The organism is Brevibacterium sp. CBA3109, assembly GCF_040256645.1.
GTDB lineage: Bacteria > Actinomycetota > Actinomycetes > Actinomycetales > Brevibacteriaceae > Brevibacterium > Brevibacterium koreense.
This window is the reverse complement of sequence record NZ_CP158281.1, coordinates 973,947-1,087,320: the sequence shown is the minus strand read 5'-3', so window position 1 is coordinate 1,087,320 and position 113,374 is coordinate 973,947. Positions and strand designations below refer to the sequence as shown.

At 61.3% G+C, this 113,374-nt stretch carries 119 protein-coding genes, 4 tRNA genes and 2 pseudogenes (2 of these 125 only partly in view); 35 read left to right on the top strand and 90 right to left on the bottom strand.

Features of this window, described 5'->3' with window-relative positions; translation table 11 throughout:
* Together AAFP32_RS05050 and trpS are read right to left on the bottom strand one after the other, a co-directional pair.
* Positions 1–198 carry the beginning of an App1 family protein gene (locus AAFP32_RS05050; protein ID WP_101621042.1) on the bottom strand. Its footprint begins 852 nt before the window's first position, so the window shows 198 of its 1,050 coding nt (coding positions 1–198); it begins with the start codon at positions 196–198; its stop codon lies beyond the left edge, outside the window.
* A gap of 52 nt (positions 199–250) precedes the next feature.
* Positions 251–1,249: a tryptophan--tRNA ligase gene (gene trpS / locus AAFP32_RS05045; RefSeq protein WP_350270879.1), complete on the bottom strand. Its 999-nt coding sequence runs from the start codon at positions 1,247–1,249 to the stop codon at positions 251–253.
* A gap of 471 nt (positions 1,250–1,720) precedes the next feature.
* Here trpS and AAFP32_RS05040 point away from each other — a divergent pair, with 471 nt between their 5' ends.
* Both AAFP32_RS05040 and AAFP32_RS05035 read left to right on the top strand, forming a co-directional pair.
* Positions 1,721–2,098 (top strand): multidrug efflux SMR transporter, encoded by a 378-nt coding sequence (locus AAFP32_RS05040; protein ID WP_350270878.1) that lies wholly within the window; start codon positions 1,721–1,723, stop codon positions 2,096–2,098.
* A gap of 2 nt (positions 2,099–2,100) precedes the next feature.
* The gene (locus AAFP32_RS05035; RefSeq protein WP_350271454.1) at positions 2,101–2,427 is read left to right on the top strand and encodes a multidrug efflux SMR transporter; all 327 of its coding nucleotides are present in this window, start codon (positions 2,101–2,103) and stop codon (positions 2,425–2,427) included.
* Positions 2,428–2,546: 119 nt separating this feature from the next.
* On the opposite strand, the gene AAFP32_RS05030 is transcribed toward AAFP32_RS05035, so the two are convergent.
* Positions 2,547–3,302: an exodeoxyribonuclease III gene (locus AAFP32_RS05030; protein ID WP_350270877.1), complete on the bottom strand. Its 756-nt coding sequence runs from the start codon at positions 3,300–3,302 to the stop codon at positions 2,547–2,549.
* Between the two features lie 141 nt (positions 3,303–3,443).
* Between AAFP32_RS05030 and AAFP32_RS05025 the strand changes: the two genes are divergently transcribed.
* Positions 3,444–3,932 carry a GNAT family N-acetyltransferase gene (locus tag AAFP32_RS05025; RefSeq protein ID WP_350270876.1) on the top strand — a complete coding sequence of 163 codons (489 nt, stop codon included), beginning with the start codon at positions 3,444–3,446 and terminating at the stop codon, positions 3,930–3,932.
* 85 nt (positions 3,933–4,017) lie between these two features.
* Here the strand turns inward: AAFP32_RS05025 and AAFP32_RS05020 are convergent, their stop codons facing one another.
* Both AAFP32_RS05020 and glyA read right to left on the bottom strand, forming a co-directional pair.
* Positions 4,018–4,905 carry a bifunctional methylenetetrahydrofolate dehydrogenase/methenyltetrahydrofolate cyclohydrolase gene (locus AAFP32_RS05020; protein WP_350270875.1) on the bottom strand — a complete coding sequence of 296 codons (888 nt, stop codon included), beginning with the start codon at positions 4,903–4,905 and terminating at the stop codon, positions 4,018–4,020.
* Positions 4,905–6,179 carry a serine hydroxymethyltransferase gene (gene glyA, locus AAFP32_RS05015; protein WP_350270874.1) on the bottom strand — a complete coding sequence of 425 codons (1,275 nt, stop codon included), beginning with the start codon at positions 6,177–6,179 and terminating at the stop codon, positions 4,905–4,907. The genes AAFP32_RS05020 and glyA overlap by 1 nt, the downstream gene beginning before the upstream one ends.
* A gap of 168 nt (positions 6,180–6,347) precedes the next feature.
* On the opposite strand from glyA, the gene purU reads away from it, so the two are divergent.
* Together purU and putP are read left to right on the top strand one after the other, a co-directional pair.
* Positions 6,348–7,199, top strand: a complete 852-nt coding sequence (gene purU, locus AAFP32_RS05010) for a formyltetrahydrofolate deformylase (protein ID WP_350270873.1) — start codon at positions 6,348–6,350, stop codon at positions 7,197–7,199.
* A 258-nt stretch (positions 7,200–7,457) separates the two neighbouring features.
* Positions 7,458–8,978, top strand: coding sequence for a sodium/proline symporter PutP (putP, locus tag AAFP32_RS05005; RefSeq protein WP_350270872.1), 1,521 nt, complete (start codon positions 7,458–7,460; stop codon positions 8,976–8,978).
* A gap of 409 nt (positions 8,979–9,387) precedes the next feature.
* Here the strand turns inward: putP and rplQ are convergent, their stop codons facing one another.
* From rplQ to AAFP32_RS04970, 7 genes are all read right to left on the bottom strand, one after another.
* Entirely contained in the window at positions 9,388–9,930 is a 543-nt protein-coding gene (gene rplQ, locus AAFP32_RS05000) for a 50S ribosomal protein L17 (protein ID WP_350270871.1), read from the bottom strand.
* Positions 9,931–9,953: 23 nt separating this feature from the next.
* The gene (locus tag AAFP32_RS04995) at positions 9,954–10,952 is read right to left on the bottom strand and encodes a DNA-directed RNA polymerase subunit alpha (RefSeq protein WP_009884957.1); all 999 of its coding nucleotides are present in this window, start codon (positions 10,950–10,952) and stop codon (positions 9,954–9,956) included.
* Positions 10,953–11,102: 150 nt separating this feature from the next.
* Positions 11,103–11,507 carry a 30S ribosomal protein S11 gene (rpsK, locus tag AAFP32_RS04990; RefSeq protein WP_009884958.1) on the bottom strand — a complete coding sequence of 135 codons (405 nt, stop codon included), beginning with the start codon at positions 11,505–11,507 and terminating at the stop codon, positions 11,103–11,105.
* 51 nt (positions 11,508–11,558) lie between these two features.
* Positions 11,559–11,927, bottom strand: a complete 369-nt coding sequence (gene rpsM, locus AAFP32_RS04985) for a 30S ribosomal protein S13 (RefSeq protein ID WP_092102951.1) — start codon at positions 11,925–11,927, stop codon at positions 11,559–11,561.
* Between the two features lie 188 nt (positions 11,928–12,115).
* The gene (rpmJ, locus tag AAFP32_RS04980) at positions 12,116–12,229 is read right to left on the bottom strand and encodes a 50S ribosomal protein L36 (protein ID WP_009884960.1); all 114 of its coding nucleotides are present in this window, start codon (positions 12,227–12,229) and stop codon (positions 12,116–12,118) included.
* 61 nt (positions 12,230–12,290) lie between these two features.
* Positions 12,291–12,512, bottom strand: a complete 222-nt coding sequence (infA, locus tag AAFP32_RS04975) for a translation initiation factor IF-1 (protein WP_101574514.1) — start codon at positions 12,510–12,512, stop codon at positions 12,291–12,293.
* Positions 12,513–12,787: 275 nt separating this feature from the next.
* Positions 12,788–14,011, bottom strand: coding sequence for an MFS transporter (locus AAFP32_RS04970; RefSeq protein WP_350271453.1), 1,224 nt, complete (start codon positions 14,009–14,011; stop codon positions 12,788–12,790).
* 212 nt (positions 14,012–14,223) lie between these two features.
* Between AAFP32_RS04970 and AAFP32_RS04965 the strand changes: the two genes are divergently transcribed.
* Complete coding sequence (locus AAFP32_RS04965) at positions 14,224–15,369, top strand: MalY/PatB family protein (protein ID WP_350270870.1); 1,146 nt, start codon at positions 14,224–14,226, stop codon at positions 15,367–15,369.
* Between the two features lie 34 nt (positions 15,370–15,403).
* Here AAFP32_RS04965 and AAFP32_RS04960 read toward each other — a convergent pair whose 3' ends face one another.
* A complete protein-coding gene (locus AAFP32_RS04960) occupies positions 15,404–16,288 on the bottom strand; it encodes a PaaX family transcriptional regulator (RefSeq protein WP_350270869.1) in 885 nt (294 codons plus the stop codon).
* 79 nt (positions 16,289–16,367) lie between these two features.
* Between AAFP32_RS04960 and AAFP32_RS04955 the strand changes: the two genes are divergently transcribed.
* Positions 16,368–16,562, top strand: coding sequence for a hypothetical protein (locus AAFP32_RS04955; RefSeq protein ID WP_350270868.1), 195 nt, complete (start codon positions 16,368–16,370; stop codon positions 16,560–16,562).
* A 65-nt stretch (positions 16,563–16,627) separates the two neighbouring features.
* Here AAFP32_RS04955 and map read toward each other — a convergent pair whose 3' ends face one another.
* The 27 genes from map to rpsL form a co-directional block, all read right to left on the bottom strand.
* Complete coding sequence (gene map, locus AAFP32_RS04950; RefSeq protein ID WP_350270867.1) at positions 16,628–17,464, bottom strand: type I methionyl aminopeptidase; 837 nt, start codon at positions 17,462–17,464, stop codon at positions 16,628–16,630.
* Positions 17,461–18,027 (bottom strand): adenylate kinase, encoded by a 567-nt coding sequence (locus AAFP32_RS04945; protein ID WP_101644212.1) that lies wholly within the window; start codon positions 18,025–18,027, stop codon positions 17,461–17,463. The genes map and AAFP32_RS04945 overlap by 4 nt, the downstream gene beginning before the upstream one ends.
* Positions 18,028–18,067: 40 nt before the next feature.
* Entirely contained in the window at positions 18,068–19,369 is a 1,302-nt protein-coding gene (gene secY, locus AAFP32_RS04940; RefSeq protein ID WP_101644213.1) for a preprotein translocase subunit SecY, read from the bottom strand.
* A 278-nt stretch (positions 19,370–19,647) separates the two neighbouring features.
* On the bottom strand, positions 19,648–20,100 hold the full coding sequence (rplO, locus tag AAFP32_RS04935; protein ID WP_350270866.1) for a 50S ribosomal protein L15: 453 nt from the start codon (positions 20,098–20,100) through the stop codon (positions 19,648–19,650).
* A gap of 1 nt (position 20,101) precedes the next feature.
* Positions 20,102–20,284, bottom strand: coding sequence for a 50S ribosomal protein L30 (gene rpmD / locus AAFP32_RS04930; protein ID WP_101621030.1), 183 nt, complete (start codon positions 20,282–20,284; stop codon positions 20,102–20,104).
* On the bottom strand, positions 20,284–20,976 hold the full coding sequence (gene rpsE, locus AAFP32_RS04925) for a 30S ribosomal protein S5 (RefSeq protein ID WP_233429497.1): 693 nt from the start codon (positions 20,974–20,976) through the stop codon (positions 20,284–20,286). The genes rpmD and rpsE overlap by 1 nt, the downstream gene beginning before the upstream one ends.
* Positions 20,973–21,353 (bottom strand): 50S ribosomal protein L18, encoded by a 381-nt coding sequence (gene rplR / locus AAFP32_RS04920; protein ID WP_350270865.1) that lies wholly within the window; start codon positions 21,351–21,353, stop codon positions 20,973–20,975. Before rplR ends, rpsE begins: the two co-directional genes overlap by 4 nt.
* A gap of 2 nt (positions 21,354–21,355) precedes the next feature.
* Positions 21,356–21,892 carry a 50S ribosomal protein L6 gene (gene rplF, locus AAFP32_RS04915; protein WP_101621027.1) on the bottom strand — a complete coding sequence of 179 codons (537 nt, stop codon included), beginning with the start codon at positions 21,890–21,892 and terminating at the stop codon, positions 21,356–21,358.
* 16 nt (positions 21,893–21,908) lie between these two features.
* Positions 21,909–22,307, bottom strand: a complete 399-nt coding sequence (gene rpsH, locus AAFP32_RS04910) for a 30S ribosomal protein S8 (RefSeq protein WP_009883556.1) — start codon at positions 22,305–22,307, stop codon at positions 21,909–21,911.
* 69 nt (positions 22,308–22,376) lie between these two features.
* Positions 22,377–22,946, bottom strand: coding sequence for a 50S ribosomal protein L5 (gene rplE / locus AAFP32_RS04905; RefSeq protein ID WP_350270864.1), 570 nt, complete (start codon positions 22,944–22,946; stop codon positions 22,377–22,379).
* Positions 22,946–23,314 (bottom strand): 50S ribosomal protein L24, encoded by a 369-nt coding sequence (rplX, locus tag AAFP32_RS04900; RefSeq protein WP_101621025.1) that lies wholly within the window; start codon positions 23,312–23,314, stop codon positions 22,946–22,948. Before rplX ends, rplE begins: the two co-directional genes overlap by 1 nt.
* 2 nt (positions 23,315–23,316) lie before the next feature.
* Entirely contained in the window at positions 23,317–23,685 is a 369-nt protein-coding gene (rplN, locus tag AAFP32_RS04895; RefSeq protein ID WP_009883559.1) for a 50S ribosomal protein L14, read from the bottom strand.
* A gap of 144 nt (positions 23,686–23,829) precedes the next feature.
* Positions 23,830–24,117 (bottom strand): 30S ribosomal protein S17, encoded by a 288-nt coding sequence (rpsQ, locus tag AAFP32_RS04890; RefSeq protein WP_101574502.1) that lies wholly within the window; start codon positions 24,115–24,117, stop codon positions 23,830–23,832.
* Entirely contained in the window at positions 24,117–24,368 is a 252-nt protein-coding gene (rpmC, locus tag AAFP32_RS04885; RefSeq protein ID WP_009883561.1) for a 50S ribosomal protein L29, read from the bottom strand. Before rpmC ends, rpsQ begins: the two co-directional genes overlap by 1 nt.
* A gap of 2 nt (positions 24,369–24,370) precedes the next feature.
* Entirely contained in the window at positions 24,371–24,787 is a 417-nt protein-coding gene (rplP, locus tag AAFP32_RS04880) for a 50S ribosomal protein L16 (protein ID WP_009883562.1), read from the bottom strand.
* Between the two features lie 3 nt (positions 24,788–24,790).
* The gene (gene rpsC, locus AAFP32_RS04875) at positions 24,791–25,612 is read right to left on the bottom strand and encodes a 30S ribosomal protein S3 (protein WP_009883563.1); all 822 of its coding nucleotides are present in this window, start codon (positions 25,610–25,612) and stop codon (positions 24,791–24,793) included.
* Positions 25,612–25,998, bottom strand: coding sequence for a 50S ribosomal protein L22 (rplV, locus tag AAFP32_RS04870; protein WP_101621024.1), 387 nt, complete (start codon positions 25,996–25,998; stop codon positions 25,612–25,614). The genes rpsC and rplV overlap by 1 nt, the downstream gene beginning before the upstream one ends.
* Before the next feature lie 42 nt (positions 25,999–26,040).
* Entirely contained in the window at positions 26,041–26,322 is a 282-nt protein-coding gene (rpsS, locus tag AAFP32_RS04865) for a 30S ribosomal protein S19 (RefSeq protein WP_009883565.1), read from the bottom strand.
* Positions 26,323–26,337: 15 nt separating this feature from the next.
* Positions 26,338–27,174 carry a 50S ribosomal protein L2 gene (rplB, locus tag AAFP32_RS04860; RefSeq protein ID WP_009883566.1) on the bottom strand — a complete coding sequence of 279 codons (837 nt, stop codon included), beginning with the start codon at positions 27,172–27,174 and terminating at the stop codon, positions 26,338–26,340.
* Between the two features lie 30 nt (positions 27,175–27,204).
* Positions 27,205–27,504 carry a 50S ribosomal protein L23 gene (gene rplW, locus AAFP32_RS04855; RefSeq protein WP_101621022.1) on the bottom strand — a complete coding sequence of 100 codons (300 nt, stop codon included), beginning with the start codon at positions 27,502–27,504 and terminating at the stop codon, positions 27,205–27,207.
* Entirely contained in the window at positions 27,501–28,154 is a 654-nt protein-coding gene (gene rplD / locus AAFP32_RS04850; protein WP_350270863.1) for a 50S ribosomal protein L4, read from the bottom strand. Before rplD ends, rplW begins: the two co-directional genes overlap by 4 nt.
* A gap of 5 nt (positions 28,155–28,159) precedes the next feature.
* Positions 28,160–28,834: a 50S ribosomal protein L3 gene (gene rplC, locus AAFP32_RS04845; protein ID WP_350270862.1), complete on the bottom strand. Its 675-nt coding sequence runs from the start codon at positions 28,832–28,834 to the stop codon at positions 28,160–28,162.
* Positions 28,835–28,845: 11 nt separating this feature from the next.
* Positions 28,846–29,154, bottom strand: coding sequence for a 30S ribosomal protein S10 (gene rpsJ, locus AAFP32_RS04840; RefSeq protein ID WP_009379191.1), 309 nt, complete (start codon positions 29,152–29,154; stop codon positions 28,846–28,848).
* A 482-nt stretch (positions 29,155–29,636) separates the two neighbouring features.
* Positions 29,637–30,830: an elongation factor Tu gene (gene tuf, locus AAFP32_RS04835; protein WP_101621019.1), complete on the bottom strand. Its 1,194-nt coding sequence runs from the start codon at positions 30,828–30,830 to the stop codon at positions 29,637–29,639.
* Between the two features lie 115 nt (positions 30,831–30,945).
* Positions 30,946–33,051 carry an elongation factor G gene (gene fusA / locus AAFP32_RS04830; RefSeq protein WP_350270861.1) on the bottom strand — a complete coding sequence of 702 codons (2,106 nt, stop codon included), beginning with the start codon at positions 33,049–33,051 and terminating at the stop codon, positions 30,946–30,948.
* 98 nt (positions 33,052–33,149) lie between these two features.
* Positions 33,150–33,620, bottom strand: a complete 471-nt coding sequence (rpsG, locus tag AAFP32_RS04825) for a 30S ribosomal protein S7 (RefSeq protein WP_009883572.1) — start codon at positions 33,618–33,620, stop codon at positions 33,150–33,152.
* Positions 33,620–33,994 (bottom strand): 30S ribosomal protein S12, encoded by a 375-nt coding sequence (rpsL, locus tag AAFP32_RS04820; protein WP_101621017.1) that lies wholly within the window; start codon positions 33,992–33,994, stop codon positions 33,620–33,622. Before rpsL ends, rpsG begins: the two co-directional genes overlap by 1 nt.
* A gap of 469 nt (positions 33,995–34,463) precedes the next feature.
* Here rpsL and AAFP32_RS04815 point away from each other — a divergent pair, with 469 nt between their 5' ends.
* Positions 34,464–34,952 carry a Fur family transcriptional regulator gene (locus AAFP32_RS04815; protein WP_009883574.1) on the top strand — a complete coding sequence of 163 codons (489 nt, stop codon included), beginning with the start codon at positions 34,464–34,466 and terminating at the stop codon, positions 34,950–34,952.
* Between the two features lie 79 nt (positions 34,953–35,031).
* Positions 35,032–37,236, top strand: a complete 2,205-nt coding sequence (katG, locus tag AAFP32_RS04810) for a catalase/peroxidase HPI (protein WP_350270860.1) — start codon at positions 35,032–35,034, stop codon at positions 37,234–37,236.
* A 112-nt stretch (positions 37,237–37,348) separates the two neighbouring features.
* On the opposite strand, the gene AAFP32_RS04805 is transcribed toward katG, so the two are convergent.
* From AAFP32_RS04805 to AAFP32_RS04785, 5 genes are all read right to left on the bottom strand, one after another.
* Positions 37,349–37,900, bottom strand: coding sequence for a hypothetical protein (locus AAFP32_RS04805; protein ID WP_350270859.1), 552 nt, complete (start codon positions 37,898–37,900; stop codon positions 37,349–37,351).
* 110 nt (positions 37,901–38,010) lie between these two features.
* A complete protein-coding gene (locus tag AAFP32_RS04800) occupies positions 38,011–39,594 on the bottom strand; it encodes a sensor histidine kinase (protein ID WP_350270858.1) in 1,584 nt (527 codons plus the stop codon).
* Positions 39,591–40,319, bottom strand: coding sequence for a response regulator transcription factor (locus AAFP32_RS04795; RefSeq protein WP_350270857.1), 729 nt, complete (start codon positions 40,317–40,319; stop codon positions 39,591–39,593). The genes AAFP32_RS04800 and AAFP32_RS04795 overlap by 4 nt, the downstream gene beginning before the upstream one ends.
* Before the next feature lie 16 nt (positions 40,320–40,335).
* Complete coding sequence (locus AAFP32_RS04790; RefSeq protein WP_350270856.1) at positions 40,336–42,432, bottom strand: ArnT family glycosyltransferase; 2,097 nt, start codon at positions 42,430–42,432, stop codon at positions 40,336–40,338.
* On the bottom strand, positions 42,425–43,669 hold the full coding sequence (locus AAFP32_RS04785) for a glycosyltransferase (protein WP_350270855.1): 1,245 nt from the start codon (positions 43,667–43,669) through the stop codon (positions 42,425–42,427). The genes AAFP32_RS04790 and AAFP32_RS04785 overlap by 8 nt, the downstream gene beginning before the upstream one ends.
* A gap of 139 nt (positions 43,670–43,808) precedes the next feature.
* Between AAFP32_RS04785 and AAFP32_RS04780 the strand changes: the two genes are divergently transcribed.
* Positions 43,809–44,495: a DUF1707 SHOCT-like domain-containing protein gene (locus tag AAFP32_RS04780; protein ID WP_009883581.1), complete on the top strand. Its 687-nt coding sequence runs from the start codon at positions 43,809–43,811 to the stop codon at positions 44,493–44,495.
* The gene (locus AAFP32_RS04775; protein WP_009883582.1) at positions 44,492–45,517 is read left to right on the top strand and encodes a 6-phosphofructokinase; all 1,026 of its coding nucleotides are present in this window, start codon (positions 44,492–44,494) and stop codon (positions 45,515–45,517) included. Before AAFP32_RS04780 ends, AAFP32_RS04775 begins: the two co-directional genes overlap by 4 nt.
* Positions 45,518–45,641: 124 nt before the next feature.
* On the opposite strand, the gene AAFP32_RS04770 is transcribed toward AAFP32_RS04775, so the two are convergent.
* Together AAFP32_RS04770 and rpoB are read right to left on the bottom strand one after the other, a co-directional pair.
* A complete protein-coding gene (locus AAFP32_RS04770) occupies positions 45,642–49,514 on the bottom strand; it encodes a DNA-directed RNA polymerase subunit beta' (RefSeq protein WP_101621013.1) in 3,873 nt (1,290 codons plus the stop codon).
* A 68-nt stretch (positions 49,515–49,582) separates the two neighbouring features.
* Positions 49,583–53,062, bottom strand: a complete 3,480-nt coding sequence (gene rpoB / locus AAFP32_RS04765; RefSeq protein WP_350270854.1) for a DNA-directed RNA polymerase subunit beta — start codon at positions 53,060–53,062, stop codon at positions 49,583–49,585.
* 390 nt (positions 53,063–53,452) lie between these two features.
* Here rpoB and AAFP32_RS04760 point away from each other — a divergent pair, with 390 nt between their 5' ends.
* Positions 53,453–54,265: an MBL fold metallo-hydrolase gene (locus tag AAFP32_RS04760; RefSeq protein ID WP_350270853.1), complete on the top strand. Its 813-nt coding sequence runs from the start codon at positions 53,453–53,455 to the stop codon at positions 54,263–54,265.
* Here the strand turns inward: AAFP32_RS04760 and AAFP32_RS04755 are convergent.
* The 17 genes from AAFP32_RS04755 to AAFP32_RS04675 all read right to left on the bottom strand — a co-directional run bounded on the left by AAFP32_RS04755 (position 54,237) and on the right by AAFP32_RS04675 (position 69,830).
* On the bottom strand, positions 54,237–55,391 hold the full coding sequence (locus AAFP32_RS04755; RefSeq protein WP_233430553.1) for a hypothetical protein: 1,155 nt from the start codon (positions 55,389–55,391) through the stop codon (positions 54,237–54,239). The genes AAFP32_RS04760 and AAFP32_RS04755 overlap by 29 nt on opposite strands.
* Positions 55,392–55,393: 2 nt before the next feature.
* Positions 55,394–56,197, bottom strand: a complete 804-nt coding sequence (locus AAFP32_RS04750) for a hypothetical protein (RefSeq protein ID WP_350270852.1) — start codon at positions 56,195–56,197, stop codon at positions 55,394–55,396.
* Entirely contained in the window at positions 56,194–57,237 is a 1,044-nt protein-coding gene (locus AAFP32_RS04745; RefSeq protein WP_350270851.1) for a hypothetical protein, read from the bottom strand. The genes AAFP32_RS04750 and AAFP32_RS04745 overlap by 4 nt, the downstream gene beginning before the upstream one ends.
* 361 nt (positions 57,238–57,598) lie before the next feature.
* Entirely contained in the window at positions 57,599–57,979 is a 381-nt protein-coding gene (gene rplL, locus AAFP32_RS04740; protein WP_101621143.1) for a 50S ribosomal protein L7/L12, read from the bottom strand.
* Between the two features lie 57 nt (positions 57,980–58,036).
* Positions 58,037–58,570, bottom strand: a complete 534-nt coding sequence (rplJ, locus tag AAFP32_RS04735) for a 50S ribosomal protein L10 (protein ID WP_101621142.1) — start codon at positions 58,568–58,570, stop codon at positions 58,037–58,039.
* Between the two features lie 354 nt (positions 58,571–58,924).
* A complete protein-coding gene (adhP, locus tag AAFP32_RS04730; RefSeq protein ID WP_101621148.1) occupies positions 58,925–59,944 on the bottom strand; it encodes an alcohol dehydrogenase AdhP in 1,020 nt (339 codons plus the stop codon).
* Positions 59,945–60,032: 88 nt separating this feature from the next.
* Complete coding sequence (locus AAFP32_RS04725) at positions 60,033–61,556, bottom strand: aldehyde dehydrogenase family protein (protein WP_350270850.1); 1,524 nt, start codon at positions 61,554–61,556, stop codon at positions 60,033–60,035.
* Between the two features lie 146 nt (positions 61,557–61,702).
* Positions 61,703–62,974 carry a helix-turn-helix domain-containing protein gene (locus AAFP32_RS04720; protein ID WP_350270849.1) on the bottom strand — a complete coding sequence of 424 codons (1,272 nt, stop codon included), beginning with the start codon at positions 62,972–62,974 and terminating at the stop codon, positions 61,703–61,705.
* Positions 62,975–63,153: 179 nt separating this feature from the next.
* Positions 63,154–63,852, bottom strand: a complete 699-nt coding sequence (rplA, locus tag AAFP32_RS04715) for a 50S ribosomal protein L1 (protein WP_101621139.1) — start codon at positions 63,850–63,852, stop codon at positions 63,154–63,156.
* A gap of 64 nt (positions 63,853–63,916) precedes the next feature.
* Positions 63,917–64,354: a 50S ribosomal protein L11 gene (gene rplK / locus AAFP32_RS04710; protein WP_101621138.1), complete on the bottom strand. Its 438-nt coding sequence runs from the start codon at positions 64,352–64,354 to the stop codon at positions 63,917–63,919.
* A 205-nt stretch (positions 64,355–64,559) separates the two neighbouring features.
* Entirely contained in the window at positions 64,560–65,510 is a 951-nt protein-coding gene (gene nusG / locus AAFP32_RS04705) for a transcription termination/antitermination protein NusG (protein WP_350270848.1), read from the bottom strand.
* Positions 65,511–65,605: 95 nt separating this feature from the next.
* Complete coding sequence (gene secE / locus AAFP32_RS04700) at positions 65,606–65,881, bottom strand: preprotein translocase subunit SecE (protein ID WP_009883598.1); 276 nt, start codon at positions 65,879–65,881, stop codon at positions 65,606–65,608.
* Positions 65,882–65,979: 98 nt separating this feature from the next.
* A tRNA-Trp gene (locus AAFP32_RS04695) sits at positions 65,980–66,052 on the bottom strand.
* A 126-nt stretch (positions 66,053–66,178) separates the two neighbouring features.
* Positions 66,179–67,840 carry a metallophosphoesterase gene (locus AAFP32_RS04690; RefSeq protein WP_350270847.1) on the bottom strand — a complete coding sequence of 554 codons (1,662 nt, stop codon included), beginning with the start codon at positions 67,838–67,840 and terminating at the stop codon, positions 66,179–66,181.
* A 24-nt stretch (positions 67,841–67,864) separates the two neighbouring features.
* Entirely contained in the window at positions 67,865–68,944 is a 1,080-nt protein-coding gene (locus tag AAFP32_RS04685) for a UDP-N-acetylmuramate dehydrogenase (RefSeq protein WP_350270846.1), read from the bottom strand.
* Complete coding sequence (locus tag AAFP32_RS04680; RefSeq protein WP_350270845.1) at positions 68,941–69,384, bottom strand: MaoC/PaaZ C-terminal domain-containing protein; 444 nt, start codon at positions 69,382–69,384, stop codon at positions 68,941–68,943. Before AAFP32_RS04680 ends, AAFP32_RS04685 begins: the two co-directional genes overlap by 4 nt.
* The gene (locus AAFP32_RS04675; RefSeq protein ID WP_350270844.1) at positions 69,381–69,830 is read right to left on the bottom strand and encodes an FAS1-like dehydratase domain-containing protein; all 450 of its coding nucleotides are present in this window, start codon (positions 69,828–69,830) and stop codon (positions 69,381–69,383) included. Before AAFP32_RS04675 ends, AAFP32_RS04680 begins: the two co-directional genes overlap by 4 nt.
* 280 nt (positions 69,831–70,110) lie before the next feature.
* Between AAFP32_RS04675 and AAFP32_RS04670 the strand changes: the two genes are divergently transcribed.
* The 3 genes from AAFP32_RS04670 to AAFP32_RS04660 all read left to right on the top strand — a co-directional run bounded on the left by AAFP32_RS04670 (position 70,111) and on the right by AAFP32_RS04660 (position 74,427).
* Positions 70,111–71,895: a biotin carboxylase gene (locus AAFP32_RS04670; protein WP_350270843.1), complete on the top strand. Its 1,785-nt coding sequence runs from the start codon at positions 70,111–70,113 to the stop codon at positions 71,893–71,895.
* 57 nt (positions 71,896–71,952) lie between these two features.
* The gene (locus AAFP32_RS04665; protein ID WP_350270842.1) at positions 71,953–73,164 is read left to right on the top strand and encodes a serine hydrolase; all 1,212 of its coding nucleotides are present in this window, start codon (positions 71,953–71,955) and stop codon (positions 73,162–73,164) included.
* A 702-nt stretch (positions 73,165–73,866) separates the two neighbouring features.
* Positions 73,867–74,427 (top strand): hypothetical protein, encoded by a 561-nt coding sequence (locus AAFP32_RS04660; RefSeq protein WP_350270841.1) that lies wholly within the window; start codon positions 73,867–73,869, stop codon positions 74,425–74,427.
* Here AAFP32_RS04660 and AAFP32_RS04655 read toward each other — a convergent pair.
* A complete protein-coding gene (locus AAFP32_RS04655) occupies positions 74,424–74,783 on the bottom strand; it encodes a hypothetical protein (protein ID WP_350270840.1) in 360 nt (119 codons plus the stop codon). The two genes, AAFP32_RS04660 and AAFP32_RS04655, sit on opposite strands and share 4 nt — an antisense overlap.
* A 223-nt stretch (positions 74,784–75,006) precedes the next feature.
* Between AAFP32_RS04655 and AAFP32_RS04650 the strand changes: the two genes are divergently transcribed.
* On the top strand, positions 75,007–75,567 hold the full coding sequence (locus AAFP32_RS04650) for a PadR family transcriptional regulator (protein ID WP_350270839.1): 561 nt from the start codon (positions 75,007–75,009) through the stop codon (positions 75,565–75,567).
* Here AAFP32_RS04650 and AAFP32_RS04645 read toward each other — a convergent pair.
* Positions 75,564–76,355 (bottom strand): SGNH/GDSL hydrolase family protein, encoded by a 792-nt coding sequence (locus tag AAFP32_RS04645; RefSeq protein WP_350270838.1) that lies wholly within the window; start codon positions 76,353–76,355, stop codon positions 75,564–75,566. The two genes, AAFP32_RS04650 and AAFP32_RS04645, sit on opposite strands and share 4 nt — an antisense overlap.
* Positions 76,356–77,316: 961 nt before the next feature.
* Here AAFP32_RS04645 and AAFP32_RS04640 point away from each other — a divergent pair.
* From AAFP32_RS04640 to AAFP32_RS04600, 9 genes are all read left to right on the top strand, one after another.
* The gene (locus tag AAFP32_RS04640) at positions 77,317–77,538 is read left to right on the top strand and encodes a hypothetical protein (protein ID WP_350270837.1); all 222 of its coding nucleotides are present in this window, start codon (positions 77,317–77,319) and stop codon (positions 77,536–77,538) included.
* Positions 77,539–77,660: 122 nt separating this feature from the next.
* Entirely contained in the window at positions 77,661–78,014 is a 354-nt protein-coding gene (locus AAFP32_RS04635) for a hypothetical protein (RefSeq protein WP_350270836.1), read from the top strand.
* Entirely contained in the window at positions 78,011–78,499 is a 489-nt protein-coding gene (locus AAFP32_RS04630; RefSeq protein WP_350270835.1) for a tyrosine-type recombinase/integrase, read from the top strand. Before AAFP32_RS04635 ends, AAFP32_RS04630 begins: the two co-directional genes overlap by 4 nt.
* Positions 78,500–78,599: 100 nt before the next feature.
* Complete coding sequence (locus AAFP32_RS04625; protein ID WP_350270834.1) at positions 78,600–79,181, top strand: hypothetical protein; 582 nt, start codon at positions 78,600–78,602, stop codon at positions 79,179–79,181.
* Between the two features lie 45 nt (positions 79,182–79,226).
* A complete protein-coding gene (locus AAFP32_RS04620) occupies positions 79,227–79,526 on the top strand; it encodes an NrdH-redoxin (RefSeq protein WP_350270833.1) in 300 nt (99 codons plus the stop codon).
* Positions 79,523–80,659 carry a YibE/F family protein gene (locus AAFP32_RS04615; RefSeq protein WP_350270832.1) on the top strand — a complete coding sequence of 379 codons (1,137 nt, stop codon included), beginning with the start codon at positions 79,523–79,525 and terminating at the stop codon, positions 80,657–80,659. Before AAFP32_RS04620 ends, AAFP32_RS04615 begins: the two co-directional genes overlap by 4 nt.
* 137 nt (positions 80,660–80,796) lie before the next feature.
* Positions 80,797–82,578 (top strand): hypothetical protein, encoded by a 1,782-nt coding sequence (locus AAFP32_RS04610; protein ID WP_350270831.1) that lies wholly within the window; start codon positions 80,797–80,799, stop codon positions 82,576–82,578.
* On the top strand, positions 82,575–84,344 hold the full coding sequence (locus AAFP32_RS04605) for a hypothetical protein (RefSeq protein ID WP_350270830.1): 1,770 nt from the start codon (positions 82,575–82,577) through the stop codon (positions 84,342–84,344). Before AAFP32_RS04610 ends, AAFP32_RS04605 begins: the two co-directional genes overlap by 4 nt.
* Before the next feature lie 65 nt (positions 84,345–84,409).
* Entirely contained in the window at positions 84,410–84,706 is a 297-nt protein-coding gene (locus AAFP32_RS04600; RefSeq protein WP_350270829.1) for a phage tail tip lysozyme, read from the top strand.
* Between the two features lie 33 nt (positions 84,707–84,739).
* Here AAFP32_RS04600 and AAFP32_RS04595 read toward each other — a convergent pair.
* Positions 84,740–85,971: pseudogene (locus AAFP32_RS04595) on the bottom strand (IS3 family transposase).
* A 106-nt stretch (positions 85,972–86,077) separates the two neighbouring features.
* On the opposite strand from AAFP32_RS04595, the gene AAFP32_RS04590 reads away from it, so the two are divergent.
* The 3 genes from AAFP32_RS04590 (at position 86,078) to AAFP32_RS04580 (ending at position 89,294) form a co-directional block, all read left to right on the top strand.
* Positions 86,078–87,469, top strand: coding sequence for a phage tail tip lysozyme (locus AAFP32_RS04590; protein WP_350270828.1), 1,392 nt, complete (start codon positions 86,078–86,080; stop codon positions 87,467–87,469).
* A 74-nt stretch (positions 87,470–87,543) separates the two neighbouring features.
* On the top strand, positions 87,544–88,398 hold the full coding sequence (locus AAFP32_RS04585; protein ID WP_350270827.1) for a hypothetical protein: 855 nt from the start codon (positions 87,544–87,546) through the stop codon (positions 88,396–88,398).
* Positions 88,399–89,066: 668 nt separating this feature from the next.
* Entirely contained in the window at positions 89,067–89,294 is a 228-nt protein-coding gene (locus AAFP32_RS04580) for a transposase (protein WP_350271452.1), read from the top strand.
* A gap of 12 nt (positions 89,295–89,306) precedes the next feature.
* Here the strand turns inward: AAFP32_RS04580 and AAFP32_RS04575 are convergent, their stop codons facing one another.
* From AAFP32_RS04575 to AAFP32_RS04525, 11 genes are all read right to left on the bottom strand, one after another.
* Positions 89,307–90,494, bottom strand: coding sequence for a hypothetical protein (locus AAFP32_RS04575; protein ID WP_350270826.1), 1,188 nt, complete (start codon positions 90,492–90,494; stop codon positions 89,307–89,309).
* A gap of 64 nt (positions 90,495–90,558) precedes the next feature.
* Positions 90,559–90,723, bottom strand: a complete 165-nt coding sequence (locus AAFP32_RS04570) for a hypothetical protein (protein ID WP_350270825.1) — start codon at positions 90,721–90,723, stop codon at positions 90,559–90,561.
* Positions 90,724–90,839: 116 nt separating this feature from the next.
* Positions 90,840–90,989 carry a hypothetical protein gene (locus tag AAFP32_RS04565; RefSeq protein WP_350270824.1) on the bottom strand — a complete coding sequence of 50 codons (150 nt, stop codon included), beginning with the start codon at positions 90,987–90,989 and terminating at the stop codon, positions 90,840–90,842.
* 5 nt (positions 90,990–90,994) lie between these two features.
* Positions 90,995–91,210: a hypothetical protein gene (locus tag AAFP32_RS04560; RefSeq protein WP_350270823.1), complete on the bottom strand. Its 216-nt coding sequence runs from the start codon at positions 91,208–91,210 to the stop codon at positions 90,995–90,997.
* A 3-nt stretch (positions 91,211–91,213) separates the two neighbouring features.
* Positions 91,214–91,801 (bottom strand): hypothetical protein, encoded by a 588-nt coding sequence (locus AAFP32_RS04555; protein ID WP_350270822.1) that lies wholly within the window; start codon positions 91,799–91,801, stop codon positions 91,214–91,216.
* Positions 91,794–91,973 (bottom strand): hypothetical protein, encoded by a 180-nt coding sequence (locus AAFP32_RS04550; protein WP_350270821.1) that lies wholly within the window; start codon positions 91,971–91,973, stop codon positions 91,794–91,796. The genes AAFP32_RS04555 and AAFP32_RS04550 overlap by 8 nt, the downstream gene beginning before the upstream one ends.
* Positions 91,966–92,475: a hypothetical protein gene (locus tag AAFP32_RS04545; protein WP_350270820.1), complete on the bottom strand. Its 510-nt coding sequence runs from the start codon at positions 92,473–92,475 to the stop codon at positions 91,966–91,968. Before AAFP32_RS04545 ends, AAFP32_RS04550 begins: the two co-directional genes overlap by 8 nt.
* A complete protein-coding gene (locus AAFP32_RS04540) occupies positions 92,468–93,409 on the bottom strand; it encodes a DUF2637 domain-containing protein (protein ID WP_350270819.1) in 942 nt (313 codons plus the stop codon). The genes AAFP32_RS04545 and AAFP32_RS04540 overlap by 8 nt, the downstream gene beginning before the upstream one ends.
* Before the next feature lie 158 nt (positions 93,410–93,567).
* Positions 93,568–93,849 carry a hypothetical protein gene (locus AAFP32_RS04535; RefSeq protein ID WP_350270818.1) on the bottom strand — a complete coding sequence of 94 codons (282 nt, stop codon included), beginning with the start codon at positions 93,847–93,849 and terminating at the stop codon, positions 93,568–93,570.
* Between the two features lie 43 nt (positions 93,850–93,892).
* Positions 93,893–94,348, bottom strand: coding sequence for a hypothetical protein (locus AAFP32_RS04530; RefSeq protein WP_350270817.1), 456 nt, complete (start codon positions 94,346–94,348; stop codon positions 93,893–93,895).
* Between the two features lie 401 nt (positions 94,349–94,749).
* A complete protein-coding gene (locus AAFP32_RS04525) occupies positions 94,750–94,983 on the bottom strand; it encodes a helix-turn-helix transcriptional regulator (RefSeq protein ID WP_350270816.1) in 234 nt (77 codons plus the stop codon).
* Between the two features lie 110 nt (positions 94,984–95,093).
* Here AAFP32_RS04525 and AAFP32_RS04520 point away from each other — a divergent pair.
* Positions 95,094–95,300, top strand: a pseudogene (locus AAFP32_RS04520) (hypothetical protein); the annotation flags it as partial.
* Positions 95,301–95,386: 86 nt separating this feature from the next.
* Here AAFP32_RS04520 and AAFP32_RS04515 read toward each other — a convergent pair.
* The 3 genes from AAFP32_RS04515 to AAFP32_RS04505 all read right to left on the bottom strand — a co-directional run bounded on the left by AAFP32_RS04515 (position 95,387) and on the right by AAFP32_RS04505 (position 96,438).
* Positions 95,387–95,460, bottom strand: a tRNA-Met gene (locus AAFP32_RS04515).
* Positions 95,461–95,486: 26 nt separating this feature from the next.
* Positions 95,487–95,559: transfer RNA gene (locus AAFP32_RS04510), tRNA-Thr, on the bottom strand.
* Between the two features lie 78 nt (positions 95,560–95,637).
* Positions 95,638–96,438, bottom strand: coding sequence for a glycerophosphodiester phosphodiesterase (locus AAFP32_RS04505; RefSeq protein ID WP_350270815.1), 801 nt, complete (start codon positions 96,436–96,438; stop codon positions 95,638–95,640).
* A 269-nt stretch (positions 96,439–96,707) separates the two neighbouring features.
* Here AAFP32_RS04505 and AAFP32_RS04500 point away from each other — a divergent pair, with 269 nt between their 5' ends.
* The gene (locus tag AAFP32_RS04500; RefSeq protein WP_350270814.1) at positions 96,708–97,880 is read left to right on the top strand and encodes a hypothetical protein; all 1,173 of its coding nucleotides are present in this window, start codon (positions 96,708–96,710) and stop codon (positions 97,878–97,880) included.
* The gene (locus AAFP32_RS04495) at positions 97,877–99,082 is read left to right on the top strand and encodes a M20 family metallopeptidase (protein WP_350270813.1); all 1,206 of its coding nucleotides are present in this window, start codon (positions 97,877–97,879) and stop codon (positions 99,080–99,082) included. The genes AAFP32_RS04500 and AAFP32_RS04495 overlap by 4 nt, the downstream gene beginning before the upstream one ends.
* On the opposite strand, the gene AAFP32_RS04490 is transcribed toward AAFP32_RS04495, so the two are convergent.
* Together AAFP32_RS04490 and AAFP32_RS04485 are read right to left on the bottom strand one after the other, a co-directional pair.
* Complete coding sequence (locus AAFP32_RS04490) at positions 99,079–99,582, bottom strand: DUF1992 domain-containing protein (protein WP_350270812.1); 504 nt, start codon at positions 99,580–99,582, stop codon at positions 99,079–99,081. The genes AAFP32_RS04495 and AAFP32_RS04490 overlap by 4 nt on opposite strands.
* A 125-nt stretch (positions 99,583–99,707) precedes the next feature.
* A tRNA-Tyr gene (locus AAFP32_RS04485) sits at positions 99,708–99,789 on the bottom strand.
* 145 nt (positions 99,790–99,934) lie between these two features.
* Between AAFP32_RS04485 and AAFP32_RS04480 the strand changes: the two genes are divergently transcribed.
* Positions 99,935–100,426, top strand: a complete 492-nt coding sequence (locus tag AAFP32_RS04480) for a YajQ family cyclic di-GMP-binding protein (protein ID WP_167389403.1) — start codon at positions 99,935–99,937, stop codon at positions 100,424–100,426.
* A 556-nt stretch (positions 100,427–100,982) separates the two neighbouring features.
* Here AAFP32_RS04480 and AAFP32_RS04475 read toward each other — a convergent pair.
* The 3 genes from AAFP32_RS04475 to AAFP32_RS04465 all read right to left on the bottom strand — a co-directional run bounded on the left by AAFP32_RS04475 (position 100,983) and on the right by AAFP32_RS04465 (position 104,102).
* On the bottom strand, positions 100,983–101,594 hold the full coding sequence (locus AAFP32_RS04475; protein ID WP_350270811.1) for a TetR/AcrR family transcriptional regulator: 612 nt from the start codon (positions 101,592–101,594) through the stop codon (positions 100,983–100,985).
* Between the two features lie 61 nt (positions 101,595–101,655).
* On the bottom strand, positions 101,656–102,570 hold the full coding sequence (locus AAFP32_RS04470) for a RelA/SpoT domain-containing protein (RefSeq protein WP_350270810.1): 915 nt from the start codon (positions 102,568–102,570) through the stop codon (positions 101,656–101,658).
* Between the two features lie 113 nt (positions 102,571–102,683).
* Entirely contained in the window at positions 102,684–104,102 is a 1,419-nt protein-coding gene (locus AAFP32_RS04465) for an FAD-dependent oxidoreductase (protein WP_350270809.1), read from the bottom strand.
* Between the two features lie 139 nt (positions 104,103–104,241).
* Between AAFP32_RS04465 and rarD the strand changes: the two genes are divergently transcribed.
* On the top strand, positions 104,242–105,156 hold the full coding sequence (gene rarD / locus AAFP32_RS04460; RefSeq protein WP_350270808.1) for an EamA family transporter RarD: 915 nt from the start codon (positions 104,242–104,244) through the stop codon (positions 105,154–105,156).
* A gap of 163 nt (positions 105,157–105,319) precedes the next feature.
* Here rarD and AAFP32_RS04455 read toward each other — a convergent pair whose 3' ends face one another.
* From AAFP32_RS04455 to AAFP32_RS04445, 3 genes are read right to left on the bottom strand one after another with little or no spacing between them, the layout of a single operon-like run.
* On the bottom strand, positions 105,320–106,345 hold the full coding sequence (locus tag AAFP32_RS04455; RefSeq protein ID WP_350270807.1) for a polyprenyl synthetase family protein: 1,026 nt from the start codon (positions 106,343–106,345) through the stop codon (positions 105,320–105,322).
* Between the two features lie 29 nt (positions 106,346–106,374).
* The gene (locus tag AAFP32_RS04450; RefSeq protein ID WP_350270806.1) at positions 106,375–107,676 is read right to left on the bottom strand and encodes a geranylgeranyl reductase family protein; all 1,302 of its coding nucleotides are present in this window, start codon (positions 107,674–107,676) and stop codon (positions 106,375–106,377) included.
* Between the two features lie 2 nt (positions 107,677–107,678).
* The gene (locus AAFP32_RS04445) at positions 107,679–108,383 is read right to left on the bottom strand and encodes a demethylmenaquinone methyltransferase (protein WP_350270805.1); all 705 of its coding nucleotides are present in this window, start codon (positions 108,381–108,383) and stop codon (positions 107,679–107,681) included.
* Positions 108,384–108,531: 148 nt separating this feature from the next.
* On the opposite strand from AAFP32_RS04445, the gene AAFP32_RS04440 reads away from it, so the two are divergent.
* Both AAFP32_RS04440 and AAFP32_RS04435 read left to right on the top strand, forming a co-directional pair.
* A complete protein-coding gene (locus AAFP32_RS04440; protein ID WP_350270804.1) occupies positions 108,532–109,896 on the top strand; it encodes an isochorismate synthase in 1,365 nt (454 codons plus the stop codon).
* 155 nt (positions 109,897–110,051) lie between these two features.
* Complete coding sequence (locus AAFP32_RS04435) at positions 110,052–111,479, top strand: HNH endonuclease (protein ID WP_350270803.1); 1,428 nt, start codon at positions 110,052–110,054, stop codon at positions 111,477–111,479.
* Between the two features lie 91 nt (positions 111,480–111,570).
* Here AAFP32_RS04435 and AAFP32_RS04430 read toward each other — a convergent pair whose 3' ends face one another.
* Positions 111,571–113,374, bottom strand: the 3' portion of a protein-coding gene (locus AAFP32_RS04430) for a thiamine pyrophosphate-binding protein (protein WP_350270802.1). 140 nt of this gene lie beyond the right edge of the window; the window shows 1,804 of its 1,944 coding nt (coding positions 141–1,944); its start codon lies off the right edge, out of view — the gene reads right to left on this strand; it ends in the stop codon at positions 111,571–111,573.

Sequence of the window (113,374 nt, the reverse complement as noted above, 5' to 3'; positions counted from 1 at the left end):
GGTCAGGACCAAGCGGCCGAGCACTCTCACCCACCCGGTGCCGCCGTACGTGTCATAGGCCATGACCGTGCGTTGATAGGTGTGGTCGGTGGCGCGGTTCTGCAGCCAACCGTTGAAACGGTCTTCCATCCGTGCCGCGGTGTGCAGCATGTCTGGAGTGAGGTTCAGCGGTCCTTCTTCGGGTTTCTTCTTCGCCACGGTTCTTCCTTCACACTCATCGCACGTCAGGTCGGATCGGGGTGCAGCCAGCTCAGACGAAGCCGACCCTGTCGTAGACGTCTCGCAGGGTCACCTCGGCGATCTCATTGGCCTTCGCCGCACCCGCATCGAGGATGGCCTGGAGCTGCGCTCGGTCCTGCAGGAGCTCATTGGTGCGCTCACGTACAGGCGTGAGGGCTTCAACGGCGATCTCGGCGAGGTCGACCTTGAGGTGGCCATACATCTTTCCCTCGTACTCGGCGACGATGTCGTCGAGCGACCGCGAAGTCAGGGAGGAGTAGATCGTGAGCAGGTTCGACACTCCGGGCTTGGCCTCCGGGTCGTAGGCGATCTCCTTTCCGTCGTCGGTGACGGCGGACTTGATCTTCTTCGTCAGCGACTTCGCGTCGTCGAGGATGTCAATGCGACCCAGGGGACTGGGCAGGGATTTCGACATCTTCGAGGCGGGGTTCTGCAGGTCGTAGATCTTCGCGGTGGCCTTGAGGATCTGTGCTTCGGGTACGACGAAGGTCTCACCGAACCGGTAGTTGAAGCGTTCGGCTAGGTTTCTGGTCAGCTCGAGATGCTGGCGCTGGTCCTCGCCGACGGGCACCATCTGCGGGTTATAGAGGAGGATGTCGGCGGCCATCAGCGCGGGGTAGGTGAGCAGGCCCAGGGACACATGCTCCTGCTTGGCCGATTTGTCCTTGAACTGTGTCATCCGACTGGCCTCGCCCATCGATGTGGTGCATTCGAGGATCCATGACAGCTGGGGGTGAGCCGGGACCTGCGACTGGACGAAGATCGTCGACTTCTCCGGGTCGATACCCGCCGCAATGAACTGCGCAGCTGTGCGCAGGGTTCGCTCGCGCAGATCGCTCGGGTCCTGCTCGACGGTGATCGCGTGCATGTTCGCAATGAAGTAGAAGGCATCGTGTGACTCCTGATGCGCCACGAACTGCTGCAGAGCTCCGATGTAGTTACCCAGGTGCAGTGAGTCAGAGGTGGCCTGAATGCCTGAAACGGTGCGTGGCAGAGAAGAAGTCGTCATGTGACTATGATGCCACTTCACCGGGAAGTCTTTGCAGTCCGCCCCGTGCGAGCCGAGGACTCGGGCGAGACGGTCGCTGCTGCGGTGACGAGATCGTCTCGGCCGTGACGTCAGTGTCGGGGCTCAGCAGCTGAATCAACGAAGCAGACTCGCTTGACGGCTCTGGCGGCACCCCTCACGGAGACCGTGAGTTTCGCTCCTGCAGGTCTCAACGCGCAGAAATCAGAACGAGAGGTCATCAAGACGAGAGGTCAAGACCCACTGGGACGAGCATTCCCCACTCAAACGAGAGTGGCCGTGTTCCCTGTGCTGTGACAGCGGCGTCGAGAGGAGAGATACCAGAACCAGCGCAAGCACACATCGCCTCGAGCGGCTCGTGAAGGGCCCACGAGGTCGGCTTCGCCAAGGTGCTGGCCCCCGTCTCTTGACCGGCGATTTCCCTGCCGCATGGCGATGCTCGATAATTATCATGTGAGCAAATGGCTATTTCTGATGGGCGCCATCATCGCCGAGGTGACTGGCACTCTGGCGCTGAAGGCAGCCCTTGACTCCCCCACCCTCTACATCATCGTCGGTCTCGGCTATGCCGCAGCGTTCGTCTTCCTCAGCCTTACCCTCCGCGTCGGTATGCCGCTGGGCATCGCCTACGGAATCTGGGGTGCGGCGGGAGTCGCGCTCACCGCGGTCCTCTCTCTCGTCCTCTTCGCTGAACCGCTCACACCCGTCATGATCACCGGAATCGTCTTCATCATGGCCGGCGTCATCCTCGTCGAGGTCGGCAACCGCGAAGACGACACGCACCAGACCGTATTGGACGCACCACAGCGCGATCCAGGAGACGAGTCATGATCATCGGCTGGGTTCTGCTCGCCATCGCGATCATTCTCGAGGTCGCGGCCACGATCTGTCTGCGCATGGCATCGGTCGGCGGCAGCAAATGGTGGTATGTCGGAGTCGTTGCCGGCTACCTCGTCTCGTTCAGCCTGCTCAGTCTGACTCTGCGCACCGGTATCCCCTTGGGAGTGGCCTACGGGATCTGGGCCGCCACCGGGGTGGCGCTGACTGCTCTGGCCGGCCGTGCATTATTCAAGGAGAAGCTGACGCGGAAGATGCTCGTCGGCATCGGTCTCATCCTCATCGGCGTCCTGCTCATCGAACTCGGCTCCTCACATGCCTGAACGATCAGCCAGCCGGAACACAGCAACCCCTCGGGCGACTGAGCAACCTTTAGCGGGGTTGCCCAGCGCCCGAAGGGTCGTTGAGACGGTCTATCCGTCAGGCTCGGCAGGCCTAGTCCCTACTTCGGGGCTGGAACCTCGTAGTCGATCACGAGGGGGGCATGATCGGACCAACGCTCGGCCCAGCTGTCGGCCTTGTCGACCGTGGCCTTGACAGCCGCCTGGGCAAGTTCCGGTGTCGCCATCTGATAGTCGATGCGCCACCCTGCATTGTTGTCGAAGGCCTGACCACGCATGGACCACCACGTGTAGGGACCGTCGACATCACCGCTGAGCTCCCGGTGCACGTCGACGAAACCCACGTCACCGAAGAAGCCGTCGAAGTACCCGCGCTCCTCGGGCAGGAAGCCGGCCTTCTTGCGGTTGGCCTTCCAATTCTTCAAGTCCCGTTCTGTGTGGCAGACGTTGAGGTCACCGGTGATCAGCACGTGATCAGCGGTCTCCGCGAGTTCAGGAAGGCGCACGGTCATTCGGTCGAGGAAACGGTACTTGTCCTCCTGCTTGGGAGTGTCCACCTCACCGGAATGGACGTAGGCCGACACGAGTGTCAGCAACGACCCGTCGCCGAGGCGATAGTCGGTTTCCAGCCACCGACCGGCCCGATCGAAGTACCCGTCCGTGCCGAGACCTTCGCGGACCTCGACCGGCTGAGTCCGAGCCATGACGGCCACCCCGGCACGTCCCTTCGCCTCGGCGTCGTGGCTGATCGTGGTGTACCCGGTGCCCTCGAGCACTGTGAGGGCAATGTCGTTTGCGGCCCGGACTTCCTGCAGCGTGATGAAGTCAGGTTTGGCACTGTCTACCCAGGTGGGCATCCCCTTTCTCCATGCCGCTCGAACTCCGTTGACGTTGACTGATGCAATCCGAATCATGTGTTCTATCATGGCATGAGCGCACTACTCATCCGGGCCTGGGCGTTATACAGTGATGGAAAGAAGTATATTTCAGGAGGCGTAATGGCTGTAGACGAGACTTTCGATTCTGAGCAGCTGAACATCAGCCCGCTCGACGAAGTAGACGCCCGTGAGATGCGAGAGTTCCTGCTCAGTGCGCAGGAGAAATTCTGGGGAGACCGGGACCTGAGCGGCGATCACAATGCCTATTGGTTCCACCAGTTCGTGGCCTCGGGACTGGTCGCCAGGTACCGTTCGGAGATTGTCGGCTATCTGCTCGGCGCCATCCCCCATGACGGTCCTGCTTACATCCACCTGGTTGCCTCCCGATCGGATTTCCGCCATCGGGGAATCGGGCGACACCTGTACCAGCACTTCATCGAACACTCGCGAAAGTTGGGTGTCTCATCGGTGCAGGCCACAACCATGCCGGATTCGTCCGCAGCGATCTCGTTCCATTCCTCACTCGGGTTCACCGGTGAACTCATCGAAGGCTACGCAGGCACCGGAGATCCGCGCGTGTTCTTCGAGCTCAAGCTCCTCGAGGAATGAACCGAATGGTTTGACCAACAGCACAGAGACCGACGGCCTCCCACACAGATGTGTGGGAGGCCGTCGGTCTGAGACCATGAACCGTTCAGGCGGCTGCGGCACTCCGCTGAGCGACGTCAACGACATTCTTCAAAAGCAGTGCCCGAGTCATGGGCCCGACTCCGCCGGGATTCGGTGACACCCAAGCCGCTACCTCGGCGACGCCAGGTTCCACATCTCCCACGATCTTCGACTTCCCAGTCTCTGGATCCTCTTCGCGCGAGACTCCGACGTCGAGGACGACCGCACCGGGTTTGACCGCGTCGGCGGTCACTATCCGGGCCGAACCCGCGGCGGCGACGATGATGTCGGCCTGAGCCAGCAGCTCCGGCAGATTCGTCGTTCCAGTGTGCGTCAGCGTCACCGTGGAGTTGTACTCACGCCGAGTCAGCAGCGCGCCGATCGACCGACCGACGGTGACACCGCGACCGACGACCACAACGTGCTTGCCAGCCAATTCGATCCCGTTGCGCTGCATCAGTTCGATGACTCCGCGTGGGGTGCACGGCAGCGGAGTCGTGATCTCCCTGCTGACATTGAGCATGAGCCGACCGAGGTTGGTCGGGTGCAGTCCATCCGCGTCCTTGGCCGGGTCGATGCGTTCGAGGACTGTGTCCGTATCAATGTGTGACGGCAGCGGCAGCTGCACGATATAGCCGGTGCATTCGTCATCGGCGTTGAGCTCGTCAATGACCGACAGGAGCTCATCCTGGCTCACCGACTCCGGAAGATCGCGGCGGATGGAATGGATGCCCACCTCAGCGCAGTCACGGTGCTTGCCCGCCACATACCATCTCGATCCCGGATCCTCACCGACGAGGACCGTGGCCAAGCCGGGAACGATACCCCGTTCGGCCAGGTTCGCGACGGTGGTCCGCAGCTCTTCCTTGATCTCCTTCGCACAGGCCCTGCCGTCAAGGATCTGTGCTGCCATCAGTACTGCTCCAGATCTTCGTAGAGAGGGAAGTTGTCGCTGAGCTTCTTGACCCGAGCGCTGAGTGCGTCGACATTCGCACTGGGCTTGAGCGCCTCGGCGATGACATCGGCAACCTCGGTGAACTCGGCATCGCCGAACCCACGGGTGGCCAGAGCAGGGGTGCCGATGCGCAGACCGGAGGTCACCATAGGCGGCCGGGGGTCGAACGGGACGGCGTTGCGGTTCACCGTGATGCCGACCTCATGCAGGAGGTCTTCTGCCTGCTGTCCGTCCAGGGCTGAGTTGCGCAGGTCAACGAGGACCAGGTGGACGTCGGTTCCGCCGGTCAGGACCGTGGCTCCGGCGCTGGCAACGTCATCGGCCATGAGACGCTCGGCCAGGATCTGGGCTCCGCGCACTGTCCGTTCCTGACGGGCTTTGAACTCTTCGGAGGCGGCGAGTTTGAAGGCCACGGCTTTGGCCGCGATCACGTGCATCAGTGGCCCTCCCTGCTGGCCTGGGAAGACCGCGGAGTTCAGCTTCTTCGCATATTCCTCTTTGCCGAGGATGAAGCCCGAACGGGGACCGCCGATTGTCTTGTGGACAGTTGATGACACGACATCGGCGAAGGGCACCGGATTGGGGTGCAGGCCGGCAGCGACGAGGCCGGCGAAGTGCGCCATGTCGACCCAGAGCTTCGCTCCGACCTCGTCAGCGATGTCGCGGAAGGCCTGGAAGTCGAGCTGACGCGGATAGGCGGACCAGCCGGCGACGATGACCTCGGGGCGATGCTCGAGTGCCCGCTCCCGCACCTTGTCCATGTCAATGCGGTATGTGTCGGGATCGACTTCGTAGGACGCAACGTCGTAGAGCCGTCCCGAGAAGTTGATCTTCATGCCGTGGGTGAGGTGTCCGCCATGGGCCAGTGAGAGGCCGAGCATCTTGTCACCGTGGCGGGCGAGTGCGTGCATCACGGCGGCGTTGGCGGAGGCACCGGAGTGCGACTGCACGTTCGCGTATTCGGCACCGAAGAGGCTCTTGGCACGGTCAATGGCGAGAGTTTCAGCAACATCGACGTATTCGCAGCCGCCGTAGTAGCGCTTGCCGGGATAGCCTTCGGCATACTTGTTCGTCAGCACGGACCCCTGCGCCTGGAGCACTGCGCGCGGCACGAAGTTCTCCGAGGCGATCATTTCGAGAGTCGAACGCTGGCGGCCCAATTCCTGGTCGAGGACTTCCGCGATCTGTGGATCGATGTCTGCAAGCGAGGCCTGCATCGAATTATCAGTCATGTGTACACTCCTGTGGCATCCAAAGTGATGAGTGGGAAAGCGCGATCGGCTCCGCGAGCACCCGAAATCAATGCTAACAGCGAACCAGATCACACAGCCGGACCGCTCATCATCCGGATGATGAGCCGGTTTCGGGGCACACCGGGCCTGACCATTAGAATCGAGCGCATGAGTCGAGAATGGATCCTGCGAGTCACCTGCCCGGACGCGACCGGAATCGTCCATGCCGTGACCGGGGTCCTGGCCTCGCTCGGTGCCAACATCACCGAATCCCAGCAGTTCTCCTCCCCCGACTCCCTCCAGTTCTTCCTGCGGGTCCAGTTCGTCATGATCAACGATTCCGATGCCGAAACTCTGGAGTCTTCCCTCGCCGAGGCAGCTCACCGTTTCGATATGACAGTCAGCCTCCAGCCAGCGAAGAAGAAGACGAGAACCCTCGTACTCGTATCCAAGGCCGCACACTGCCTCAACACTCTGCTGTTCCAGCAGAGCTCGGACCAACTGCCCATCGACATCGTCGGTGTGGCCGGCAACCATGACTGCCTGCGGTCACTGACAGAATTCCACGGCCACGACTTCCACCACATTCCGATCACTCGAGAAACCAAAGACGCCGCCGAGGCGCGACTGAGCAGACTCGTTGATGAGCTTGACGTCGAGCTCATCGTCCTCGCCCGGTACATGCAGATCCTCTCCCCCGATCTCTGTGCTCGGCTCGAGGGCCGGGTCATCAACATCCACCACTCATTCCTGCCCAGCTTCAAGGGCGCCAAACCGTATCACCAGGCGCATGCCCGCGGGGTGAAGATCATCGGTGCCACGGCCCACTACGTCACCCCCGACCTCGACGAGGGGCCGATCATCGAACAAGACGTAGCCCGCGTCGATCACAACCGCAATATCGCCGACTTCGTCCAGCGCGGACAGGACGTCGAGGCGGCCGTGCTGGCACGAGCCGTGGCCTGGCACGCCGAGGGACGGGTCCTCATGGACGGCCAACGCACGGTCGTCTTCAACTGATCCGAGCACCTCGGCGACATGTGCGCACCGGGGTAGATGCATTCAACGTTGACCGAGATGCTCTGCCGACGGACATCTTCTGGAGCACCTGCACCACGCAGATATCGGGTGATACTCGACCGATTCGCTGTCTCCCTCGACGCGGTACTACCAGGCTTTTACGACCTCGAGTTCACCTTTGGGGTTCTCCTAGGCAATTCACAACAGTTGCGCAAGCTGCTGTAGAGTCGCTCCGGCTTACAAAAGGAGACGACTTTAATGACGGAAACCACTTTCCGCACAATTGCAATCGTCCTGTATTTTGCAGGAATGCTGGCCATCGGCTGGTTCGCGTACAGCAAGACCAAGAACAGCCTCGACGAATACATGCTCGCAGGACGTGGTCTGCGCCCCAGCGTTGCCGCCCTGAGCGCCGGAGCCTCGGACATGTCGGGCTGGCTGCTCATGGGACTCCCCGGAGCGATCTACCTATCGGGACTGGTCGAAGCCTGGATCGCAGTGGGTCTGACGGTCGGTGCCTGGGTGAACTGGAAGTTCGTGGCCCCTCGTCTGCGCGCATTCACGGAGAAGGCCGGTGACTCGATCACCATTCCCAGTTTCTTCGAACACCGCCTCAACGACAACACTCGACTGCTGCGCATCGTCTGCGGTGTCATCATCCTGGTGTTCTTCACCTTCTACGTGTCGTCGGGCATGGTCGCCGCCGGCAAGTTCTTCGAATCGAGCTTCGGCCTGAACTATTTGTCCGGAATGCTCATCGTCGCGGCCATCACCATGGTCTACACCCTGTTCGGAGGGTTCCTCGGAGCCACTCTGACCGACGTCGCACAGGGTCTGCTGATGTTCGCAGCACTCATCGCCGTGCCGGTCGTCGCCGTGTTCAACGCCGGTGGTCCGGCAACCGTGATCTCCAACGTCAAGGAGATCGATCCCAGCCTGCTCAGCCTCGCCGGCAGCGGGCCCTTCTGGGCCGGCGGCACGTATCTTGCAGTGATCTCCGGACTGGCCTGGGGCCTCGGCTACTTCGGTCAACCACACATCATCGTCCGGTTCATGGCGCTCCGGACTCCCGCCGATGCCACTGTGGCTCGCCGGATCGGTGTCGGCTGGATGGGAATCTCGGCCCTCGGCGCCATTGCCACCGCAATCGTAGGAATCTCGTACTTCTCCGACCACGCGGATATGAAACCCACCGACCCGGAGACCGTGTTCCTGGATCTCACTCAGATCCTCTTCCACCCGTTCATCGCGGGCCTGGTCTTGGCAGCGGTGCTGGCCGCGATCATGTCGACGATCTCCTCCCAGCTCGTCGTCACGTCCTCAGCGCTCATCGAGGATCTGTACAAGATCGTGGCTCTGCGCAGCGGATCGAAGCGAACCCTGCAGGACAAGACCTACGTTCTGCTCGGGCGCCTCGGCATCCTCGTCGTCGCGGTCATCGCCGTCCTGTTGGCAATCTCGCCGTCGAGCAGCATTCTCGACCTGGTGGCGTTCGCATGGGCTGGCTTCGGCGCCTCCTTCGGGCCGATCGTCCTGCTCACGCTGTTCTGGAAGAAGCTCAGCAACTGGGGCGCACTGTTCGGACTCATTTCCGGTGCTGCCGTGGCCTTTATCTGGGGACAGGTCAGCACTCCGCTGACCGATTCGATCTACGAGATCATTCCCGGGTTCGTCGTGAACCTCATTGTGGCGATCGTCGTCAGCAAGTTCACGTTCAAGCACAATGCCGAGACCGACCGCGAATTCGACGAGTCGGTCGAGTACTCACGAGCGAAGTGACGAGCCAGCAGCGCCTCTGACGGCCACACGTCGTTGGGCGAGCTTTGGCCCGCCACCATGCTTACGTCCTACACTGAGCGGCTATTCCTCCACCAGCACAGGGAGGAATAGCCGCTCACTGGTTCCTGCCCGACCCAGGATCCGCAACGCTGCCACCAGCAGGGTGCGCAACACTGCCACGGTAGGGGTGTGCAACCCTGCGCCACGTATAGAGGCGACGAACTGCGGCGGGCCGGTTATTATTATCCACTTCCACTCCCCCATCGCCTCGCGGCGCATCCCAGTCTCGCTCCTTTAGCCCCCAGATGCGGAGATCACAGCGTCTACTCCCACGTGAATACACGGCTGTGAATACACATCAGGCGGGCACCCATCGGGTGCCCGCCTGAGATGTTGCGGCAAAGAATCCTTACTTGGTCTCTTCAGCGCTTTCGTCGGTTGCTTCTTCCGCGACTTCGTCGGTCGCGGCCGAATCGGCTGCTTCCTCCGTGGTGTTGGCAGGAGCCTCTTCGACAACCTCTTCGGTCGTGCTCTTGGTCGCAGCGGTCTCGGTGGCCTGCTCGGCTTCCTTCACAGTTGCCTGCTTGGGCGAGTAGGGCTCGAGGACCAGTTCGATGACGGCCATCGGCGCGTTGTCACCGGGACGAGGACCAATCTTGGTGATACGGGTGTATCCGCCGGGACGCTCGGCCATGGTTTCGGCGATCGAGGTGAACAGCTCGTGCACGATCGACTTGTCGCCGATCTTTCCGAGCACGCGACGACGGGCGGCGAGGTCGCCCTTCTTGGCGTGGGTGATCATACGTTCCGCCACCGGACGCAGGCGCTTGGCCTTGGTCACGGTCGTGGTGATCTTCTTGTGCTCGAACAGGGCAGCAGCCATGTTGTTGAGCATCATGCGCTCGTGTGTTGGGGAGCCTCCGAGACGAGGACCCTTGGTTGGGGTTGGCATAGTGTCTTACTCCTAGGTCTTAATCAGTACTGTTCGTCTTCGACGTAGGACTGGTCCTCATCAACGAGACCGGCTTCGAACCCGGCGGGACTGTCCTTGAGGCTCAGGCCCAGCTCATTGAGCTTGGCCTTCACTTCGTCGATCGATTTCGAACCGAAGTTGCGGATATCCATGAGATCGGCCTCGCTGCGAGCAACGAGTTCGCCGACCGTGTGGATGCCTTCGCGCTTGAGGCAGTTGTAGGAGCGCACGGTCAGATCGAGATCTTCGATGGCCAGTGCCAGATCGGCAGCCAGAGCTGCGTCAACCGGCGAGGGCCCGATCTCGATGCCTTCGGCTTCGACGTTGAGTTCCCGAGCCAGGCCGAAGAGCTCGACCAGTGTCTTACCCGCAGATGCGATCGCATCGCGTGGGGTCATCGACGGCTTGGTCTCAATGTCGAGCACCAGGCGATCAAAGTCGGTACGCTGCTCAACACGAGTAGCCTCGACCTTGTAGGTGACCTTGAGAACCGGAGAGTAGATCGAGTCAACGGGGACCCGACCGATCTCTGCATCCGCATTCTTGTTCTGAGCGCTCGAAACGTAACCGCGTCCACGTTCGATGGTCAGCTCCATGTCCAGACGGCCTTCACCATTCAACGTGGCGATATGCAGGTCCGGGTTATGGATCTCGACTCCGGCAGGAGCAGAGACATCGGCGGCAGTCACGGTGCCGGGGCCCTGCTTGCGCAGGTAGGCAACGACCGGTTCGTCGAATTCCGACGACACGACCAGGGACTTCAGGTTGAGGATGAATTCGGTGACATCCTCCTTGACTCCTGGAACGGTGCTGAATTCGTGGAGCACTCCGTCAATCCGGATGGATGTGACGGCGGCACCTGGAATCGACGACAGCAGGGTACGACGAAGCGAGTTGCCGAGGGTGTAGCCGAATCCTGGCTCGAGTGGTTCGATGGCGAACCGTGAGCGATTCTCGGAGACGACTTCTTCCGTGAGCGTTGGGCGCTGTGCAATGAGCACGTGGGCTTCCTTTCAGCGAACATCCGCTATATGACGTTCGCACTGCACGTCATGGCCGTAGCCATGAAGAACGGTTCGGTTTATCTTGGAATCCGTTCTGCGACTGACAACGGGGCAAGGCCCGTCATCGGTTGCAGATCCACGGAAGGATCAGCCGCGGCGGCGCTTGGTGGGACGGCAGCCGTTGAACGGAACTGGAGTGACATCCTGAATGGTGCCCAGTTCCAGACCGGCGGCCTGCAGCGAACGGATCGCGGTTTCGCGTCCCGAACCTGGTCCCTTGACGAATACGTCGACCTTCTTGAGGCCGTGCTCCTGTGCGCGACGGGCAGCGGATTCCGCGGCCATCTGTGCGGCATAGGGGGTCGACTTGCGCGAACCCTTGAAGCCGACCTCACCTGAAGAGGCCCAGGAGATGACTGCACCGGTCGGATCAGTGATCGACACGATGGTGTTGTTGAACGTTGACTTGATGTGTGCCTGGCCGGCAACAATATTCTTCTTGAGCTTGCGGCGAGGCTTGCGCACTGTAGCGGCGCGTGACTTGGGAGGCATGTGTTTTACTCCTGATCGAGGTGGCTGATGCTGGTCAACCGGGTGAGCATGTTACTTCTTCTTACCGGCCACGGTGCGCTTCGGTCCCTTGCGGGTACGCGCATTCGTCTTGGTCCGCTGTCCGCGAACCGGCAGACCGCGGCGGTGACGCAGGCCTTCATAGCTTCCGATCTCCACCTTGCGGCGAATATCGGCAGCAACCTCACGTCGGAGGTCACCCTCAACCTGGAATGTGCCCTCAATAAAGTCACGCAGCTGGACGAGCTCGGCATCGCTCAAGTCCTTCACACGGGTATCAGGGCTGATTCCCGTCTCTGTCAGGGTCTGGCGCGCACGGGTGCGGCCCACACCATAGATGTAAGTCAAGGCGACCTCCACGCGCTTTTCACGCGGGATGTCGACTCCGGCAAGTCGTGCCATAGGTACTATCTCCTGTTGTAGTTCCGGAGGTGCTGATGCAGACCTGTCCTTGGTTTCCCAAGGTCCTCGGCCCCCGACCGAAGGTATCGTCCTGCCACTGCCCTAACGGCAGTGCAGATGGCGAGGTCTGCGTGGGTGTGGTGCTGCTGAAGCCCCTTGCGGGTGCCTCTGTCTGCTCGAAGAGCTGCTCAACCCTGGCGCTGTTTGTGACGCGGGTTGGAGCAGATGACGATGACCCGGCCGTGACGGCGGGTAATCTGGCAATTCTCGCAGATCTTCTTGACGCTTGGCTTAACCTTCATGGTTTTTCCTTCTTCCGACCTTTACCCCTGCGCAGGGGCGGGTACGAATGATCGAAGATCCTTACTTGTAGCGGTAAACGATTCGCCCACGCGAAAGATCGTATGGAGACAGCTCCACGATGACCCGGTCCTCGGGGAGAATTCGAATGTAGTGCTGTCGCATTTTTCCTGAGATATGCGCAAGCACCCTATGCCCATTGCTCAGCTCGACCCGGAACGATGCGTTCGGGAGAGCTTCGACAACGGCGCCTTCGATCTCAATGACCCCTTCTTTTTTGGCCATATCGTTCGCTAACCTCGTATTCCCGCGAAAACTTCGCGTTCGACGTAATCGTGTATCGTCGATTTACCCCGACGACCCCATAGCCTGTCGTTCACCTCACCCCATGAAAAGTTGCGGATGGCAAATGCCGCCCACAACAGAAAAAGGGTGAGTTAAGTGAGAACAGACCAATCAACAACCCTACACTATGGCCGAAGATTCTTCCAGGCGGTGCTGGCATCCCGAGGCGGACTGCCCTACAATCTTTTTCCACATTCGCCGAGGCGGGCCCAGGTTCAGGCTCCGTGCCGTGCTCCGTATCTCGCCCGGATGCTCGCGATGACGGCGATCGCGAGCACGACGAAGCCCATCACGGTGATCGAAGCAAAGCCGCCGAAGGCCAGCAACGGCCCGGACAGAGCCGCCAACGCGGCGGCGCCGAAGTTCATTCCCGCGTCGGAGAGTCCCTGCACCGACATGCGATGCGCGGGATCGATCTCTTTGGTCAGCAGTGTGGACCCAGCGATGAGGCATGCGCTCCAGCCCAAGCCCAAGACGAACAACGCCAATGACAGACGGATGAACGACGACTCGCCGAGAGCATCAACGAGCCCGAGGACGAGCGACACGGCGAACAGCCCGTGGCCGAAGAGAATCACCCGACCTGCGGAGTATTTGTCGGTGAGGTAGCCAAAGACCGGTGATAGTCCGTACATACCGAGGATATGGCCGCCGATCGTGATTCCGATCAGTTCGAGGCCGAGCCCATGATGGTCCATGTGCAGAGGAGTCATCACCATGGTTGCCACCATGATCATGTGTCCGGTGACCACAGAGAGCAGCCCCATGAGCGCGCTCGGGGAACGTCGGATGGCCTGCCAGGTGCCACCTCTGCGAGGGGATCTCGTGGACGGATCTCTTGAGGCGGGTGTGAGCCGGCGTAGGAACAGCACGCTGAGCAAGGCAAGCGCGAAGCCGGCGATCGCGATGATGAACGGCCCGGAGAGCGGGTCGAGGCTCAGAACTCGGCCGAGGCCGGCACCGGGTCCAGACAGGTTGGGTCCGATGACGGAACCGACTGTCGTGGCCCAGACGACGACGGACATCGCAGAACCCTTGAGATGGTCGGGAGCCGCATCCGTGGCCGCATAACGGCCTTGCAGCCCCGCGGCTGTAGCCGCCCCGAAGCAGCCCATGCCGATGAAGAAGGCGATGTCGATGCCGAACAGGATCGCCAGCACGATGAGGATGGCACCGCAGAGCGCGATCACATAGGCGATGGCCAATGCCAACCGGCGGCTTCGGCGTTCGGCCAGCCTCGCCAATGGAACAGCGAGAAGCCCGGCCCCGAGGATTGACGCTGTCTGCGCAAATCCGGCGAGCTCCGTGCGTCCGGTCAGACGCTCAGCGAGGATCCCACCGACGGCGAACCCTGTGGCGATGCCGATGCCGGAGAACAGCTGCGCCAGGCTCAGCGCCCATTGATTCCGGCGGAAGACCGACTGCGGGTGTGCAGACATCACGACTTCCACCTCTCAACGGTCGGAACGAATGGCTGGCGGCTCCTGCTGACGGTTCCACCTTAGTGGGTGATTTTGCCAACGGCGCGCCTGAGAGTATCAATGCGTTCGCAGGGCCGTGACCGAGCGTGTCACAACGGAGGGTGCACACGACAGTTCCCCTGCTAGCGTGAAACAGGACATTCTCGCAACGGCCAACGAAGGAGCATCACGTGCAGGACCTGGATTCGATCACAGAAGACTCACTCATCGCCAAAGGCGGCCGTAAGTGGTCAAGCTTTCCGGGCAGCCTCGGTGCGTTCATCGCAGAGATGGACTTCGGTGTCGCTCCTGGCGTGCGCCAGGCGCTGCGTGACGTCGACGAGCGTGATCTCTTCGGCTATGCACCGCAGTCGATCATCACCGACCTCAAATCGGCCACCTCGAGGTTCTGCGCTGAGCGCTACGGTTGGCAGTTCCCGGAAGACCACGTCGAACTCGCCAGCGATGTCATCGCAAGCTTCCTGGGCATCCTGACCCACCTGACTCCGGCTGGCACCCCGATCGTCCTTCCGACCCCCGCCTACATGCCGTTCTTCGATGTCGCCAAGGTCACGGGGCGAGAACTCATCGAGGTGCCGATGCTCCGCTCGGAAACAGGCTGGGCCGTCGACCTCGAAGCGGTCGATGCCGCGCTGGTGCCAGGTTCCACCCTGGTCTTGTGCAATCCCCATAATCCGATCGGGAAGGTGTACACGGAGAGTGAACTGCTGGAGCTCGCCGAGGTTGTCCAGCGCAATGATGCACGTGTGTTCTCCGATGAGATTCACGCACCCCTCGTCTACGAACCGGCACGCCACATTCCCTATGCGAGCCTCAACGACACGACTGCGTCCCATACGGCGACAGCGACAGCCGCATCAAAGGCGTTCAACATCCCCGGTCTCAAATGCGCGCAGCTCATTTTCAGCAGTGCCGATGACCGCGCGACCTGGGCGAAGAAAGGCACCTTCATCTCGGGCGCCGCTTCGAACCCGGGCATACTCGCCACCACAGCGGCGTACACCCAGTCGGGCGAATGGCTGGCCGAGATCACCGCTTACCTCAAGGGCAATCGCGAGCTCCTGAGCGATCTCGTGGCCACCCATCTGCCCCACGCCACGTTCCTCCAGCCCGAGGGAACATACCTGGCCTGGTTGGACCTACGACGATATGGGCTCGAGGCTGGACTCTCCGAGCATTTCAATGCCCAGGCCCGCGTCGCGATCACCGAGGGTCGTCTGTGTGGTGAGGTCGGTGCTGGTCACATTCGTCTCAACTTCGCACTCCCGCGCCCCCTGCTCACTGAAGCGATCGAGCGCATCGCTTCCGTGCTCTGAGCCGACAGCGCCGCTCTGATCGGGCACGGTCGTCTCAGCTGACAGGCAGCCACTCGATGAGATCAAAGGCCGAATCAGAGCCGACGCATTCCAGGATCTGCTGGTCGAATCTCAGGTAGTACTCCAGGTTGCAGCGGTCCATGAGGTCGCGGAACCGCAGGGCAGGCTGGTGGGATCCGACCAGCTCGGGCGGAAGAATCGGATGCGTCATGACCTCTCGCGCGACCTGGAAGTAGATGTCGAAGAACTTCACCAGCGACATCTCGGGCAGTCCGCCACCTGGTTGACTGCCATCAAGGCTCAGTGCGGCAAGCGCACTCTCAAGCGGAGGCAGCTCAAGCGACGCAGCTTCTAAGTCGAAGGCACGCGAGGTCATTCGTCTGGCGGTCGCGATGTCCTCGGGTTCGATCGTCGCGAATTCGCACCAGCCCGGTTCCACGACTGCAGGCAGCTGCGCCGACAGATCATGTGAGAGATCGACGAAGGACAGAAGAAGGCCAGGGCGCAGTTGACGGTACCCGAGCATCCTAGCCACATACTGGAACCGGTCGCGCAGCATCCGCGCGGACTCGGGAATCGAGTACAACGCGGAGTGGAACCGGCCCTCGAACGTCGGTGCCGACCGGTCACCCGAGATGTCCATGAAGCCGGAGAGTATGCGCGCACTCAAACGGTAGATCGAGACTCGTCCGAGCCTCTCGCTGGACAGAATATTGCGCTCGACCATCCGCACCAGTTGAATGTGCACGCTCGAGGAGGAGTAGCCGTGTTCGGCGAGGACTCCGACGATGACAGGCCCGGGAAGACCCTGGGCGCGCAGGCAGCCGAAGGCGGAGATGACATCGAAGGCGATGCGAGTCAGACGATACAGATCGCCCACATCTGCCCGACGTTTCGTGTGATCGTGGACACTCGTCATGACCAGATCCTAACGTGAGAGCACAAGGATCCTGTCGATACGGCCGGTGACGACGGCCACGAGTACGAGGAGCAGCGTCATGGACGACTTGAGGCACGAAAGGAATCTGCGGGTCTATCAGATCGCACGCACCGCCGCAGTGCTGACCGGAGCGATCACGGCCTTCATCACATTCGCAGCATTTATGATCGCAGGTTTCAAGATTCAGGAGACTGCGGCGTGGATGTTCGCGCTGAGTCTCATGGCAGCCTCGGCGCTGTTCGTCGTCATGTAAATCGTCACAACGAATAACCTCAAACGACAACAGCCAACGCCACGAACCTGAATCGTCGAGTTGCCTCAGGCACCGGCCGGGGGCACCGGTGTGATCCCGAAGGGTGCCAGGCCAGCCGCTCCCCCATCTTCAGCAGTGAGCACCCAGACACCCCCATCATGCACGGCCACACTGTGCTCCCAATGGCTGGCACGCGATCCGTCATCAGTCACGACTGTCCAGTCGTCGGCTAAGGTGATGGTCTCGCTGCTGCCGGCGGTGAGCATGGGTTCGATCGCGAGGCACATGCCCGATCTGATCTTCGGCCCGTTGGAACGGGCCCGATAGTTCAGAACCTCGGGCGGCATATGCATGGCCGTACCGATGCCGTGACCGGTGAATTCCTCCACAAGTCCCAGTTCGGGGGCTTCGCGTGAGACATGATCGTCGATCGCGTCCCCGATGTCGCTGACCTTGTTCCCTGCGGCGAACGCTGCAATGCCCACCCACAGAGCCTTCTCTGTGGCTTGCGACAGAGCGATGTCAGCCTTCGACCCAGCGGCGTCTCCGCCGACGATCATTGTGAACGCGGAATCACCGTGGAAGCCATCGATGATGGCTCCACCGTCGATGGAGACGAGATCCCCTGACTCGAGGATCCGCTCGCCAGGTATGCCGTGCACGATCTCCTCGTTCACAGAGATGCACACAACGGCGGGGAATCCCTGATAGCCCTTGAAGTTGGACTGGGCTCCTGCCTCGGTGATGACGGCCTCGGCAGCCGCATTCACCTCGGCGGTGGTGGCACCCGGGACTGCTGCCTTGCGGGCGGCCTTCAGAACTGCATGGGTGAGCAGTCCGGCCCGGGCCATCGTGACCAGCTGTTCAGGGGACTTCAGCTCGATCCGGGGACCAAAGATCATCGAATGGAGTCGAGGATTCGGTCAGTGATCTCAGCAACTTCACCGAGTCCGTCGACCTGACGCAGCAGGCCGCGTTCGCGGTAGATGTCGGTCAGCGGCTGTGTCTGCTCGGCATAGACGTCGAGACGGTGACGGATAACGTCTTCACTGTCATCACTGCGACCTTCAGTCTGTGCACGCGCCAGCAGACGGGCGACGACCTCGTCGATGTCAGCAGTGAGCTCGACGACCTGCTCGATCTCGTGGCCCTGGGCGTCGAGGATCCGGTCGAGTTCATCCACCTGCGCACTGGTGCGCGGGTAACCGTCGAGGAGGAACCCCTCAGCGGCGTCCTCCTGGCCCAGACGATCGGCGACCATCGAATTGGTCACCTCATCGGGGACGTACTCTCCAGCGTCCATATACCGTTTGGCAAGTTTGCCGAGTTCGGTCTCGCCCTTGACGTTCGCACGGAAGATGTCGCCGGTCGAGATCGCCGGAATGTTCAGCGCTTCGGACAGCCGTGCGGCCTGGGTGCCTTTGCCGGCACCGGGTGGGCCGATCAGGATGATGCGTGAGCTCATAAGGTATGTCCTTCCAATGGATTTCCGCGGTCGGGGTCGGTCAGCGCAGCAGACCTTCGTAATGGCGCTGCTGCATCTGTGCATCGATCTGCTTGACCGTCTCGAGACCGACTCCCACCACGATCAACAGCGAGGTGCCGCCGAACGGGAAGTTCTGGTTCGCGTTGATGAGAACCAACGCAATCAGCGGAATCAGTGCGATGAAGGCCAGGTAGAGCGAGCCCGGGAAGTTGATGCGGCTGAGCACGAAGCTCAGGTAATCGGCTGTGGGCCGTCCGGCACGGATACCGGGGACGAAGCCGCCATACTTCTTCATGTTGTCAGCGACTTCCTCCGGGTTGAAGGTGATCGCGACGTAGAAGTAGGCGAAGAAGATCGTCAGCAGTGCATAGGTAGCGATGTAGACCGGGTGGTCACCACGTGTGAAGTAGGTGTTGATCCACTCCACCCACTTGCTCTCTGGGTCGAAGAACTGCGAGATCAGGCTGGGGAGGTAGAGAACCGAGGAAGCGAAGATTACGGGGATCACACCGGCCATGTTGACCTTGATCGGAATGTAGGTCGATGTGCCACCGAACATCCGTCGACCAACCATGCGCTTGGCGTACTGCACCGGAATGCGGCGCTGTGACTGCTCCACGAAGACGACGAGTGCCACGAGCACCAGACCGACCGCGATGACGATGAGGAAGATGTCGACACCCTGTTCGCGGAGGATCGCGCCCAGCGACGAGGGGAAGGCCGAAGCGACCGAGGTGAAGATGAGCAGCGACATTCCGTTGCCGACTCCGTGTTCGGTGATCTGCTCGCCGAGCCACATGATCAGGCCGGTGCCGGCCACCAAAGTGACGACGAGCACGGAGATGCCCCACCAGGAGTCATTGGTGATCAGGTCGTTGCAGCCTTCGATGCCGCCGAAGAGGGCACCCGAACGTACGGTGGCCACGAGGGTCGTTGCATTGAGCACGGCCAGCCCGATAGTCAGGTAGCGGGTGTACTGAGTCAGTTTCGCCTGTCCTGAGGCGCCCTCTTTGTGCAGCGACTCGAAGCGCGGAATGACCACGCGCAGGAGTTGGACGATGATGCTGGCGGTGATGTAGGGCATGATGCCCAGAGCGAAGATAGACAGCTGGAGCAGTGCGCCACCGCTGAACAGGTTGATCATTGCGAACCCGCCCTCATTCAGCTGCGGGGACGCCACGCATTGTTGAACCTGGGTGTAATCGATTCCCGGCGAGGGAATGAACGAACCGAGGCGGAAGATGACAAGAATGCCCAGGGTGAAGAGGAGTTTGTTCCTCAGGTCGGGCGTTCTGAAGGCCCTCCGAATTGCGCCGATCAAGCGTCCTCCTCATTGGGGGATGAAAAAGTCAGGGTCGCAGACACGACCTGGCGAATGAGACAAATACCTGCAAAAGACTACCAGGGTATGACCCTCAGGCTGAAACCGAGAGACCGCTTGGATCCACGTCAGGCCCATCCTCGCTGAGACTGTGTCGCTACGGACTCCGCAGAGTCTTGGCGCAGGTCATAGGCTTGAGAGACCGGAGACGACGAAGGGGCGGTCACATAGTGACCGCCCCTTCCCGAGAAACCTCAGACCCGCTGTGCGGGTGCTGCTCAGGCTTCGCTGACGCTTCCGCCTGCAGCCATGATCTTCTCGAGTGCTGAACCCGAGACCTTGTCTGCAGTGATGTTCAGAGCAACGGTGATCTCACCGGTGCCCAGAACCTTCACGGGCTGCTTTGGACGCACGGCGCCCTTGGCCACCAGATCGGCGACAGTGACGTCGCCGCCTTCTGGGTACAAGGCCGACAGCTTGTCAAGGTTGACAACCTGGAACGTCACCTTTGCGGGGTTCTTGAACCCGCGCAGTTTAGGCAGACGCATGTGCATCGGAGTCTGTCCACCCTCGAAGCCGTGAGGAACCTGGTAGCGGGCACGTGTGCCCTTGGTTCCGCGTCCGGCTGTCTTGCCCTTCGAAGCTTCACCACGACCGACACGGGTCTTGGCGGTTTTTGCTCCTGGAGCAGGACGGAGATCGTGGAGCTTGAGTGAGTCATCGTTCGACATATCAATCCACCTCTTCCACAGTCACGAGGTGACGCACGACATTGATCATTCCGCGAATTTCCGGACGATCTTCGCACACCACCACATCGTCGATCCGCTTCAGTCCAAGCGAACGCAGCGAGTCACGCTGGTTCGGCTTGCCACCGATTTCGGATTTGCGCTGGGTTACCTTGAGTTTTGCCATCAGGATTTCCCCTCGCCTTCAGCAGCCGCCCGCAGCAATGCGTGAGGGGCGACCTCGTCCACCGGCAAGCCGCGGCGTGCCGCGACCTGCTCTGGGCGTTCGAGGCTTTGGAGGGCCTTGATCGCCGCCCGAACGATATTGATTGCGTTGGCCGACCCCAGCGACTTGGACAGGATGTCCTGAACGCCAGCAGCATCGAGTACCGCACGGACCGGGCCACCGGCGATGACGCCGGTACCGGGAGCGGCAGGACGCAGCATGACGACACCGGCAGCGGTTTCACCCTGGATCGGGTGCGGAATGGTCTTCTGGATGCGTGGGACGCGGAAGAAGCTCTTCTTCGCCTCCTCGACACCCTTGGCAATGGCTGCAGGAACTTCCTTAGCCTTGCCGTATCCCATGCCGACCATGCCGTCTCCGTCACCGACGACGACGAGTGCGGTGAAGGAGAAACGACGTCCACCCTTGACCACCTTCGACACGCGGTTGATCGTGACGACGTGCTCGATGAACTGGCTCTTCTCTTCGCGGTCACCGCGACCGCCGCGTCCACGGCCTTCGCCGCGTCCACGACCCTGGCCGCCCTGACCACCCTGACCGGCCTGACCGCGACCACGTGAGGAGCGATCACTGTTGCCATCGGTACGGGTTTCAGCAGCTGGCTGCTGTTCCTTGTTCTCTTCAGTGCTCATAGGGCCAATCCTCCTTCACGTGCACCTTCGGCGATTGCCTGCACACGGCCGTGGTAGGCATTGCCGCCACGGTCGAATACGACGGCTTCGATACCGGCTTCTTTGGCGCGCTGGGCTACCAGCTCACCGACCTTGTGGGCCTTGCCGGTCTTGTCACCATCGAATGTGCGCAGGTCGGCTTCCATGGTGGAGGCCGATGCCAAGGTATTACCGACGGTGTCGTCGATCACCTGGACAAAGACGTGGCGCGTGGAGCGAGTCACTGACAGGCGAGGACGTTCCGGCGTACCGCTGACATGCTTGCGCAGACGAGCGTGACGACGTTTGCGGGCCGCAGCCCTGCCCTTGCCGTAGCTTTCCTTTTTGCCAAAGGCCATCTCTACTTACCAGCCTTTCCGACCTTGCGACGGACATTTTCTCCGACATAGCGGACACCCTTACCCTTGTAGGGTTCAGGCTTGCGCAACTTCCGGATGTTGGCAGCGGTCTCTCCGACCAGCTGCTTGTCGATGCCGTGAACTGCCAGTTTGGTCTGTCCGTCGACCGTGAAGGAGATTCCCTCAGGGGGTTCGACGGTGATCGAGTGGCTGTAGCCCAGAGCGAACTCGAGGTTCGATCCCTTGGCCTGCACGCGGTAACCGGTGCCGACGATTTCGAGAGCCTTTGAGTAGCCCTCGGTCACACCGACGATCATGTTGTTGATCATCGTGCGGGACAGTCCGTGCAACGAACGCGATTCGCGCTCCTCATTCGGACGGGCCACTGTCACGACGCCTTCGTCGAGCGATACGGTGATCGGCTCGGCGATGGAGACGGACAGATCGCCCTTCGGTCCCTTGACGGCGACATCCTGGCCATCGATTTTGACCTCTACGCCATTCGGGACGGAGATCGGGTTCTTGCCAATACGTGACATATTCTTCTCTCCTTCCTTACCAGACGTAGGCGAGGACTTCCCCACCCACACCCTTCTTGGCGGCCTGACGATCGGTCAGGAGGCCTGACGAGGTCGACAGAATGGCGATGCCGAGTCCACCGAGGACCTTAGGCAAGTTGGTCGACTTCGCGTAAACGCGCAGCCCGGGCTTCGACACACGGCGCAGGCCGGCGATCGAGCGCTCCCGGTTGGGACCGAACTTGAGGTCCATAAGCAGGGTCTTACCGACCTGAGCGTCTTCGACGCTCCAACCGGTGATGTAGCCCTCGCTCTTGAGGATCTCAGCGATGTTGGATTTCAGCTTCGAGAACGGCATGCTGACGTCCTCGTGATAAGCCGAGTTGGCGTTCCGCAGACGTGTCAACATGTCTGCGACTGGATCAGTCATTGTCATTTGGGCTCTAGCCCTTCCTCGTTACGGTTTCCGCCCACACACTGTGTGCTTGGACCTGCAACGTAGCGATTATTTGGTCTTGAACGGGAACCCGAGGTGGCGCAGAAGTGCACGTCCCTCGTCGTCGGTGTTCGCTGTAGTCACAACTGTGATATCCATACCTCGGACGCGGTCGATCCGGTCCTGATCGATCTCGTGGAACATCGACTGCTCCGTGAGACCGAAGGTGTAGTTACCGTTCCCGTCGAACTGACGATCCGAGAGGCCGCGGAAGTCGCGGATTCGCGGAAGAGCCAGAGAGATGACACGGTCGACGAATTCCCACATACGGGTTCCACGCATGGTGACGTGGGCTCCAATGGGCTGACCTTCGCGCAACTTGAACTGGGCGATAGACTTCCTCGCCCGAGTCACGATCGGCTTCTGACCGGTGATCAGAGTCAAATCGTTGATTGCGCCTTCGATCAGCTTCGAATCGCGTGCTGCGTCACCCACACCCATGTTCACGACGACCTTGGTCAGACCGGGAACCTGCATGGGGTTGGCGTAGTTGAACTCGTCCTGCAGCTTGGCCACGATGTCATCGCGGTAAACCTGCTTGAGGCGTGGCGCTGGACGGCTCGTTGTTGTTTCCGTCATCAGATCTCCTCCCCGGTGCGACGCGAGACGCGGACACGAACGGTCTTATCGCGACCATCGCGCTCCACAGTTTCCTCGCGGTATCCGACGCGGGTGGGCTTGTTGTCCTTAGGATCAACGAGCGCCACGTTGGACACGTGGATTGGGGCTTCGTGAGTCTCACGGCCACCGGCAGTGCCGCCGGCCTGAGTCTGCGTTGCCTTCTTGTGCTTGATCACGCGGTTGATGCCCTCAACGAGGACGCGGTTGCGTTCCGGGTACACGGCAAGAACCTTGCCCTGCTTCCCACGATCGCCACCCCGTGACTGACGGGCGCCTGCAATCACCTGGACGAGGTCGCCCTTCTTGATCTTGAGCTTGTTCGCCATGCTCACAACACCTCCGGTGCCAGGGAGACGATCTTCATGAACTTCTTGTCGCGCAATTCGCGTCCCACGGGTCCGAAGATACGGGTTCCGCGTGGTTCGCCATCAGTCTTGAGAATGACTGCTGCATTCTCGTCGAACTTGATGTACGAACCATCGGGACGACGGCGTTCCTTGGCGGTGCGAACGATGACAGCCTTGACGACGTCACCCTTCTTCACGTTTCCACCAGGAATTGCGTCTTTGACGGTTGCCACGATGGTGTCACCGATCGAGGCATAACGCCGACCGGAACCACCCAGAATCCTGATTGCCAGGATCTGCTTGGCACCAGTGTTGTCGGCGACCTTGAGTCGCGACTCTTGCTGAATCACTATTTTCTCCTGTCGTCGCGCCGGTTCTCACACGATTGGATGAGCCTTGCGGAACGGATTAATGACATTTCACCCCGTTCCCGGTAGCCGCCCACGATCTGCTGGAGATCGTGGGCGGGACCGGGTGGGAGGGGTGGCGTCAGCTTACTTGGCGCGTTCGATGATCTCGACGAGCCGCCAACGCTTCGCGGACGAAACCGGCCGCGTTTCGGACACGAGGACGAGGTCGCCCACACCAGCGGCGTTCTCCTCATCGTGAACCTTGTACTTCACCGACTGGCGAAGAACTTTACCGTAGAGGCGGTGCGTCTTGCGCTCCTCCACCTCGACGACAATGGTCTTCTCCATTTTATCGGAAACAACGTAACCACGCGCGGTCTTGCGGGAGTTACGGTCCGCAGGCGTTGCCTCGGGCTTGGTGGTCTCCGCCATCACTTGTCCTCTTCCTTAGCGTCAGCGGGGTTCGGACGAATGTCCAATTCCCGCTCATTGAGCACGGTGTAGATACGAGCGATGTCGCGACGCACGGCTTTGAGCCGACCGTGGCTCTCCAGCTGGCCAGTGGCCGACTGGAAGCGCAGGTTGAACAGCTCGGCCTTGGCCTTCTTGAGCTCCTCGAGCAGACGCTCGTTGTCATAACCGTCAAGTGCGTCCATGGAAAGGTTCTTCGAACCGATTGCCATACTCACTCACCACCTTCGCGGGCCACAATACGGGCCTTGAGCGGAAGCTTGTGGATCGCGAGACGCAGCGCCTCGCGAGCAACTTCCTCGGACACACCGGCGAGTTCAAACATGACCCGACCCGGCTTGACATTGGCGACCCACCACTCAGGCGAACCCTTACCGGAACCCATCCGGGTCTCGGCAGGCTTCTTCGTCAGCGGTCGATCTGGGTAGATGTTGATCCACACCTTGCCACCACGCTTGATGTAGCGCGTCATGGCAATACGTGCGGCTTCGATCTGCCGGTTGGTGATGTAGGCGGGCTCTGTGGCCTGGATGCCGTAGTCACCGAAAGACACCTTGGTGCCGCCCTTTGCTGCGCCGCCCCGCTTGGGGTGGTGCTGCTTGCGGTATTTCACCCGACGAGGGATCAGCATGTGTCAGCCCTCCGATCCGGCCTCAGCCGCAGGGGCTTCGGCGTTGTTCTCGGTCTTCGGCGCTGCGTCGTTCCGGCGCGGTGCTGCTGCGCCTTCCTGACCACGACCACGGCCGCCACGGCCGCGCCCACGGCCCTTGGGGCCACGAGCTGCAGGAGCCTTTGCCTGCTCGGCAGCAAGCTCCTTGTCGGTCATATCGCCCTTGTAGATCCACACCTTGACGCCGATGCGCCCGAATGTGGTGTGCGCTTCGTGGAAGCCGTAATCGATGTTCGCACGCAGGGTGTGCAGAGGCACACGACCTTCGCGGTAGAACTCGGAACGGCTCATTTCAGCACCGCCGAGGCGGCCGGAGCACTGCACGCGGATGCCCTTGGCACCTGCACGCTGAGCACTCTGGATCGACTTGCGCATCGCGCGGCGGAAGGCCACGCGGCTTGCAAGCTGCTCGGCAACACCCTGAGCAACGAGCTGCGCGTCGATCTCAGCGTTCTTCACCTCAAGGATGTTGAGCTGAATCTGCTTGCCGGTGAGCTTTTCGAGCTGACCGCGAATGCGATCGGCTTCGGCTCCGCGACGCCCAATGACAATGCCCGGGCGGGCAGTATGGATGTCGACTCGGACACGATCACGTGTGCGTTCGATGTTCACCTTGGAGATGCCAGCGCGCTCAAGGCCCTTGGTCATCATCTGTCGGATTTTCACATCTTCGAGCACGTAGTCGCTGTAGCGCTGTCCCGGCTTAGTCGAGTCAGCAAACCACTTTGACTTGTGATCCGTGGTAATTCCGAGTCGGAATCCGTTCGGATTGATTTTCTGGCCCATTAACGGTTCCCCTTCCGGCTCTTGCGCTGAGGCAGGTCGTCACCGCTGGCCAGGACCACTGAAATGTGGCTTGTGCGCTTTTCAATGCGAAAAGCGCGACCCTGAGCTCGCGGGCGGAACCGCTTCATGGTTGGTCCCTCGTCCACGAATGCTTCGGAGATGACCAGTTCGTTCTCGTCGAACGCAATGCCCTCCTCGTCGGCCCGGACACGCGCGTTGGCGATACCGGAGGCAACGAGCTTGTAAATCGGATCTGATGCCGACTGTTCTGCAAACTTCAACACTGCAAGTGCTTCGGTCGCCTGCTGACCACGAATGAGGTCGATGACGCGCCGAGCCTTGCGAGGCGTGACGCGCAGGTAACGCGCCTTAGCCTTGGCTTCCATCGCTTCCTTCTCTCTTGTCTAGGATCGTAAGAGTGCCCCGCGTCAGCGGCGGCGACCCTTGCGATCGTCCTTTTCGTGGCCACGGAACGTCCGTGTCTGTGCGAACTCGCCAAGCTTATGTCCGACCATGGCTTCAGTGATGAAGACTGGAACATGCTTGCGTCCATCATGTACTGCGATGGTGTGTCCCAGGAAGTCCGGGATGATCATCGAGCGACGAGACCATGTCTTGATTACGTTTTTAGAGTTCTTCTCGTTCTGACGAGCCACCTTCTGGTACAGGTGTTCATCGACGAAAGGACCCTTTTTGAGGCTACGAGGCATAAGTCAGTACTCCAATCAGCGCTTCTTGCCGGTCCGGCGACGGCGCACGATGTACTTGTCGCTCTCTTTGTTTGGCCGGCGTGTGCGGCCTTCTGACTGACCCCACGGGCTGACTGGGTGACGACCACCCGAAGTACGGCCCTCGCCACCACCATGTGGGTGATCGATCGGGTTCATGACGACACCACGGACGGATGGGCGCTTGCCCTTCCAACGCATGCGGCCTGCTTTACCCCAGCTGATGTTCGACTGCTCGGCATTGCCGACCTCGCCGATCGTCGCACGGCAGCGCGCATCAACATTGCGGATTTCGCCCGAAGGCATCCGCAGCTGAGCGAACCGGCCGTACTTCGCTACGAGCTGCACGGACGAGCCGGCAGAGCGAGCGATCTTGGCACCGCCGCCTGGACGCATTTCAACTGCGTGCAGAACGGTACCGACTGGGATGTTGCGCAGGGCAAGGTTGTTGCCCGGCTTGATGTCTGCACCCAGACCGGCTTCAACCTGTGCGCCCTGCTTAAGGTTCTGCGGGGCGAGGATGTAGCGCTTCTCGCCATCTGCATAATGCAGAAGAGCGATCCGCGCAGTGCGGTTCGGGTCATATTCGATGTGTGCGACCTTCGCCGGTACGCCATCTTTATCATGGCGGCGGAAGTCGATGACACGGTACTGACGCTTGTGGCCGCCGCCCTGATGGCGAGTGGTCACGCGTCCCTGGCTGTTGCGGCCACCGCGCTTAGGCAGTGGGCGCAGAAGTGACTTCTCCGGTGTAGACCGGGTCACTTCGACGAAGTCGGCGACCGATGAGCCACGGCGGCCCGGGGTCGTCGGCTTGTGCTTACGGATTCCCATGAGTCTTGTCCTTCTTTTACGAAGGATCGCTTAGAGCGATCCACCGAAGATGTCGATCGATCCGTCCTTGAGGGCGACAATGGCACGCTTGGTGTCCTTGCGCTTACCCCAACCGGTGCGAGTGCGGCGGCGCTTGCCCTGACGATTCAGGGTGTTGACCTTGGCAACCTGCACATTGAAGATCGATTCAATGGCGTTCTTGATCTCAGTCTTGTTCGACCCCTGATCGACGATGAAGGTGTACTTTCCCTCGTCCATCAGGCTGTAGGTCTTTTCCGAGACGACCGGAGCGACGATGACGTCGCGAGGGTCCTTGAAGTTCAGACTCATGATGCGTCCTCCGATTTGCGGTATCCGCCCAGGAACGTCTCCAGCGCTGCCTCGGTGAACACGACGTCATCGGCGATCAGCACATCGTATGTGTTGAGCTGATCGGAGCTGAGCACGTGAACGTGAGGCAGGTTGCGAACGCTGCGCTCGGTGAGCTCATCGTCACGGTCGAGCACCACGAGGGTGTTCTTGCGATCGGAGAGGCCGGCCAGAGCGAGCTTCGCCTGCTTGGTCGACGGTGCTTCGCCGGTAATCAGGTTCTTCACAACGAAGACCTGATCGAGACGTGCACGATCCGAGAGAGCGCCACGCAGAGCAGCAGCCTTCATCTTCTTGGGGGTCCGCTGCGAGTAATCGCGGGGAACCGGCCCGTGCACGACTCCACCACCGTTGTACTGAGGAGCACGGATCGAACCCTGACGGGCGTTACCGGTACCCTTCTGGCGGTAGGGCTTGCGACCGCCACCGCGTACTTCGGAGCGGGTCTTTGTCTTGTGTGTACCCTGACGGGCTGCTGCCAGCTGTGCGACAACAACCTGGTGAATCAACGGCACATTGGTCTGCACGCCGAAGATCTCGGCTGGCAGGTCAACGGATCCGGTCTTCGCACCAGCGGCATCGACAACGTCGACTGTCTTGACATCAGTCATTACGTTCAGGCCTCCTTCGCGGCCGAGCGAACGAGAACGACTGCACCCTTGGGACCAGGTACGGCACCCTTGATGAGCAGGAAGTTGTTCTCGGTGTCCACGGCGTGGATCGTGAGGTTCTGGGTGGTGTGCTTGACTGCACCCATACGGCCGGCCATGCGCATACCCTTGAACACGCGACCTGGGGTCGCGGCTCCGCCGATTGAACCCGGCTTGCGGTGGTTGCGGTGCTGTCCGTGGGAGGCGCCGACGCCGTGGAAGCCATGACGCTTCATGACACCGGCGGTACCCTTACCCTTGGTCTTTGCGGTCACGTCGACCTTGATCCCGGCGTCGAACGTATCGACTCCGAGTTCCTGACCCAGTGCGTAGTCAGCAGCATCTGCGGTGCGCAGCTCGACAAGGTGGCGGCGTGGAGTCACACCGGCCTTCTCGAAGTGGCCTGCAGTGGGCTTGTTGACCTTGCGAGGATCGATCTCGCCGAACGCGATCTGCAGTGCGGGGTAACCGTCGGTTTCCTCGTTGCGGATCTGCGTCACGACGTTGCTGCCGGCGGCCACTACGGTCACCGGAACGAGATTGTTCTGCTCATCCCAAACCTGAGTCATGCCCAGCTTGGTTCCCAGAAGGCCCTTGACCTTACGGGTGGTAGGGAGAGCTGATGAACGATTGTTCGCCATGTTTGCCTCCCTTAGAGCTTGATCTCGATATTGACGTCGTCAGCGAGGTCGAGACGCATCAGCGAATCGACTGCCTTCGGCGTCGGATCGACGATGTCGATCAGACGCTTGTGCGTGCGCATTTCGAAATGCTCACGGCTGTCCTTGTACTTGTGTGGCGAACGGATGACGCAGTACACGTTCTTTTCCGTTGGCAACGGCACGGGGCCCACAACAGTCGCACCTGCGCGAGTGACGGTGTCCACGATCTTTCGTGCAGCACTGTCAATCACAGCATGGTCGTACGACTTGAGCCGAATGCGGATCTTCTGTCCCGCCATGGCGTCGTCTCTTTCTTTAGTTACTTCCGGCCATCAACCATCAGTCGATCGGAATCAACTGTGGTCTGTGCCGGCTGACCATGACCGACCCCCGAGGTCGGGCGTGTCGGCTAATCCTGGCGGAGAATTTTCTATTCCCTTTGAGGGCCGACGGCGCTTCTACTCATTGGCTGCTCGGTCCGAACCCGCTTTCACGCAGATTCATCGATCCGATAGTGTTTCGGACTGTTCGCGGTATCTCTACCGCAGTGCAGGGGTCAACGTCCAAAACGCAACTTCACCATCTTGTCACATAGCACTTCATCCGCGCAATTCCGGGCATCTGTCTTGTGAGGCATTTCATGTCGACTCAATCGACGACGGCGCACGGTTCCCGGACGTGAATACACAGAACCCCGGCCCTAAGGGACCGGGGTTCTGTATCGATCGATCAAGGCCGAAGCCTCGATTTCAAGGCATCAGCCTCGAAGACCGATGGTATATCAGGCGGTGATCTTGGTGACTCGACCAGCGCCGACGGTGCGTCCACCCTCGCGGATAGCGAAGCGGAGGCCCTCTTCCATAGCGATCGGCTGGATCAGCTCGACCGACATGTCGGTGTTGTCACCGGGCATGACCATCTCGGTGCCCTCAGGCAGCGTGATGACGCCGGTGACGTCCGTGGTGCGGAAGTAGAACTGAGGACGGTAGTTCGAGTAGAACGGGTTGTGACGTCCACCCTCGTCCTTGCTCAGGATGTAGACCTGGCCCTCGAAGTTGGTGTGAGGTGTGATCGATCCTGGCTTGCAGATGACCTGTCCGCGCTCCACATCTTCGCGCTTCGTTCCACGCAGGAGCAGTCCGACGTTCTCGCCTGCACGTGCGTCAGGCAGAGTCTTGCGGAACATCTCGATTGCGGTGACGGTCGTCTTGGACGACTTCTCCTTGATGCCAACGATTTCAATGTCATCGTTAGGCAGCAGGACGCCGCGCTCCACACGACCGGTGACGACGGTTCCACGACCGGTGATCGTGAAGACGTCTTCCACTGGCATGAGGAAGGGCTTGTCGATGTCGCGCTCCGGCTCGGGAACGTTGTCATCGACGGCCTGCATGAGGTCTTCGACGCTCTTGACCCACTTCTCGTCGCCTTCCAGCGCCTTGAGAGCGGACACAGGAATGACGGGAGCATTGTCGCCGTCGAAGTCCTGGCTCGAGAGCAGATCGCGCACCTCGAAGTCGACGAGCTCAATGAGCTCCTCGTCATCGACCATGTCGGACTTGTTCAGCGCGACGACGATGTAAGGCACACCAACCTGACGCGCGAGCAGAACGTGCTCACGAGTCTGCGGCATCGGACCGTCGGTGGCGGCAACCACGAGGATTGCGCCGTCCATCTGAGCAGCACCGGTAATCATGTTCTTGATGTAGTCGGCGTGACCAGGGGCATCGACGTGAGCGTAGTGACGCTTCTCGGTCTGGTACTCAACGTGCGAGACGTTGATGGTGATGCCGCGCTCCTTCTCCTCAGGTGCGTTATCCACCTGGTCGAAGGCGCGAGCCTCATTGAGATCTGGGTACTTGTCCGCCAACACCTTGGTGATTGCGGCGGTCAAGGTGGTCTTTCCGTGGTCAACGTGGCCGATGGTGCCAATGTTGACGTGCGGCTTAGTCCTATCGAAACTAGCCTTTGCCACTGGGTTCCTCCTCGTGGTTGGCAAAAGATATGCGGTTCATATCTTAGACCTTTGTTGGTTATCTTTCATTTCGGTGAACATGTTCTTGCTCACCGTGGCGACCGGGGACCGGAGATTACTCTCCGCCACGCATCTTCTGGACGATCTCCTCGGCGACTGCCTTGGGGACCTCCGCATAGCTGGAGAAAGTCATCGAGTACACCGCACGGCCCTGGGTCTTCGACCGCAGATCACCGATGTAACCGAACATCTCCGACAACGGGACCACAGCCTTGACGACCTTCACACCGGAAGCATCGTCCATCGACTGGATCTGGCCACGTCGGGAATTGATATCGCCGATGACGTCACCCATGTATTCCTCAGGGGTGCGCACCTCGACGTCCATGACCGGTTCCAGCAGAACCGGCTTCGCCTTCTGAACGGCCTCCTTGAAGACCATCGATCCGGCGATCTTGAATGCCATCTCCGAAGAGTCGACATCGTGGTAGGCGCCGTCGATCAGTGTGGCCTTGACGCCGACCATCGGGTAACCGGCGAGGACACCAAGCTGCATGGCGTCCTGGATGCCGGCGTCCACGCTCGGGATGTACTCACGCGGAATTCGTCCGCCCGTGACAGCATTCTCGAACTCGTAGATCGTATCGCCTTCAACCTCGAGAGGTTCAAAGGTGACCTGGACCTTCGCGAACTGACCCGATCCACCCGTCTGCTTCTTGTGGGTGTAATCGTATTTCTCGACAGTGCGACGAATGGTCTCCCGGTAGGCGACCTGCGGCTTGCCGACGTTCGCCTCGACCTTGAACTCGCGACGCATGCGGTCAACGAGGATGTCGAGGTGAAGCTCGCCCATCCCGCGGATGACAGTCTGACCCGTCTCCACGTCCAGTTCGACCCGGTATGTCGGGTCTTCCCTGACGAACTTCTGAATGGCGGCCGACAGCTTCTCCTGGTCGCTCTTGGTCTTGGGCTCAATAGCCACAGAGATGACCGGCTCAGGGAAGGTCATCGACTCAAGAGCGATCGGATGGCTGGAGTCACACAGCGTGTCACCGGTGGTTGTCTCTTTGAGTCCGATGAAGGCATAGATGTGCCCGGCGATAGCCTCTTCGACAGGGTTCTCCTTGTTGGAGTGCATCTGGAAGAGCTTTCCTACTCGCTCTTTCTTGCCACTCGTGGAGTTGAGAACCTGTTCGCCCGACTTCACCTTTCCGGAATACACGCGAACGTATGTCAACGTGCCGAAGAACGCGTGAGTAGCCACCTTGAAGGCGAGAGCCGAGAAGGGCTCATCGACGGAAGGCTTGCGGGTCAGCTTCTCGTCCTCGTCACGAGGGTTCTCTCCGACCATGGGAGGAACCTCGAGAGGCGAGGGGAGGTAGTCGATGACGGCATTGAGCATGGGCTGGACGCCCTTGTTCTTGTATGCCGAACCGCACATGACCGGGAACGCAGTGGAGTTGACGACGAGAGAGCGGATGCCGCCCTTGATCTCATCGATGGAGATCTCTTCGCCCTCAAGGTACTTCTCCATGAGCTCATCACTGGCTTCAGCAACATCCTCGACGAGCTTGGCACGGTATTCCACGGCCTTGTCCTGAAGATCGGCAGGGATTTCGATCTCGGTCATGTCCTGACCCTTCTTGGACTCATCAGGCCAGATGAAGGCCTTCATCTCAAGAAGGTCGACGACGCCCGCGAAGTCGGACTCCGAACCGATCGGCAGCTGAATGACCAGCGGCTTGGCTCCGAGACGTTCCCTGATGGTGTCGACAGTGAAGTAGAAATCAGCACCGAGCTTGTCCATCTTGTTGACGAAGCACACGCGCGGCACGTCGTACTTGTCAGCCTGACGCCACACGGTCTCGGACTGCGGTTCAACGCCCTCCTTGCCGTCGAAGACGGCGACGGCGCCGTCGAGGACGCGCAGCGAGCGCTCAACCTCGACGGTGAAGTCGACGTGACCCGGGGTGTCGATGATGTTGATCTGGTTGTCGTGCCAGTAGCAGGTGGTGGCAGCCGACGTGATCGTGATGCCGCGTTCCTGCTCCTGATCCATCCAGTCCATCGTCGAGGCACCGTCGTGGGTCTCGCCGATCTTGTAGTTCACGCCGGTGTAGTAGAGGATGCGTTCGGTCGTGGTTGTCTTACCAGCATCGATGTGGGCCATGATGCCGATGTTGCGGACCTTGTTCAGGTCGGTGAGCACGTCAAGTGCCACGGTGTCTCTCTCTCACTCGATGATGTGATCGACTCCCCCGCTGCCTGGTCGGCACGCGCCGCATGACGCCTGCCGAGCAGGGTTCCGGGGAGGAACGATTACCAGCGGTAGTGGGCGAAGGCCTTGTTGGACTCGGCCATCTTGTGGGTGTCTTCGCGACGCTTGACAGCAGCACCGAGGCCGTTGCTCGCGTCGAGAATCTCATTCATGAGGCGTTCGGTCATCGTCTTCTCACGACGCTGGCGGGAATAAGCCACGAGCCAGCGCAGTGCCAGAGTCGTCGACCGAACCGGACGAACATCGACCGGAACCTGGTAGGTTGCGCCACCGACACGGCGAGAGCGAACCTCGAGGGATGGGCGGATGTTGTCGAGAGCCTTCTTCAGGTTGACAACTGGGTCGTTGCCGTTCTTCTCACGGGTACCTTCGAGAGCACCGTAGACGATGCGCTCAGCCGTCGAACGCTTTCCGTCGAGCAGGATCTTGTTGATCAGCTGCGTGACGATCGGCGAACTGAAGACCGGGTCAATGACGATCGGTCGCTTGGGTGCAGGACCTTTACGTGGCATTACTTCTTCTCCCTCTTCGCACCGTACTTGCTGCGTGCCTGCTGGCGGCCCTTGACACCCTGGGTGTCAAGCGAACCGCGAACGATTCGGTAGCGCACGCCTGGCAGGTCCTTGACACGACCACCGCGCACAAGCACGATCGAGTGCTCCTGCAGGTTGTGTCCTTCGCCTGGAATGTAGGCAGTCACTTCAATCTGGCTCGAAAGCTTGACACGAGCGACCTTGCGAAGAGCCGAGTTCGGCTTCTTGGGTGTAGTGGTGTACACACGGGTGCACACTCCACGACGCTGCGGGCTGCTCTTCAGAGCAGGAGCGTCGGATCCTGCGGATTTGACATGTCGTCCCTTGCGGACGAGCTGCTGGATTGTCGGCACTAAGCGTTCTCCATTTGCTTCTCGATAAACCTAATTCCCAACATTGGCCATGGCATCAGCCATGTTTGTGAACCGTGGGACATATCCGACTGGACACCGGGTGAAGCTTCACGCCCGATGCCAGTATTCGCGCGACGCAGTGAACCCTGCACTCGGGCGTGTCGCAATGACACGGAACCTATGCAGAATGACACGTCTGCGGCCTGCCTCTGACGAACTCTCACAATGAACCCGGATCTCACAAAACATCCGGTATGGTCGTTCGCCGACGCAGATAACACAATCAGTCACATCCTAGAATATCGCGGCCCCGTGCATCTGGTCAAAACCAGCGCCTGTGCGCTTGGCGACATACCCGCCACTCCCCCGTCAGAGTTGCTCATCTGCCGCTCCTCGCCTACCGCTTCCTCAAAACAACTCTTCGACACGCTTCCTTGACTGATTCAAGAAAAGGCGGCAAGCTGAAGCCGTGGCTGAGAAGAAGCATGGACACGAATCGGAGCCGACCGCAGCACTGCGGAACAGTTCCCTTCGTGTGACGAAACAGAGAGTCGCGGTACTCGAAGCTGTGTGTGAACATCAGCATGCAGACACCGATACCGTCATTCGCGCCGTCCGTGAGCAGCTCCCCGAGGTGTCGCATCAGGCCGTCTACGACTCACTGCACACCCTCACCGAGGTTGGGCTCGTGCGGTGCATTCAGCCGTCCGGGTCCGTGGCACGCTACGAACGGCGCATCGGGGACAACCATCATCACCTCGTGTGCCGATCATGCAATCTCATCGTCGATGTCGACTGCACGGTCGGGCAGGCTCCATGCCTGACACCTTCGCACGACGCGGGATTCGTCATCGAACAGGCCGAGGTGACCTTCTGGGGACTGTGCCCCGACTGCAACGCATCGCCGTCGGGATCAGCATCTCCTGCTGGAGCCTCCGGGGCCACCTCGGCGGCCTAAGCCGATCCATCCTTCGACAAAGCCTCACCCCTTTTGTCTTCAACCGAGCCCGACGGGGCTCGACCGTGAAAGGTACACAATGACCGAAAGCTCCACAGGCGGCTGCCCAGTCGCACACACCACCTCGGGGACGCCTGCGCCTGAGGCCGAGTCGCTGGCCGCTCCCAGCCAGGGCGACGCGAACTCGCACTGGTGGCCCAACCGTCTCAATCTCAAGATCTTGGCCAAGAACCAGCCTGCACGCGACCCCATGGACGAGGGCTTCGACTACGATGCCGAATTCGCCAGCCTCGACTACTTCGCGCTCAAGGCCGATATCGAAGAGCTCCAGAAGACGAACGCCGACTGGTGGTCTGCCGACTTCGGGCACTACGGCCCATTCATGATCCGCATGGCCTGGCACTCAGCCGGCACCTACCGTGTCCAGGACGGACGCGGCGGTGGCGGCGAGGGACAGCAGCGCTTCGCCCCACTCAACTCCTGGCCAGACAACGTGGGTCTCGACAAAGCTCGTCGCCTGCTCTGGCCGGTCAAGAAGAAGTACGGCAAAAAGATCTCCTGGGCCGACCTGTTCATCCTCGCCGGCAACGTCGGACTGGAGTCGATGGGCTTCAAGACCTTCGGCTACGCAGGCGGACGTAAGGACGTGTGGGAGCCCGACAACGACGTCTACTGGGGCTCAGAGACCGAATGGCTGGGCACCGATAAGCGCTATGTGGGCAACCGCGAACTGCAGAAGCCCCTGGCCGCAACCACCATGGGTCTCATCTACGTCAACCCGGAAGGCCCGGAAGGCAAGCCCGATCCGCTGGCCGCCGCGCTCGACATCCGCGAAACCTTCGCTCGCATGGCCATGGACGATGAGGAGACAGTCGCCCTCATCGCCGGCGGTCACACGTTCGGCAAGACCCACGGCGCAGCCCCGGAGTCACACAAGGGCGGCGACCCCGAAGCGGCACCGATCGAAGAGCAGGGACTGGGCTGGAAGTCCGATTTCGGCACCGGACAGGGCAACGACACCGTCGGCAGCGGCATCGAGGTCACCTGGACCTATCACCCGACCCGCTGGGACAACGAGTTCTTCCACATCCTCTTCGCCTATGAATGGGAAGTCTTCGAAAACGAAGGCGGACACCTGCAGTGGCGTCCGGTCGACGGCGGCGGCGATGACATGGTGCCGATGGCACAGGGCGACGGCCGTCGTGAGCCCCGCATGCTCACGACCGACCTGTCTCTGCGCTTCGATCCCATCTACGAGAAGATCTCGCGTCGCTTCAAGGACGATCAGAAGGCGTTCGAAGATGCCTTCGCTCGTGCCTGGTTCAAGCTCACTCACCGTGACATGGGCCCGGCCACCCGTTACCTCGGACCCGAGGTGCCCAGCGAAGAGCTGATCTGGCAGGACCCGGTCCCAGAAGGCACCCCGCTTGATGAGGCTGGCCTCGAGGCAGTCAAGGCCGCCATTCGCAACTCAGGCCTGACCGTCTCCCAGCTGGTGTCCACCACTTGGGCCGCAGCGTCCACGCACCGCCGCTCGGACTTCCGCGGCGGCGTCAACGGCGGACGTCTGCGCCTCGAGCCGCAGAAGAGCTGGGACGTCAACGAGCCGGCGAAGCTGGAACAGGTCGTCAGCGTCCTCGAGGGCATCGCAGCCGACAACGGCGCCTCCTTCGCCGATGTTCTGGCTATCGCCGGTGCCGTCGGCATCGAGACCGCAGCGAAGGCAGCTGGTCATGATGTCAGCGTCCCGGTGACCACGGGCCGCGGAGACGCCACCCAGGAGCAGACCGACGTCAACTCGTTCTCCTTCCTGGAGCCGACTCACGACGGATTCCGCAACTACCTGACAGAGGGCCTTCCGCTCTCGGCCGAGCATCTTCTCCTCGACAGGGCCAGCCTCCTCGGCCTGACCCCGTCGGAGCTGACCGTGCTCATCGGCGGACTGCGCGTCCTCGGCGCGAACTACGAAGACTCCGAGCTCGGTGTGTTCACCGATCGCCCGGGCGAGCTGACGAACGACTTCTTCGTCAATCTGCTCGAGCTCGGCAATGTCTGGAAGCCGGTCGGCCCGTCCGAGTCCGCCAACGTCTACGAGTGCTTCTCCCCCGGGGGAGAGAAGCTGTGGACCGGAAGCCGCATCGACCTGCTCTTCGGCGCCAACTCAGAGCTGCGTGCCCTCGCCGAGGTCTACGCCTCCGATGATGCCAAGGAGAAGTTCGTCAACGACTTCGTCAAGGCCTGGAGCAAGCTCGTCGAGGCAGACCGTTTCGATCTGCACCGCTGACGGAGGCCTCCTCCGCAGAGTGTTCTGAGCGCTCATGACTGTGCCCCCACCGCAATCGGTGGGGGCACAGTTGTTTCCGAAACAGAATAGGACTCCGTCGCGGCAGAGAGAATCAGGGCTCTCGGTTGAGGACCGCCGCTTCCTGCGACACCGAGCTCAGCCCCGTCAGGGCAACGTTCTCTTCGCTACTGTCGTCCACCGCCGAGGTGTCATCGGCCGTCTGGTCATCCGAATTTTGGGACGACTGTCCGTCCGAACCTTGATTGTTCGAGTCTTGGCCATCCGAGTCCTGGCCGTTCGAGTCTTGGCTGTTCGAACCCTGTCCATCTCCGGCTTGGCCGCCCGGCGCCATTCCTCCGCCTGGTCCTGCACCACCTTGTTGGCCGCCACCCTGCTGACCGCCTCCCGGCTGGCCGCCAGGACCACCCGTACCCTGGCTTGTGCCGCTGTCATTCGACATCAGCACTGTCGAGGCGCCCACCGCTCCTCCGGCGAGTCCACCGACGATGAACAGGGCCGCACCTGCAAGGATGGCGGGGATCAGCGGAACGCGCCGCTTCTTCTTCCGATCGTTCGAATCCATGGTGCCAGCAGGGCTGGGCTGGGCGGATATGTCGGATCGGGCGGCAGCGTCGGCAGGGTTCTGATTCTGGTTCTCAGTCATGAAGTCTCCTTGGTTGTCAGTGATTCCACTGTCGTGTGCCGTGCTGTCGCCAATCCCAGTCGAGGCTGTGTCCAGCCTGTGCAGTTGAGCGCGGGTGCGACCAGAGACCCTCAGGCAGCTCGGAACCGGAGTTCGAACACGGTGCCGCCCTCCGAGGTCGTCATCGACACCTCGCCGTGCATGAGTTCGACGAGTCCGGCTGCGATGGACAGACCCAGACCAGATGAGCCTCCGCGCACTCCCTCAGTTCTGGTTCGTGCCGCGTCACCGCGAACAAACCTGTCGAAGACTGTGTCGCGAATGTCTTCGGGGATACCCGGCCCGTCATCGCTGATGCGAACGGCCACCATCTGCTGGGCCCCAGCCTCCTCAATGTGTTCGGCCTCAACGTGGACTCGCGTGCCCGTTGGCGTGTGCACGCACGCATTGGTGAGTATGACTGCGACCGCCTGGCGCACCTGATCGGCGGCGCCGCGGATCTCCAAGGCATCCGGGGGCAGATCCAGGTGGATCTCATGGTCCGGGCTGAGCACGTGCGCATCTTCGACGAGTTCCAAAAGCAGTGCAGACACATCCACGGTGTCTTCCTTGGTCGGCTGTCGGCCGGCTTCCAATCTGGCGAGGAGGAGCAGGTCATCGACGAGCGAGGACATCCTCATCGCCCCCGAGTCGATCCTGCCCAGCGATGTCTGCACCTGGACAGGAAGCTCGTCCCGATACGGCCGGGTGAGGTCTGCCCATCCTCTGATCGTGGCGATCGGGGTCCGCAGCTCGTGTGAGGCGTCAGCGACGAATCTTCTCATCTGCTCTGTCCCGCGATATCGTTCGTCAAGAGCGGAGCCGACGTGGTCGAGCATCCGATTCACCGACGCGCCGACGTCACCGACCTCGGTGCCGGGCACCGCGAGTTCTGAGGGCACTCGCAGCGCCAGTTCGGGCTCCCCCTCCCCCAGCTCGAGGTCGGTCACTTCTCTGGCTGTGCGTGCAACATCTCTGAGATCGCGCAGCTGCCTGTGGATGATGACGGCCATGAGCAGTGCCGTGGCGAGCACGCCGATGAGCACCGCGAGTGCCGTAGTGTAAGCCGTTCTTTCAAGCGCCGAATCGACGCTGTTCTGCGGCACCCCGTAGACAGTCGTCGTTCCTTCGTCGTCAAAGGCCGCGACACGATAGGTGCCGAAGCCGGGAACGTCGACAGAACGATGCCCCGTGGATGCGCCGCCCTCCCCCGGACCAGCCGCTTCACCGCTGCGATCCCCGTCCGGCTCCTCACCACCGGTGGCTGCGTCGACGTTGAGGAGAGCATCCACCGCATCTGTGGGAAGCGTCTGCGGCTGCTCGCGCCCCGCCTCGGCGATCAGGCCTTCGGCAGAGTCATCGGTGCCGACGACCACGAGAGCACCGTCGCCGACTCCCGGTTGGAAGAGGTAGCGCAATGCCTGGTCAACAGAGGTGGAGGAATCAGTCTCATCCGAGGCTGGAGGGTTCCCCGGTTTCTGTCCGGGCCCGGGATCGACTCGGGCATGATGGGTCATCCCGGCCAACTGACTGTCGAGATCAGACATCAGGGAGGTCCGCACGCTCCACCATGAGGCGGCCCCGATCCCGGCTCCCACCAGGATCAGGACGAGGCTGGCGAGGACGATCAGCCGTGTCTGCAACCGCCACCGGCGCACAGGAGGAATGGCCTTCACTGATCGGCCCGAAGGATGTAGCCCGCTCCGCGCTTGGTGTGGAAGAGGTTCGGCAGATCCTCGAACGGTGCGTCGATCTTCCTCCGCAGATACGACACGTACAACTCCACGATGTTGCCGTTGCCGCCGAAGTCGTAGTCCCACACGCGGTCGAGGATCTGCGCCTTCGACAGCACGGCCCGCGGGTTGCGCATGAACAGCAGCAGCACCTCGAACTCCCGTGCCGTGAGATCGATCGGGTGACCGGCCCTGCTCACCTCGTGTGAGCGGGCATCGAGCTCCAGGTCGCCCACCCGCAGCAGATCTTCATCACCGCTGGGGATAACCGGTGCGCTGCGCCGGAGCCTGGCTTCGACCCGGGCGATGACCTCGTCGAGGTTGAATGGCTTCGTCACATAGTCATCCCCGCCCAGGCGCAGCCCGGTGAGCCGGTCATCGACCTCGTCGCGAGCGGAGAGGAACACCACGGGAGTGTCGATGCCCTCGCCGCGCACCTTCTCGATGACGGCGAACCCGTCGAGATCAGGCAGCATGACGTCAAGGACGATCGCATCGAAATGCTCATTCCTGGCCCGCGCCACCGCATCCCTGCCGGTGCCCACGCTCACGGCCTCCCAGCCTTTGACCTGGCAGGCCATGACCAGGAGCTCGGCCAGGTTGGCTTCGTCATCGACGATGAGCACACGTGCCGGTGCTGCGTCGGCGCCTGTGAGAGTCGCGTTCATGATTCGATTATCCCCCTCATCCGGCGCTCAGATCGTAGAGCGAAACGGAATCGACGGTCGTTGCCTCGAAATTCGCCTCTACCCATGCGGAGATCTCCGCCGAGGTGGATGACCCGTCCCCGCCTCCGCCGGGTCCTCCGCTCTGACCGTCCGATCCGGAGCCGATGTACCAGTGGATCTGCCCCTCGGCGACAAGCTGCTTGAATTCTGAGAGAGTCGGCGAGGGATCGGTGCCGTTGAATCCTCCGATGACCATCACGGGTTCCTCCACAGCCAGCTGGTAGCCGGCGGCCTGGTTGGCGCCGGTCGCTGCCGCCGCCCACGTGAAGTCGGACGCGTCCTCGCCGAGGAGTTCGGTGAGTTCGTCTGAGGGGGTGGCTCCGCTGAGCAGACCGCCCATCCCGCCGCCTCCGACGCCACCATCCTCGCCGTCACGGCCACCGTCGTCGCCTGCGGGACCGCCCCCACCGGCAGGGCTTCCGCCCCCACCCGCAGGGCCTCCGCCTCCGCCACCCGGGCCGCCCATGCCCGAGTTCGTTCCGGCGATCGTGACGATCGACCCTTCGGTCGAGGCTGCGATCGTGCGCACACTCAGCTGCGTTGGGATCACCAGGCTGGCGATGAGGGCCACCGATGCCACTGCCGACATCAGAGCGCGGTTCCGCCTGAGGCTGTCTCGGCCCGCTCGGAACCTGAGGCCGGTGCCGATCAGGAACAGTGCGCCCAGGATGGAGACCATGAGCACGCCCCAGCGCAGCCAGCCGGGGATTCCGCTCATCGAGGCCGTGAGGATGAACTGCCACGCCCCTGTCAGTGCCCAGGCCAGGGCCAGCAGGAGCACGGCGCCGTAGCTTGCCCGGGTGAGAAGCAGCGCGACTCCGAGGGCGAGGATCACAGCGATCGCCGGCACCAGAGCCACCGTGTAGTACTCGTGGACGATGCCGTTCATGTTGCTGAGCACCAGCCATGTCACCACCAGCCATGCGCCCCACATCATCACGGCAGCCTCCAGACTGCCCGATGTCCGCGCAACCGGCAGGTTTGTGCTGCGGTCACGGCGACGTCGGGCCACCTCGGCGCGGATGAGAAGAACGACGATCACGGCGAGCAGGAGCAGAGCGGTCGGCAGGAGCCAGGCGATCTGGGCGCCGAAGCTGCCGGTGAGCAGTCGGGCGATGCCGGTCTCTCCCCAACCGCCACCGCCCTGGCCGCCTCCACCACCTCCGACGGAACCGGCCTCGTTGCCCGTCAGCCTTCCGAAGCCGTTGTAGCCGAAGGTCAGTTCGAGGAAGGAATTGTTCTGTGATCCACCCACATAGGGTCGATCGGCTGCGGGAGTGAGCTCGACGAGGGCGATCCACCAGCCGGCGCTGATGACCATTGATGCGATCGGAACCAGGAGCAGAAGGCACCGGTGCAGCCATGAACGGCGGGCGAAGAGCACCCAGGCCACGGCCAGTCCCGGCACGATGAGCAGCACTTGGAACTGTTTGGTGAGGAAGCCGAAGCCGAGGCAGATGCCGGCGAAGCCAAGCCACAGAATGGCATCACGCGTCGCAGTCCTAGGTGTGCTGCCCACGGCTTTCAGCCCATGCTGGGTCGCCACGACAGCTGCCGCCATGAGGGTGAACAGGAGAGCGTCCGGGTTGTTGAACCGAAACATCAGCGCCGTGATCGGTGAGAGCGCGAGCACGAGGCCTGCGCCCAGCGCGGCGAGCCGCTCGAGTGTGGCACTCGTGTGTCCGTGCAGGGCCAACCTCGTCGAATGGGCCACCAGCAGCACACTCGCTCCGGCCAGCAGCACCTGCGGCAGGAGCATCGAGAACGAGGAGAACCCGAAGACGCGCGCGCTCAGCGCCATCACCCACAGGGACGCCGGAGGCTTGTCGACGGTGATGGCGTTCGCGGAGTCCAGGGAGCCGAAGAGGAAGGCCTCCCAGTTCTGTGATCCTGCCTGCACGGCAGCCGCATAGAAGGAATTCGCCCACCCGTTGGCGCTGAGATTGGTGAGGAACCCCGCAATCGTGACCAAGGTCAGCAGGGTCAGGGCCGCCGGGTACCAGAACCGGCGCAGCTGCCTGTCCCCGGTGTTCGCAGAAGGGTTCTCATCCATGGTGTGCACTCCTCGAGTTATGGTGTGCGCCGATGGCGAACACCCAGGTCCGCAGCAGCACGAAGCGCACGATCGTGGCCAACAGATTCGCCGACGTCAGCACCGCCAGAGTCCCGACCGACGCCAAGGGCCCGGTGAAGTTCGCAGAAATGGCCAGCCCCGCCGAGGTGAACCCGAGACACAGCGCGAACGACGCCAAACCCTTGATCTGAGCCGCGAGACCATGGTGGGGCGAGCGGACTCCGAAGGTATGTCGCCGGTTGAGGCCGGTATTGGCCACAGTTGAGATGAGAAGCGCGCCGAGGTTGGCCACAGCGGGTGAGAACATCTGCACTCCGAAGAGGAAGAGGACCGCATACAGCAGGGTGCTGACGATGCCGACATCGATGAAGTGCAGGATCTGGGCTCCGGTGTTCGGAGCGGGAACGTCGTCGATGCCCAGCGTTTGTCCCCCGGAACGGCGGGTCGCTCTCCGCAGCCGGTGAATGCCCTTCACATCGGCCCATGCGGTGGCGAGGACGTCGACCGAGGAATCGGGGTCATCGACCCAGTCTGTGCCGAATTCGTGGATGCGCAGCCCGGCCCATTCGGCTCTGGTGAGCAGTTCGGTGTCGAAGAACCATGCCGTGTCTTCGACCAGCGGCAGCAGCTTCTTCGCGGCCTCCGCGGACATCGCTTTGAACCCACACTGAGCGTCGCTGTAGCCGACTCCCAGGCTGAATCTCAGGAGGCGGTTGTAGCAGCGTGAGATGACCTCTCGTTTCACCCCGCGGCTGATGTCGAGGCCCGGCAGCAGCCGACTGGCGATGGCGACATCGGCGATACCGGACCGGATGACCTCGACCATCGGATCCAGCGCGCGAATGTCGGTGGCCAGATCCACATCGGTGTATGCCACGACGTCAGCGTCAGAGGCCGACCACACCTTCGACAGGGCGCGGCCGCGGCCCTTCTGCTCCAGGCGCACATACCGCACGTCGGGATGCTTCTCAGCGAGCGCCTCGGCGATGGTGGGGGTGGAGTCGGTGCTGGCATTGTCAGCGATGATGATCGTGACGTGGCTGTCCCCTTCGCTCGTGGCCCTCAGAAGCGTTGCGACGGATGTCGCCAGGCTGGCCTCCTCGTTGTAGACGGGAACGACGAGATCGACGTTCGTGGACGTTGGGGCGTCGTGAGTCGCGGTGAACGGGTGGGCGTGGGGACCTGCCTGGTCCCAAGGGATGCTGTGCTGTCTCATGAGGACAACAGTTCCGCTCGGTCTTAGGCCCAGCATTGGTCGAAGCTGTGGCCAGCCTGTGGGAATCGGAGAGTCCCTATCGCTGTCGCATAGCCTTTATCGCTCCTGCCGAAGTGTGGTCCCAGCTACACTGGGCGTCATGGCCAAAGAAGATCCCCCGCACTCGCCCGCGCCCCGCATTCGAGCTTCTGACAAGGACCGCGACGCCGTTCTCGGAGTCATCACCGACGCTGTCAGCAACGGTCGGCTCGACCCGGAGGAGACCGCCGAACGTCAGGATGAGGCGATTTCTGCGAAGTACCTAGACGAGCTGCTGCCGCTCATCGTCGATCTGCCCGAAGGACACGAGCTCTACCGCACCCTGCAGCGCCAGACCGGTGGTGGAACGACAGCGGGGACATCACTGGCCCGCAGCGCCGGACCCGCCTCACTGGCTCCTATGGCCGAACCGGGCTCAGCGAAGCCGATGAACTCGGTGGCCATCATGTCGGGGCGCGAACTCGATGTGCCCGCCGGCACGGCCGAGGTGACGACCTACTCGCTCATGGGCGGCGACAACATCGACCTGTGCGACGTGATGGGACCGGGAGTCACAGTGTCACTGACCTCGTATTCGATGATGGCCGGCCACGACATCTACGTTCCCCCGGGTGTGCGTGTCCGCGACGACACGATCAACATCATGGCCGGCAATGAGATCCGCGGCTCCGCCAAAGGAGACGGTTCGAACGGGACCCTCGTCCTCAAGGGCGTGTCCTTCATGGCTGGTCATGACGTGCATTTGGCCAAAGGTTACCGAGCAAAGGATCAGGGGCAATTGGAATGAAGATAGGTGTACTGACCTCCGGCGGTGACTGCCCCGGACTCAACGCGGTCATCCGCGGAATCGTCCGCAAGGGCATTCGCTCCCACGAGGATACGTTCGTCGGAATCCGCGACGGGTGGCGCGGCCTGCTCGAAGACGATGTGTTCGACATGTCGATGCTCGACGTTCGTGGACTCTCCGGCCGCGGCGGCACCATCCTCGGCACTTCGCGCACCCACCCCTATGAGGGCGGCGGGCCGGAGCGGATGCGTGAGGTGATGAGCGCCCACGGCATCGACGCGATCGTTGCGATCGGCGGCGAGGGAACTCTGGCCGGTGCCGCCCGACTCGTGCACGAAGAGGGTCTGAACATCATCGGCGTCCCGAAGACCATCGACAACGATCTCAGCGGCACCGACTACACCTTCGGCTTCGACTCGGCCCATGCCATCGCGACCGAGTCCATCGACCGGCTCCGCACAACGGCGGAGTCCCACCACCGGTGCATGGTCATCGAGGTCATGGGCCGCAACGTCGGGTGGATCGCACTGCATGCGGGAATGGCCGGTGGCGCCCACGCGATCCTCATGCCCGAGTTTCCCGTCTCCTTCGACCAGATCGAAGAGTGGGTGACCTCGGCCAGGGACCGTGGTCGTGCCCCGATTGTCGTCGTGGCCGAAGGCTTCATTCCCGAGGGTCTCGACGAACAGGTCGCCGACCGCGGTGTCGACAACAAGGGCCGGACCCGCCTCGGCGGTATTGCGGACTTCCTGGCGCCAAAGATCGAGGAGATCACGGGAATCGAATCCCGTGCCACCATCCTCGGACACCTGCAGCGAGGCGGCTCCCCCACGGCCTATGACCGGGTCCTGTCCACGCGCCTGGGGATGGCTGCGGCAGATCTCGCGCACAACGGCGACTGGGGCAAGATGGCCAGTCTCAAGGGCACCGACATCGTCTCGGTCGACATGGCCTCGGCCGTCGATCGCCTCAAATCAGTTCCGCTCCAGCGCTGGGAAGAGGCTCAGGTCCTCTTCGGCTAGCGGACGCAGGCTCCGTGTGAATAAGCGAAGAGGGGCACCCACCAGTTGGTGGGTGCCCCTCTTGCTGTGCCTGTCGGCTCAGTCCGGAGACTCAGCGACAGGAACGCGACTCAGATGAGGCGCTTCAGCTGAAAGCGCCGTAGTCGTAGTCCTCCAGCGGGATGGCGGATCCGGAATCGGAGCCGATACCTGCATAGAAGTCACCGTAGCTGTTCGTGAACATTTCGGCCTTCGCCTCTTCGGTCGGCTCCACCACGATATCGCGGTGTGTCTGCAGGCCGGTGCCCGCAGGGATGAGCTTACCGAGGATGACGTTCTCCTTGAGACCCAGCAGGGTGTCCGACTTGCCTTCCATAGCGGCCTCGGTGAGGACGCGTGTCGTCTCCTGGAAGGACGCGGCGGACAACCACGAATCGGTGGCCAGAGAGGCCTTCGTGATGCCCATGAGCTCGTCACGAGCCGATGCCGGCTGGCCACCTTCGGCGACCACGCGGCGGTTCTCGCCCTGGTAACGACCACGGTCGACCAGCTCGCCGGGCAACAGGTTCGTATCGCCCGACTCGATCACGGTCACGCGACGCAGCATCTGACGCACGATGACCTCGATGTGCTTGTCGTGGATGCCCACGCCCTGCGAGCGATACACCTTCTGCACCTGCTCAACGAGGAAGCGCTCGGCCTCACGACGACCGCGGATGCGCAGCACCTGCTTCGGATCGACAGCACCGATGACCAGCTGTTCGCCGGCCTTGACGTTCTGTCCGTCCTCGACGAGCAGTCGGGCACGCTTGGAGACTGCGTGCTCGATCTCTTCGCCCCCGTCATCGGGTGTGATGACGACGAAGCGGGTTTTGCGGCTGTCATCGACCTTGGCACGTCCGGTCGCCTCGGCGATGGGAGCGAAGCCCTTCGGTGTGCGAGCTTCGAAGAGCTCGGTCACACGCGGCAGACCCTGGGTGATGTCACCCGTGGACGCGGCCGCACCACCGGTGTGGAAGGTACGCATCGTGAGCTGGGTTCCCGGCTCACCGATCGACTGGGCAGCGACGGTGCCGATGGCCTCGCCGATGTCGACCAGCTTGCCGGTGGCCATCGAACGACCGTAGTGCATGGCCGAGATCTGCGTGTCCGAGTCAGCGGTGAGCACAGAGTGCACCTTGAGCTCCTCGATGCCTGCCGCGACCAGCGTATCGATCGTCTCTGCGGTGACGTCGGTCTTCGCCGGCACGATGACATTGCCATCGGCGTCGGAGACGTCTGAAACCGTGAGACGGCCGTAGAGGCTCGTCTCTGCATACTCGTGCGGTACGAGGTTGCCCTCGTGGTCGCGCTCGGCTGCAGGCAGGGTGATGCCCTTGTTCGTATCGGCTTCAGCAGTGCGGACGATGACGTCCTGCGACACGTCGACGAGGCGACGGGTCAGGTAACCGGAGTCAGCGGTACGCAGAGCAGTATCGGCCAGACCCTTACGAGCACCGTGCGAGGCGATGAAGTACTCGAGCACCGACAGTCCCTCACGGTAGTTCGAAACGATCGGACGAGGGATGATCTCACCCTTCGGGTTCGTCACCAGTCCACGCATACCGGCCAGCTGACGGACCTGCATCCAGTTGCCTGATGCACCGGACTCCACCAGACGCAGAACTGAGTTCTCCTCTGGGAAGTTCGTCCGCATGACCTGGTCGACCTTTTCGGTCGTCTCAGTCCACAGCTTGACCAGCTCGTTGCGGCGTTCGTCGTCGGTGAGTGCACCGAGTTCATACTGCTGCTGAACCTTCGTGTCGAGGGCCTCGGCGTTGTCGAGGATCTCGGTCTTGGCCTCGGGTGAGACCACATCTGACATCGAAATGGTGATGCCCGAGCGGGTCGCCCAGTAGAAGCCGCCAGCCTTGAAGTTGTCCAGGGTGTGTGCGACCTCGACCTTGGGGTATTCCTCGGCCAGGTAGTTCACGATGCGGCTGAGTGCCTTCTTGTCGATCGTGGAGTTCACGAACGAGTAGTCAGCAGGCAGGTAATCATTGAACTGCGCGCGACCCAGAGTGGTCTGCACGTCCAGCGGATCGCCGGCTTCCCAACCTTCAGGAACCTCGAGAGCGTCACCGGGGACGACGTTCTCAAGACGGATCGTGATCAGCGAACCAAGGTCCAGCTCTCCACGATCGAAGGCCATGATGGCTTCGCCGAGTCCGGAGAAGGACCGTCCTTCGCCGGCCAGTCCCTTGCGTTCGGAGGTGAGGTGGTACAGACCGATGATCATGTCCTGTGAGGGCATGGTCACGGGCTTGCCGTCCGAAGGCTTGAGAATGTTGTTGGCGGAGAGCATGAGAATGCGGGCCTCAGCCTGCGCCTCGGGGCTCAACGGCAGGTGAACGGCCATCTGGTCACCGTCGAAGTCAGCGTTGAATGCCGAGCAGACGAGTGGGTGAAGCTGAATGGCCTTGCCCTCGATGAGCTGCGGTTCGAACGCCTGGATACCCAGACGGTGCAGGGTCGGTGCACGGTTGAGCAGCACCGGATGTTCGGTGATGACCTCTTCGAGCACATCCCACACCTGTGGATGCTGACGCTCGACCATGCGCTTTGCCGACTTGATGTTCTGCGCATGGTTGAGATCGACCAGGCGCTTCATCACGAAGGGCTTGAACAATTCCAGAGCCATGGTCTTGGGCAGACCGCACTGGTGCAGGCGCAGCTGCGGACCGACCACGATGACCGAACGGCCCGAGTAGTCCACACGCTTGCCCAGGAGGTTCTGGCGGAAACGTCCCTGCTTGCCCTTGAGCATGTCCGACAGTGACTTCAACGGACGGTTGCCCGGACCGGTCACTGGACGACCGCGACGACCGTTGTCGAACAGTGAGTCGACGGCTTCCTGCAGCATCCGCTTCTCGTTGTTGACGATGATCTCGGGAGCACCGAGGTCCAACAGACGCTTGAGGCGGTTGTTGCGGTTGATCACACGACGGTAGAGGTCGTTGAGGTCAGACGTTGCGAAACGTCCACCATCGAGCTGCACCATCGGGCGCAGTTCAGGCGGCACCACCGGCACAACGTCGAGGACCATGCCCTCGGGGTTGTTGTCAGTGGTCAGGAATGCGTTGACGACCTTGAGACGCTTCAGGGCGCGGGTCTTGCGCTGGCCCTTGCCCGTAGCGATCAGTTCACGCAGCTTGTCTGATTCGGCCTCGAGGTCGAAGTCGAGGAGACGCTTCTGAATCGCCTCGGCGCCCATGGCACCGGTGAAGTAGAGACCGAAACGGTGGAACATCTCGCGGTACAGGCTCTCGTCGCCTTCGAGGTCGTTGACCTTAAGGCTCTTGAACCGGTCCCACACCTGCTCAAGACGGTCGACCTCGCGGTCGGCGTTCTTGCGCAGCTTCTCCATTTCCTTCTCGGCGACATCACGCAGCTTCTTCTTGGCCGGGGCGGAGCCGCCGTCGGCCTCGAGAGCTGCCAGGTCCTCTTCGAGCTTCTTGGCACGACGGTCGATGTCAGCGTCACGGCGAGTGCCGATCTGCTGCTTCTCAATGTCGATCTTGTTCTGCAGGCTGGGCAGATCCCGGTGGCGGGAGTCCTCATCCACCGAGGTGATCATGTAGGCGGCGAAGTAGATGACCTTCTCGAGGTCCTTCGGAGCCAAGTCCAGCAGGTAGCCCAAGCGCGAGGGAACACCCTTGAAGTACCAGATGTGAGTGACCGGTGCGGCCAGCTCAATGTGTCCCATGCGCTCACGACGGACCTTGGCGCGGGTCACCTCGACGCCGCAGCGCTCACAGATGATGCCCTTGAAGCGGACACGCTTGTACTTGCCGCAGGCGCACTCCCAGTCGCGAGTGGGTCCGAAGATCTTCTCGCAGAAGAGTCCGTCCTTCTCGGGCTTGAGTGTGCGGTAGTTGATGGTCTCAGGCTTTTTCACCTCACCGTGTGACCAGCCGCGGATGGATTCCGCGGTAGCAAGACCGATACGTAGCTCATCAAAGAAATTGACGTCAGGCACGTAAATCCTCTTTCCTGGCGATGAACGTCTCGTTCATCGCGAAGTTGTGTCGGTTGAAGTGGAAGTCCTCAGACTTCTTCTACGGTCTGGGCTTCACGGCGCGACAGGTCGATGCCGAGCTCTTCAGCTGCTCGGTAGACCTCGTCCTCGCCGTCACGCATCTCGACCTCGGCTCCGTCCGAAGACAGAACTTCGACGTTGAGGCACAGGGACTGCATCTCCTTGATGAGGACCTTGAACGACTCGGGGATTCCCGGATCGGGCAGGTTCTCGCCCTTGACGATGGCCTCGTAGACCTTCACACGGCCTGGGATGTCATCGGACTTGATCGTCAGCAGTTCCTGCAGCGTGTACGCCGCACCGTAGGCCTCGAGGGCCCACACTTCCATCTCACCGAAGCGCTGACCGCCGAACTGTGCCTTACCACCGAGCGGCTGCTGGGTGATCATCGAGTACGGACCGGTCGAACGGGCATGGATCTTGTCATCGACGAGGTGGTGGAGCTTGAGCATGTACATGTAACCGACAGCGATCGGGTACGGGAACGGCTCACCGGAGCGACCGTCGAACAGCTGGGCCTTGCCCGAGGAATCGATGAGTCGATCCCCATCGCGGTTCGTAGTCGTCGAGTCCAGCAGTCCACGCAGCTCCTGCTCGTGTGCACCGTCGAAGACTGGAGTCGCCAGATTGGTTCCGGCTTCGGCTTCGCGTGCCGCAGTTGGCAGGTCGGCTGCCCATTCGGGGCTGCCTTCGATCTTCCAACCCTGCTTCGAGATCCACCCGAGGTGGACTTCGAAGACCTGGCCGATGTTCATACGACGAGGAACACCGTGGGGGTTGAGGATGATGTCGACGGGGGTTCCGTCGGCCATGAACGGCATGTCCTCAACGGGCAGGATGGTCGAGATGACACCCTTGTTGCCGTGACGACCGGCCATCTTGTCACCGATGGTGATCTTACGACGCTGGGCGACGTAGACGCGGACCATCTGGTTGACGCCCGGCGAAAGCTCGTCGTCTTCCTCGCGGTCGAAGACGCGGACACCGATGACGGTGCCGATCTCGCCGTGGGGCACACGCAGTGAGGTGTCGCGGACTTCACGGGACTTCTCACCGAAGATCGCGCGCAGCAGGCGCTCTTCCGGTGTCAGCTCGGTCTCACCCTTCGGGGTGACCTTGCCGACGAGGATGTCGCCATCGGTGACTTCGGCGCCGATGCGGATGATTCCACGGTCGTCGAGGTCAGCCAGGGCATCCGGCGAGATGTTCGGAATATCGCGGGTGATCTCCTCGGCACCGAGCTTGGTGTCGCGAGCATCGACCTCGTGCTCCTCGATGTGGATCGAGGACAGAACATCGTCCTGAACGAGACGCTGGGAGAGGATGATCGCATCCTCGAAGTTGTAGCCTTCCCAGGACATGAACGCCACGAGAAGGTTCTTGCCCAGAGCCATCTCACCGTTCTGAGTGGACGGTCCGTCCGCCAGGACAGTGCCCGGCTCGACACGATCGCCTTCGTCGACGATGATGCGCTGGTTGTACGAGGTTCCGTGGTTGGAACGCTTGAACTTCGAGGCGCGGTAGGTCTGCATCGTGCCATCGTCGGCGAGGACGGTGACGAAGTCGGCGGACACCTCTGTGACGACGCCCGGGCGATCGGCAGTGATGACATCGCCGGCGTCGACAGCGGCACGGTATTCCATGCCGGTACCCACAACCGGGGACTCCGACATCACCAGCGGCACAGCCTGACGCTGCATGTTCGCACCCATGAGGGCACGGTTCGCGTCATCGTGCTCGAGGAACGGAATCAGTGCGGACGCAACAGACACCATCTGACGTGCGGAGACGTCCATGAAGTCAATCGTGTCGTACTGGACCAGTTCGGCTTCTCCTCCGCCGCCCTTAGGACGTGCGAGAACTTCGACCTCGGCGAAACGCTGCTCTTCGGTCAACGGCGCATTGGCCTGCGCGATGTTGAACTCGAGCTCGTCGTCGGCAGTCAGGTACTCGGTGTCATCGGTGACGACACCGTCGACGACCTTGCGGTAAGGCGTCTCGATGAATCCGAACGGGTTGATGCGGGCGTAGGAGGCCAGCGAACCGATCAGACCGATGTTCGGGCCTTCGGGAGTCTCGATCGGGCACATGCGTCCGTAGTGCGACGGGTGGACGTCACGGACCTCCATGGCGGCGCGGTCACGCGAGAGGCCACCGGGCCCCAGAGCGGACAGACGGCGCTTGTGAGTCAGACCCGCGAGCGGGTTGTTCTGATCCATGAACTGCGAGAGCTGCGAGGTGCCGAAGAACTCCTTGATCGCAGCCACCACGGGGCGGATGTTGATCAGGGTCTGAGGCGTGATCGCTTCAACGTCCTGGGTCGTCATGCGCTCACGGACGACGCGCTCCATGCGAGAGAGTCCGGTGCGGACCTGGTTCTCGATGAGTTCGCCGACTGCACGGATACGACGGTTGCCGAAGTGGTCGATGTCATCGAGCTTGACGTTGAGCTCGATGTTCTCGCCGTCACGGACACCCTTGGAGGTGTCGACCCCGGCGTGCAGAGACACGAGGTAGCGGATGGTCGCAACCACGTCATCGGTCGAGAGGACCGAGTCGCTCAGCGGGGCGTCGACACCCAGCTTGCGGTTGACCTTGTAGCGGCCGACCTTGGCCAGGTCGTAGCGCTTGGGGTTGAAGTACAGGTTGTTGAGCAGGTTGCGTGCCGCTTCAGCGGTCGCGGGCTCTGCCGGGCGCAGCTTCTTGTAGATGTCGAGCAGCGCTTCGTCCTGCGTGTTGACCGTGTCCTTGGCCATGGTCTCGCGGATCGACTCGAACTCGCCGAACTCCTCGAGGATCTTCGCTTCGGACCAGCCGAGGGCCTTGAGCAGAACAGTCACGGACTGCTTGCGCTTGCGGTCAAGACGCACGCCGACCTGGTCGCGCTTGTCGACCTCGAACTCCAGCCAGGCACCACGGGAAGGGATGATCTTCGCGGTGAAGATGTCCTTGTCAGTGGTCTTGTCGACGCTGGACTCGAAGTAGGCACCGGGCGAACGCACGAGCTGCGAGACGACAACGCGTTCGGTGCCGTTGACGATGAACGTGCCCTTGTCGGTCATCAGCGGGAAATCACCCATGAAGACCGTCTGGCTCTTGATCTCGCCCGTGTTGTTGTTCATGAATTCGGCGGTCACATACAGTGGTGCCGAATAGGTCATGTCGCGTTCCTTGCACTCATCAATGGAGTACTTGGCAGCTTCGAACCGATGCTCCCGGAACGACAGTGACATCGATCCACCGAAGTCCTCGATCGGTGAGATCTCTTCGAAGATGTCTTCGAGTCCCGAGGTGGTTGCGACGGAATCGTCTCCGATTTCGATGGCTTCGGCGACGCGGTCCTGCCACGATTCTGAGCCGATGAGCCAATCGAAGCTATCCGTCTGCAGACCGAGCAGATCGGGAACCTCGAGCGGTTCGCGAATCTTCGCGAAGGAGATTCTCTTGGGGGCGTTAGCGGTCCTGGTGTTATCGTTGGCGGCGGCCAATGGGATCCTTCCGAGTGCTTCACCAATTGATAGGTTGACCCTCCACCCGAAGTCACATCGACGACCCCAGATGTGTCAGACTTCGACACCGGGCGACAACGTGGTTCACTTGAGTGGAAATGAGGTGCCCCCCGCTATATGAAGGCACGCCACAGGCAGATCAACGCAAATATCAAGTCTATAGCAACCGGTCAAGTCATGCAAGACGCTTTTTCCACAGACCGACACATGCCCACATTGCCATCCCTGCCACCTCAGCGCGGTCGTAAAAGTGTGCGACCCTGGTAAAGGCGGCAGCACCTCGGCGAGGATGCCCTCGATCTCATCGTCACGGCGAGATCGGGATGAGATGTGAGCAGTCCAAATGAGCCGACGTTCTAGACTGCATCCATGGTCAATGTCAGCGTTCTCAGTCAGAATCCGGCCGCGGTCAACTGCGGAATCATCACCGGATCCCACCGCAGCCTCATCGTCGACTCGGGCCCCGGGCCCAGCGCCGCGGACCACTTGGCCTGCAGGGCCCAGCAGCTGAGCCTCGAGGTGACGGGCCGAGACAATCCCATTGATGCCGCCATCACCCACGACCATTGGGACCACTTCTTCGGCAGTGCCACCCTGGCCGAGGCAGGCGTCGAGACCTTCCACGTCTCCGAATCATTCGCCCGGGACCAGGAGGCGACGGCCTGGATCGCACTCGACGCCGTCCGCAATGCACCCGAGACCGCCGAGTTCGCATCCGAGCTTCCTGTGGACCCCAACGCCCTCATCGTCAAGGTCTCCCCCATCGATGGACCTGAGTCGGGGGCCATGCTCGACCTGGGGAACTGTCGGGTCGAATTCCATGTGCTGGGCGGACACTCCACAGCGGACCTCGTCGTGCGCCTGGTCGATCAGGGCATCGTGTTCACCGGGGACCTGGTGGAAGAGGGCGATCCCCCGCAGGCAGGCAACGATGCTTCACTGAGCGAGTGGGTGACCAGCCTGCAGACCCTGCTGTCATTCCCGGAGGCCACAGTCTTCGTGCCCGGCCACGGTGTGCCTGTGGACCGGGCATTCGTGGAGCGTCAGCTTGCCGATATCGATGGTCTGCGGATGAATCAGGCCGACGCCGAGGTGGCTCTGCCCGCCCGTACGATGCCCGGTGACCATGACCGCAGCTTCCCCCGGGAGCAACTCATCGGCCCTGCCGATGCAGCGCGGTGACGAGGTCGCCTCCAATGGCTCCGAAGAGGGTCTGAGCCCAGATGCTCTCGCCTTCGGCGTAGGGCGTATCACCGTCGAAGATCCACTGCAGCTGATTGCCGACCTGCAGGTCGTTCTGACAGCTGCCGCAGACGGGCACACGCACCCCTGAGCTGTCAGCATCGAGACGGGTCGTGGACTGTGCCTCTCCGTGGAGGGGGTTGATCGTGCACAGACTCTGCGGGAGCTTGCTGCGGTTGCGCGTGCCCGGCTTCCCCTTTTTACCCGACTCCACCTCGGCGAGTTCACGTCCTGCCTGCCGCAGCAGAACCATCGCACCGGCGAGATCGATGCGTTCGGTGTCCCTATCATCGACGATGCTGCGAGCGATCTGGTAGCCGTCGAGTGCTCTCTCCACCTTGGCGGCCTTGTCCGCGTCGAGGTTCGATGTCTGCAGACGATCGATTTCGCCGGCGATCCGGGAGGTGTCGGCGTTGATGTCGTCGCGCAGCGATGTCCGCTGCAGGGAGTCGACCCGGTCCAGGAGTTTGCGGGGCAGTCGGAATTCGTGGTGCCTGCGGCTCTCGGCCGCTCTCGACTTCAGTGTGCGGACAAGGAAGACTCCGGCGATGACAAGCGCGAGCACGAGGACGGCTCCGCCGAGGAACATCGGTGCGAAGCTGCTTGAGTTGCTCTCCTGGCCGAAGTCACTGCCGGGCACCTCCTGCCCTGCGACAGGTTCGCCCGGTTCCTTGACTGCCTCCGGATGGGCGTAGAACTTGAGCAGCGTATTCAGCTTCGACAGCGACGGCGTCTGGACGCTCCATTGGGCGTGGGCGTTGGCATTTTGTTCCATCACCTGCATCGCGAGATCATGATCATCCTCGATCTGCACCTCGGTGTAGAGCTGTGTTGTGTCGCTGATCAGGACGAAGGAGCCCTCGCCTCCGTGGTCGGCAGCCACTTCCCGGAGCAGGTCGAGGTCGAGGACCTTGTCGTCGACGGCGATGACATAGACGTCGAAGTCCAACCCTTGTGTGGTCGACTTGGCCTTGTCGACGAGGCGAGAATCGAGGGTGCCCACGGCGGACTCGTCGATGTAGAAGTGATCTGCCTTGAGAGAATCAGCGATCTGCGTTGCGTCCACGTTCACTTCCTTCGGTTCCGATGATTGACGGACCGTGTGTTGGCACCAGAGGTGAGTCCCTCACGCTCCCGACGCCAGTAGCCCCAGCCTGCGACTCCGATCAGCGCGATCACCCCGCCGACGACGAGTCCGAAGATGGCGCCGGAGATGGCTGAGACCGGGGAATATGAGAGTTCATGAGAGTCATCGGAGTTGTCCTCGGCCACCAGCGGCTCTGCCGCCTCCAGCTTCTGCGGCTGGGCGTTCTTCAGCGCCTGGACCCAGGCCAGGCCCGTGGTGGTCAGCGTATCGTCGGGGCCCGGTTCCGGACGCTGCCGAATGTCGCGTTCGACCTCCTTGGACCCGATGCTCTGACCGAAGGGGCTGACGACGAGGACGGTGGCCCCATCACTGTCGAGCTCATGCGCGATACGGGCGGCCTTGAGGTCCAAGTTCGCATCTGTGTCATCGAGCTGGGTGTGGTTGATGAACGCCACGTAGATCGGGACGTCAAGCCCCTCGAGCTCGCCGCGGATGGCTTCAAGTCCCTCGTCATCAACGTCGAATGCCAGATAGTCGTCGACATGGATCGGATCTGATTCCAGATCCTTCGCCAAATCCTGATAGGTCGCGGGGTCGTAGTTCGGGTCGAGCCCACTCCGGATGCGGTCGTCGTAGACCGAGTCGACGGAGATCTTGTCACTCTCTTCGACTGCTATCCGCTCCTGCTTCGCCTCGTTGAATCGCCAGATGCTGACCGAGGTCGACCCTGCAGCAACTGCGCCGAAGATGATGACGGCGATGATCGTTCTGACCCACGTGTTCATTCTCGACCGCTGCCCATCTTCGTCACGATCGCGTCTTCGAGATCCGCAAAGCTGCCGAAACCCGATACTGCGTATGCGTCATCACGTTGATAGTAGGGAACGGCTTTCACCCTCTTCGCCCCAGGGGCCTTCGGCACCATCAGGCACTCGGATTCGTGCCCGGCGTTAAGGTCTGCACGGCAGTCGACACAGACGTTGATCGTCAGCACAGCTGTTCCCTGCCTCCACGCGAAGCCGGAGATCGCCCCCGTATGTGTCGGAAAGAAGAAGCAGAAGCGCGGCTCCTCGTCCCGAGTCTTCGTTCCCTTCGCCGAGGGGGTCCGCTGCAGGTGTTTCTGCAGCCAACGATCAGTCTCGGTCAGAGCCAGGATCGCGTGGCGATGCGAGAAATCGATATCGGTGGCCCAGTCGGGATGTGTTGCCACGATCTCTGTGATCGCTGTCTGAACGCGTCGGCCACGGTCGTGCAGTGCCCACATCTCCTCGTCCGGGGCTGCAGGGTCGGGCAGTTCACGGAGTGCAGCCTCGAGCGCCTGAGGAAGTCTGCGGTTCCTCACCAGTTCCGGACCTCGGGTGAGATTATTCCGCCAGGCGTACCTGTTGCGTCGCAGGAGCACCCACGCGGTGAGTCCGATCGCCGCAGCAGCCGTTGCCTTGAAGACGAAGCCGTCCGGATCACCGTAGTCGAGTCCGTTTGCTTGAATGTAGTCATCCTCGTCCGCCCTCGGGTCGAAGTCCGGCAGAGGTGGTGGTTCGGTTCCCTTCACCGTCGCGATGAGCAGGTTCAGGTGATAGGGCACCGCAAGTTCGACGGGCAAGAAGCGATTGGTCTTCGAGCGCTGCAGCTGATCTGAGACTCGAGGAACCCTCGGGCCGCTGTCATCGACGATGTAGGCGAAGGTTGAGGCCGAGTATTCGGCTTCTGAGAAGATGACGATGATCTGTTCGGCCTTGGCGCTCTCGAACATCGAATATGCGAAGTCAGCGGTGAAACGACCCCAGCCGTCCTGGGCCGCCTCGGAGTTCGAGAGGCCGGGCACGATGGCAATGAAATGAGGAATGTCCGACGTGGACGCCTGCGCCGAGGCGTGGGTGAGGGACGACTTCTGTCTCGGTGTCAGTCACGGTTCGACAGACGGGTCGATGAAGAGCGGATCGTGGTCCCAACCCTCGCGGATACGACTGCGGAGATGCTCCAGCAGCGCCGTCTGAGAATCGGTTGTCTTGGTCACCTGACAAGATTAGTATGCGAGCGCTTCATGCCCTAAATCTCGTCGGTTGCAGTCTTGGAACATCTCTGGCGTTTCTGCGCCTGAGCCGTTGCCTGCAAACGTGAAGAACCCCACAGCATCAGCTGTGGGGTTCTTCGATGCGGCAGCGGTCAGACCGCTGCCAGCGAAATCACTTGAGGGTGACGGTTGCGCCCGCGCCCTCGAGTGTTTCCTTGGCCTTCTCGGCTGCGTCCTTGGACACGGCTTCGAGAACGGCCTTAGGTGCGCCGTCGACGAGGTCCTTGGCTTCCTTCAGTCCGAGGGAGGTGAGCCCACGAACTTCCTTGATGACAGGAACCTTCTTCTCGCCGGCCGATTCGAGGATGACGTCGAATTCGGTCTGCTCTTCAGCAGCTTCTTCAGCGGCAGCAGGAGCAGCGGCAACTGCGGCAGCAGGTGCAGCAGCTTCAACTTCGAAGACCTCTTCGAACTTCTTGACGAAGTCCGAGAGTTCGATCAGGGTGAGCTCTTTGAAACCTTCGATGAGCTCTTCGGGGGTGAGCTTAGCCATGGTGGCCAGTCCTTCCTTTGGTGGTCACTGTGAGCGACCGGATTTATAGGGTGATGCTCAGGCGTCTGAAGCAGGAGCGTTGTCCTGCTTCTCGCGGAGAGCGTCGACAGTGCGCACGGCCTTGACCATCGGAGCGGTGAACAGGTAAGCCGCCTGGTGGAGGCTTGCCTTCATTGCACCAGCTGCCTTTGCAAGCAGCACTTCGCGTGGTTCGAGGTCGGCGAGTTTGTTGACATTCTCAGCACTGAGGACGGCACCATCCCAGTAGCCGCCCTTCAATACGAGCTGAGAATTCGCCTTGGCAAAGTTACGCAATGCCTTTGCAGCCTCTGGTGGTTCACCGTTGACGAATGCGATCGCGGTGGGTCCGCTGAGGAACTCATCGAGATCGTTGATTCCGGCTTCTTTGGCTGCAATAGCAGTGAGCGTATTCTTTACCACGGCGTAGCTGACGTTCTCACCGAGTGAAACGCGCAGATTCTGCATCTGCGCAACGGTGAGACCGCGGTACTCGGTCAGCAACACAGCATCGGAGTTCTCAAACTGCTGTTTGAGCTCCTCTACTGCGGCTGCCTTGTCTGGCCTCGCCATGGTAGTTCCTTTCGTACAGTCGCCGGTCGCGTCCCAACACCAAAAAAGCGCTCCACGCAGGCATGCGTGAAACGCTTCGAATGATGAGATCATAGGAACTCATCGGAAGAATCTCGTGCTCACCTGCGCAGGTCACTCCATTGGAGTCTTCGTCTCCGGGCAACAGGATCCGATTGCGAATTCTGCTGATACCGAAAAGACCGACGGTCTTGGGTAGTTGAAGTCTATCGAAGGTGCTCGAGTCAAGTCCAATCGATGACGGAGATGCTGGCCACATTCCTGCCCGAACTACCTGACGGCGGCCCAGATACCTGGCGCGAGGTATCAGGGCCGCCGTCAGGTAGCAGGTGAGGTTCAGTATTCGATTACGACTCGGCCGTCGATCTTGCCGTGGATCATCTCATCCAAGATCGCGTTGATGTCGCCGAGCGGTCGCTTACTGAACGTCGGGTGGATCTTCCCTGCGGCGTAGAACTCCAGCGCCTCAACCATGTCCTGGCGGGTGCCGACGATCGAACCGCGGATCGTGAGTCCCTTGAGGACGATGTCGAAGATCGGTGCGGGGAAGTCTCCCGGCGGCAGTCCGTTGAAGACGATGGTGCCGCCTCGACGGGTCATTGAGATCGCCTGCCCGAATGCCTTCGGGTGCACCGCCGTGACAAGCACGCCGTGCGCGCCGCCGACCTTCTCCTGGATGATCTCGGCCGGTTCCGCTGCGAAGGCGTTGACCGTGATCTCCGCGCCGTGCTTCGTCGCCAGGGCCAGTTTGTCGTCGGCGACGTCGACGGCGATGACGCGCATCCCCATTGCCACCGCATACTGAACAGCGATGTGGCCGAGCCCGCCGATGCCGGAGATCACAACCCATTGCCCGGGCTTCACCTCGGTGCGCTTGAGCCCTTTGTACACGGTGACTCCGGCGCAGAGCACCGGGGCGATCTCGTAGGGGTCCGAGCCTTCCGGGATGATAGCGGCGAACTTCGTATCGACGAGCATGTACTCACCGAACGATCCGTCGACGCCGTACCCGCCGTTGACCTGCTGCTCACACAGAGTCTCCCACCCCTGGCGGCAGTGCTCGCATATTCCACAGGCGCTCCACAGCCAGGCGTTTCCGATCATCTGTCCGACCGTGACATCGGTGACGCCAGGGCCGACCTTCTCCACGGTTCCCACTCCCTCATGTCCGGGGATGAGGGGAATCTTGGGCTTGACCGGCCAGTCTCCGTGGGCTGCGTGCAGATCAGTGTGGCACACCCCTGAGGCGATGACCTTGACCAGTGCCTGGCCCGGACCCGGCTCGGGTATTGCGTTGTCTCCGACCACGAGGTCCTTGCCGAACTCTTCGACGACTGCCGCTTTCATGTCTGACATCATTGACTCCCTTGTAACGATGTTGGCTGTGCTGTCTGCGTCGCTGCCGTCTTGACAACGTCCGCGTGTGCTCGGAAGAAGCTGCGCCTCAGAAGAAGCCCTGAGCGTTCTCCGAGTAGCTGACCAGCAGGTTCTTCGTCTGCTGGTAGTGGTCGAGCATCATCAGGTGGTTCTCACGCCCGATGCCGGAGGCCTTGTAGCCGCCAAAGGCCGCATGCGCCGGGTAGGCGTGGTAGTTGTTGACCCACACGCGTCCAGCCTGGATGTCACGGCCCGCGCGGTAGGCGATGTTGCCGTTGCGCGACCAGACTCCGGCGCCCAGTCCGTAGAGTGTGTCGTTCGCCGTGGAGATGGCGTCGTCGTAGTCGCTGAAGGTGGCCACCGACACGACGGGGCCGAAGATCTCCTCCTGGAAGATCCGCATCCTATTGTTGCCCTTGAAGATAGTCGGCTGCACGTAATAGCCTCCGGACAGGTCCCCGCCGAGGTCGGCCCGGGCTCCGCCAGTGAGCACCTCAGCGCCTTCCTGCTTTCCGATGTCGAGGTAGGACATGATCTTCTCGAATTGGTCGTTCGAGGCCTGCGCACCCATCATGGTGTCGGTGTCGAGAGGGTTGCCCTGCACGATCTTCTTCGTCCGTTCTGCCACCGCGTCGAGGAAGGGATCGGCGATCGATTCCTGGACCAGTGCACGGGACGGACAGGTGCAGACTTCTCCCTGATTGAGCGCGAACATGGTGAAGCCCTCTTGAGCCTTGTCCCAGTAGGCGTCATCCTTGGCGTTGACGTCGTCGAAGAAGATGTTCGGGGACTTGCCGCCGAGCTCGAGGGTGACCGGAATGATGTTCTGGGAAGCGTACTGCATGATGAGACGGCCTGTGGTCGTCTCACCGGTGAACGCGATCTTCCTAATTCGCTTGTTCGACGCCAGGGGCTTGCCCGCTTCGAGCCCGAAGCCGTTGACGACGTTGAGGACACCATCGGGCAGTAGGTCTGCAATGAGTTCGACGAGGACGAGGATAGAGGCCGGAGTCTGTTCGGCAGGCTTGAGGACGATGGCATTGCCTGCTGCCAGAGCCGGCGCGATCTTCCACACGCCCATGAGGATCGGGAAGTTCCAGGGAATGATCTGGCCGACCACGCCGAGCGGCTCGTGGAAATGATAGGCCACCGTGTCGTCATCGATCTGCGACAGGCCGCCCTCCTGCGCCCGGATCGCCCCGGCGAAATAGCGGAAGTGATCGATGGCCAGGGGAATGTCGGCGTTGAGGCATTCACGGACCGCCTTGCCGTTGTCCCAGGTCTCGGCCACCGCTATCATCTCGAGGTTCTCCTCGATCCGATCAGCGATCTTGTTCAAGATCACCGCTCGCTCGGCGACAGAGGTCTTGCCCCAGGCGGGAGCCGCTTTGTGTGCGGCGTCGAGTGCGAGTTCGATGTCCTCAGCAGTACTGGCGGGCACCTCGCAGAACGTCTTGCCCGTGATGGGTGTCGGGTTCTCGAAATAGTTTCCATTGGCGGGAGCGACCCACCCTCCGCCGATGAAGTTCTCGTACCGTGGCTTGAAGGTGACGAGCGATCCGTCTCGACCAGGCTGAGCGTAAACAGTCATTGCAACTCCTTTGATGCGTATGCGGCGATCGGATGTGTGTCTCCGATTGCATTTCACGGTACGCAGGCCAACGTTGCATGTGGGTTGCATCACACAAGTCGAGCTGATTGCTTAAGCCCCACGGAGTCAGTATCCGAGGATCTGAATCAGTATCCGAGGGCCTCAAGTCGTACCACGGCTGCGTTGCGTTCCGGCGCTTCGGGCGGGGCCAGCCGCAGCACCGCCATCAGCACTTCCGAATCATCGCGAGCCTCGGCCAGCCCCGCATATCGCCACAGCTGCTGCCAGGTCCCGTCCTGCAGGAGGCTTTCCCGAATCAGCGCCTGCAGCTGCGCACCGATCTCCCGAACTCCGGGGGCGTCGGAATCGGGGAGCACATGCCCCTGATAGAAGTTGAACGCAGTCTCCACGTCACCTTGGGCCAGGCCCCGGTACGTGCGTTCGACGTCACTGTCGATGTCTCCCCGCAGACGGTAGGGCCGGGCTTCGAGGCGCAGATCGCCGAGGTGGTTGATGGTTCTGCGCAGACGCGCGATCTCCGCACGGACCGTGACTTCACTTCCGCCGAACGCCCACAGCCTGTCGGCGAGCCCTGCACCGCTGATCCCGTCGGGGTTGTCGGCCAGGAGCAGCATGATCTCAGCGTGGCGTCTCGACAGCGTGATCCGGGTGCCGTCCGAGCCGGAGAGCTGGGGACGCACTCCCGTGACTTCGAGGTAAGCACCTTGACCAGTGCCGACAGGAAACAGCCCACCGGAGTCCGGGGAGTAGAGCTTGGACAGCCCGGCACCGGCAGCCTGCGCCGTCGAATTCAGCAACGGCAGGACAATGGACGACACTGCGTCATCGCCGCCGGTGACATCGATGATGCCCAGAACCTGACCGGTCAGCGGATGGGTCACAGGCACTGCACTGCAGCTCCACGAGTGCACTTCGGCGGAGAAGTGTTCGGCCTGACTGATCTGCACGGCACTGCCCGAGCGCAGCGCGAGACCGGGTGCAGAGGTGCCCATCACGTCCTCCGACCAGTCAGTGCCCGGGACGAAGCCCATGGACTCGGCGCGGATGCGAACAGCGCGCTCGCCCTCGACCCACAGGAGACGCCCCTGCTCATCGCCGAGCGCCACCAGCAGCCCTGCCTCCTTGGCAGGTTCGATCAGATGTGACCGCAGCAGACCCATGATGGAGTGGAACGGATGCCGGCGTCTCACCTCAGCGAGCTGATCGGCCTCATAGGCCATGCGCACACGCACTCCGGCCGGATCGCGAAGCCGGCCAAGGGATCGGTTCCAGGATTCGAGGACAGCGGGGCGGACACCGGGGCCTGTGGTGTCCGGTGCAGTCAGTGACGCCAAATTGTCATGGGCGCGACGAACAATGCGCTGATAGTCGTCGCGAAGCAGCGGAGTCGAATGCATGGCGGAGTTCTCCACCCCCATCGGCGGTTGTCACACAGTAGTCTTCGGTGCTCACAATCTATCCGCGATACCCCATCCGGGCAAGACCGGATGCGGGTTATCAGGCAACAGAAAGGGCGGGAAGTGATTGCCTCACTTCCCGCCCAGAACTGCTGTCTGCGCTCAATCCCGCAAAGGGATCAGATCACACGCATCGATGAACCGTCGATCGGAACGGCAGGACCGTTCGATGTCGTCACGGTTGCCTTCGAGATGTAGCGGCCCTTCGAGGAGCTCGGCTTCAGACGAAGGATCTCTTCGATGGCTGCATCGAAGTTCTCCTGCAGTGCTTCGTCCGAGAAGGAGACCTTCCCGATGATGAAGTGCAGGTTCGAGTGCTTGTCGACGCGGAATTCGATCTTTCCGCCCTTGATCTCGGTCACGGCCTTAGCAACATCCATGGTCACGGTGCCGGTCTTGGGGTTCGGCATCAGGCCACGAGGACCCAGCACCTTACCCAGACGTCCGACCTTGCCCATCATGTCAGGGGTGGCAACAGCCGAGTCGAAGTCGGTGAAGCCATCGGCCACCTTCTCCAGCAGGTCATCGGAACCGACAAAGTCAGCACCTGCTTCACGGGCAGCTTCTGCACGGTCGCCGGCAGCGAACACCAGGACCCGGGCGGTCTTACCGGTACCATGCGGAAGGTTGACGGTGCCGCGCACCATCTGGTCCGCCTTACGTGGGTCAACACCCAGGCGGAGGGCGACCTCGACGGTGGCATCGTACTTTGCCACCGTGGTCTCTTTGGCCAGGGCGATTGCCTGAGCCGGATCGTATGTCACATCTGCGGCAATCTTCTCTGCCGCGGCCTCATAGGCCTTTGAACGCTTTGCCATCTGCTTCTCTCCTTGCAGTCGTGGTGCGGGCTGCGCGAGCCCTACCACAGTGAAATGTCTGGTCTCAGACCTCGATGTCGGTGGTCACGCCCATGGAGCGAGCAGTGCCAGCGATGATGCGGTCAGCCTGATCCAGGTCATTGGCGTTGAGGTCGGGCATCTTCACATTCGCGATGTCGCGAACCTGATCGGCGCTCAGGTGAGCAACCTTGTCGGTGTGAGGAGTAGCCGAACCTGACTTCACGCCTGCAGCCTTCTTGATGAGTTCTGCAGCCGGTGGGGTCTTGAGAACGAAGGTGAACGAACGGTCTTCGAACACGGTGATCTCAACGGGAATGATGTTCCCGCGCTGGGACTCTGTTGCGGCGTTGTAGGCCTTGCAGAATTCCATGATGTTGACGCCGTGCTGGGCAAGCGCCGGACCAATCGGAGGCGCCGGGTTAGCGGCACCTGCCTGAATCTGGAGCTTGACGAGGCCGGCTACCTTTTTCTTGGGAGGCATATACGGTCCTTAATCTTGAAGTTTCGATGCGCCAGAGAAATACGGCACATCGTTCGACAACGGCTTCCGATGAGAGCCGAGATCAAACCACACCAGTATTCCATGCCTGCAGACCCTGGAGCAAATGTCGGTGACAGGCGTCACTGGGCGTGAATGGCGTAAGGGCCCGGAATTCACCGGGCCCTTACGTTCGTTGAGAATTTACTCAGAGTTTGGAGACCTGGTCGAAGCTGAGCTCGACAGGAACGTCACGCTCGAAGATCGACAGAAGCACGGTGAGCTTCTGAGATTCCGGACGGATCTCCTGGATCGTTGCGGGGTGGCCTTCGAAGGAGCCCTCCTTGACGAGCACGGACTCGCCGACCTCGTATTCCACCTCGGTGATAGGTGCAGATTTCGCTGCCTGCTCAGCCTGCACACCTTCGGCGGCGGCCGCTTCGGCCTGGCGCTCTTCGAAGATCGGAGCGAGCATCGTGAAGACCTCGTCGATGGACAGAGGAGTCGGGTCGTATGCATTGCCCACGAATCCGGTCACGCCTGGGGTGTGGCGGACCGCGCCCCAGGACTCATCGGTGAGTTCCATGCGCACGAGCACGTAGCCCGGAATGCGCACGCGACGAACCTGCTTGCGCTGGCCGTTCTTGATCTCAACGACGTCTTCCATCGGCACCTGGGACTCGAAGATGAACTCCTCGAGATTGAGGCTGATGGAACGGTTCTCAAGGTTCTGCTTGACGCGGTTCTCGTAGCCTGCGTAGGAATGGATGACGTACCAGTCACCCTCCTGCATACGCAGTTCCGACTTGAACTCTTCTGCCGGGTCGACCTCGTCCTCTGCCTGCTCCTCATCCGTTTCATCGGAATCGGCCGTCGCTTCATCGGAATCGGCTACCGCGCCGTCGTCTGAAGCGACCTCATCGGAGTCAGCTGCGGCATTCTCGTCGTCAGAGGCAGCGTCGGCGGCGACGGTCTCGTCAGAGACTGCGTCCGCGGTGGATGCCTCGTCAGCGGGAGCATCTTCGGCCGGGGCGTCATCGGCGCTCACAGCGGAGGTTTCGTTCTCCACGTCTTCCACCACTGGTGCAACGCTCGACTCCTCTGGAGTGGCGCTCTGTGTCTCAGGGGTTTCCTGCTCAGGTGAACTGGTATCCGACACCGATCAATTCCTCGCTTCGCGTGTAGTGATTCCCATATGGGAGTGAAGGGTCTGCAACGTGCTTGAAGTCCAAGTGATCACCGCTGGAGGGTGATTCACCACAATGGCCACAGCGGTGTTCCACCGAAGACGAATCCGACGAGCTTGCCGAACACGAGGTCGAGAACCACCACGAGAAGCATCATGAAGAGGATGAAGCCCAGCACAACCAGAGTGTAATTGACCAGTTGCTTACGTGTCGGGGTGACGACCTTCTTCAGCTCCGCGATGACCTCACGGAAGAACTGCAAGATTCGTCCGAAGAACCCGAGCTGCTTACGACTGGCGCCCTTGGGCGTATCTCCAGTCTTCTTTGCCGGTGTGTCGCTCACACGTCCTCACTCGGTCGGTTTCCATTGGGACAGCACAATTGTTCAAGCCCGTCGAGGACGGCGTTTCGCCGATATGACTCAAGCAGATATCAACTGCGCAGGGGTGACAGGACTCGAACCTGCAACCTACGGTTTTGGAGACCGTTGCGCTACCAATTGCGCCACACCCCTTCGATTCGACACCCTCGATTCGTGTTCTTCGAGACGTGTCCAACCACGAGAAACGAGCATACCGTCTGTGACCGCCGTTAGTCGAACCGACCGCCGGCACCTGACGACATTCGACTTCCTCAGCCCTCATTCGTTCTCGCTCGTCGGCTCCGACTGCGGCGGCTGAGCGATGAGCGGCACCGGCGCCGGGAAGGTCTTCCAGGGATCGATCGTGACCGTTTTGTCCGGGCTGACCGTGACGATCTGGACGTCGATGGGTCGTTTGGTCCGATTGTCTACGCGCAGAATGCTCAGTTCCGCGTCCATCTTCAACGGCCCCGGGGTCAGTGCATTTGCCAGCGCACCTCCTGTTGTCGAACTCACATAACGAACTCCGCTGCCCAGGGTCTCCGGACCCACTCGCCTGTGCCAGTGTCCGCTGAGGCTGTACTTGGCACACCCGGAGCGCAGAGATGGCGCTCCGATCCGTGGATCGTGGATGAGCATGATGTCGAAGTCGTTCGCGCACGCCTCGTCACTGAGCTTCTGTGCGTACTGATCGGCAGTGAGATCGGTCTCGAGCTGCGGCCCGGATCCGAACACGGTCCGCCTGGGGTCCGGGCCGCCGAAGAACGTTACTCCGCTCATCTGAGCACTTGAGTTCTCGAGGACCTTCCAGCCCTGGCTTTTCGCGTGATCCGTTGTCTCGGTGGAGTCGTGATTGCCCTTGACGATCATCCGCGGCAGTTGGTCAGGCAGCTCGTCGTCGAGCACGTCGAGGCAGTAGTTCTCCGCAGAGGTGCCCGTCATCGTCACGTCTCCCCCGTCGATGTAGGCATCGGCACCGCTCATCCGAGCGACCGCACCGACCACCCGGGCCATACCGATGTTGCAGTGCAGATCGGAGCCGAACACGAACGTCGACACGTCAGCCTTCGGCGCTTGATTCTCACCGGCAGGAGGAGGGACCATCCCCTGATCCGACCAGTTGCCGGTCAGGGGCCGCGTATTCCACTGATTGCGCAGTGTCGCCAGCACCTGGTCGTAGAAGGCGTCGTTGTCGTCGGAGAAGTCCTTGACCGCCGTGAATCCGGCATCGATGACTCCGCCGAGGCGGCCCGTGACCTGCGCGCCCGCCAGTGGGGTCCCGTCGAAGGCGGGATCGGCAACGAGAGGCTCAGGGCGGGTGAGGACCGCTGTGCCCACACTCGCCAGGATGAGGACCGTGACCAGGCCGATGCCGATGAGCTCCTTGCCGAAGAGGGCCCTCCCGATTCCGGCGAGTCGAACGGGCCCGAGGATAAACGCCATCGCCACGACCACACCGCTGATGAGGCACACGGCCAGGGCCCACCGGGCGAGGATCTCTGTGGTCAGGCCGTCGACGATCTCGTCGACCTGCGCCTGCGGGGCGGAGAACAGGGCGGCATATGAGGCGATATCGGCGCCCAGGGCATCGACTGCCCCGCCCCCGAAATCCTGGTCCGGTCCGTCAGAGAGATCTCTGTCGGATCGCCGTTCGGAGGCACCTGCGTGTGAGGCATCCTCTTCGGCTCCGGAAACCGGGATCTGGCCGATGTCGACGGTGAGTCCGAGCCCCAGCGGCAGATATTCGGCCGCAGGGACGAGCAGTTTGCCCAGAGGGCCGAAGTCAACGGTCAGCCGAGAGTCGGCCGTGATCTGGTAGCGGGCCTCATGCGGTCCGAAGCTGAGATCTGCACGAGCAGAGAAGAGCGCCCACGGCAGGGTCACGGCTGCGACCACAGCGATGAGGATGAGCAGGGCTGAGGTTCTCCAACGGGCCGACACAGACTCCATTCTAAGTAACGAGCTCTACAGAGAGCAGGCGATGAACGTGGGTTCAGCCTCGAGGACGATGCCGAACCTTTCATTCACCCCGCCAACCACAGCACGGGCGAGTTCGAGCACGTCGTCCGTCGCCGCCTGGCCGCGATTCGTCAGTGCCAAGGTGTGCTTGGTCGACAGGCTTGCCCGACCAGCCCCGACGCTGAAACCTTTGGAGAATCCCGCATGTTCGATCAGCCAGGCCGCCGAAGTCTTCGTCTGCCCTTCGATCGTTGACCCGCTCAACGGGTCGGTGACCGGGTAGCGGGGGGCCTCGGCCGGCAGCTTGGCAGGGTCGTCGACGATCGGGTTCGTGAAGAACGAACCCGCTGACCATGTGTCGTAGTCGTCTGGGTCCACGACCATGCCCTTGGACCTGCGCAGGGAGATCACGCTGGTGCGCACCAGTGTGGACGGCACCGACTCCCCGATCTCGACGTCCAGCGCCGAGGCGAGCTGTGCATAGCGCACCGGCAGGGAGTCCGGGCTGCGGTGCAGGTCGAAGGTCACCGACAGCACCAGGTACTGGGCTGTGCCCGTCGTCTGCTGCGCCCGTTTGAGCGCCGAGGTGCGGTAGCCGAATTCGAGTTCGACGGCACTGAGGTGGCGGACCTGACCGGCGAGGCGATCGAAGACCTCGACCGAGGTGATGAGTTCACCAACCTCCGTCCCGTAGGCACCCACGTTCTGGATCGGGGTCGCTCCGACGGAGCCGGGGATCCCGGACAGAGCTTCGAGACCCGAGAGACCGCAGCCGAGGGTGAAGGCCACGAATTCGTCCCAGTTCTCCCCCGCCTCGGCGGTGACACGTGTCTCGGTCTCCGAGGTATCGTTTATCACCACCCCCTTGGTGGCGACCACGCACACCTCGGCATCGAAGCCGGTGTCGGAGACGAGCAGGTTCGACCCGCCGCCGATGAAGAGGACATCGTCAGCGGGGCGAGCCGACAGACTCAGGGGATGTACACGAGAGAACTCGATGAGGTCGTCCCTGGTCTCCGCGATATGCAGTTCAGCCGCCGGACCGCCGAGGTGGAACGTCGTGAAGTTTGCCAGATCCGAGGTCACCGTGAGACTCGGATCTGGGTGCGGCTGAGCACATCCTGGTCTCCGGACTTCACCGTGACGTCGATGCGGGCAGTGCCCACAGCACCGTCGACGGCCCCGACCACTGCAGTCATCGACAGGGTGGCGGTGGGTGTGGCCGGTGAGCCGGATGCAGCGTCGGGGACGTGTACCGGCGCAGAGAACCGTGTCCGGTAGTCAACGATCGCGCCCGGATCGCCGATCCACTCGACGACGGGGGCGATGACCACAGCCATCGAGAGCATGCCGTGGGCGATGACTCCATCAAGGCCCACCTCGGTGGCGAAGCGTTCGGACCAATGAATCGGGTTGTGGTCGCCTGAGGCACCCGCATAGTCGACGAGCGATGCCCGTGATAGGGGGATCTCGGCTTCGACGACGGTGTCTCCGATGGCCAGTTGGGAGAAGTCGGTGACGCTCATTCTCCGTCTCCTCTCACGACGATGGTCGAGGTCACTGTGACGACCGGCTGCTCAGCGGCGTCGGTGATCTCCGTGCGGGTGGTGATCATTGCGTTGCTGCCCGACGCGCGCACGCCGTCGACGTGAGTCGTGGCGTCCAGGCTGTCACCAGCAACGATGGGGCGGGTGATGTTGAACTGCTCCGAACCGTGAACGACCTTGGAGAAGTCGATGCCGGACTCGGGGTCGCTGATGTAGGCCGCTTCGGACTTCTGCGCGATGATCACTGAGAAGGTGGTCGGTGCTACGACGTCGAGATAGCCCAGGGCAGTCGCCGCCTCAGTCTCGAAGTGGTAATCGGCCTTCGCATTGGTGGCCAGCGCGAATTCCGCGACCGCCTCACGCGACACCTCATAAGGGCGTGGCAGGGAATAGCTGGTGCCCTGCTTATCGGTATTCACCGGCATAGTGGCTCTCTTTCGAAAAGTCGTCGTGATCCCAGCCTAGCGGCCTCTCACCATGCGAGGGGAATTCACCCGCCCGGTCCGTCCGGTCACGGATTTGAACGCGAATTCGCATCGGGTTCACCCAATTGATGCACCATCGTCCTCAGCCCCCGAAAACTGGTATATGTTGTCCACATCACGTTTGACGTCCGGCGTTCGATTCATCGCCGCCGATGGCGAGGCCGGACGGCTCATGTGACTGCGAGCAGTAACGCCACAAGTCTTCACAAGGAGTAGTGCGATGACGAACAATCCTGCAGACTCAACCCAGTCGAAAACGGCTGGGAACACGGATGGGTCTAGCACGCAGACCAGCACGCCCGGCAAGGCAGCAGGCACGAACAGGCGTGTGGTCAAGGACGCGGTCGCGGTTCCCAGCACCGGTCGACCGGTGAACTCGGCCGAGGCTCACCTCCCCGACGCCGCTGCAGGGCCTCCCCCTGCAGTGCCGGGACCCGCGCCGGCCCCCGCCCCGGTGCCGGATCCGGCAGATGTCGACGTCCATGTGGGCACCGATGCCGCCTATGCGGGTAAGGAAGCCGAACGGGTCCAGATCCGACGGCCCCTGCGCAACATCTCCGAGGTCCGCCACTTCTTCCGCACCAACATCACGCCGATCTATTTCATCGGCGCGACCCCATTCAACTTGCTCGGCCTTGACCGGTGGGTTCGGAACTTCTCCTACATCACGTATTACGACGGCTGGGATGGCGGGCACCCCCGCGTCTTCTCCCCGCGGTACAAGCCGTTCGTCGAGTTCGACAGCGGTGAGGCGATCAACAACTGGCTCCTCCTCAACGCCGAGGTGCGGGCTCATATGACGACAAATGTGCCCCACGGCGAGAGGCCCAAAGTAGCCATGGTCTTCTTCGATGAGGAAACCGAGCGCATCTGCCGTGAACTCGGCTACGACCTCATCCTGCCCTCGGCGGCGCTGCGCAACCAGCTCGATTCGAAGATCGAGACGACGAAGCTCGGCAATGAGGCCGGCGCCTTCTCCGTGCCCAATGTGCTCACCACGGCCGACACGTATGCGCAGCTGAACGCTGAAGCGAAGAAGGAGGACCTGGGCACCGACCTCGTCGTCCAGACCCCCTACGGTGATTCGGGGAAGACGACGTTCTTCATCGCCGCCGAGGAGGACTTCAACCGGCACAAGCACGACATCATCGGCGAACAGTTGAAGATCATGAAGCGCATCAACAACACGCCCGTGGCTGTAGAAGCAGTGATCACCAGCAGTGGAGTCGTCGTGGGCCCGTTCCTCACCGAACTGGCAGGCTTCGCCGAGCTCACTCCGTACAAGGGTGGCTGGTGCGGAAATGAGATGACCCCCGACGTGCTCACGGCAGACCAGCGCACCCGTGCCAGAGAACTGGTGCGGCGCATGGGCGAGGGACTGCGCAAGCGCGGCTACCGCGGCTTCTTCGAGGTCGATGTGCTCGTCGACCTGGACTCCGATGACGTGTACCTGGGCGAACTCAACCCGCGCATCTCGGGAGCCTCGGCGATCACCAACGTCACCGCCGGCGCCTATGCGGACGTACCGCTGTTCCTGTTCCATCTGCTCGAGTACCTCGACGTCGAGTTCGATCTCGACGTCGATGAGATCAATGAGCGATGGGAAGAGCTCTCCGGTGCTGATGAGTGGAGCCAGATGGTCATCAAAGAGACCGCTGACATCACCGAGTACATCACGCACTCACCGCTGACTGGTCAGTATTACCTCGATCAGTACGGGACTCTGACCTACAAACGCGCCGCTCTTGACTGGCATCCTCTGCAGAACGGGAACGAGGTGTTCTTCCTGCGCATCTTCGGGGCTGGCGAATACCGGTGGAAGGGCGCCGACCTCGGTGTCCTCGTGACCAAGAACCCGCTGCAGACCAAGGCCGGAGGCCCGAGCGCCCTGAGCATCCGAGCCAAGCACTTCATCGATTCGATCCGTGCGATGTACGCCGGTGTGCCCGTCGCCGCAGAGGATCCCTCACCGGCGCTGGGCGGCCCGGGAGCGAAGGGCGATTGACAACCGTGGTGGTAATCTCATCACGGACTGCACGAAACGACTGCGAAGAGGTGGAGTGTGACTGAGACGTCGCCGGACCCGACTGTGCCCGCCGACCCTGTCATCGACAAGGACAACTGGCAGGATGCCGACAACGTCCGCTGGTCTTTCCAGCACGTCGATCAGGTGCTGCCTACGACGCCGATCTCGCGCGGGACCGGACCTGTGGCCCAGCTGCCCGTGGACCTGCAGGATTTGGGCAGTGTCGAGGTTCCGAAGACCGAGTTCTCCGCTGCACGCAGTGTGCGCAGCGTCATCGAGGACAGCGACACGGATGCGTGGATGGTCATGCACAACGGCACGGTGGTCACCGAGGAGTACTTCTCCACGATGCGTCCGGAGACCGAACACCTGCTGATGTCGGTGAGCAAATCGCTCGTCGGCACTGTGGCCGGGGTGCTCGTCGGCGCCGGGGATCTCGATCCGAACCGTCTGATCACCGACTACGTCCCGGAGCTCGCATCCTCCGGATATGCCGGAGCCACGGTGCGCCACATCCTCGACATGCGCTCGGGAATCAAATTCTCGGAGAACTACCTCGACCCGAAGTCCGAGGTCAGGCAGATCGAGGAATCGATCGGCTGGTCGGAGTCGATGCCGGAGGGTCATCCGAAGGGAATGTATGAGTTCCTGACCACGCTTGAGGCGAAGTCCGAGCATGGTGGGGTCTACGAATACCGCTCGTGTGAGACCGATGTGCTGGGCTGGGTGTGCGAGAAGATCGCAGGCGAGAGCATGCAGACTCTCATGTCGCGGGTGCTGTGGTCGCGGATCGGGGCCGAACGCGATGCGCTCATCGCCACCGACCAGTACGGCGTGGGCATGTTCGACGGTGGCATCAACACCACTCTGCGCGATCTCGCCCGCTTCGGCTACCTGTATGCGAACCGCGGAGTCTCCCTCACCGGTGAACAGGTGGCACCGACCTCGTGGATCGGCGATACCCTCACCGGCGACGTCGACACCAGGCAGGCCTTCGCCGACGGCCCAGATGACAATCGGATGCCTGGCGGAATGTATCGCAACCAGTTCTGGTTCCCGTTCCCGGATTCGCATGCCTTCCTCGCGCTGGGCATCCACGGGCAGATGATCTACATGAATCCGGGGGCCAACTTCGTCGGCGTCAAACTATCCAGCTGGGGTCTGCCGCAGGATGCTGCCAAACTGTTCCCGACCATCCGGGCCTTCGACGCCCTGGCGAAAGCGGTCAGCGCACCAGTAGTCGACTGACCGTGCTGGTGCCCGTGAATCGTCCGGATGCCCCGTGAATCAGGTGTCGATGCGCACCGTGCGAAACGGGGAGAACCAAAGACCTCCAGTTGCCAGTGCGACGATCCCCGCGGCGATGATCAGCGCAAGTTCCGAGCTCGTGGCGGCAGCCAGGATGCAGGCCAGCGGCGACCGATGACCACCACTGCGCTATTCGTCGACCGCATCGTCGTGTTCGTCCGCACCTGAACGCAGTCGAGAGTGATCGACTGACGGCAGGCCATTGCCAAGCTTCACCGTTAGTGCCAAGTCCTCCCGTTAGCCTCACGCACAACCGGCAATAGCGCGCTGCACCCCGCCAGCGCCTATTCCTACACCTGCAATGGGAGGAACTGAGACCGACGAGGCGTGCTGTTGGTTCGGCTCAGGCGCCGGAGGAGGTTCGTTCCCCACCAGTGTGCACTGGAACGGTGAGAACACCTGTGCTGCATCCGCCTCGGCGGCCTGGGACTGATCGTCGGCGTCACCGACTCCGCCCTCAGAATTCGACGATGATGACCGTGCGGTGTCATGTGCCTGGATGGACACATATGTCTCCAGATCTGAACAGGGAGACCCTTCGCAGTCGGTGATGTGATGGCAGAATCGTCACTGAACGAACAACGCCCGTGATGTCAGATAGTTCATCCCCAGCACGCATGAATTCCAATGAGGAGCACCACGATGAAACCGATCCAGAAGTCAGTCTCGCGGTCAGGAGCTGTCATCGCTGCGGCCGGAGTCGCATTAGCCCTGACACTCAGCGGCTGCGGCAGCGATCAGAAGGACGAGAAGGCGTCTGACGAGACCGCCCAGAGCGAAGATGCCGGTGACGCGGGCGGTATGCAGGGCGAGGCTGCCCAAACGGAAGAGCCCACGGAGACTGCGAAGTCCGAGCCCAGCAAGGCCACGTCAGAGGATCCCTTCAAGGATTCCTCGAAAGCCACTTCCTGGGCAAGCGACGACGGGATCAAGGTCAACAAAGAGGGCGATGGAAAGATCCCGGCGGCATCACTTGAAGCCGACATCGACGACCTGTTCAAGAACAAGTTCAAGATGAAGGTCAAGAAGGTCGAGTGCAGAGACGATATGAAGGTCATGGACTGGTGGGGCCTGACCAGCTGCCAGGTCACCGATGATGAGACAACCTACTTCGGGTCGGTCTCACTCGTCGACCACAAAGACAATATGGTCAAATACGAAGTCAAGTTCCCCGGTGTCGACAAGAGTGAAGTCGACTTCTAGAATCCGTCCCACCACTCCAGTACTTGGGTGGCCTGGAGGGTCACCCATTTCGACGGTTCACCGGTCGGCACGTCGCAGGGGGACCAGACGTCACCGTCCAACCGGTGTCCCTGCAGCCAGGTCCCGTCGGACTGACGCTGAGATCTGATGGCTTCGATCGCTTCGGCCATCCGCGAGTCGGGCGGGGTTCCGTCCGCGTCTGCCGCTGCACGGAAGTAGTCGACCGCGGCCAGGACGTGGTCATACGCCCGCCGAGGATGGGCGAGGCTGAATACGCGATCACAGAATGGCTCCCCTGTCGAAAGCCGGCGGAAGAGTTCACGACGCAGTAGGTATTCGTCTCCTCGTACTCCCACCGCGCAGAGGGGAAGGACGCACCTTAGGCACACTGCCCGTCAGTGTCTTGGTGGCTGAGAAGCTCACGTCCGAATTCTTCGGCAGTGACCCGCTTCGGGGCCTCTGGCCAGGCGTCTTCGCCCATGTCCCGCAGGGGCGAACAGCGCTTCGACCCGGCCCCATGTGACCGTTCGGAATAATCAACTTTGTGATCAGACGAGGGGCCGGACTATGGTGTCGGCTATGGCACTTCAGGATGCGATCTTGGCCGCTCTCTCGAATGGCGAGTCCTCGGGATACGACATGGCGAAGGCCTTCGACGTGACGGTGGCGAACTTCTGGACCGCCTCCCCTCAGCAGCTCTACCGCGAGCTCGACAAGATGGAGACGGCCGGCCTCATCGAGGCCCGGATGATCCAGCAGCTGAAACGACCGAATAAGCGGCTGTTCTCTCTCACCGACCACGGCCGTGCGACGTTGCGCGGCTTCACGATCCGTGCACCCAAACCGACCGCGATCCGCGACGAACTTCTCGTACAGGTCGAGTCGATGGACCTCGCAGACGCCGCCTCGATCACAGTCAATGTGCAGAACAAGCTCAAGGCGTCAGAGACAAAGCTCAAGCGCTACGAGCGCACTCGAAGCCACCTGCTCGACGGCCGGAGCGAACGGGCATACCTCGCCGAGGCGGATCACCTCGGTCCCTACCTCACCTTGACTCGGGGGATCACCTTCGAACAGGAGAACATCCGCTGGTGCGAGTTCGTGTTGGCGACACTCGAAGACCGGACAGGCGCTTCTTAGCGCCCACCAGTGACGACCGGCTCCAGGAGAGGTCGTTTGGCCACTCGGCCGTCCCCAGAAGACTTGCCCCGCAGACGACGGTAGATCCACGGCGTGACGTGCCTCCAGCACCACGTGGCTTCAGTGCGAACTGTGCGCAGCGGTGCCTCCCCCTGGGGAGCGCCGAGGAAGTCGACTTCGATCGGCAGTCCCAAGCTCGCCGCAGCGGCACAGGCGAGCCGCTCGTGGCCCAGCGTAGCAAGATGAAGCCGGTCTTCGTCCCATGCGCGGGGATCCTCGAAGACCGAGTTGGTGGTCTTGGTCAACGGCATGACACCGTAGTCGTCGACGAGATGCTGGTAGATCGCGTTGAGACGCAGTCGACGGTTGTTGATCAGTCGGCCAGCGGGCGAGACTCCGGCGATATTGGGGATGGGGACCACGACAACCTGGGCACCGGCGGAGGTGAATGGCTCGACCAGGCCAACGAGAATGGCTCTCAAGGCGTCGAAATCGACGCGGGGGCGCAGGATGTCATTCATTCCGGCTGTCAGAGTCACGAAATCGGGCTGCATTGCAATCGCCGCCTGGTGTTGCGTGTCGGCGATCTGGGCCGCCTTGTATCCTCGCACAGCGAGATTCGCGTAGTGGATCGGCTGGCTCTGGCCGTAGTGCCCTGCAAGAAGTGCGGCGAGGCGATCGGTCCAACCGCGCGGGCTGCCATCGGGCCAGCGCTCGTCGCCTACGCCCTCGGAGAGGCTGTCACCGATCGCAACGTAGCGCAGCGGAGAGCTGGGATCGCTGCTCACAGTGTCGCCGGCATCAGGAGCCGGCGGCGCAGTGTCGTCCCACCAAGCTCGTGGGGCTCGTGCAGGTGTGGAAAGAAGTCCTTCATCACAGGCTCCATTAGTCAACAAGTTGAGTAAAGGTCATCCTAGCTCCGCCTCAACCCTGAGTCCAGCATCACCAACGAGCCAGCCATCAGAGGAAACGATGGGCTCACCGAGGTCGGGCACTCTGAGGCTTCACCATTTCAGGCAACAGTGCTTTGCATACAGGGGGCAACCTCGGAGGCTCTGCGTCACCTGCGAGAGGCCATCATCGTGGCCGCCCCGTATCCACGGCCATCTAGTGGGCGTTCAGCAGTTCATTTCGGAAGTTCGTGGCAGCGGAAGTCGCTTCGACACCGCGCACATGAGCGGTGAATCAGAAAGAACCTCCACCCAGCAGGTGGAGGTTCTTCAGAAGAGAGTAGCGGGAGGGGGACTCGATCCCCCGACCTCACGATTAGAGGATTCATCCCAGGGCCAACTTTCAGCCCCGCGACCTTCGATGGGGCCCCACTCGCAGTTGGACAATTGTTCGCCGCTGCATGGAGCAAAGCTCTACTCGACCTACTCGCAGAAGACGCAACCCGATGACGACCCGACACCTGACGATCCGATCGGTGAAGTCAATTCTTACTCGGGCGGGAGTTGACCACTCAGCGCTGAGTTTCATGGCGATAGACAGATCAGCCATGCACACCGCAGGGCTGCATGAGGGGCAGTACGTTGAGAACGTAGATGTTCGAGTCACCGGAGATCCGAACGTACGGAAGCAGGCTCGGCGAGTACTCGGAGACCGAGGACTCTGGCTGACACCGACAGACGAACACGACGATTGGAACCGTGGTACTGCGCCGACAGCGACTCAGGCATAGTGCCGTGTCAGAACCGGCTTGTAACGTAAACCATCCAACGCCAACATCCAAGGCAAGGAGAAGTGAACATGGACATCGGAGTCATCGTTGCGCTAGTTATCGCCGGATTCTTACTTGTCAGTATCCTCGGTATAGCCATCAAGCTGGCGATCTTCGCCTGCGCTGCACTAGCTGCCGCCTCCTTCCTTCACATCTTCCTGGTCGAGTCGTCTGGCCCACTGTGGCTCGCCGCGATCGGCGGCACACTAGGCTTCTTCTTCCTCTGCGCTCTAACGGCACGACCCCGGTAGTACGACAGCTGCCAGGGCATGCTAAAAACAATCTCACTTCCCCTTATCGAAAGTGAGATTCCATGTCAATCGCCGAGCTATCGAAGCCTCACCAAGCACTTCACGACTCGTTCACTTCGTCCTTGTCCAACTACCGTTCCCCATACACGGTCGAACTGCGCGGATATTACCTCCAGCGTCTGATGATCTGGACCCAGGACAACACCGAACACAGGTCCGTCCTCAAGCTCACCCTCGTCGACTTCCACGCCTGGCTCTCCAAAGATGTCGGCCCCGCGATCTCGACAAAACGCTCAGCCCGGTCCACCCTCAGCGTATTCTACGAGTGGGCCGAGACCATCGGGAAGATCAAGAAGAATCCCGCACGCAAACTTCCCACCATGCGCAACAGCATCGGCATCCCCACAACCCTTGCCCCATCAATGACATCCAACGAGCCCTCGAACGATCAACGCGGCCCATCGATGTCCTCATGATCCTCTTCGGAGAGCTCCAAGGCATGAGAGCGGGTGAGATCTCCCGAGCACACACGGACGACGTCATGCTCCCAACCAAGGAACTACGCGTCCTCGGCAAAGGAAGCAAAGAACGCCTCGTGCCACTCCACCCCCTCTTACAGGACCTTTTGCCACAATTCCCGGCAGGATACTTCTTCCCCTCAGACCAGAATCCTTCGGGCCATATGCTGCCACGATCAATCGGACGCCGAATCCGACATCTCCTCGGCTTTCAACCGGGAAGAAATGCCCACTCCCTGCGACACAAGTTCGGTGTTGACGCTCTCGAACTCAACCCTGATCTCATGGGCCTCCGCGACCTCTTAGGCCATGCATCAGTGGCGACAACGCAGATCTACACAAAGGCTTCCAGCAGTCGACTCAGGAAGCTCGTCGACGACATCCCAGAACCGGCCGGTCACCGAGACAAGATCCAAGCTCTCAGGCGTCAAGCAATCTCCTAATCACGAGCGTAACGACACCTCCAAGTTTCCAGCGACAAACACTGACATCGCGTGTGCCCGAACTTCGTGCACAAGTCCACACCGAGACAAAGGAACCGTGATGAGCAAGATTCCCACCCACTACCCCGTCAAATACAAGTGCGGCCATTCCGCCAGCACCGACCTTTCAAAAGTTCCACCATCAAGGCGAGCACAGGCTGCCCGATCGGACTTCTACGCCACCAAAGCAGGCAAAGACCAGAACGGAATGATCTGCCCCAGCTGCTTCAAGAAACAGCGTGCAACAGACACCGAGAGCTTCCTCAACCAGCTCATGCTCGATACCGAAGCTTTCGAGACCGAGCATGACCTTGCCGCCCTCGAAGGCACCGACCGCATGGTCTCATCCGGTCTCGTCGACAGTGCGCGCCGGGACCGGTACACGGTTCTCTCCACACTCCTCGGAGACGACACTGAATATCCCGACAACCACGATGACGTTCTCTCCGCAGCGCAGGCTCTGACCTGGGCAGGGTGGTGGGCCAATACGTTGTCCTACGGAATCCGCAAGGACAACGATTACGGCCAGGAAGAGTTCTACACTCTCGTCATCGACGGCGCTGAGCAGGAAGCGAAACGCGATAAGAGCGAACGCATTGTGGCCGAAAACCCGCACGACTCGAACCCCGACGAATCAGAATGACGACCCGAGGTGACGACCATGACAATCCCGACTGAGGAGGAACCCATGTCCAACATCACCGTGTGGACAGCCCCACAATGCGGCAAGTGCGAAAGCACGATCAGCTTCTTCAAAGGTGCTGGTTTCCCGCCCAACATCAAGGATCTCTCTGCACCGGAGAATCTCGACAAGCTCAAAGAGATCAAAGCTGCAGGCCATAGCCAAGCTCCCTACGTCGAAACGCCAACCGATTCATGGTCGGGTCTCCGGCCAGACAAGATCGCCCAGACCATCGCGGTCGAGCGGGCTGCCGCGCCATCACCAGCAGTCCATTCCCCCAGTCATTCTCAAGAACTGAGCGCATGAAGACGCTGCTGACCTGCCTTGACCACGGCACCCGCCTTGCCACAGCGGTTGTCGTGGTCATTGCTGTGACCCTCATTCCCCTCACCATCGCGCTGTGGCCGAACCCCAGCAACACCACCACGACTTCCTACCCGAGCGCCATCCTGACTGAGGTGTCCTACACTGACTGCGAAAACGTCACCGACGAAGTTCCCTGCGGAGACGCCACCGCGACCCTGAGCACCGGGCAACAGGTCAACGTCATGCTCTTCCGAGACGCATGGCTCTCCCACGCGTCTACCGGTAATCGCTCAATCCTCTACGCCTCCGAGACCACCGACTCCGAAACGGTCTACACGTTCCACTCCCACGACCGCGCCTTGAAGCTCGCCATCTACGCAACTATCATCATCGCCCTCGTCCTCCTTGTCGTAGGCGGAAGAGGAATCCGGGCAATCGCATCACTCCTGGCCTCGGGGCTGTTCGTCTGGGCATTTCTCATTGGCGGAATAGCTGCTGGTGGACCCCCGCTGCTCTATACCGCCATCAGCATCGTCCTCCTCCTCACCGGCGTGCTGTTCTTTACTCACGGTTTGTCGACGAAGACTCTCGCGGCCTGGGGCGGGACCATGTGTGGTGCTGCCACTGCGATGCTCGCAGGCACGCTACTAGCGACCTGGCTCGACTTGGGCCCAGCCGATGAGTCAGCATCTGCGTTGACCTACACAAGTCTTGACGTTGACCTCTCGGCACTATCACTTGCCGCGTTGCTGATCGCGCTCGTCGGTATTCTCAACGATATTGCCGCAGCTCAAGCCGCGACAGTCTTCTCCCATACCACCGCAGGAACACCCCCGAACTGGCGATCTATTCTGCCCACCGCCCTCGCTGTCGGCAGGGACCACTCAGCGTCGGCGATCTATACGATCAGCTTCTCGGTAGTCGGCGCCGGTTTCGCGGCCTTTGTCCTCGCCCATACCTACAACCAACCCCTGTCGGCGTTCCTCCAAACGGACACCGTCGCCACGACTCTCACGCAAATGCTCGCTGGCATCATCGGCATCATCATCACCATGCCAGCAACCACTGCCTTCGCTCTTCTTCTCTCCCGAATCCCGACCCAGGCAGCTCCTCCCGTGCTCCACGCACACTGAACTCTTCGCCCTGAACGGCTCCTCACTCGCGTGAGGAGCCGTTTTCGTGCGCAAGCCAACTGCCTCGTTGACAAACATTCGCCCGAGTTTTCGGGGAACAACACCCGAAACCAGGAATTCCCTCAAGGCGGAGAAGCATGCACGACACCACAGATACGACCCCAGACATCGAAGTCGGTGAAGCAGTCCCAAACGGGCTGATCGTCACGGCCGAGGTCACTCTCAAAGACCGGTCGAATGTCTCCGTGTCCAAACCCACCCTCGATGCCGCTCTGGCCGTCATCCGGCGACGCCACCATAACCGGCAACCGATCATCGAACTTGCTCCAGTCCATGCACACGACACCATCTGCTTCCGAGCCGGTCGCTGGCGAGTCACTCCAACCGCTCTCGAACTCCTCGCCTCGAGCGAGACTGCGCCCACGACGTATCAAATCGAGTTCCACAACTTCTCGATCATTACTCCAGGTGAAGGTTCTATTGCCGCGAAATCCTCTTTGGCGACCGTCGTAGCCGCCGCCCAGTCGTTGGCCAACCGCAACGTCGACTCCTTCGAACTGACCTCCGCACTCCCCGGTTTCCGTGCGCTGGTCCTCGAACCAGAGAGTTTCGACGACACCGTCGAACTCTCCCCCGTCTCCGAGCTTCCGCCCAAGCCCACATCCAAGCCTCATACCCCAACACGAATCGACCGACTGATTGCTCGTGCCAAAGCCAAGTGGGCCACGATCAAGCCCGCCACATCGAAGAAGCCATCACCACGTGCACAGGCCTCGCCAAAGCCCCGCCTGCCGGATTCGAACTGGGCCAAGAGCGCACCAATCATCCTCGCTGCCGTCGCTGTACTCCTCGTCGGCCTCCTCATCCTGGGTCTCCTGCAACTTGCTCCCACGCGCCAACCAGAACCAGCAGCATCACCCACCTGGTTTACCCCGGCCCCCATCGCTCAACCTGCCGACGCCGAACTCCTCGATGGCTACGACAAGAAGCTGTGGGAACTGCCAGCCAACAAGACCGCAGCACTCGGCTGGTTCAAAGCAGGAGTCGCTTATGTCACGCCCGATAGTGGCGAGCTCGTCCTGACGAATACGACCAGCGGAGACGTGATCGGGAAGGCGAAACTCGATGGCCCCATCAAATACACGGCAGAGTTCACCAGCGGAGACACACCGGCAGTCGCCGCGCGTACCGATAAGACCGTCACCATCATCACAGGAAAGGGCACAACTCAAACGTGGCCAGTCGGGAAGGACCAGAAACTCAACGTCACCGGAACAACACCGATGATCACAACCAAAGACGGCGGTATCCAAGCACTACTGGTGGGGGAAAAGGAGCCGGTCACAGTCTCGTCCAATCCACAGTTCCTACCAGTGGCCATAGACGATCACGCGCTCATCCAAGTCGAGTCCGGGAAACCACGCCTCGTGAACGTGCCCTTCGGGGATAACAACGATGATGCAACCACGATCACGTTGGCCGCACCAACCAAGGGAGCAACGTTCGTGCGGCACATCACAGCCGGTCATGGACTGGCCGTCACTGAATGGTCGGTCGAAGGAACCAACTATGTCGTCGTCCACTCACTCACCAACGACGGTGCGGTCACCGGGGCAGCCGAGGCATCACCGGCCTCCCAGGATTGGAAAGTCGGACGCGGACTCGAGACGGCAATCATCGGCAACACTGCGTTCAACCTCGCCAACGGAACTGTTGCCGCACAGTCCACCGCGGACGATTTCACTACCGCGCTGGGGCCGGTAGCAATCATCGAATCCGGAGCCGACCGCACCTACTACCTCAACAAGCACACCTATACCGATCCAGATCGTGTCATCGGCTACACCAGCGAAGGCATCGCACTCGTGCGCGGCTCCAACGGTGTCGTCACCGCTAATGAGAAAGGTTCAACCAAATGACACAGCCAACACCCGCCAAGCGGCGCATTCTTGCCGCAGCTGTGGCCGTCGGGCTCGCAACGTCCGGGACGACTCTGGCAACTTCAATAGCTCACGCCGATGAGTCCAGCACCGAACACCCCACAGAGGCACCAGCCCCGGCACCCGAAGCCCCCAAAGCCGAAACCCGGCCAGCTCAACAGCCAGAGGCTGAACCGTCCGCCACGCCGGAGCCTGAAACCCCAGAAAAGGTGGATACCCAGCCCGCGAAGAGTCCAGGACCGGCCACGGACACTCCTCCGTCTGAGAAGGTCGGTACACAGCCTGCAACGAAGCCTGAGATGCCTGTCTCTGAACAGCCGACGGTTGAACCTCCTGTTGCGAAGAAGCCCGAGGAACCGGTCAAGGATGCAGAACCCTCGTTACCAGCGAAGGTGCCTACACCGGCCAATGACGATGGAGACCAAGAAGGTCCGCTAGACAATGAGGTGCCCGTCGACGAACCCACTGATGAGCCGTCGGAGGAACCTACCGATGAACCGAGTGAGGATCCTGATTCGCCGGAACCTCCCGATGAAGACTCCTACGACCCCACGAACCCAGGCGACCGCGAAGAGCCCGACCCCGAGGCCCCGGCTCCCCCGCCCGATTCTGAGCACGAGTACCCCGTGGACAACTCGGACCCGGTGACCGTCAAGCCTGCGATCCCTCCAGAGGACTACGACCAGACATCCATTGGTCTTGTCGACCCCAAGACAGGCAAACGCTCTCCCGTGGCCAGGGTCGACGGCTATGGCACATTCGTGACGCTGCCTGATGGATCAGTGACCTTCACTCCCGACAAGCCATTCGAAGGGTCCGTGACGATCAAATATTTCGTCAAGAACAGCGATGGAGACTGGGTAGTCGGCTGGTTCACCGTCCACGGTGGAGGAACGACCCCACCCGGAGACAATGACGCGACCGCAGACAGCGACGGCAACAACACCGATTCCGGAAACGTGACCGCCGACGGCGACGATTCCAACGCCACGTCTGATGCAGATACCGATAGTTCTGATGCAAGCAGCCGTGCCAATGGATCCGACGACGCTGGCGGCACGTCTGCCGACGACAACGCCTCAGCTGATGGTGCCAGCGGCAACCAGGACGACCAGGGCGCCGAAACCGCCGACGGTAATGACTCCGCTGCTGCTGGTGGCGATCGGGAAGCCGAAGCCAATGCCTCCGGCGATGACGCGACTGCAGATGCTCAGGATCCTCCTCCGGCTGCTGATAGTGACAGCAACGGAGGAACCTCGGATACTGCCGCTGGTGGAGGCACTGACGACACCGGGGCTGATGGCAGTGATGGAGACGAACCCAAAGCAGGCAACGACGGCGGTGACGACAAGGGCAAGGAAGACGAGGACAAGGATCAGCCGGACATAGCCGATGATTCCAACCTTGACGACAACGCACCGACCACTCCTGGCGATGTTCCCGATCTGCCGACCGGGCAGGGTGATGAGGACCAGTACCAGTCACCCGCTCCACGCGATGAGACAACCCTCGTCGATGGTGACGACGATGTCCCCAGCGATAAACCCGCCGACAGGTCCACTCCTTCACCCGATAAGACCGACGAAGTTGTCATCACCGATGGTGGTTCGCCCAAGGCCGGTGAACCGGCCAGTGAGGGCATCAACGGCGTCACTGTCGGTTTTAGCCTCGGATCACTCGTCGTCGCGACGATCGGCGGATTCATCCTCTTCGCTGTACTGCGTCGCAAGAAGAACGATCAGTAATCAACCATGATGACCACCGGCCCCGCTCCTTGGGGACGGTGGTCATTGCCGAAAGGCCCCCCGCCATGTTCTCACTCAAGTCGCTCCTCCCCGGTGCTGCCACCCTCGGTGCAGGCATCCTCGCCCTCGTCGTCATCGTGCCGATTCTCTTTGGACTCATGGCTGCGAGTGGGGCATGCGCACCGGTCAGCGACGGTGGCAATGGTGGAGGCGATGTCGGCGATATCGGTGACATTGACCCGAACGAGAAGGCACACGCACGGGCCGTGTTCGAGGTGCTCTCCGACAAGGGAATGTCGAACACCAATATCGCGGGAATCCTGGGTAACTGGTCTCAAGAATCTGGCGTCGATCCCACATGAGGTTCCCCGCAACTCGTGGACACGTGAGATACGTCACGCAGCCTGCGTAGACGCTTCCTTCTCCATCCGACCAGCCTCCCGACCAGCCTGGAACTTCCCTTCGAACTCCACCGGCGTCACCATCCCTAAAGCCGAATGCAACCGTCGCCGGTTATAGACAACCTCAATCCACCGCGCGACCTCACGCATCGCTTCGGCCCGCGTCTGCCACACACGACGATCGAAGAACTCCGTCTTCAACGACGACCAGAACGACTCGGACATCGCGTTGTCCCAGCACACCCCAGTCCGCCCCACCGACTGCTTCAACCCCAGCTGTGACGAGGCCTGATGCAACTGCGCAGACGTGTACTGGGCACCCCGATCGGCATGGAAAATTACGTCATGAGGAGTCATTGATCGCAGAGTGTGAGCCATCCGCAATGCTCGCTCCACGAGGTCACCATCCTGGCGAGCATCCATCGCCCACCCCAGCACTCTCCTGGAGCATCCGTCCCGGATCACACACAGGTACACGAACCCTTCCCACGTGCGTAAGTACGTAATGTCGCTGATCCATACTGCATCCAGCTCACCCTGATCCCAGACTCGTTTCACGAGGTCAGGAATGTGATAGGTCTCCACGCCCGGCAACGTTGTCACTGGCCGAAACCGTCTCGGACTGATTCCCTCAAGACCTTGCCGACGCATCGACCTCGCGACCGTCTTCTCATCAACACACACGTCTTCGCGCTCCAGACCAGCCTTGACTCTCGGTGCCCCGTACACAGCGTCTGAAGCCGTGTGGACCCGACGGACCTGGGCATCGAGGTCTCGCTGCATCCTCGTCCGCTTCGACGGGCCTTGCGCGCGTCGCTTCATCCACGCATAGAACCCGGACTTCGTCACGCCAAGCAACCTGGCCATGCGGCGGATCGAGTAGTTCGCCTTCTCCGCATGCATCAGTTCGAACTTCTCTTGTTTCGAGGCTTCGACGCGAAGAAGGCTGCTTTTCCCAAAAATTCATTATCCTCTTTGAGCTCGAAATTCTCCCGCCGCAACCGCGACAGTTCGGACCGCTCGTCCTCACCCAAGGGGCCAGTCGATTCGCCCTCGCCACGGAGTCGGTCCTTCTCGGCTTTGACCCAGGTGCCCAAGGTCTGCTCACCGATTCCGAGTTCCTTCGCCACTGCCGCGATCGACCGACCTGTGCTGATGACGAGATTCGCGGCCTCGATGCGGTACTCCGGAGTATAAGAGCGGCGTTGCCGTTTCTGATCTGACATGTTGAACATCCTTCCAGCAGGACCTGAAATCCCGCTAACTTGGGTGTCCACTATTCGAGGCTAACCTCACACAAGCGTTCAGGGCATCATGGACTCGCCCTACAAAATGACACCGAAGAAGCGCGAAAAGGCCGAATCCTCATCCGGTGGACTCGGCCTTGGGCAATGGACAGGTAATCGTAATAGCAAGCTCAAGGCCTATGGAAAGACGAAGGGCAAAGACTGGTGGACGATCGAGGTCCAGTTGAACTTCATGTCTGATCCCAAGGGCGACAATCCAGGCGACGTCACGATCTTCGAGAACATGATCAAGAAGGAACTGGATTCAGTTCCAGCTGCGACGAAGCACTTCCACGACAAGTGGGAACGAGCCGGGGCACCGAACATGCCCAATCGGATCAAGCAGGCGGAGAAGTGGTTCGACGAAATGAAGAACTGGAAGTCAGACAGCAAAGCACAGGCCGCCAGTGCTTCCACGGGAAGTGATGAGGCAATCGCCGGTGGAGCTGTCAACGTCCAGAAGAAGAAGCTTCCCCTCGGTAACGTAAAACCTCACGTTCAAGAAGCCGCCGAGGTGATTCACGACGAATACGACGGCATCACCGGAGTCGGTGGATATCGATCTGGCAACACATCTCGAGATCCTAACGGTCACCCTGCCGGTCTCGCCGTGGACTTCATGGTCCCGTTGAACAACGACGGCAAGGCACTCGGTGACGACGTCGCGAAGTTCGTCATCGACAACAACAAAGCACTCAACGTCAAATACGTCATTTGGTACCAACGCATCTACAACGTCGAACGCGCCGATGAGGGTTGGCGCAAGATGCCTGATCGCGGTGGTGACACTCAGAACCACAAGGACCACCCACACGTCTCATTTCGGTCAGAAGCCAAGGGGAACCCCAAGGATGCTGTCGGCAAGGGCGGAAAGGGCGGCGGGAGCGATGACAGTGATGATGGCAACGCCGCTAACGTCACCTGCGAGACCGAGGGCGGTGGCGGTTCAGATGGCGGCGGAGGTGGCGATGTCCCAGACGACGGTCGTCACAACCCCGGCCCATGGGGCGGGCACAAGAATGGTGAAATTCCGACCGACAAGCTCAAGAAGATCCCCTGGACGCCCAAGAGTAAGGAAGAGTTCCTCCGCAAGGACGCCACCGAGGCTCTCATTGCGATGAACAAGGCGTACAAGAAGGAGTTCCATTCGGATATCGCGATTACCGACGCCTATAGGGATCTCGCCGAACAGAAGATCCTCTTCAAGAAGTACGGACCTGGCCGTGCTGCCGTTCCGGGCAAGTCAAACCATGGCTGGGCTCTGGCCGTCGACTACGGAGGTGGCATCAATAAGTTCGGATCTCCGCAGCACAAGTGGATGCAGAAGAACGCGGAGAAGTTCGGGTGGGAGCATCCACCATGGGCTCGTGAAGGCCAGAAGAACCAAGAAGCGTGGCACTGGGAGTACTACGGCAAGGACAAGGAAACCGAAGCCTAATATCGCCGTCCTGATCAACGCGCAACCAGGCGATCGCCGTATAACCGATACGTATAGTGTTAAGGAGATCGACCATGAGTGAGTTCACTACCTTTTCAGACAATGAAGCCTGGGCGCTGCGCCGCCTGGTCAACATCGGTATCCATGACTTCGACATCCAATTCAGCCGTGACCCGAGGATGAAGGATCACCTGGAAATGCCACTCGAGAACTATAGGGCGATGCATGCCGGAATCAAGGCCAAGCTGGCGGCCAACACCACCATCGATGCCCGACTGTTCAGCCGAGACGAAACTCAGTTCATCGCGCACCTCGCGCAGTCCAGCATCGATCTCGGTGGAGCCTCACCCGATGACACAGAGGCACAGCATGCCGAAGAATGGGAGTCTCGAATCGTGACAAAAGCACACCACATGAACGAAGAACGACGCGCGACAGACTTCTCCCCCGCCCCGGACACACCAGCAGAGCCGTCGGTGGCTTGCCTCAATCGTGTCTACAACCGGGCCACACTCGAAGCTGCAGGAGACCGTCTCGACATCGGCGATTGGGACGCTCACCGCAAGCTGGCCCAAATCGCAGTCGAAAGCGGGTACGCCGCCGAAGTGACACAAGACTTCGTCAACGACACCGCAGAAAAGCAACCCCTCCAACATTCCATTCGCATACTTGGCGCCGACGAGATCCAGCCCAGAGACGTCGACTCAGCAGGCCTGTCAACCGAGTTCGATCCCATGGGCGGCACTCGTGAAGTCGAGCAGTTCACACCACAGAAGCCACACGGAGATTACGGGCGACAGACACCATTTGACGTCGCCCCAATCAACGCCGATGAACTAGGGTTCCCCCAGCCCTCGAATGCCCACATCGACGCCCTGGCCACCCAACCACCGCCGTCGGCCACCCAATCGTCGCTAACTCTGGACTGACCTCTCGACCATGCGTGGCCAGTCACTATAGTCGGAGACATCACCTTTTCCCGAGCAGAGAGCTGAACTGTGATTCCACGCCGCATCCTATTGGCCGATACCGCTATCGGAGTCGTCGCGACCGAAGGGCTCAGGGGCCTCACCCACCGGGCGGTCGATGACTCTGCTGGTCTCCCGCTGGGTTCTACCTCGAACTGCTATCGCACACGCGATGATCTCGTCACCGGCATCGCGTCTAGGATTCACACCCGGGTATCCTAAAGATCAGAACACGCACGCGCTTCACGCTTCACCGAGAGTGAGTATGGGACATTGCTGCTGACCGATGACCGGCACCTCTTCCGCACACTGGCGCTGTTCTCACTCGATCCTTCTTTGCCCGTTCCAGGTCGGTCTCGGATTTCTGCCACGCACGAGCTAATCGCGGACACCTTCGCAGACCTCGCTGGAACCGAGCAGACTTCCCCGCAGACGGTCGTGGGGCTCCTCATTGCCAACGTCATTGTCGACGACAGCGCCGATACGGCTTCAATCGAGCAGAACCTTCAGCTGCTGTAAATGCGCCTCCGTGATACTAGGTTCAGTCGTGGAAAGCATTACCGTTTTTTTGCGCTTCCACCTTGACCAAACTTCATAGCGACTATCTGCCGTCGCGTGGTATTCGGGCGGTGATCCCGGAGAAGAAAGAGCAGATCGTACTTCGGAAGAAGCGCGGGAGCGAGGGTGGACCCCCGCCGACGTTCGAGGCCGGGGCGTACCGGAACCGCAATTTCGTGGAACGCTCGTTTGCCAACCTCAAGCAATGGCGAGGATTAGCTACACTATACGACAAGCTCGCCATCACGTATCGAGCGGCAGCCGTGATCAGCGCGATCCTGACATGGCTAGGCCGATAAAGCAGACATGCCCTAGTCTCTAGCAGACACCGCCCAGATCGAACTGTCATCGATCGTTTTGGCGATGTCGGGGAGGTCGATTTCAGTGAAGACTTCTCCGCTGTCTCGGTCGTACTGCACAAGACGGACGTTTCCTGCTTCTTGCTGAAAGGTCACTACGGTCAATGCACTCTCAGTGAAATCCACGACCCGGATATCGGTGGTGTTGTCGTAGCCATCCACAAGGTCGAAGAGTTTGTGGCTGATACCGGTCGTAACATCTGTGCGCCATGCCCGTCCGAAATCATCGACCCAGTCGAAATTGTTGCCTTGCAGCGACTGCTGGGAGGAACCATTAATCTCGAAAGTGGACTGGTCGGGGCCTGTCACCGGTTTGCCGTCAGTGGTGACGAGTTCGAGTTCAGTCATGTCGCCGGAATCGGTGTCCCATTTTCGTAGCACCGGGCTAGTCTCACCTGAATCAGCATAGATGCTGGCCAAGTGGTACAGACTACCGTCAACGCAGGGCGCGTCCGTTGCCTCCTGACCTGACGAGTTGACGGCCTGAATGGATACATTCTTTTCCTCGACCGCGGTCCCGGACGTCAGTTGATTCAACATCAGCCTCGTGTAGCCATCTGCTTCCTTGGCCTCGACCCCTTGTCGTTCGGCCTCGTCATGGTACTTACCTAAAGGTTCGGCTATCCCGTAGAGGTCACCGTCGCAGAATCCGGTGACTTGGAAATAACCTTCAACCTCGGTGAAGTCGGACCCCTTCTTGGATGATGTGACGAGTTGTTCGACGTAGCTGTCTTCCTCGTAGCCGTCGTTGTAGAGACCGATCACTGTCCCGTCATCGCTGAGAGACAGGGCTTGCTGGTAATCAGTCTTCGTATCCGTGGGTATCACTTCAGTCGAGGTACCCACGATGTAGTCATTCTCTGTATCGGAGAAGGCCAGTTTGTCCTTGTTCCAGTCCAACTGCGCATGTTGCATGATTGTGGTCTCGATGACGGAGGTTTCACCGTCCTCTTTGACCAGGACGACGTACCCCTTGTCGTCGGATTCAACCACCCCGGACTGTTGACGGCTGATCGTGAAGGCGGCGATTACACCGGTGGTGGTGGCGTCCCGCGTCGAAGTGGTCGGTTCCGGGGTTGCGGAGCAACCGGTGAGCAGGGCTATCAGTGAGGCGGCGCACACCCTCCCGAGTTTCTTCATTGCGCTCCTGCGGCGTGAGGGTGTCGCGGGTGCAATAGCACCCGCGACACAGTGAAGTTTCAGGTTACTTGATCGTCTTGTAGACGTGCGCGTGCTTCGAATCCTTGATGTTGTAGGGGTAGACGCCGGGGCCACCATTTCCGTCCAGGTCAATCTTGACGGATGCTTTGTATGCCGCCCACACAAGTTGAGAGCAGTTCATTTTCGCGCTGCCGGTTTTCTTGTTCACCGCGAAGTTCGAACTGTACTTCTTTCCTCGGAGCTTGTTGTAAGCGTACGATCCGGCCTTGTTTCCCTACGTGTCAGGCTTGAGCGGTGCCAAGTTCACGTGCCCAGTCTCGGGCCTCATCGCCGTGCATTGTCTGCATATTCATTGTCTTTGTCCTTTCCACCAGTTCTGCACTTCTTCGTTCCTCTGGTCTCTCCGGGGATCTCTTCGAGAAGGTCCAACTGCCCCGGCATTTCGGTCTCGTCTGACTCTGGTGTTGTCGTCATCGTCATCACTCCCTGATCGCGCCTTCGGGACCGTGGATATTGATGTCGATGTCGACGATCGATGCGCCCCACGTGTAGACGACGGCAATCCAGTGCCACCACCAGCGCACGTCCAACCAGTGCAAGTACCATGGGCCCGAATACGACAGCTCACCCAGCGTTCCCAACGTCATCAGGACTGTCAGCACGACCACGGCGATAAATCCACCGATCTTCATCACTGATCACCCCTCACTGAGTTCTGCAGAAGATCCCTGACCAAGGCGTGAATCGTGAAACACCAGTGGTTTGGGAGCGCGGAGTTCGTCAATTTTGTCCGGGGTGACGTAGACAAGCCGAGTCCGGTTCTGACCGATCCTGATTCCCATGCCGATGAGCTTGGCTGTGGACCAGGCGATCACGAGCGTGACAGTTCCCCCAGCGACTTGTTCAGCCGGTGCTTCCCTGGCCCAGGAGATGGCATCGACAAGGATCGGCGAGTGCGTCAACCACGTCACGACGTACCCCACAGCAGCGACCCAGCCTCCGATGCCCAACAGTTGTCGCAGCTTCGAAGTTGGTCGCTGATATACCGTGACCGGCTGGTATCGGCCAGCAACGTCGTCACCAACCGCGCGCCCTGTTCTGGCGCCGAACCATCCCATCCACATCGGCCACGACCTCTTGCGTCTTCCACCACCAGGAGACTCAAGGGTGTTCGCTTCGCAGGTGCACCTCTCGGTCCGGTCTTTCTCGGTCGGGAGCTGGTAGTAGCCGATAAACGGCCATTCGTGGCCAGTCGACGACACCGGGTTCGTATGGTGCTCAGTCATGAGTTTCCTCCTCGATACGATCAGCGCGGTCACGCAGCCACGCCCCGATATCCGGTTTCACAGAAGCGAACCTCCACACGATCGTCGAGAGCATTCGCCCGTCGAGCTCCAAATCGTCAGCGGCCTCTCTCAACGCTCGAGCCGCAACGTTGCGATCGGTGTCTTCAGTCATGGCTGCCCCCTGTGCTCCTGCCTCCATCAGTTGAGTCGTCCGACTCGTCGAATGCCTCCGGCGGTAGATCGCGGGCCTCGACGACCACCGGTCCGGGCAGTCCCACGTCCATGAGTCCCGACATGCTGGCTCCGTCGGGAACTTCATTAACCTCGAGCTGAAAGTGCCACCACACCTGGTCACACCTCATGCACTCGGCGTTGTCGACACAGGCCACACGGTCATACGCCATGAACAGGACTCGCTCGTCGCCTTCCAGGCTCACCTGAATCAGCGGTTTGGCATTGAACGGATGAAGGGAGCCGACCCCGGTCCACGCGAGGCTGTCGACTAGCGGTGTCGCTCGGACATCGTCTGAGTCAAAGTGTCCTGCGTAGAGGAACGGGACTTCCGTCTTCGTCCCGAGAAGATGAACGATGTGCTCTTCAACTGCTTCGAGTGTGGCCGCAGAGCGAAGGAACGGCACTGCCGTTTGGAGTGTGGTCGTGGTGTCCTCAGGCATCGGTGCCTCCTACGAAGATATGTGGATGTGATTCCCGCAGTGCGGCCAGTCGGCGGCGTCCGGTCTTGTCACTGAATCCGAACTGTCCTGCCAGGTCCGCACCTGATGTGTCCTGTCCTTCAGCCGTGCGCTCGGTGATGAAGTGGACAAGTGCGTCAATGTCCGAGGGTGTGGTCTTTGGTTTTTCGTCCGCGGGTGCAGTTGGTTTGACCGGCTCGGCTGTTTCTGGGTCGGGGACGCTCGTCAGCCAGGGTGTGCGAGGAAGTGCGAACTGTTCGCCTTCTTCGGCTGCGTGCGCTGCACGAGTGGCCAGGGCGTCCCGTTGTGCTCGGACGACTTCGAGGTTGGTGGCGTGTTGTTCTCGTGCCAGCTCAGCGTCTTGCCGCGCGGCTTCACGTTCGGCTTCGACTTCGAGCTGTTTGCGTTCGCGCTCGGCCTGTTCAGCCAACCACTCTGCCTCGGCCTGCTTCTCACGACGGCGAGAGATTGGATCCTCGACGGCGACTCGTGAGAGCTGCTCGGTCGCTGCGAATACGGCGAAGGGGACCATTCCGGCGATGACGGCTCCGATGATGCCCTGCCACGACCCGGCCTGAGCGTCGCCGTACGAGAGTGCGTGAGCGACGTTGGCGATCACGGACAGTCCAGTGAACGCGGCCAGCAGTGCCCACGATTGCCAGGTCTTCTCGCCACGTGTTTTGTGGATGAGGATCGATCCGGCGTAGACGAGGATCGCGGTATCGATGAACGCCGGTACCGCCCAGTGCATCCACGAGGGAAGACCGAGCCAGGACGCGACTTCCATGAGCGCGACGAAACTGATGGCGAAAGCCACAAGGCCGGCGAAAGCAACACCGATGGTGATGAGGCGAACGAACCTATGATCATCCGGGTTGATCCGCGACTTCGGGCCAGTATTGACAGCAGTAGTCACCTCGTTCGGTGTACCCTGGTCGTGCCTTTGAATTTTGTGAAATGCTCTTGCATGGTTCTCTGGCTGGGCGGCCTCATCCTTTACGGGTGAGGTCGCTCTTTCTTCGTCAGAGTTCGTGTGGGCCAGTGCCGTGTTGTCAGTAGTCATCTCTGCCTCTCTCACTGGTCGACCGGGCCGATCCAGTCACATGAAACTCCGCCGTTTCCGTCCTCGCCGTCGTAGACGACGCAGGTGATCGTGCGTCCGTCCTCGAGGACAATGGGTTCTTCGTGCAGTCCTTGCCCGTCGCCTCGTTCATCGAGCACCGATGGGTCGTTGGTTTCGTTGGAACCGTCCTCGGGAGCTTCCTCAACCTTCGTGGGCTGGCAGCCTGCCAATGCGGTAGTCAGGATCGCTGTTGCGATAAGGACGAGTGATTTCTTCACGGATGTGGTCTTCATAGGTGTTCCAATCACTTGGTCTTCGTGGTGGTGAGTTGCTTCATCACGAACGGCCCCGGCTGATGACTTGGAGGTTCGTCATGGTCTTCTTGATCGACCCGACAGTGTCCGAATGCGTCAGTGCCGCCTGGAATGTGGGGGCCGGCTGAGTAGCCATGGCCGAAAGCAGGTCGGAGAGGACTCCGAGGGCATCGGCGACGTCGCGGCCTAGATCCTCGACCTTGTCGCCTTCGAGAGTCGCGAGGTCTGAGACTCCCCCGCTGAACGCGACCTCGAGGAGCTTGGACTGCTTCTTCACCATTGGTAGTGGTGCGGCTGCCCCGTAGTGGAGTTCTCGGATAGCGCGGACTACATGCTCACGGCCAGGAGTGTTACTCGACTCGTTGAGATTCACGGAAGCCGGTTCGAGCCCGGAAATGGAAGCGAGATCGTAGTCCTCTGCCTCATCGTCCTCGATGACTTCAGCATCGACGATGTTCTCCATCGCTGGGTTAGGCACGGAGGTGGGCTTCGGAGGCTGTTCGCGACCGTAACGCTTCCCGTCCAGACCGATGACCGGATCTCGGTTTTCACGTGATTCAAATGAATCACCAGGAACGCTCAATCTGCGCACCACTGTGGGTTGGCTCAGGTCTGTCGCTGACGCGATTCCTCGAGTGCTCATGCCAGCCTCGCGCAATTCCGCGATTACTTGTTCCTGAAGTTCTTTAGGCGGCCGCAAGCTCACATCTCGAAACTCTTCGTCCAAGTAGTCTTGCCAAGACTCATAATCCAGGGCAAGCCAAATTCGCCCTCGCCACGCTGTCGAGATCTTCACCTGCAGAGAACCGTAGTCGGCTCTGAGCTCGTCGGTGAGCTCTCGAGCCTCATCCGCTGAAAACCGGCTCACGAGTTCGGTGCTCATGCTGACACCGCCAGTTCCGAATCGATACCTTCGAACAATCGCGTGAAGGGCACATCAAGCGCCTTTGCGAGATCTACAAGCTCGTTCATTCGCCATTCCGTGCGGCCATGAAGCCGAGATGAGAATGTTGCCGGAGTGAGGCCAATTGATTCTGCGGTCTTCTGCCCTAGCCAGTCGCGACGCGCCATGGCTGCTTTGATGTTGCCCCTCAGGACCATTTGATAGCTCATGGGACGACCGTAGTCCCCTCAGGACTATTCTGCAAGCTACAAATGTCCCGTGTCGAATATTTTTCTCCCAGAGACTATGGCAAAGTCCGCAAGCGGGATAGAATTGCTACATGAGTACATCAGTTGAACCAGAAGTTGATCTGGCGCGAGAAGCAAACTTGAAGGTCAGCAGCGAGGTCAGAGCGTGGTTGGCCCGCAGGGGCCTGAGGCAGATTTGGCTCGCGGAACTCTTGGAAATCGGCCAATCGGCGGTCTCTAAACGGCTTCGCGGCGTACTACCGTTCACGGCACCTGAGTTGATGATGATCGCGAATGCACTTGACGTGTCTTTGGCTGAGCTGCTCGGCGAACTCGTGAATGAGAAGAACCCCCACCCGGTGGATGGAGGTTCTTCGGAATCGAGTAGCGGGAGGGGGGCTCGATCCCCCGACCTCACGATTATGAGTCGTGCGCTCTAACCAGCTGAGCTACCCCGCCCCAGCGCCGCATTTAAGCGGCACGAGAGCCCCGAAAGGGATTCGAACCCTTGACCTTCTCCTTACCATGGAGATGCTCTACCGACTGAGCTATCGGGGCAACAGGTAAGAATTTACACGGCTTCGCGCGACGAGGGCAAATCGGCGTTCAGTGACGTCACTCACAGATCGCAGCAGTTCACTTCACCGGGTCGAATCGACCCGCCAGGAATCCCTGCAGACGACCGGGTTGGTTGGTGATGATGCCATCGACCTCGGCGTCGAGGAGTTCGCGCCATTCGTCCATGGAATCGGCCGTCCACACGAATACGCCCAGGTCATTGTCGCGGATCTCGGTGACAACGGATCTGCGCATGGAGAATCCCTTGAACGAGGGATTGATCGCGACCGCTCCCAGCTCCCGTGCGATCTCGATGTCCTCGGGGCGCGGGACCATGCGCAGGAGGAATCGTGAGACCATCGGCAGCATGTCCCTGCAGGCGGCCAGCGTCTCGGTGTTGAACGACTGCACGACCATCCGATCGGCAGCGCCGGTCTCGACGACGAGCTCGGAGATCTGAGCCACTGCGCCGGATGACCACTCTCCTTTGAGCTCGAGCAGGAGCTCGCCGCCTCGGTGCTGGATGTCTCGCATCACGGCCGCCAGCGTGGGAATCCGGACACCGGTGAATCCCGGGCCCATCCAAGAGCCGGCGTCAACGAAGGACAGCTCCTCTGCCGTCAGGTTCGCCACCGGACCTTTCCGGTTCGTGGTCCGATCAAGATCCGGGTCATGGAGGATGATCGGGACTCCATCGGCGCTCGTCGAGGTGTCGACTTCGATGAGGTCCACGTCGAGGGCACGGGCCGCGTCCACCGCGGCGAGGCTGTTCTCCGGGGCCACACCGGAATAGCCGCGGTGAGCGATCACCAGTGGACGCTTCGACGAACCGGGTCGTTCGGCGATGCCTCGTTCGTGCAGGAACTGCAGAAAACTCATACGCCCAGACTATGCCCTGCGCTGGCCCTCGTTTCAATCCCAGCGCTTTCCGTCTCTGTGCAGGACGCCACATCACCTATGCATCAGACGCCCCACTTTGCACGGTGACGCCTGCTCTGACGTGTCGTCACAGTCTTAGATGCTGAGAAAGGCATAGGCACTATGTGGAAACAGGCAATAACGTACTCTCTGTGAGTCACTTCATATTTTCGCTTTTGTGGACGTGACGATCGAACTCACACAACACTCACCACCTTGAAAGGTTCGCTATGGAAGCAATATTTGCGGCCACGATCGTTCTCGCCTTCATCGCCCTCGGCGAATTGGTCTCGATCTGGTCCAAGGCTCGCGTGCCCAGCCTGCTCGTGGCGATGCTGGGCATCTTCATCTTCGCGAAGATCGGCATCGTCCCCGACACCGTCGTCGACGATTCGATGCTCGTCCAGATCTACACGATCCTCGTCGCTCCGCTGCTCTTCCACATGGGTACGCTCATTCCGCTGCGGGTGATGCTCAAACAGTGGCGTTCGGTCGTCATCGCGCTCTCCGGCATGGTCGTCGCCGTCGGGCTCATCTTCCTCGTCATCGCGCCCATCTTCGGGTTCGAGACCTCCGTCGCCGGCTCCGGGCCCCTGGCCGGCGGAATCGTCGCCACCGGCCTTACGACCGAGGGACTGACAGCGACCGGAGCAGCCTCGGCGATCATCGTGCTCCCTGCACTCGTGCTCATGCTGCAGTCGCTGCCGTCGATGCCGCTGACGAACTTCCTGCTCCGCCGCTACGCCACCAAGCTGCGCGACAGCGGGGAGCTCCACGAACTCGCCGCTGCACACCACGAGGAGGAGGAAGAGGCCGCCACGAAGAAGAAGCTGGTGACCCTGCCGCCATTCCTCATAGACAACCAGCTGTTCATGCTCTTCCTCGTCCTCATCGGCGGTTCGATCGCGACGCTGCTGGCCGGCCCGACACACATTCCGGCATCAATCCTCGCGCTCATCCTCGGCATCGCGGCAACCGCGATCGGCCTGTCCCCGGACAAGGCGATGGAACGGTCGAACTCCTTCGGTGTCGCCATGTCCGGCGTGATCGCCATCGTCATGGCCCCGCTGGTCTCTGCTTCGGTTCAGGACGTCATCAACGCGTTCCTGCCCACCGTCTCGATCCTCATCGTCGGCATCATCGGCATCATCGGCGGTGGCTTCATTGCCACGAAGCTGCTGAGGTGGAAGGCTCCGCTGGGTATGTCTGTGGCACTGACCGCCATGTACGGCTTCCCAGCCGACTATCTGCTGACCAACGAGGTCGCTCGCTCCATCGCCCGCGATGACGACGAGAAGGAAGCCCTGCTCAACGTCATGTTGCCGCCGATGCTCGTCGGCGGCTTCACCTCGGTCAGCTCCGGTTCCGTCGTCATCGCCAGCGTCCTCGTCGGAATGCTGTGAGCACCCTCCTGACCGAAGCAAATGCCCTTCTGCCCCAGCTGCAGGAGCTCCGACGTCGGCTGCACGCCCACCCCGAGGTCGGTCTCGACCTGCCACGCACACAGGCTGCGGTGCTCACCGCACTCGAGGGCCTCGACCTGGAGGTGAGCACTGGCGTCGAGACCACCTCGGTGGTGGCAGTTCTGCGGGGAGCCCACCCCGACAAGCCCGCGCATGCTCCTGCTGTCCTCCTGCGCGGCGACATGGACGCACTGCCCATCGAAGAGCTGACCGACGAACCGTTCAAGTCCACGAACAAGAGCATGCACGCCTGTGGCCACGACCTGCACACCGCGGGCCTCGTCGGTGCAGTGCGGTTGCTGCATCAGCACCGCGAGGACCTTGCAGGCGACGTCGTCTTCATGTTCCAGCCCGGCGAGGAGGGCCACAACGGCGCCTCCGTGATGATCAACGAGGGTGTCCTCGACGCTGCGGGACCGCGGGTAATCGCCGCCTTCGGAGCCCATGTCCACATGGGTCCCAGTGGCCTCGTCTCGACGAAGCCCGGGACTCTGCAGGCCGGTTCCAACGTCCTTCACATCACCCTTCATGGACGTGGCGGCCACGGATCCCAGCCGCAGTCGGCGATCGATCCGGTGCCGGCCCTGGCCGAACTCGTCACCGCTCTGCAGAGCATGGTCAGTCGACGCATCAACACCTTCGACCCGATAGCCCTGTCCGTGACCCAGCTGAAGGCCGGTGACGCAATCAACGTCATCCCCGCCTCGGCGACTCTCGGGGCCACCGTCCGCACCCTTTCCCAGGAGTCGCTGGACATTGTGAGGACCCAGTCGAAACAGCTGGCCAAGGGCATCGCCGAAGCCCACGGCTGCACCGCAGAGGTGGACTTCCAGGTTCAGTATCCCGTGACGGTCAACGACGAGGCTGAGACCGCGTGGACTCTTGACCAGGTCCGCGGCCTGTTGGGCGAGGACCGGGTGGAGGTCTCACCGCACCCGATCATGCCCAGCGAGGACTTCTCGTTCGTCCTTCACGAGGTTCCTGGCACCTACATGATGCTCGGCGCCAAACGCACGGACGTGCCCGAGGAGCGGCAGGGAGACAACCACTCCCCCTTCGTCATCTTCGACGACACCGTGCTGGGAGATCAGGCGGCTCTGCTATCTCGCCTGGCCCTCGAACGTCTGCGCACAGAGATCTAGTTCCGTTTCCTGCGCCACCACCGCCGAGGCTGTACCCGCTCCTCACCCTGACCTGTTGTCGGGGCCGGGGGAGGGTCACTCTTTGCGGCTCGACGGTGATGCCACGCCGCGATCTCGTGCTCGACCTTCCGGGGTGGGGTGAAGACTGGCGGTCCCTCACGCAGGTCCATGACCGCAGCACGAACACGATCGTTGAACCCCGCGAGATAGGTGCGTACGTCGGACTCCTTCGTGAAGACGTCCAGGGTTTCCTCGAGGACAGCGTTTTCCTTGCGCAGCTGGAAGGCAGCAGGAGCGACGCCGCTCATGTCTTCGTGGTCCATCTTCGCCTTGATCCACCAGTCGGGATCCTGGGAATTGTGGAGACCGGACAGCGGCTTGCCCAGGCCGGGAAGGTCATCGAAGTCACCGCGCCTGATCGCCTTGTCCAGTGCAGATTCGACGATCGCGTTGCGATCCTCGAGGGAATTCACTCGGCGAGGAGCATCTTCCTCGTTCATAGCGGTGCCTCCGTCATCCTGACCACTTTTCTACACGCTATAGAAGCGACGAAGACCAAGCAATGGGGGCACAAACGAAGAAGCCCTGTGATCATGTGATGATCACAGGGCTTCCCCAGTCTGCGTGGCAGATGAAGGATTCGAACCTTCGAAGGCAATGCCGGCTGATTTACAGTCAGCTCCCTTTGGCCGCTCGGGCAATCTGCCGCAGTATGTGCTCGATGAGCACTTGAAAATACTACAAGCACCCACCCGGAATCTCCAACTCGTTAGACGCAGATCACAATTGTTCGTCTCGACTACACTCGGTGACCAGATACTCGTCCACGTACTCACCACACAAGGAGCATCCATGGCCAGCGAATCCTCATTCGACGTCGTCAGCAAGGTCGACCGGCAGGAGGCCGACAACGCATTGAACCAGGCAGCCAAAGAGATCAACTCGCGCTACGACTTCCGCGGCACCGATGCCTCGATCGCCTGGACTGGAGAAGCCATCCAGATGAAGGCCGTCAGCGAGGACCGCGTCAAGGCGATCCTCGACGTCTTCCAATCGAAGCTGGTCAAACGCGGCATCTCTCTGAAGTCACTTGAGGACGGTGAACCCTACCCTTCAGGCAAGGAACACCGCATCGATGCGACCCTGAAAGAAGGCATCGACAAAGAGAACGCGAAGAAGATCTCGAAGTACATCCGTGACGAGGGCCCAAAAGGCGTCAAGGCGCAGATCCAGGGCGAGGAGCTGCGCGTGAGCTCGAAGAAGCGCGACGACTTGCAGGAAGTCATCTCCCTGCTCAAAGGCAAGGACCTCGAAGTCGACCTGCAGTTCGTCAACTACCGCTGACTCAGCGCCGCCCTGAGGCGATTTCAAGACACAGCGCAGTCCTCCCCTCCCCAAAGCCGGCATGTCCACCACAACCGCCGTACCCCCAGAGAACACTGCGCCCAGGGTATCCGTCAGCGCCCCCGTGACATCTGACGAACCAGCGCCGAACCCACCTCACCGACTGCGCCGTGCACTCTCCTCCGAGGTCATTCCGTCGCACTCTGCGAGACAGGCAGCACGGGTGCCCAAGCTCCTGCGGTCCTCCACTCTCTTGGCCCGACTATCTGGCCGTGGCTTCGCCTGCGAAGAGCAACCGGCGGCAGGGCAGCGCAGAATTCATCGCACACGCCACCGCCCGCACCTCCCTGCGCCCCCTGGCAATCGTGGCCTACACCGCCGGCACGGAGACCGAGCTGCTGGGCTGGCCTCGGACCAGACGGTTGTCTGAGCGCGCATCTCAACATATTCGCGCGTGCCAGGCTTACTGGCTCACTGCTTACTGGCTCACTGCTTACTGGCTCACTGCTTACTGGCTTACCGGCTCACCGGCTCACCGGCTCACCGGCTCACCGGCTCACCGAGAATACGTCGACCACATCGCCCGCTGCGAGAAGTCAGCGACGCGCAGCAGCTCATTGCGCCCCACGCCGCGGTGAGATTGAGCCGATAGGCCCTGCCAGAGCGTCTGCACGACACCGGTGACGACATCAGCGTCAGTTCCGCCCAGGATCTCGCCCTCATCGATGGCAGTGCCGATCCGAGCTCGCAGCAGCCGTTCGTTCTTCGTCAGCATGTTCGATATGTCCCCGCGCGCATTCTGTGTCGCAGGACTATCGGACATGACAGCACTGGCGATGAGACAACCAGGGTGCGAGTCGGCGGGCTGAGTGAATTCGACGATCGACTCTCTCAGCAGCTCATCGATGGCAACCTTGATGGACTGTGCCGCCAGCGCCTTCTCGTAGATGACAACGTACCGCCGGGCGTAGATCCTCACGGAGTCCTCGAACAGTCCGACCTTGCTGCCGAAGGCCGAGTACAGGCTCGACGTCGAGATGCCGATTGCCGAAGTCAGGTCTCGAGTCGAGGTTCCGCTGTAGCCACGCCGCCAGAACAGTCGTGCGGCTTCACACACGGCCCGATCACGGTCGAACTCGGGAGGTCGCCCGCGCTTGTTCACTGCCATCCCTGAATTGTAGATCACTTGATCCATAATTCAATCTGGATCAGACGCTTCAGATTAATACTCAGGCCAGTGCCATCGGTATGTAGTACAGGCCCTTCGAGTCCTCTTCGACGGTGACTCTCAGGCGATCGTCGACGCTGATGAAGTCGTTGACCTTGATCGTGCCCTTGGAGTCACTGAGCTTGCGCACGGCGAAGGCGGGGATGAGACCCTGACGGCCATCGCCGTCGACCGCCAGCGCGTATTTCGGACCGGTGGCCCTCACCTTGACCTCGATGGTGTCGTCGGTGGCTGTGGGCACCCCTGTGTCGAGATCGGGGTTCGTCAAGGCAGAGAGCTCGACCGTGAGGGTATCGGCCATGTCATCAACCGTTGCGAGCATGTTCGCCATCGCACGGGCGAATTCACCATGCAGCTCACTGGGCTTCATCGCCGCGCCGGGTTTGTACATGTCCTCGTGGGTCAGCTCGCCCCAAGCGTCTTGGAGCCTGGTCTTGACTTGGATCTCCGCGAAGACCGGTTCACCCTGGTCGGAGGGGATCTGCAGGGTCACGTGGCAGGCGCGGTAGCCGCTGGGCTTGGGCGGGTCGACGTAGTTCTTCTGTTCGACGAGAACGAAGGCACCGAGCTGCTGAGGATCCGTAAGAGAGTCGAACATCATCTTCTGGTCACGCGGTGATTTGCACAGCACCTTCACCCCGACGATGTCGCGGATGTGATTCTCCACGTCTCGAGGAGTCGAGATCGTCAGCTCCGGGTCATCGGCTGACTTTTCGACGAGCTTCGCAAGGGTCCGCGCAGGATCCTTGATTCGATGCCCATCAACATCCAGACGCGAGATGTCTTTGTCTTTGAGGAGGCCCTTCTGCTGCTGTTTGAGCCAGCGTTTGATCCGCACGGCGGCAGATTCCCAGGCGTCGCGCCGTTGCGCATAAGCCTGCGAGACCACTTCCCTCATTGCCGAATCCGCGCTCACCGTACCTCCTCTGTCACAGGGCCCTCTTTGTTCCCATCAAACCACGAGCGCGCCACCGATACGGTGACGCGCTCGCAGATTTCTGTGTTCAATTATGCCTAGTTCATTCGAACTCAGTGCCCCGCTGTGGGCTGGCTGGCCGCTTCAGCCTGCAGGTGGCTGCGGGCCTCCGCGAGCATTCCCTCGCGGGTCGCGATCTTCACCCGTTCACGACCTTCGGCCTCGCCACGAGCCTTTTCTGCCGTCTCCACGCGATGGTAGCCTTCCCAATCCACGTAGTCGACGCCCTTGGACTCGAGCAATTCGACGATCGCAGAGTCATCTGGGTACACGGGCTCAGTCAAGACACCAGCGGAGCGGTCATCGAGGATATGACCGATCGTCTCCAGAGCATCGCCCTTCGTATGCCCGATCAGGCCGACCGGGCCGCGTTTGATCCACCCGGTCGCGTACACGCCCTGCACCACGTCTGCATCGGCAGAGACCCTCTGGTCGTCTGCATGGACAACCCGGCCCCCGTGATTCGGGATGACCCCTCGGTCTGAGTCGAACGGCAGCTGAGGAAGTGCGGTGCCTGCGTAGCCGATAGCCCGGTACACGGCCTCAACCTCCCAATCATGGAAGGTCCCGGTGCCGTTGGCTCCACCCGATCCGTCGAGTTCCATCCGTTCCGTGCGCAGCCCAGTGACTCGATCCTCGCCGAGGATGGCAACCGGAGAATGGAGGAAATGCAGGTGCAGCCGGCGCTTGGCCCCAACCGGTTCCCTCATGGTGAAGTCAGTCAGTGTCTTCGCGACCTGTTTGGTCTGGTTGTTCGACTCGATCGCCTCCAGCGACCCGTCATCGAACTCATAGTCTTCGGGATAGACGATGATGTCGACATCCTTGACATGCCCCAGCTCGCGCAGTTCCAGCGGTGTGAACTTCGCCTGCGCCGGTCCACGCCTGCCGAACACGTGCACATCCGTGACCCGCGACGACTTCAACCCCTCGTAGACGTGATCAGGGATCTCCGTCGTATGCATGTCATCGGCCTGCTTTGCCAGCACACGGGCAACATCGAGGGCGACGTTGCCGTTTCCGATGACGGCCACCTTCTGGGCATCCAGGGGCCAAGTCTGGACCGCATCCGGATGCGAGTCGTACCAGTTGACGAAGTCCGCGGCCCCGTGCGAGCCGGGCAGTTCGACCCCGGGAAGATTCAGCGAAGCATCGATGAAGCAGCCGGTGGAGAAGATCACCGCGTCATAACGATCGGTCAGCTCTTCCAAGTTGATATCGACGCCGTACTCGACGTTGGAGAACAAGCGGATATCACCACGGTCGAGAACCTTGATGAGAGCGTTGATGATGCCCTTGATCCGAGGATGATCCGGAGCAACTCCGTACCGGACCAATCCGAACGGAGTCGGCAGACGCTCGAAGAGATCAATGCTGACCTCGAAGTCACGCTCGGCCTTGGTCAGCAGATCGGCCGCATAGATCCCGGCAGGGCCGGCACCCACAATAGCCACACGGAAGGGACGCGTCATTCTCACACCTCTCTAGTAAGTCATCTCCGATTGTATCGGCAATGAAGGACCTCCTAACAAACACGTGACGAAACTCGCACTCTCATCCCAGCTGACAGAACACGACGGCGACGCGTCGTGAGATCACTAGACTCGGCATGTGAACGCAGATACGACTCCAGACATGAACGCCTTCCGCAGAGCCGGACTGGCCAACGGCCTCTCCGCCTACCTGCTGTGGGGTCTCATCCCCCTGCTCTTCGCAGCCGCCGCCCCGACCGGAGCCCTTGAACTCGTTTCGCACCGCGTCATCTGGTCGTTGCTCTTCTGCGCCATCCTCCTGGCCTTCACCGGCGGCTTCAAACGCACATGGCAGATTGTCGGGTCCGGTCGCACGTTCTGGCTGCTGGCGTTGGCCGCCGTCCTCATCGCCATCAACTGGACCGCGTTCGTCTACGGCGTCGAAACCGACCACCTCGTCGAGGTGTCATTGGGCTACTACCTCAACCCGCTGATCTCCATCGGGCTGGGCGTCATCTTCCTCGGTGAGAAGCTGCGGCCCCTGCAGTGGACTGCGGCGGGATTCGGTCTGCTCGCCGTCATCATCGTCGGCATCGGTCTCGGGCGCATGCCCTACCTGTCCTTCACTGTGGCACTGTCGTTCGGGCTCTACGGGCTGGTCAAGAACAAGGTCGGAAGTCGTGTCGGCGCCCTGGAGGGAATGACGATCGAGTCCGCCGTGCTGGCGGTGCCCAGCGCCATATTCCTTCTCATCCTTGGAGCCCAGGGCCTGTCCACGTTCACGGGCTTCGGTGCCAGCCATGTCATCATCATTCTCGTCACGGGCCCGGCGACCGCGATTCCGCTGATCCTCTTCAGCGCAGCCGCCAGGAGGATCCCCCTGTCCTGGGTGGGGATGCTGCAGTACATCACGCCGACGATGCAGTTCATCACCGGCGTATTCATCCTTGGAGAGATGATGTCGACTACCCGGTGGGTCGGCTTCTTCGTCATCTGGATCGCCGTGCTCCTGCTGTGCACCGACCTGATCCGTCAGAGTCGCCTCAAGCGCTGAGGTCCAGGAGCTGCATGGTCAACTCAGCAGCGATGAGAACCGCGATCGATCCCACCTGAGATTCGAAGCCCTATACACCTGACAGCCACCGACTGATCAGTCCGACGACAACCAGGGCGAGAGGCTCGGGTACGAGGATGCACCTTCGCAGTATCTGATCTGGTCAGGCGCTGCGCGTGACCACGGAATCGGCGAAGGCGAACAGTGATTCCTTGACCAGGCCGTCGGGCAGAGGCGCAAGTGCAGCTTTCGCCTCGTCGGCCCAGCGAACCGCTTCGGCACGGGCACGTGCCGTCACCGGGTGAGCGGCCAGAGCGGCACGAGCGGACTCGAGCGCTGCGTCCGAGCTCAGATCCGCGGCGAGCAGCTCGACCACCTCGGCGGCAGCCTCGTCACCATCGGCCGCAGCGGCCCGGACGTAGAGCACCGGCAAGGTGGGAACGCCTTCGCGCAGGTCAGTGCCGGGGGTCTTACCCGACACCGAGGAGGTGGTCGTCAGGTCGATGATGTCATCGGCGAGCTGGAAGGCAATGCCGACGCGTTCGCCGAAGACCCGCACGGGTTCGGCCAGCGCCTGATCCGCGCCCGAGAACATGACCCCGAACTGCGCCGAGGTGGCGATGAGTGAACCTGTCTTGTCCGCGAGCACCTGGATGTAGTGGTCGATCGCATCCGCGTCCTCCGGTGGGCCCGCGAATTCATTGAGCTGACCGAGGACGAGGCGTTCGAAGGTCTCGGACTGGACAGTGACGGCCTCGGGGCCCAGCTTCGCAGTCACCCCCGACGCCTTCGAGAACAGGAGATCGCCGGTGAGGATGGCCACGGAATTGCCCCACACCTCGTGCGCGGCCGGAGCACCTCGGCGAACCGGAGCATCGTCCATCACATCATCGTGGTACAGGGAGGCCAGGTGGATGAGCTCCACAGCGACGGCCGCGTCGATGATCTCGTCACGATCAGCCTCGCCGAGGCGGGCCGTGAGCAGCAGAAGGTTCGGACGGGCACGCTTGCCGCCGGCTGCCAGCAGATGTTTGGACGTGGTGTCCGGCAGCTTCCGTGTCTGCTCGGTCACCACATAGAGCCTGCGCTCGACGGCTTCCAACTGAATGGAAATATCCGCCGCAAGCTGGGCATCGGCACCAATAAAAGTCGCCGGAGAGGCTAGGTGGCTCATGTCCTCGTCATTCATCGTAGTCAGTGTTGTAGTCGCTGGTGAGATCAGGCATTGCTGGTAGCCGGCACGATTCGGGTGAGAGCTGAAATCACCCGATCGATGAGATCGGCCTCAGAGACCTTCGGGTCGCGGTAGAGGTTCGCCAACAATTTCACGACGAATTCCATCACAACGTCAACACCCATACCGTACTTGATTCCGAACTGCATGAGTGCAGGGTGGCCGATAATGGCGGAAAAAACGCGCCCCAGCGTGAAGTAACCGCCCAGGGATTCACCCACTAGCGTCGGGTATTCCTGCAGCTTCTCCCGCATCACGTGCCGTGGGTAACGGGAATAGGTGGAGATCACCTCGGCGGCCAGCCGAGCGGATTCGAGGGCATAGTCGATGCCCTCCCCGTTGAATGGGTTGACCATCCCGCCCGAATCGCCGACGAGCAGGAGACCCTTGTGGAAGTGCGGGGTGCGGTTGAAAGCCATCGGCAGTGCCGCGGATTTGATCGGGCCCAATGAGGTGGACTCATCGATGCCCCATTCGTGGCCCATGTCCGCGATCCACTGCCCCATCATGGCGCGGAAGTCTACGGAACCGAACTGGGGCGAGGAGTCCAGCAGGCCGGCTCCGATGTTGATCGTGCCGTCGCCCAGCGGGAAGAGCCAGCCGTACCCGGGCAGAACCTCGGACTCGCCCGCCGAATTGCTCGAGCGCATCTCAACCCAGCTCTCGATGTAGTCGTCGGCATGCCTCGGCGAGGAATGATAGGCGCGCACGGCCACACCCATCGGGCGGTCGTCGCGCTTCTCCAACCCCATGGCCACGGCCAGGCGTGAGGAGACGCCGTCGGCGGCGATCACGATCGGGGCACTGAAGTGAGCCTCAGGTCCGACCCGGCGACCGCGGTGATCGGTCCCGGAGGCGTGGATGCCCTTGATCCACCCGTCCTCACCGATGTCCGGCGTCATGGCTTTGACCTGCTCGAACAGTCTGGCACCGCTGCGCTGGGCGTGACGGGCGAAAGCCTCGTCCATGCCCATCCGCGGTTTGGTCAGTCCATAGTTCGGGGTGCCGTCGATATCGGGCCAGTCGATCTCCAAGCGGTGTCCGCCGCCGATGAGACGCAGTCCTCTGTTCTTATGCCACCCCTCGGACTCGGGGGTGTCCATCCCTAAGAAGCCGACTTCTTTGACTGCGCGCGGGGTCAGGGCATCACCGCAGATCTTGTCACGGGGGAACCCGGACTTCTCTAAGATGATGACCTCATGGCCGGCCTGCGCGAGGTAGGTGCCGATGGCCGATCCGGCAGGACCCGCCCCGACAACGATGACCTCGGCGGAGAATTCGTTCATGGTCAGCGTTCGGCGCCCGGCTTGAGAGCGTGATGGACGGCGACGATTCCGCCTGTCAGATTGCGATGCTTGACCTGGTCGAAGCCGGCATCGAGGATCTGCTGAGCGAATTCGTCCTGGTCGGGCCAGGCCCGGATCGATTCAGCCAGGTAGACGTAGGCGTCGGGGTTCGAGGACACAGCCTTCGATACTGCGGGCAGTGCCCGCATCAGGTATTCCTTGTAGACGAGGCTGAACGGGGCGAACGTCGGTGTCGAGAACTCACAGATGATGAGACGGCCACCGGGTCGGAGCACGCGCAGCATCTCCGAGAGTCCGGCATCCACATCATTGACGTTGCGGATGCCGAAGGAGATGGTGACGACGTCGAAGCTGGCGTCGGAGAACGGAAGGTCCATCGCGTCGGCGTAGATGAAGTCGATCTTGGGGTGCCTGCGACGCCCTTCGGCGAGCATGCCCTTCGAGATGTCGCCGGCAACCACCTCGGCGCCGTGATGGGTGAACGTCATCGACGACGTTCCCGTTCCGGCTGCGAGATCTAGGACGCGCTCACCGGGCCCGGCAGCCACCGAGTGCGCAACCGTCCGGCGCCAGGTGCGCGCCAGACCGAAAGTCAGCACATCGTTGGTGAGGTCGTAGCGGGAGGCGACGTCATCGAACATCGACGCGACGTCGTCGGGCTGCTTGTCCAGCTGAGCACGGTTCATGGCACTATTCTCTCAACACCTGAACCCGGGGGCGAATTTGCGGACCCGTTTCCATGCTCTTGGCAGTGTGGAACTGGCCACAGTCAGTGCTCCACGGTGCACGCCATCGCGTCGGGACGGCGAATTTCTCGACTAGAGTGGGACTGAAATGACTACGACCTTCACCACCTCTGACATCTGCACCGCACCCCCGCGCCTGCACGTGCGCTCTCGCTTCGTCGACGACGTCGAACCGGGGCCCGGATTCCCCTTCGAATCCGGACTGCCCACGACCGTCGAGCAGACGCTGGAGCTCCTGCCCACCTCGGCGTTCTCCTGCTGGGTCCGCGACACCTCGGGCCTCATCGGCTTCGGCCGCACGTTGCGCATCCGCGCCCGCGGCCGCGCTCGTTTCACCGAGCTCTCCGAGGCATGGAAGGCGATCACGGGCGCAGCGACCATCGAGGACGAGGTCGACCTGCTCGGCTCGGGACTGATGTGCTTCGCCACCGTCGCCTACTCGGGCGAATCCGAGGTCGACTCCCTCATCCACGTCCCCGAGTTCGTCCTCGGTCGCCGAGGCGGTCGTGTCTGGATGACATCGATCATCGCCGAGGGTGCCGCCCCCACACCACCTGTGCTGAAGTCCGAGCCGCTGCACCGCGTCACCTCGGCGAAGTCCTCCCCCGGTGACCTCGACAGTGCTACCTGGGCGAACCTGGTCGCGACGGTCTCGCGCATGCTCACACCCGTCGGAGATTCCGCCGAGGTTGACGCCTTCGCCGACGATTCCACGCTGCGAAAGATCGTGCTGGCCCGCGATGAGCTTGTCACCACCGACGATGACATCGACGTCCGATCCGTGCTGGGTGCACTCAACCGCAGCTACCCCAGCTGCTGGACCTTCAATGTCGCCGGCCTGATCGGTTCCACGCCGGAGCTGCTCATCGGCGTCGAGAACAACCGCGTGACCTCGCGCGTGCTCGCAGGCACATATCGGGTGGAGAACGACCCGACCACCGAGATGCCCGCTGCCAGGAAGCTTTTGAGCGCGCACAAGGACAGCACCGAACACGCCTTCGCGATCGCCTCGCTGCAGCGCAGCCTCGGACTCGTCGCTGATGATGTGAGCGTCGACGAGCGGCCGCACCTGCTGCCTTTGGCCAACGTCATCCACTCGGCTTCGGATGCTTCGGCCCACCTGCCAGAGGACTCGCGCCTCAGTGCCCTCGACATCGCTGCGGCCGTGCATCCCACCGCGGCTGTCGGCGGGTATCCGCAGGCCAGCGCGGTTGCCCATGTGGACGAGCTGGAGCCGCTTGATCGCGGCCGGTATTCGGGTCCGGTGGGCTGGATGGACGACCGCGGCAACGGACAGTTCGGAATCGCACTGCGCTGCGGACAACTCGAGGACCGCAATCGGATCCGTCTGTTCGCCGGTGCGGGCATCATGCCCGATTCGGATCCCCTCACCGAGGTGGCCGAGACCGACGCCAAACTCGCTCCGATGCGCCGTGCGCTGGGGTTGGAATAAGACACTGACTGTCTCGCGACCTTGGGCTAGTACCAGCTCGTGCCCTTAGTCGGCACCAGTTCGCGCCTGATACGATCTCGCAACGTTGACATGGTGTCAAGGTTTTGACGTCTCATGTCAGTGTCTGTGTCAGTGGCTCGGCATAGTCTCTTCACATGTACACGCATCCCTCGGATGACCCGGACCACCCCGATTATCGGGGCACTGGATCATGGGCTCGACTTCCGGGCATCACCACCGATATTGATCGTTGGTGCAGGACTCTGCGTGACCTCGAACCAGCAGATCATGCATGGGAGGCTCAGACGCGCATTCGGGCGCTCGAGGAGCTTACTTCCGCCGCCGCGGCCGCGCAGGCGCGTGAGGCCGTCGCCTTCCACAGGCACCGCCAGCGCGAAGACGCCGCCAATGACGTACCCAAACGCGAACAGGGAAAGTACGCCGGCAACGAGATCGCACTGGCCAAACGGGTCTCACCCTCGACTGGGCGGAAGTTCCTCTCAACGTCCAAGGCCGTCGTCAACGACCTCCCTCACACGTACGAGGCTCTGGCCGAGGGTTCCATCTCGGAAGCCAAAGCCCGCATCATCGCCGATGAGACAGCATGGCTCACCTCCGACGAGCGACTCTTCGTCGACGAAGCACTCAAAGACCGTGCTGCCGTGGCCGGCAGCCGCCGGTTGCGCACCGAGGCGCGCTCACTGGCAGCCAATGTGTCCTCAGACAATGCGCATGAGAGAGCCGAAGCAGCGGGTGCGCATCGGCATGTGTCCGTGAGCGCACTCACCAACGGTATGGCGATGGTCAGCGCCACTCTGCCTCTGCAGCAGGCGGTCGCTGCGTATGAGAGTCTGGAGGCCGCTGCCACCGAACGCAAGATCGAAGGTCAGGATTTCGACCGCAGCCGGAACCAGCTGATGGCCGATATCTTCGTCGAACGGCTTACCGGACAGGACTCTGCCACCGACGTGCCCACTGAGGTCCATATCGTGATGGAAGCCGAAAGCCTGTTCTCAGACGGGCAGGTTCCTGCCTGGATTCCCAGCTATGGGCCACTGCCCGCGAAGACAGCGCGGAACTTCCTAGCTGCGAGTCGGGCCCGGTCGTTCATCCGCCGCATGTTCACTTCGCCGGAGACAGGGCAGATGGTCGGAATGGACTCGCGCAGACGAACATTCGGCGGTCTGCTGCGGCGCATGGTGGTCTTCCGCGACGACGTGTGTCGCACCCCATGGTGTGACGCCCCGATCAGGCACGCCGATCATGCGAATCCTGTTGCCGAAGGCGGCAAGACCCAGTGGTCCAACGCCTCCGGACTGTGTGCGGCCTGCAACTACGCCAAGGAGCATCCCGGGTGGAAGCACGAGGCGACTGTCGAAGACCTCACCGTCTCCACCCCCACCGGTGAAGAATACCAAACGGCCACTGCCCCATTCGTCACCAAGTTCAGTCATCCTCCGCCGAGGAAGAACACGACCCCTGGCGAGCCCACACCGGAGACGAAAGAAGACGTCGTCGACTTCCCCAGGCTGAGCCCGGCAGAAGCACTCTTCGAGGAGCTGATACTGAGGGACACCGGCTGAACAACAACCGGCGCTGATGCTGACCCTCGTTCCTCTACTCAGACCCTCTGTTCGGTCGCTATGTTCTGTCCGAGCACTCAGATCAGACTGCTCAGGTCAGATCCACTTCGATGATCCGATGACCGAGCATCTTCGTGTTCGGGCTGTCCGTTTCCTTGCCGTCGTCGACACCGCCAGCAGTTGTCTCAAACGCTGCGATGAAGTCGTTGAGCAGACTGGACTCGTCATTGAGCGATCTGGACTCGTCGTGGGGCCCCACCCGCGAATACTCCCACCCGTAGGCAGCCGCGAGATCGTTGAAGTCCCGTCCGTGAGGGACCGTGAAGTATCTTTCGAGATACGGTGCCACATGATCCTGCGAGTGTTCGAGCCCGGAGAAGATCGCACCGCCATCATCGTTGAGGACGACGATGAGCACGTCCCCGCCCTCTTCAGTGCTCGGTGTGAGCAGGCCGCCCACGTCGTGGAGCATTGCAACGTCACCGATGACCAGCACGACCTGTTCTTCGAGGGCAAGGGAGAGTCCCGTGGCCGTCGAGATCAGACCGTCGATGCCGGCCAGCCCTCGTGACGCGTGGATGCGCGCTCTCACATCGGTGGCTTCACTGAGATAGCGGATCGTATTGGAACTCGCGGCAAACAGGTTGATGCTGCGACCGGCCAGATGTTCGGTGACCGCCCGTGCTGTTGACGGCTTCGATTCGACCTCACGTTCACGTCGAGATGCGGCGACGATCGCCTCGCCAGCGCTTACCCACTCGTCGCGCCACGTCGTGTCTTCGCCTGCGTGGGAGTATCTGTCACCGGCGGTGGCAGTGGCCCCGTCGCCGACGCTGTCGCCGTTGCTTGCGCTGTCGCCGTCGAGAACCCCGTCGCCGTTGCTCGCGCTGGCGCCCGTACCATCGGCTGCCGAGAGCGACACTGAAAGCGACACCGCGTCGACATCATCGGGCAACCGCTGAACCAACACTTCGGAGTCGGCGAGCAGTGTGGCAACAGGCCTGGTCAGAGTCGGTTTACCGTGCACGATCACGCTGCGGATCGCTGTACGCAGGTCCTCTCGTTCGCTGAGCACGCGGGCATGCGCAGGAACCGCAGTAGACGAATTCCGCAGTTCGGAGGCGAGGGGGCTCGAAGGCTCAGCCAGGACTGGAATTGAGTAGGACTCGGCCAGCGACTTCAGCGCCTGGGCTGAGTGACCGCCAGCATCTCCGGCGACGATGACCGTGCCCGGAAAGATTCGGACCGAGGTGCTTCTCGCCGCATCTGGCGTATTTCCCGCACCATCACGCGCATTCCCCGAGTTGAGACCTGAGAAGGCGGACGTCGACGCCTCGTTCGCTCCCCTTGCTGCCACCGTCTGCACTGTTGCTTTCCACTCGGCGAGCTCTGTCACCGTCGGCACGAGCGGCACATCGAATTGCACGTTGAACTGGACGGGGCCGGCTTCACTAGTACCTGTGCCCAGCGAGTGTGCGACTGCCTCGGCCAGCAGGTGATGTGCATCGGCGCTTCCGGCTGGCACATCGACTCGGGCACGCACGTCACTGAGGACTTGCGACTGGTTGTCGATCGTCTGATTTGCACCGGTCCCCCGCAGTCGGGCGGGACGATCCGCTGTGATCGCAACGAGCGGAAGACGACTGTAGGAGGCTTCGAGCACCGCAGGGTGCAGGTTGGCCACCGCCGAACCCGATGTTGTCACCAGGGCTACAGCGCCACCAGCGCCACCGCCAGCACTGCCAGCACTGCCAGCGCCACCGCCAGCACTGCCAGCACTGCGGGCACTGCGGGCACCGGCAGCCTTCAGGCCGGCCCGCTTACTGCGCAGACCCCGCGCCAGACCCAGTGCCAGGAACCCGGCATCACGCTCATCGATGCGCACATGCGTACGG

Bases quoted from the DNA above. Each gene is read 5' to 3' on its own strand.
- rplK (WP_101621138.1), bottom strand. From the start codon at position 64,354: ATGCCTCCCAAGAAAAAGGTAGCCGGCCTCGTCAAGCTCCAGATTCAG.
- map (WP_350270867.1), bottom strand. From the start codon at position 17,464: ATGATCTTTGGTCCCCGGATCGAGCTGAAGTCCCCTGAACAGCTGGTC.
- AAFP32_RS04750 (WP_350270852.1), bottom strand. From the start codon at position 56,197: ATGAACACGTGGGTCAGAACGATCATCGCCGTCATCATCTTCGGCGCA.
- AAFP32_RS04620 (WP_350270833.1), top strand. From the start codon at position 79,227: ATGTCCAACATCACCGTGTGGACAGCCCCACAATGCGGCAAGTGCGAA.
- rpsC (WP_009883563.1), bottom strand. From the start codon at position 25,612: ATGGGCCAGAAAATCAATCCGAACGGATTCCGACTCGGAATTACCACG.
- AAFP32_RS04680 (WP_350270845.1), bottom strand. From the start codon at position 69,384: ATGAGCGTCACCGACTTCTCCCAACTGGCCATCGGAGACACCGTCGTC.
- rpsK (WP_009884958.1), bottom strand. From the start codon at position 11,507: ATGCCTCCCAAGTCACGCGCCGCTACAGTGCGCAAGCCTCGCCGCAAG.
- AAFP32_RS04480 (WP_167389403.1), top strand. From the start codon at position 99,935: ATGGCCAGCGAATCCTCATTCGACGTCGTCAGCAAGGTCGACCGGCAG.
- rpsJ (WP_009379191.1), bottom strand. From the start codon at position 29,154: ATGGCGGGACAGAAGATCCGCATTCGGCTCAAGTCGTACGACCATGCT.
- AAFP32_RS04805 (WP_350270859.1), bottom strand. From the start codon at position 37,900: ATGACTGAGAACCAGAATCAGAACCCTGCCGACGCTGCCGCCCGATCC.
- rpmC (WP_009883561.1), bottom strand. From the start codon at position 24,368: ATGGCAATCGGTTCGAAGAACCTTTCCATGGACGCACTTGACGGTTAT.
- AAFP32_RS04625 (WP_350270834.1), top strand. From the start codon at position 78,600: ATGAGCAAGATTCCCACCCACTACCCCGTCAAATACAAGTGCGGCCAT.
- AAFP32_RS04555 (WP_350270822.1), bottom strand. From the start codon at position 91,801: ATGACTGAGCACCATACGAACCCGGTGTCGTCGACTGGCCACGAATGG.
- AAFP32_RS04660 (WP_350270841.1), top strand. From the start codon at position 73,867: ATGAAACCGATCCAGAAGTCAGTCTCGCGGTCAGGAGCTGTCATCGCT.
- trpS (WP_350270879.1), bottom strand. From the start codon at position 1,249: ATGACGACTTCTTCTCTGCCACGCACCGTTTCAGGCATTCAGGCCACC.
- AAFP32_RS04535 (WP_350270818.1), bottom strand. From the start codon at position 93,849: ATGAAGACCACATCCGTGAAGAAATCACTCGTCCTTATCGCAACAGCG.
- AAFP32_RS04650 (WP_350270839.1), top strand. From the start codon at position 75,007: ATGGCACTTCAGGATGCGATCTTGGCCGCTCTCTCGAATGGCGAGTCC.
- rpmJ (WP_009884960.1), bottom strand. From the start codon at position 12,229: ATGAAGGTTAAGCCAAGCGTCAAGAAGATCTGCGAGAATTGCCAGATT.
- rplO (WP_350270866.1), bottom strand. From the start codon at position 20,100: ATGTCGAACGATGACTCACTCAAGCTCCACGATCTCCGTCCTGCTCCA.
- AAFP32_RS04575 (WP_350270826.1), bottom strand. From the start codon at position 90,494: ATGAAGAAACTCGGGAGGGTGTGCGCCGCCTCACTGATAGCCCTGCTC.
- AAFP32_RS04440 (WP_350270804.1), top strand. From the start codon at position 108,532: ATGACTACGACCTTCACCACCTCTGACATCTGCACCGCACCCCCGCGC.
- AAFP32_RS04760 (WP_350270853.1), top strand. From the start codon at position 53,453: ATGGTCAATGTCAGCGTTCTCAGTCAGAATCCGGCCGCGGTCAACTGC.
- AAFP32_RS04435 (WP_350270803.1), top strand. From the start codon at position 110,052: ATGTACACGCATCCCTCGGATGACCCGGACCACCCCGATTATCGGGGC.
- rplE (WP_350270864.1), bottom strand. From the start codon at position 22,946: ATGACGGAAACAACAACGAGCCGTCCAGCGCCACGCCTCAAGCAGGTT.
- rplC (WP_350270862.1), bottom strand. From the start codon at position 28,834: ATGGCGAACAATCGTTCATCAGCTCTCCCTACCACCCGTAAGGTCAAG.
- AAFP32_RS04445 (WP_350270805.1), bottom strand. From the start codon at position 108,383: ATGAACCGTGCTCAGCTGGACAAGCAGCCCGACGACGTCGCGTCGATG.
- rplD (WP_350270863.1), bottom strand. From the start codon at position 28,154: ATGACTGATGTCAAGACAGTCGACGTTGTCGATGCCGCTGGTGCGAAG.
- rpsH (WP_009883556.1), bottom strand. From the start codon at position 22,307: ATGACAATGACTGATCCAGTCGCAGACATGTTGACACGTCTGCGGAAC.
- AAFP32_RS04670 (WP_350270843.1), top strand. From the start codon at position 70,111: ATGACGAACAATCCTGCAGACTCAACCCAGTCGAAAACGGCTGGGAAC.
- rplQ (WP_350270871.1), bottom strand. From the start codon at position 9,930: ATGCCAACCCCAACCAAGGGTCCTCGTCTCGGAGGCTCCCCAACACAC.
- AAFP32_RS04790 (WP_350270856.1), bottom strand. From the start codon at position 42,432: ATGGATGAGAACCCTTCTGCGAACACCGGGGACAGGCAGCTGCGCCGG.
- AAFP32_RS04505 (WP_350270815.1), bottom strand. From the start codon at position 96,438: ATGAGTTTTCTGCAGTTCCTGCACGAACGAGGCATCGCCGAACGACCC.
- rplL (WP_101621143.1), bottom strand. From the start codon at position 57,979: ATGGCTAAGCTCACCCCCGAAGAGCTCATCGAAGGTTTCAAAGAGCTC.
- AAFP32_RS04500 (WP_350270814.1), top strand. From the start codon at position 96,708: ATGGAAGCAATATTTGCGGCCACGATCGTTCTCGCCTTCATCGCCCTC.
- AAFP32_RS04775 (WP_009883582.1), top strand. From the start codon at position 44,492: ATGAAGATAGGTGTACTGACCTCCGGCGGTGACTGCCCCGGACTCAAC.
- rplP (WP_009883562.1), bottom strand. From the start codon at position 24,787: ATGCTGATCCCTCGTCGGGTGAAATACCGCAAGCAGCACCACCCCAAG.
- rplX (WP_101621025.1), bottom strand. From the start codon at position 23,314: ATGGCGAACAAGCTCAAGATCAAGAAGGGCGACCTCGTCCAGGTGATT.
- AAFP32_RS04450 (WP_350270806.1), bottom strand. From the start codon at position 107,676: ATGAACGAATTCTCCGCCGAGGTCATCGTTGTCGGGGCGGGTCCTGCC.
- AAFP32_RS04725 (WP_350270850.1), bottom strand. From the start codon at position 61,556: ATGACTGTTTACGCTCAGCCTGGTCGAGACGGATCGCTCGTCACCTTC.
- AAFP32_RS04615 (WP_350270832.1), top strand. From the start codon at position 79,523: ATGAAGACGCTGCTGACCTGCCTTGACCACGGCACCCGCCTTGCCACA.
- glyA (WP_350270874.1), bottom strand. From the start codon at position 6,179: ATGACTGATAATTCGATGCAGGCCTCGCTTGCAGACATCGATCCACAG.
- adhP (WP_101621148.1), bottom strand. From the start codon at position 59,944: ATGTCAGACATGAAAGCGGCAGTCGTCGAAGAGTTCGGCAAGGACCTC.
- rpmD (WP_101621030.1), bottom strand. From the start codon at position 20,284: ATGGCAAAACTCAAGGTAACCCAGCGCAAATCCGAAATCGGTGGCAAG.
- rpsM (WP_092102951.1), bottom strand. From the start codon at position 11,927: ATGGCACGACTTGCCGGAGTCGACATCCCGCGTGAAAAGCGCGTGGAG.
- AAFP32_RS05020 (WP_350270875.1), bottom strand. From the start codon at position 4,905: ATGGCAGCACAGATCCTTGACGGCAGGGCCTGTGCGAAGGAGATCAAG.
- AAFP32_RS04550 (WP_350270821.1), bottom strand. From the start codon at position 91,973: ATGACTGAAGACACCGATCGCAACGTTGCGGCTCGAGCGTTGAGAGAG.
- AAFP32_RS05030 (WP_350270877.1), bottom strand. From the start codon at position 3,302: ATGCCCACCTGGGTAGACAGTGCCAAACCTGACTTCATCACGCTGCAG.
- rpsS (WP_009883565.1), bottom strand. From the start codon at position 26,322: ATGCCTCGTAGCCTCAAAAAGGGTCCTTTCGTCGATGAACACCTGTAC.
- AAFP32_RS04640 (WP_350270837.1), top strand. From the start codon at position 77,317: ATGGACATCGGAGTCATCGTTGCGCTAGTTATCGCCGGATTCTTACTT.
- AAFP32_RS04785 (WP_350270855.1), bottom strand. From the start codon at position 43,669: ATGAGACAGCACAGCATCCCTTGGGACCAGGCAGGTCCCCACGCCCAC.
- rpsQ (WP_101574502.1), bottom strand. From the start codon at position 24,117: ATGGCGGAGACCACCAAGCCCGAGGCAACGCCTGCGGACCGTAACTCC.
- AAFP32_RS04945 (WP_101644212.1), bottom strand. From the start codon at position 18,027: ATGAGCTCACGCATCATCCTGATCGGCCCACCCGGTGCCGGCAAAGGC.
- rpsE (WP_233429497.1), bottom strand. From the start codon at position 20,976: ATGAGCACTGAAGAGAACAAGGAACAGCAGCCAGCTGCTGAAACCCGT.
- AAFP32_RS04630 (WP_350270835.1), top strand. From the start codon at position 78,011: ATGATCCTCTTCGGAGAGCTCCAAGGCATGAGAGCGGGTGAGATCTCC.
- rplV (WP_101621024.1), bottom strand. From the start codon at position 25,998: ATGGAAGCCAAGGCTAAGGCGCGTTACCTGCGCGTCACGCCTCGCAAG.
- AAFP32_RS04960 (WP_350270869.1), bottom strand. From the start codon at position 16,288: ATGACGAGTGTCCACGATCACACGAAACGTCGGGCAGATGTGGGCGAT.
- AAFP32_RS04490 (WP_350270812.1), bottom strand. From the start codon at position 99,582: ATGAACGAGGAAGATGCTCCTCGCCGAGTGAATTCCCTCGAGGATCGC.
- AAFP32_RS04475 (WP_350270811.1), bottom strand. From the start codon at position 101,594: ATGGCAGTGAACAAGCGCGGGCGACCTCCCGAGTTCGACCGTGATCGG.
- AAFP32_RS04720 (WP_350270849.1), bottom strand. From the start codon at position 62,974: ATGCATTCGACTCCGCTGCTTCGCGACGACTATCAGCGCATTGTTCGT.
- rplR (WP_350270865.1), bottom strand. From the start codon at position 21,353: ATGGCCTTTGGCAAAAAGGAAAGCTACGGCAAGGGCAGGGCTGCGGCC.
- AAFP32_RS04970 (WP_350271453.1), bottom strand. From the start codon at position 14,011: ATGTCTGCACACCCGCAGTCGGTCTTCCGCCGGAATCAATGGGCGCTG.
- rplA (WP_101621139.1), bottom strand. From the start codon at position 63,852: ATGGCAAAGCGTTCAAAGGCCTATGAGGCCGCGGCAGAGAAGATTGCC.
- AAFP32_RS04780 (WP_009883581.1), top strand. From the start codon at position 43,809: ATGGCCAAAGAAGATCCCCCGCACTCGCCCGCGCCCCGCATTCGAGCT.
- purU (WP_350270873.1), top strand. From the start codon at position 6,348: ATGAGTCGAGAATGGATCCTGCGAGTCACCTGCCCGGACGCGACCGGA.
- AAFP32_RS04585 (WP_350270827.1), top strand. From the start codon at position 87,544: ATGAGTGAGTTCACTACCTTTTCAGACAATGAAGCCTGGGCGCTGCGC.
- rplJ (WP_101621142.1), bottom strand. From the start codon at position 58,570: ATGGCGAGGCCAGACAAGGCAGCCGCAGTAGAGGAGCTCAAACAGCAG.
- AAFP32_RS04600 (WP_350270829.1), top strand. From the start codon at position 84,410: ATGTTCTCACTCAAGTCGCTCCTCCCCGGTGCTGCCACCCTCGGTGCA.
- AAFP32_RS04955 (WP_350270868.1), top strand. From the start codon at position 16,368: ATGGACGACTTGAGGCACGAAAGGAATCTGCGGGTCTATCAGATCGCA.
- AAFP32_RS04465 (WP_350270809.1), bottom strand. From the start codon at position 104,102: ATGACGCGTCCCTTCCGTGTGGCTATTGTGGGTGCCGGCCCTGCCGGG.
- AAFP32_RS05025 (WP_350270876.1), top strand. From the start codon at position 3,444: ATGGCTGTAGACGAGACTTTCGATTCTGAGCAGCTGAACATCAGCCCG.
- putP (WP_350270872.1), top strand. From the start codon at position 7,458: ATGACGGAAACCACTTTCCGCACAATTGCAATCGTCCTGTATTTTGCA.
- AAFP32_RS04605 (WP_350270830.1), top strand. From the start codon at position 82,575: ATGACACAGCCAACACCCGCCAAGCGGCGCATTCTTGCCGCAGCTGTG.
- AAFP32_RS04545 (WP_350270820.1), bottom strand. From the start codon at position 92,475: ATGCCTGAGGACACCACGACCACACTCCAAACGGCAGTGCCGTTCCTT.
- rplF (WP_101621027.1), bottom strand. From the start codon at position 21,892: ATGTCACGTATTGGCAAGAACCCGATCTCCGTCCCGAATGGCGTAGAG.
- rplW (WP_101621022.1), bottom strand. From the start codon at position 27,504: ATGAGTCTGAACTTCAAGGACCCTCGCGACGTCATCGTCGCTCCGGTC.
- AAFP32_RS04795 (WP_350270857.1), bottom strand. From the start codon at position 40,319: ATGAACGCGACTCTCACAGGCGCCGACGCAGCACCGGCACGTGTGCTC.
- rpsG (WP_009883572.1), bottom strand. From the start codon at position 33,620: ATGCCACGTAAAGGTCCTGCACCCAAGCGACCGATCGTCATTGACCCG.
- AAFP32_RS04565 (WP_350270824.1), bottom strand. From the start codon at position 90,989: ATGACGACAACACCAGAGTCAGACGAGACCGAAATGCCGGGGCAGTTG.
- AAFP32_RS04610 (WP_350270831.1), top strand. From the start codon at position 80,797: ATGCACGACACCACAGATACGACCCCAGACATCGAAGTCGGTGAAGCA.
- AAFP32_RS04455 (WP_350270807.1), bottom strand. From the start codon at position 106,345: ATGAATGACGAGGACATGAGCCACCTAGCCTCTCCGGCGACTTTTATT.
- AAFP32_RS04675 (WP_350270844.1), bottom strand. From the start codon at position 69,830: ATGCCGGTGAATACCGATAAGCAGGGCACCAGCTATTCCCTGCCACGC.
- rplB (WP_009883566.1), bottom strand. From the start codon at position 27,174: ATGGGAATCCGTAAGCACAAGCCGACGACCCCGGGCCGCCGTGGCTCA.
- infA (WP_101574514.1), bottom strand. From the start codon at position 12,512: ATGGCCAAAAAAGAAGGGGTCATTGAGATCGAAGGCGCCGTTGTCGAA.
- AAFP32_RS04525 (WP_350270816.1), bottom strand. From the start codon at position 94,983: ATGAGCTATCAAATGGTCCTGAGGGGCAACATCAAAGCAGCCATGGCG.
- katG (WP_350270860.1), top strand. From the start codon at position 35,032: ATGACCGAAAGCTCCACAGGCGGCTGCCCAGTCGCACACACCACCTCG.
- AAFP32_RS04590 (WP_350270828.1), top strand. From the start codon at position 86,078: ATGACACCGAAGAAGCGCGAAAAGGCCGAATCCTCATCCGGTGGACTC.